The organism is Bradyrhizobium sp. USDA 4504 (assembly GCF_054063995.1).
Genome location: NZ_JBSSGV010000001.1, coordinates 5,693,930 through 5,804,543, shown reverse-complemented (window position 1 = coordinate 5,804,543; position 110,614 = coordinate 5,693,930). Strand labels below are relative to the sequence as shown.

Genomic DNA, 110,614 nt, shown 5'->3' with positions numbered 1-110,614 from the left:
TCTGGTATGGCAAGGGGCCCGGCGTCGATCGGGCCGGTGACGCGATCCGGCACGGGCATGCCACCGGTGCGTCGGGTAAAGGCGGCGTCGTCCTTGTGGTCGGCGACGATCATGCCGCGACATCCTCTTCGATCCCGAACGCCAGCGACATGTCGTTGATGGGGTGGGGGATTCCGATCCTTCATCCGGCTAGCGTCGACGAGTATGTAGAATTCGGGCTCTGGGCTTGGGCGGCGTCGCGCTTCTCCGGCGCATGGGTTGCGTTCAAGGCGATCTCCGAGACTGTGGAAAGCAGCCGCAGCTTCACCGCCCCTGTGCTGCCGCGCTTCACGGCACCATCGCGAGACCGCTTTCCGGAAGGCGGCCTCGGATATAGCACCCGTGATTTTCTGACGCCTGCGATCGAGTTGCGCATGGCACGCCGGCTTGAAGCGATCGCCGCGTTCGCGCAGATGAACTCGCTGGACCGTATGCTGATTGATGCTCCGCAAGCAGATATCGGCATTGTCGCCGTGGGCAAGAACGCGACAGATGTTCTCGAGGTCTTCGAGCGCATCGGCCTGCCGCCGCATGTCCTGGCGCAGAAAGGTGTGCGGGTCTGGCGACCAGGCCTGATATTCCCGCTCGATCGCGCGGGCTTCGAGCAGTTCTCGCGCGGGCTGAAGCACATCTTGGTGGTGGAGGAGAAAACAAACCTCGTCGAAGGGCAGATCAAGGATGCGATCTTCAATTGGCCTGCGGATCGCAGGCCGAGCATTTCCGGTCGCGGTGCCCTCGATGGATCGCCCCTCGTGTCGGCGCTTGGTCAGCACCGCCCGTCGTCGCTTGCCGCGCCCTTGTCGGCCTGGCTTTCGAACATACGGCCGGATCTCGCCTTTGCCGACAGACTCGGTCGGTTCGAACGAGCGTCCCCGTTAAGCAACGCGGCCGACGGCATTCGGCGTCTGCCCTATTTCTGCTCGGGCTGCCCGCACAATTCATCCACCAAGATTCCTGAGGACAGCACAGCGCTGGCCGGCGTCGGTTGCCACTACATGGCGAGTTGGATGGACCGGCAGACGTCCGGACTGACCCAGATGGGAGCGGAAGGCGTGGATTGGGCGGGGCAGGCTGCCTTCACCACGACGCCTCATGTGTTCCAGAACATGGGCGAAGGCACTTATTTCCATTCCGGTCATCTCGCGATCCGGCAATCAATCGCCGCGGGCCACAACATCACCTACAAGATCCTGTTCAACGATGCGGTGGCGATGACCGGGGGCCAGCCGGTCGACGGCCAGCTCACGGTGCCCCAGATCGCTCGGCAGATGGCGAGCGAGGGGGCAAGGAAGGTGGTGATCGTCACCGACGACACCGCGCGCTATGCGGGGACGGCTCTCGATCAGGGCGTCACGGTCCATGACCGGCTCGACCTTGATCCGATCCAGCGCGAGCTGCGCGGGATCAAGGGCGTCACGGTGCTGATCTATGATCAGACCTGTGCGGCGGAGAAACGCCGGCGCAGGAAGAAAGGAACCTATTCCGATCCCGCGCGGCGGATGTTCATCAACAGCGCGGTGTGCGAGGGCTGCGGCGATTGCGGCAAGGCTTCCAACTGCCTCTCGATCGTGCCGCTGGAGACCGATCTCGGCCGCAAGCGCGCGATCGATCAAACCTCGTGCAACAAGGACTTCTCCTGCGTCGAGGGCTTTTGCCCGAGCTTCGTCTCCGTCCTCGGCGGACGGTTGCACAAGCAGCCGGCCTCGGGTCAGGACTGGATTGCGCGCGCCAACTCCCTTCCGCAGCCGTTGCTGGCGCTGCCTGACGGACGCCCGCACAACCTTCTTGTGGCAGGCGTCGGGGGGAGCGGCATCATCACCGTCGGCGCCATTATCGCGATGGCCGCGCACCTCGACGGTCTGGAGGTTGCCGAGCTTGACTTCACCGCGCTGGCGCAGAAGGGCGGCTCGGTGATGTGCCATTTGCGCCTTGCGCGGAACGGCCGAACGATCAACCAGCCCCGGATCGACTGGGGCGAGGCTGACGGTGTGGTAATGGGCGATCTCATCGTCGGCTGCCTGCCAGACAGTCTCGGAACGGTGCGCAAGGACGTGACCCGCGTTCTCGTCAACACCCATCTCGGCTCGACTGCGGAGTTCGCTCGCGATCCGGACGCGGATCCACGATACCACGATCTGCTCGCCAAAGTGCGCCACGCCGCCGGGACGGAGATGATCACGGGCTTCGATGTGCAGCAGCTCGCCCAGGAGCAGTTCGGCGAGACGACGGGCGCCAACATGATTCTGATCGGGCACGCCTGGCAGCAGGGGCTGATTCCAGTCAGCGCAGCTGCCATGATCCAGGCGATCACGCTCAACGGCGTCGCAGTGGAGGCGAACAAGCGTGCATTCGCTTGTGGTCGTGTGGTCGCCGCGCAGGGACTTCCCGCGCGGGGCGGGCAGCCTACGGTCTTGCTAGAGCCGGAGGAATGGCAGGCACTGGCCGACCGGCGCACCGAAGAGCTCGTGCGTTATCAGAACTCGCGCTACGCGGCGTCCTATCGGACATTCGTCGGCCAATGTGCAGCCACTGAGCGGCTCAAGCTCGGCTCCGCCAACACCTTCGTCCTGACGAAGACCGTGGCGAACGCGCTGTTCAAGCTCATGGCCTACAAGGACGAGTATGAGGTCGCCCGCCTCTACGCCAGACCGGAATTCATGGCCGATCTGAAGCAGCGTTTCGAGGGCGATTTCACGCTTCGCCTTCATCTCGCGCCTCCGTTCCTGGCAAGACCGCGCGCGGGAAGCACGGCGCCGCAGAAGATCGCGTTCGGACCCTGGATGATGCGCGTCTTTGCCGTTCTCGCGCGCCTAAGAGTCCTGCGCGGAACCGGGTTCGACCCGTTCGGCCATACCGAAGAGCGGCGCCTGGAGCGGCGTCTGATCGATGACTACAAGGCGCTGATCGACCGCCTCTCGATCGGCTTGTCACCAGCGACGCTCGACCAGGCGGTGCAACTCGCAAAGCTGCCCGAGAAAATGAGAGGATTCGGTCACGTCAAGCGTGCCAATGTGGCCGCCGCGAAACGGGAAGAGCAGCGATTGCTCCGGGAGTTCGAGACGATCGCGAATCCGACGCCTCGCGGCATCAAAGATGTTGCGTGAGGCTCCCATGCTGACGGTCGTCCGTTGCTTGTATCGGCCAGGTGGAGCAGACGAGCGTCTCGCCATCCGCGATATCCATGTCGCCTACATGATCGAGAACCGGCGCTGGCTCGATCAGGGGGGCGCCTTGATGTCGGCCGACGGGTCCGTGGTGGAAGGCATGTTTCTGGTGCTGCGCCACGAGACGCGCGAAGCGGCCGATGCCTTCCTGGCGAACGAGCCCTACACCCGGGCAGGTCTTTTCGAAAGCGTCACGATCGAGCCGTTTGAGCGTTTCGTCCCCCATCCGGATCCGCAATTTCTTGAGCATCTCCTCGTATCGGCCAGAGAATGGATCGCACGCAATTTGCGAACGCACGAGCAGCGGGGCTGAAGGCGGCTGCCCCTCCGACATTGCAGATCTCTTCGCGGAACTGACGTGAATCATCATTGAGGGATTATTGTGCGGGCATTTCATGTCGACCAGTTCGGACATCTCGACGGCCTCATTCTCAAAGAGACTTCCGTGCCGCCCCTCGGGCCAAAGGACGTTCTCGTTCGCATCCGCGCGAATTCCCTGAATTATCGCGATCTATTGATTGTGAGCGGCCAAGGCGGAAGCTTCAATGCCGCGAGCGGGACACGACCTGGATTGGTGCCTGTTTGTGACGGCGCAGGTGACGTCTTGGCGGTGGGCAAAGATGTCACGCGGGCAAAGATTGGCGACCGCGTTGCGGGCACGTTCATCAGACGCTGGATCGGCGGGCGTATCAAGCCGGAGTATCTCGGCGAGCAGCGGGGCCGGGATGTAGATGGCTTGCTGCGAGATCACGCAGTCCTCGATGAAGAGGAGGTCGTGCGCGTTCCGGACCATTTGTCCTATACGGAATCCGACTATCAGCCGCAGCTGATCCGCGTTTGCCAGCCGACGCCGGTCGCTACTCATGAAAATCTTTCAGGCGGCGGCCTGTTGGAGGGATCGTCCCTTTAATTGACAGAACGGTCGTACTATGAATAATAATCCGAAGAAGACAAGAGTTGGGGAGGACCATCTATGATGGAGATGCGACAACTCGCCTTGGACGATCGCTATACTGCGACGTCGGATGAGGTCCTGCTCAATGGGGCGCAGGGCCTCCTTGTTGCCATGACGAACCAGATAGGCAGCGGATTCGCGCTCGAGTACAGGACGCGCGAGGAGGTCGATCGCTTCCTCGTAGCCGAACCATACTGCGTCTCGGTGCATCCCATGACGGTGATGGTGCCTGAGCGCCATCCTGGCTTCCAGGAAGATGAACTCCGGCGCCAATTGTCCGAAATCGACACTTCCAAGCTGGTGCCGTGAGTCAGAACATGCGCGGGATCACAAGCATCGGAACCTGCAACTTCTCGCAGCTCGCCAACGCCTACGCTCACCGGCACGGAATCAATACTCGAGACCTCAAGCGCGCGATGGCGAAGGTTTCGGTGAAGAGCCACGCCAACGCTGTCAGCAATCCGCGAGCACATCTTCGCGGCCGACATTGGCGCCTCGCGCCGCTGCCGGCGTCACTGTCGGAATTCTTCCCGGCGGGCACCGGGACCAGCGGATTGTCGCTCTCCTATAGTTTCGCGGTAACGGTGTTCGGCGGCTTCGCTCCGTTCATCATCACATGGTGATCGCAACGACCGGCAGCAAACTCGCACCAAGCTATTACGCCGGCGCGGCCGCGACGCTGAGCTTGGTGGTTCTTATCGCACTGCGCAGCCGCTATCGTCCAACGCCCGAAACTATCAGCGCAATTTCGGAGGGCCGGTGATGAAATTCCAAGCCAATGCCCATTCAATCGCCGAATACCGCGAGCTCGCGCGGCGGGCGCTGCCGAGGATGATATTCGACTTCTACGATGGCGGCGCTGACGGCGAAAACACGCTTGCAGGCAACCGCGCCGCACTGGATGCGAAGCGACTGCTCGGCTCGGCGCCGATCGATGTCGGCCGTCGCAGCCAAGAGGTCAAGCTCTTCGGCAAGTCCTACGCAATGCCGCTCATCATCGGCCCGACGGGCCTGGCAGCAGCGGCTTGGCCGGACGGGGACATAGCTTTAGCTCGCGCCGCTGGCCGGGCCGGCATTCCCTTCGTCATGAGCACCGCAGGCACTTGCACGCAGGACGACGTCGCTTCGGCGGGCGACGGTAGCAAATGGATGCAGCTCTACATCTTCAAGGATCGCGCCTTTAGCGCGCGCATCGTTGACAAGGCGGAAACACTCGGCTTCGAAGCCATCGAGGTTACGGTCGACAACGCGGTCGCCGGCAAGAGGCTGCGCGATGAGCGTAACGGATTCTCGCTGCCGTTCCGATGGACGCCGGCAAAGCTGGCGGGCCTCCTCGTCCATCCCGGCTGGAGCATGAGGATGGCGCGGGCAGGGGCGCCGCAGCTCAAGGTGATGGGGGAAGGACTCGGGCTGGAAAAGACCGACACCATCGCCGCGCTGATGCAGAGCCAGTTCGATGCCTCGATAAGCTGGGACGATATCGCAAGACTGCGCGATCGCTGGAAGAAGCCACTGATCGTCAAGGGATTGCTCGACCCGTCGCATGTCAGCAAGGCCTTGTCAGTCGGGGTTGATGGTCTGGTGATCTCCAACCATGGCGGTCGTCAGCTCGATGGCGCTGTCGCCTCGATCGACGTCCTGCCCGACTTCGTGGCGGCGGCCGGCGGCCGGCTTACGCTCTTGATCGATAGCGGTTTCCGCACAGGCTCCGACATTGCTCGCGCGCTCGCGCTCGGAGCTGACGCCGTTCAGGTCGGTCGGGCGACCCTCTATGCGCTTGCAGTCGGCGGCGAGGAAACGGTCTTTCATGCCCTTGGCCTCCTGAAAGCCGAACTGGACGTCGCCCAGGCGCTGATGGGCGTGGCCAGGATCGAGGATTTTCATCCAGGCATGATCCGTCAGCCGGCGCCGGTTCCGCTCGCGCCTCGGCCTGACGCCGGGGCGTCGCCAACTCCTGTCTCATACCTAAGAAAAGGCACATGACATGCGTATATTGAAGGGATTTCTTACCGCTGCCTGCCTCGCTTGGTTCGCATCGTCCGCGACCGCCAAGGACCTGCCTCTCATCGGCCTCACTTATATCGTGGAGCACCCCGCCATCGATGCCGTGCGTGAAGGCATCATCGATGGCCTCAAATCGGCTGGCTATGAAGATGGCAAGACGGCCAAGATTGTAATCCGAAGCGCCCAGGGAAACATGGCGACCCAGGCCCAGATCGCAAACGAGTTTTCCGGTCTCGACCTCGATATCTCGATCGCCATATCGACCCCTTCCGCGCAGGCCCTGAAAAATTCTCTGAAAGGCAAGCCGTTGATCTTCGCAGCGGTGACCGATCCTGTCGGCGCTGGCCTCGTCCCGTCGATGGCCAAGCCGGGCGGCAACGTAACCGGGACCAGCGACCAGCAGCCGTATCCGCCGATCCTCGAGCTGATCAGGGAGCTGGCGCCGGGCGCCAGGAAAATCGGCGTGATCTTCAACCCGGGCGAGGCCAATTCCGTCTCGCAGGTTGAATCTTTGAAAGTAGCGGCCAAGGCTTCTCAATTGGAGATCGTCGAGAGCCCTGCCGCCCAGTCGGCCCTGGTCGGAGACGCTGCGCGCAGTCTCGTCGGCAGGACCGATGCGATTCTGTTGCCTACCGACAGCACCGTCGTGTCGGTTGTCGAGAGCGTGGTGACTGTAGGCAAGACGGCGCGACTGCCCGTCTTCGCCTGCGACACGGGTTCGGTCGAGCGGGGCGCTCTCGCGGCGTTGGGCTTCAACTACTACGAGATGGGCAAACTGACCGCACAGATGGCGGGCAAGGTGCTCAAGGGAATGAATCCCGGCGAAATCCCGGCGCAGGTGCCGAAGAGCCAGGACCTTTATCTCAACGCGTCGTCAGCAAAGGCGATGGGTGTCGATGTCCCCGCCGAAATCCGCGCTGGCGCGAAAAAAGTGATCGAGTGAGATGAGTCTTTTCGCGTTCGCCGGCGCCCTCGAAACGGGATTTCTGTTCTCGCTGGTGGCCCTGGGCGTCTACATCTCGTTTCGTGTGCTCGCTTTTCCGGACCTCACGGTGGACGGCAGCTTCCCGCTCGGAGCCGCGGTCGGCGCGACTGCGATCGTGAACGGCGTCGATCCGTTCCTGGCGACCGCGCTGGCCGCTATGAGCGGCGCAGCCGTCGGGCTGATCACCGCCTTGCTCAGCGTGCAATTCCGCATCATGAATCTGCTGGCGGGCATTTTGTCGATGGTGGCGCTCTTCTCCATCAATCTGCGCATCATGGGGCGGCCGAACCTGCCGATCTACGGACGAGCGACGGTGTTCGATCGTTTCGGCGAACTGGGCGACTTCGGCCTGTGGCGAAATGTGATTGCTCTCGCCCTCTTCGCCATTGCCCGCAAAGCTGCTGATCGACTGGTTCCTCAAGACCGAGATCGGCCTTGCTCTGCGGGCCAGCGGTGAGAACCCGGCAATGGCGGAGGCTCAGGGCGTCAACAATGCCGCGATGATCTATCTCGGAATGGCCATCAGCAACGCGCTCGTCGCGCTAGCTGGCGCGTTGTTCGCCCAGACGCAGGGCGTGGCCGACGTTTCCATGGGCGTCGGTACGATCGTCACAGGACTTGCGGCTCTGATTATAGGCGAGGCGCTGCTTAGGCGGCGGGCTCCTTTCTTCGGGACGCTCGGCTGCCTGGTCGGGGCGCTCGTCTATCGGCTTTTTATCGCGGCAACGCTGAGCCTGGGCTTCATCCAGGCGCAGGATCTCAATCTGGTGACGGCAATCGTGGTCGCAGCGGCGGTGATCCTGTCGCAAGGCCGTGGGCTGGGTATTGCGAAGGGCGGAATGGCCCGCCTTCTCGCACGTCGTGCAGGAGGCAGGGTCAATGCTGCGTCTGAATGATCTGCACGTCACGTTCAACGTGGGAACTCCGACAGAAGTGCGGGCGCTTCGCGGTGTAAATCTCGACATCTCGCCTGGCGAATTCGTCACGGTCATTGGCTCGAACGGCGCGGGCAAGTCGACGCTCCTGTCCGCGATTGTCGGCGCCGTGCGTCCGAGTCGGGGGACCATCAAGCTCGGCGCCCAGGACATAACGGATTGGCCGGCCTCGAAGCGCGCCGCGGATGTCGGACGCGTCTTCCAGGAGCCGCGGCTCGGAACGTGTGGATCGCTCAGCATCGAGGAGAACTTGGCCCTTGCCGCAAAACGCGGGCGTCGTCGAGGCTTCTCGACCGCCCTGTCGGGCGGTCGGCAATTCGCGGACAAGCTCGCGCGGCTCGGACTCGGTCTGGAGGACCGCATGTCGACGCCGATCGGCCTGCTTTCGGGTGGACAGCGGCAGGCCGTCAGTCTGTTGATGGCGACGCTCTTGCCGATGAAGATTCTGGTTCTGGACGAGCATACGGCCGCACTCGATCCTGCCGCTGCGGCGAAAGTCCTTTCGCTCTCAGCGGAGATCGCCGACGCCGACGGACTGACCGTGCTGATGGTGACCCACTCGATGGGAGACGCTCTGGCCCTGGGCACACGCACCATCCTGATGGATCGTGGCGTCGTCGCGCTCGATGTAAGCGGCGAGGAGCGGCGAAAGCTCGACATTCCAGCACTGCTTCAGCTCTTCGGCAAGGCAACCGGAAGGGTCGTCGACAGCGATCAGATGATGCTGACTTGATCGTCTAGTGATGTGTTCTTGTGTGGGAAGCTGGAAACCTGATGAAACGAAAGCGAACCGACAGACAATCGTCGCAAGAGAACGAACTCGGGGCTCCGGCTGTATCTGCAGGCTTCCTTCCGGGCCCGGTCCGAACGGACAGCCTCCTGAAAGCTCACATAGCGGGAATGCCCTTTCACCCTAACAGATTCGCGCCTCCCGCTCCAAACCGACCGTTTTCCTACACCTTCAGCAGAAGAGACGTGTCGGCTTACATAGTTCAATCGTTCGTTCTATTAACTAGGCTACATCAAGGAAGAAACATATGATCAAGCACATCGACTCGGGCGATCTCCTGTCGCAGGTGACCGTCTCGAATGGCACGGCATATTTGTCCGGCCAGGTGGCGTTCGATTCTCGCGGCGCGGATTTCCCGACACAAGCCGCAGAAGTATTCGGGCGGATCGACGCACTTCTGGAGAAGGCCGGGACGGATCGATCGCGATTGCTGACGGCGACTGTGTGGCTAGCGGACCTCGGTCATTTTGCCGGATTCAATGAACTCTGGCGCCATTGGCTTGGCGTGCATGGGCGGCCAGCGCGCGCTACGGTCAAGGCAGATCTGGTATTGCCCGGGCTTTTGATTGAAATTCAGGTAACGGCCGCTGTTGGCGATTGATACGCACAGTTCAGAGGATCCAACATGCAGGCGTTTTCCATCGAGCAACCTGGTAACCCAAATAGCCTATTTCTGAAGAAACGGGCCTCTATAACCCCTGGTGCGCGCGAGGTACTTGTCCGCATCCGGGCAAATTCTCTCAACTACCGCGATCTGCTTATCCTGCGTGGCGATACATTCAACGTGCGGCCGGGTCTAATTCCGCTCAGCGACGGAACTGGCGATATTGTCGCTGTTGGAGATCGAGTCACACGGGCCAAGATCGGAGATCGAATAGCAGCGACGTTCTTCCCGCGGTGGATCGGCGGCCGGGTCAGGCCGGGGTACATTTCGGAACAGCGCGGCAGCGATGTCGATGGATTGCTATGCAGTCACGCCGTCATCAGCGAGGAGGAGATCGTTCACCTCCCGGCTCATCTCTCTTTCGCCGAAGCTGCAACGCTTCCCTGCGCGGCCTTGACCGCCTGGTCCGCACTGACTGGGCCGGTCCCCGTGATAGCCGGCGATACTGTTCTCATCCAGGGCTCAGGGGGCGTATCCTTGTTCGCTCTGCAATTCGCCAAGCTGTTCGGTGCCCGGGTCATTGCGACGACCTCGAGCGCCGATAAGGCCGAGCGCCTGAAAGAACTCGGGGCAGACGACGTCATCAACTATAAGGACACGCCTGATTGGGAGTTTGCCGTGCGGAAGCGAACAGGGGGATTAGGGGCAGATCATATAGTTGAGGTAGGCGGCTTAGGAACCCTGACGCGTTCCCTGAAAGCTAGCGCGGTCGGCGGGCAGATCGCGCTGATCGGCAGGTTGACCAAAGTCGAGGACTTCGATCCGTCGGCGCTCAGCCAGAGTGTGTCGACCGTCCGACGGATCACGGTCGGCAGCCGCGATGGCTTTGATGCGATGAATCGAGCTATCGCCGCGCAGCAACTCCGGCCGGTAATTAGTCGCTCTTTCCCGTATTCTAAGGCCATGGATGCTTTCCGGGCCTTCGAAAGCCGATCACATGTCGGCAAGATCGTAATCGAGCATGAGTGATCACAAGCAACTCAGCGCTGGAGTGGATGCGCAGCCGGAGCCGCGAAGCGTGCACGGCGTCCGTGCATAGCGGACGAAGGGGTGGTTATGCCGCCGGGACGCGTGGTCGTGCGGCAGGCAGCGTAGGCACTTCGCGGACAAGCTCGTGCGGATCAGGCTTGGTCTCCAGGACCGCATGTCGATGCCGATCAGCCTGCTTTCGGGTAGACAGCGGCAGGCCGTCAGTCTGTTGATGGCGACGCTCTTGCCGATGAATATCCTGGTTCTCAACGAGCATACGGCCTTACGGTCCAGCTCAGGATTGTGCCCAACCTACGGAAGGTTCAGTACCTACTACGTCGGCGAAATTTTACATCGATCCCGAGAGCGTGATTCCCAACGCCCGGCGAGACGGCTTCGAGGAGACCGGCGCCTGGCTGGAAATCCAGTCGGAATTGATAACGACGGTCTGTGCACCCCTGGCTTCCGATGCCTATGCGGCCTCGCAACGGGGGCAACTCGACGTCGAAGCAGTCGTCGGCGATATCGGCGATCTGGTGAAGCGCGGCAACACCCTCGCCCAGAGCTCCAGGTCGTCTTACGATCAGGTCGTCGAACTGATGAACTTGGCGAAGAGACCGAGGCGGCGTGCGGCGTCCGCGCTGAAGATCGTCGACGATCTCGACGCGACGGCCGTCGACGAAGGCCACCCAAATCGTCAATAGTCGGTGTTGCTCAAGGACGCCGCCAAATCGGTCGAATCCGTCGAGACGCAAGCGCGGATGCTGGTGGGACGTTTCCTCGACGAGGACGACAAGCTGACGGCGCTCAAGGCGCGTTTGAGAGAGGAAATTCTTCAGGAAGTACTGGACGTCGTCAACGCGTATGTCGATCCGGCTACCTATCAAAAGATCAAGCGCCAACTGACCAGGACTAGATAGTCGGCCAAATTCGCGAGGAACTTGTCTGCGATCGTCTGCTGCAACGTGCTCATGAGCCAATCTCGGCGATTCGTAGGTTGCTGCTGAAAGGATTGTAACCTGCGCAGCGCTGCAGCATAAGGCGACCAAGTCAACATGGATGATCTTGCCGCTGATGGGCGGCGCTTGCCCGTCACGCCGCCGGCCCGGGCGGGTCTTCCTTGATACCGCGGGCAACGATCCGGAGCGTCTGGTCCGGAAGCGGCCGCTGCAGCTTCAGGGCCTCGTCCGGAGGTGCCGTCATCCAGGCCTCGACCTCGTCCGGCGTCGTCAGGATAACCGGCATTGCCTTCGGGTGGATGGCACCGACCTCGGCGTTCGGCTCTGTCGTGAGGAACGCGTATAGGTCGTTTTGGTCCAGATGCCGGCGAAGCAGGCGAGGGGACGATCCTCGTCGAACGCGAACCAGATATCACCGCCCTCAGACTTGTTGAACTCACTGAACGAGTTGAGCGGCACTATGCAGCGATGCTCGGGGCCGAGCCAACGGTCCCAGTGTTTGCCCTTCACATTGCGGATGTTGGTCGTCCCGCCGTCCGGCTCCATTCTGAGCAATTCCTTGAAATCCACCGTCTTGCCTTTGGCCTGCAGCTTTTCCGCTCGTTTCTTCGTGGCGTCCATCAGCGCTTTTGATGACGACGGCATCCCCCATCGCGCCGTAGAGAGTTCGCGGCCCTCGGCTCCGTTCCGCACGATCGGTGCGTTGTAGTCGGGAAAAACCCCCGGCAGCGGCGCCAGATTTCCAACGTATCGGTTCACGACGCGGAACAGCGCGCTGATCGCAGCTTGGTTGGTCGTGATCGAATAAAGATTGCACATCGGTCAGGATTCGGTTGGAGGGTGGCGCGGCTGCCACGTCAACTGTAGCAGAGTCGCGGATGGACGCCGGCCGGCCTTGGCGCATTTGCGGCAGCGCAGCCGGCTGGCGAGATCGTGCACGAAGGTGGTCGGCGGGTGCTTCATCGCCGCGAGGTCGACATCGCTCGGCGTCTTGCAGCGCGCGCACCTGATCTCGAGCCAGGGGAAGCCTCCGTTCGCAGCCTGATCGATGGTCGGCGACGGATCGATCGGCTCGCCGTCACTCCACATCCGTTCGTTCCAGCTTTCGCAAAGCAGCCTGTCGGCTTGCTGGATCATCGCCTCGCCTTTGGCTCGCATCTCCGCCGATTGGGTCGCCAGGATGTTAGCCATCGCGCGTGCCTTGCCGAGCTCTTTCGCCAGAGCCTTGCGATCGCCTCCCGACAGGGGCGTAGGGTGATACTTCGGGGCCATCCGGACATCCAGGCGCAACGAGATCGGATCGGCAAATCCAGAGCGACTACGGCGTCTCGAACGCTGGCCAGCACCCGTCTTCTTCATGCCTGCCGGTGCGCTGCTGGCAAGTGTTGTCGAGCAGCCGCCGCGCGACGTCCTTCCAGACTGCGTTATCGCCATACAAGCGGACGGCATCGGCGGTCTGGATTTCGACTATTCGCTCGCAGCGGCGGCAGGTCACGCGGAGGACGTGGCGCTGAATGTCGGAAAGGCGTCGTTGCCGGCTCTCGCTTGCGGTCGCGCCGGCGCGAGGATCTTTGAGCACCGAGTCCCAGTATTCGGCCGGAAGCGGTGCATCCAGAGCCGCAGCGGAAGGTGTCGGCCTGCGGGCGGCCTGGGCTGCCAGCTTTTCCATCTGCTTCGGGGTCGGCGTGCGCCAGCTCGCGGGTCGGTCGGTCATGCCCCAATTAGAACATAACAAGAACAAATGTCGAGTCCCGCTCCGGCCAGCCACTGAGAAAAAATCATCCTGGCGCGAAGGATGTGATGTCGGAACCAAGGCTGGTGGATCGTCTTGAATCCGGCATCAGTAATGGAGTTCCCCCGATGGCCCCCCGCGCTAACTGGAAAGGCTTCCTGCGTCTTTCCCTCGTCACCTGTCCGGTCGCGCTCTATCCGGCCACCTCGGAATCCGAAAAGGTCTCCTTCAACCAGCTCAACCGAAAGACCGGCCACCGCATCAAATACGCCAAGGTGGACGCCGATACCGGCGAGGAGGTCGACAACGAGGACATCGTCAAGGGCTACAAGGTCGACACCGACACATTCATCGAGGTGACGAAAGAGGAGCTGGAGAACGTTGCGCTGGAATCGACGCGAACGATCGAGATCGACGAGTTCGTCGACCGCAGCGAGATCGACCCGCGCTATCTGATCCGCCCTTACTATCTGACTCCAGATGGCAAAGTCGGGCACGACGCTTTCGCGGTTATCCGCGAAACCATCCGCGAAATGAACAAGGTCGCGATCGGTCGCGTGGTGCTGACCAATCGCGAGCACATCATCGCGCTGGAGCCGCTGGACAAGGGGCTTATGGGGACCCTGCTGCGCTATCCCTACGAAGTCCGGCCCGCGGAAGAGTATTTCGACGATATCCAGGATGTCAAAGTCACCAAGGACATGCTCGATCTCGCAAAGCACATCGTCAATCAGAAGGCAGGGCATTTCGAGCCGGACAAGTTCGAAGACCAGTACGAGACTGCGCTTATTGATCTGATCAACCAGAAGCGCGCGGGCAAGCCCATCACCGCGAAAGCGCGTCCTCGAGGTGAGAACGTCGTGGACCTGATGGACGCGCTGCGCAAGAGCATCGGAAGAGAGGGCGCGGCAGGTCCAGCGGCACCCAAGAAATCAGGAAAAAAGCCGCGCAAGGCGGCGGCTGGGCAGAAGGAAATGCTGATGCCGATCGCAGGCAAGAAGCCGGCGAAGGAGACCGCGGCGAAGAAGCCGGCGGCCAAGCCGCAGCGGAAGTCGGCTTAGGTGACGTGAAGCATCCGGTGACGCCGGACGGCCACTCCTTCGTCGTCCGCGGCAGGCTCTGGCGAATGAAAAATCCGATCTCGACGACGTCACGCGAGATCATCTCGTCTGCCGTCTAACGGCGGCCCGGCGGGTCGGTGCGCGCGCCAGGAAGGCGACCGAGCCGAAGTAACGGTGCATAGGACCGTGGACGAGGCTAAGCAGGCGCTGGGCGAGCGCGGTCCGGTATGGCGGGACGACGGCTCGCCGGCTCTCGATTGCTCTGCAAAGTAGGAGCGATATGGCTGCGGTGAAAAAGACTTCCAGATCGACCTTGAGCGCGGGGATTCTCGCATACCGCAAGGGCGTTCGTGGGCTCGAGGTACTGCTCGTTCATCCCGGCGGTCCGTTCTGGCGTAAGAAGGATGATGGCGCCTGGTCCATTCCTAAGGGCGAAATCGATGCCAATGATGCTCCGGAGAACGTCGCTCGACGCGAATTTGCCGAAGAACTCGGCCCGAGCGCTTCGATTGGTCTACTCCAGGCGCTGGGGGAAGTCCGACAGCGAGGAGGGAAGCGCGTCATCGCGTTCGCCGGCAAGGGCCACTTTGACCCGGGGGCGCTGACCAGCAATAGCTTCGATATCGAATGGCCGCCCCGAAGCGGTCGACGGCAGAGCTTTCCCGAAGTCGACCGAGCGGAATGGTTTGATATCGAGCTCGCGCGGACCAAGATGCTGTCCGCTCAGGTAGAGTTTCTCGATCGCCTTTTGGCAATCGCGGTTGAGAGCGTCGGGAAATGAGCTTCCGGATTGGAATCATTTCGGACACACACGGCCTATTGAGACCCGAAGCGGAACGAGGCCTGACGGGCGTCGATCACATTATCCATGCCGGCGACATCGGGCGCCCCGAGATCGTCGACGCGCTTCGCCGGATCGCGCCCGTCACGGCCATTCGTGGAAACGTAGACAGTGGCGAGTGGGCTCGCGACTACCCCGACACGAAACTCTTACGTCTGGCGGGTAAGTCGATCTACGTTCTGCACGACCTGAAGACGCTGAAGGTCGATCCCGGCGCCGGCATCGACGTCATCGTCTCCGGGCATTCCCACGTGCCGAAGATCGACACGGTCGGTGGCATTCTCTACCTGAATCCCGGCAGCGCGGGACCGCGTCGTTTCAAGCTGCCGATCACGCTTGCGACGCTCGAACTCACGCCTGACGGCATGCGACCGGAAATCCACGACCTTGAAGGCGACTGAGTGCCACCGCGGAGGGCCGGAGGAGGCGAGTGCGTCAATCCTTCCGTTGCCGGGTTACGCCCCCGAGGGAAGTGCTATTTGCGCGGACGTTCTCGCTCGCGTACGACCTCCTTCGCCCGCTTGTCGGACCTGAGCCCAAGATAGACGGGCTGACGCAGTTCGCCCTTACTCGTCCACTCCGCGAATTTGACCTCGGCAACCCACGAGGGCTTGACCCAGGTCGTGGCAGCCTCGTCCTTCACTTTGGCAGGGAAGGGTGATTTCGGGGTCGTCAGCTTCACGAGCTTGGCGTGGAGCCCTTCCAGGACCTTGTGGCTGAAGCCAGTGCCGACATGTCCGATATAGCGCCATGTGTCGTCTTCCCGCACGGCGAGGATCAGGGCGCCGAAGAACGGCCTGGTGCGCTTAGGCGCCGTGAAGCCAGCGATCACCACTTCCTGCCGCTTTGCTGTCTTGATCTTCAGCCAATCCGCCGTCCGCCTTCCGGACGCATAGGCGCTGTCGGCGCGCTTCGCCATGACGCCTTCCAGACCCTTCCGCTCGGCCTCGGCGAAAAATTTCGTGCCGCTCGCTTTGCGGTGACGGCTGAAGGCGATCAGCCGGTGACGCGGTAGGATCGCTTTGAGCCGCTCCTTGCGCTCGAGAAGAGGCTGTTTGCGCAAGTCAACCGTGTCCTGAAACATGAGATCGAAGGCGCAATATAGGAGCTTGGCTTCATGACGCAGCGCGTTCTGAAGCAGCTGGAAATGCGAAACGCCGTCCTTTCCGATCGCGACGAGCTCGCCATCGATCACGGCGTCGCCCTTCACGCCCTCCAGCGCTTTGGCGACCTCGACATAGCTGCGGCTGATGATCTTGCCGTTGCGGCTGTAGAGTGCAACCTTGCCTCGCCGGATTTCCGCGATCATCCGGAAGCCATCGTACTTATCCTCGAAAACCCAGCCGCGGTCATCGAACGGCGCGTCGGTGAGCGTAGCGAGCATTGGCTGTAGGCGTTTCGGCAGGGTCGACGTCCGGCTCATTCAAGGGCCAATCCTTCGGAGCGTGTTGCGTAATGCACGGACGGCACCTTATCGCTCGAGGTAGCCAGGGCCGGTTCGATGAAGCCGGGGAAAAGCGCCTTGGTACCGATAGCCGCCGGCCTTTTACGCTGAAACGCCACTGAAGAACTCCACGCTGCAGCCAATTCAAATTGGCACAGTTCGAATCGTTCCGGAACGTGCGAATCCTTGTCGCGTTTGCTTCGATGTCGCAACAGGAGGCACCGATGGCGGTAGCGAGGAGGAGCAAGACGGCGCGCGGACGAAAACAGGACCGGGCGCGGGTGGCTGGCGGGCAGGACTACGAAGTGCAGTACGAGGCAAAGAAGAGTGGAAAGTCGGCACCGCGGTGAAAAAAGCAGTCAAGAAGGTCGGCAATTCGCGCAAGCGTGTAGAGAAACGGCTGGGCCGCTGAGTCGGAGAAGGGTCGGCGTCGGGAGCTAGCGCCGGTCCTCCTCGTCAGGGAGGCATTCTGGGCAGGTATCACCAATCGAGTCCAGCACGTCGCGAACCGCGGCCTCCGCTGCTTGACGGGATACGTCTTCCGGCAGGTCTCGGCGGGCGATATCGAAGGCCCGCTCTCGGGCATGCGGATCGGCGCGGTCCTGCATCCAACCGTGCTCCTCGCACTCGCGGATGGCGCCGGCTTCGTTCAGCACGTTGATCGCCCAACCGCGCAGGGTGCGGATCGCCGGCCGTCTCTGCTTGGTCATCAGCATTGAAAGGTTCTCCCACGCTGAGACGAATCGTTTAGCCCCGCAGACGTTCCCCATCGCTAACACACGACTGGGATTCTGGAGTGGGATCTCGTGGTCCATCGAAGGCCGAATTTTCCGCGCGGCCAGGTGCCAGGGCGGGCAAGAACGAACTGAAGAAACCGTTTTCCGATACTTCAGACGTCTTATCCGTTTTTTGCGCATGCGGCTGTCGCCGCACCGGGCCCTCGTGAACCGAGCCCCGGAGCATCTACGCCTTGCGGCTTCGATCCGTCGCGCACGAGCAGACCATGGCCCCTCGCGGGGCAGAAACGAAAAACCGGACCTTTGTGCAGCAGCCACCTGCACAAAGGTCCGGTCTTATCTTAGCGTGCCGCGATACCGAACGGCTGCAAAGGACGCTTCATATCTTTTGGAAGGTCTCGCTTTTCATCCGGGTTGCGACCCGGAGGCGGCAATAGATCAGTAGCCGATACGACTACTTCTTTTTCTTTGAAGTCTTCTTTGCCACCTTCTTGGTAGCTGCCTTCGCGGTCTTCTTTGCCTTCTTCGCTTTCTTGACCATGTCGTCCTCTGTAAGAATTGGCTCTAGTGAACATGCCCACGCCGTGCATAGACACGCGCACGAGTGAGACGATATCACAAAAGCAAAATTGATACCAAGGAGACGTGAATCCGCATTGAGTCGCTCGCCGGAGGCACTCGCCCTCGGGCCCGCCGTCATTGCATGCCGGCGTCGCTATCACTGCCCTTCGGGTCGGGTGCCTTTTTAACCGGTCTCGCGACTGCACTCGGTCCCGGGTCCCGCCGCTACGCGTCGGCGCTATGCTGACCCTCCTGCGGGTGCCTCTTTTGATTCTCTCACTCTTCTCTTGTTGTCAGCCCTGCCGGGCTACCCGGCATTCTCACGGTTGAGATCTAAGTCCGTATGTCCTTTAGCGCCAGCATAGCGGCGCCATCGGTCTCCGTCGCAGTCGAGCCGCCGCCGCGTATGAAGGCGCGGCGGCTCGACATCGGAGAATGCAGATGCAGAAGATTCTTTACGTGGGGCTCGACGTTCACAAAGTCAGCATTTCGGTGACCGTGGCGGAGGACGGACGCAACGGGACCGTGGGTTTCATCGGTGCGGTGCCAAACACACCGGCAGCGTTATCTAAGCTGCGCAAACGGTTGGCCAAGGACGGCCATCGACTGGAGTTTTGTTACGAAGCCGGCTTCTGCGGCTATGGCATATATCGGCACCTTCGCCCACGTACGCGGGAGTGCGATCAGGGTCGCTAGCGTTTGCCGGACGCGCCCTTTTAGCCGTTGATGCGCTGGTGTCAGCAGGTGCCCGTTTGATCCGGCTGTGTCCTTGTGCTGCGTCGATTTCGACCGCCATGGTGGTCTCCGTCAGTTCGTTCATGGCGCGTCCAACGCAACCTCGAAGGGGCTGATCAGGCCCGAGGGCCGGCAAAAGCCTCGATCGCCTTCCCGCAACGGCTACGCCTGCTTTTTTCCCCTGCCGCGAAGGGGCGGCATTCCTCGCGGTACAAAAAAGCAGGCTATCGCCGTCCTCCGCTGGCGCTGCGGGCCTGAAGGCTGCGGGCCGATCGCTCCCCGGGCCAAGGATCGCCATCGAGGCTGCGATGGGCGCGGCCCGAGCAACAAACGGAGACCACCATGGCTACCATCGGCACCTTCACCGCTTCGGACAACGGCTACATTGGCTCGATCAAGACGCTGACGCTGAACATCAAGGCGAGGTTCGCCGTATCCGAGAAGGACAACGACAAGGCGCCCGACTACCGCATCTTTGCCGGTGTGACCGAGTTCGGTGCCGCGTGGAAGAAAACCGCCCGCGACAGCGACCGTGAATACCTCTCGGTCAAGCTCGACGATCCGAGCTTTCCGGCTCCGATCTACGCCTCGCTGGTGAAGGTCGACGGCGACGAGGGCTTCACCCTGATCTGGTCCCGCCGCAACGGCGACTGATCCCATAGGGATCATCAGCCCCGCCTCCTCGGAGGCGGGGCTTTTTGCTTTTCTTGCGCCGCTTTGCAGGAGGAAGAGCATTTTTTCTTTGAAGAGATTGCGAAGGGCTCCGCCCTCGCGCGGGCAAGGGTGAAGCACACTTCGTGTGCCGGCCGGAGCGGTATCCCCGGTCTTCCGCGCAAGAGTTCTTCATGACGACGTCGTCGTCAGGCGCGTGCAGACGCGCGCCGCTGGCGCGCCCTTGCCAGGCGGGTGATCCCCCTCCGCGTCCTGCCGCCCTTGCCCTTGCTACCCCAGGTCTCGCCGACGGGCAGGGTTGCAGCGCAGCGCTGCGCTTCAACCTCAGCCCATAGGAGAGCGATCATGAACACAATGACCTTGTCCCAAAGCGAACAGCCTGCGCCCGGCGGTTTCCGCGTGGATATATCGCGCGGCCAGCGGATTGGCCGCGTGTCGTCTGAGTGGTTTGCGCGACCCGATGACGAACGGTATCTGAATTTGCCGGACCTTTATGAATCGGTGCGAGGACGGGCCGAACGCGCGCAAGCTCGGACGGTGGAAAGTCGGACCATTCGGGTGGAGGCGAGCCGGGACAATGCCGAGCGGCTGGCCCTCACTGTGCCGGGACGCGACGAGCCGGTGGCGCCGACCCATTGGAGCTTTGGCCAGTTGTGTACGCTGGTCGGGGCGCCGACCTCCTATCTGCGGCTGCTTCCCGCGGCCCTGTCGGCCATCAACCTGCAACACGGCTTGCTGTCGCATCGCGCCGAGCTCGTGAAAACCTTGGAGACCAATAGCGGACGCGTCGAGCTTCGTGCTGTCACCGGGCCGGACTATGGCCGTATCTGGGATCATGAGCTGGTCGCGGCCGTCATGAAGATCGCGGGCAACGGCACGGGTGACACCCGGTGGAAGGTTCCGGGCGTGATGGACTGGGCGACCATGACCCACAATCCCTTTGTGGACGTGACCAAGGACACGACGACACTCTACGCCAGCGATCGCGACGTGTTCCTGTTTCTGGTCGACGATACCAATCCGATCGAGGCGGGACGCCTGCCGGATGGATCACCGGATGTGTATTTCCGGGGATTCTATTGCTGGAATAGCGAGGTCGGCAGCAAGACGCTGGGGATCGCCAGCTTCTATCTCCGGGCCGTCTGCATGAACCGCAATCTGTGGGGCGTGGAGAATTTCGAAGAGATCACGATCCGGCATTCGAAATCCGCGGCCCAACGTTTCGTGCATGAAGCCGCCCCGGCGTTGACTAGCTTTGCCAATTCCTCGCCCGCGCCATTCGTCGCCGGGATCAAGGCGGCGCGGGAGCGGATTGTTGCCCGCACTGACGAGGACCGAGAGAGCTTCCTCCGCAAAAGCGGGTTTTCCAAGTCCGAGACCTCGAAAATCATTGAGACCGTTCTGGGCGAAGAGAATCGCAAGCCGGAAAGTATCTTCGATTTCGTGCAGGGCATTACCGCATTGGCGCGCGGCAAGGCTCATCAGGATACGAGGCTTGAGCTTGAAAGCAAAGCGAAGCGCTTGATGAAGCGCGCAATCTGAAGACTTGAGCCGCGTAACCGGGGCGCCAGTTGCGCGGCCCCTCCAAGCCGGATCGCCGGCGGCGCTGACGCGCGTCCGCGTCCGGCGCTCGCCGGGCCTTCGGCCCGGCTCGCGGAAGAGATCAGGATCGAATCTTAGACACTTTCTCGTCAAGCAGGTCGACCGGCCGCACCTCCAAAGCTTGGGCCGTCTCCCAGATTGTGAGCAGGGTCGCGTTTTGCAGCCCTCTTTCCATACTACTGATGAAGGCCCTATCGACGCCCATGCGTTCTGCGACGGCCTCCTGGCTCAAGCCAAGGCCTAGCCGAAAACGGCGCGCATTTGCTCCAAAGACCTTGCGAATGTCCATCCGCAGGATAGGAAGCAATCGCGTATTTTGGCGCTACGTGTTATAATACGCGGACGACCTCGGTTGCGTGTGCTCGCAAAAGGAGTTTCGAGTGCGGAAGGATAGAAGAACGCGCTTTCCTGCGGCGCCAAGCTTGGGGCAGGTAGCATGCCATGCGCTGGTGTCGGCGACGATGCGAGAGCGCGCGTTGCGAGCGCTGCGAGTCGAGTCCCGTTCCCTGGAACAGGGTAGCCCCGATGCCAAAACCACCGCTTGATCCGGAGGTTGCGGACGCCGCGCCGGACGATCCGACCGTTACACCATATGACCAGCAGCATGTCGTAACCTACATGCGACTTCTACAGGCTGAGGGTGAGGGGGCGGACTGGCGCGAAGTGGCTCGAATCGTCCTGCATATCGCTTCGGAACATGAGCCCGAGCGCGCGCGGATCGCATACCAGAGTCATCTTGCGCGCGCCAAGTGGATGACCGAGCAGGGCCGTCTTCTACGCGGTGCGGGGGCGAGCTAGAGGAGATTCGTCAACCAGAAGATCAATCTAGAAACGTCTTCTCCAGCCGCAGGTGGTCATCCGGAAGCACCACGTGGTGCCAAACTAGGGACTTCCTACAACTCGCCAGTTCACGATTATCGCACCGCAATCCTTGTTAGTTGCGTGCATGCGGGTGGAAGCAATGCCTGAGTTCGACTGGCGGTCGCCGGAATCCTACAAGAGTCTTCAGGACGCAGAGATTATCGACATCGCCGGGGAATGTCTTCGCCGTAACGTGGATTACCGACGCAGCTATGAAGCGATGCTCGCCAACAGCCCGGATGGCGAAGTGACGCCCGAATTCAGGAGGAGGTGGGGCATCTGCTTTCGCTCATGACCCGCTGAGGTTCTTCAAGGAACAGACGGTCTTTTGGGCATCCGAGGTTCTGCCGACCGTCGTTCCAATCTCAATGACCACGTCGCCCGTTAGCAGTGACGCAGCGTCTCAGCCGTCGATCGATGTCGCGGCTGGTCGGGTTCGCCGCGCCGCCGACGGCTGGCATGCAGTGCTGCGCATTGGCGCGGTCGACCACCGTGTCTGGTCAAGAGAAGCGCCGGCCGTTGCCACCCACTACGTGGCCACGTTGTCGTTTGACGGCGACTTCGCCGCGCGGGCGTACGCTGCGCGACGGCTGTGGCGAGCCATGAGCGGGCGTGCGCCAAATCCTGCCTTTCACGAGCTATCCAAACAGCGACGCGAACGGTTGAGCGCGGCTCTTCGCGCGCTCGATGCGCGTGGGGACGGCGGCACGTATCGCAGCATCGCTGAAGCGTTGTTCGGCAGCAAGCGTATCCCGGACCGTGCCTGGAAAACACACGATCTGCGCAACCGGAGTCCGTCTGGTGCAAACCGGCCTCGCAATGGTGCGCGGCGGTTATCGCCAAATTCTGCGGCGCGGGCGCAAGGGCAAATAGCACAGCCCCGCCTGGGGTATCGAAAATCGTCCTTCTCAAACTTCGGCTCCCACTCCGAGATCGCGCTCCCTCTAGGTCTACTTGGCCGGTATAGCGCATCTACCTGAGCTTTCGCGACCGATGTGGCGTGCCCGGCGCGTTTGCAGCGTCCATGCGGGACCAACGCGTTACGAGAGACATCTTGCGGGCGGTCCGTCGCCGGCGGAAACGCAAGCCAATATCAGCGATCTCGCGAGCTTGCCGGGAGTTGGGGTTCGCGTTCAATCGCTCCCACGGTGAGTTCCGCTGGACCGCCAGTCCATTGGACATGTCGGTGCGGCCGAGCGTCAGGTATACTTTCACGCCAGCCGGAACGACGATCATGGTGCTGTCTCCCTTGCGGCGAGCTGCCGCATCACCGCAGGCGGAGTGCTGCTGGCCGGCGCAAAGACACGCCGTCCATCGGCCAGCTTGGTGTCCATTATGCCGCCCGCGGCTGCACCAGAACGCGCAAGGCGGCGAGCGCCGGCATCTCATTGGCCGTGCCGTCGGCGTGCGTCACCGTCGCGAGTTGCGGTGCCTTGCAAGCGGTCAGCCAGCGGACCGCCATGCTGGTGGCGGCGCCATCGCGCCGGCAAACCTGCGCCACGCTGACGCCCGGCTTCTCCGTCTGCTGCTCGATCGCCTGCTTCGCCTTGTTGCTGAACCGACGCCGGATCGACCGGCCGTCCACCGCTTCCGGTGTCACGTAGTTTTGGGGCGCGCGCAATTAGCAGCGCTGCTTGATTGAGCCCGGGCACCCGGAGAAGAACAATCGCCAGTCCAAACTCGTCGCCGGAATCTTCGGGACGATCGCGCCAGATCCGCAGCGAATCGGGCGAAAGACCGAGCGTCGCGGCATACCCGGCATGCCCGATGCCGCTCCAGTTCATCGCCTTGACATGCATGCCCAGAACGCTCGAAGCCCGATCGGATCGCAGTTCGAGCGCACACTGTAGCGAGAGCGCGTGGGCCTCTTGCGCCGCTTCGGCTACCGCTTGTTGGGTGGACGTTCTGCCGTCGCTTGGCGAAAATTCCGCTGCTCTTCCACACGTTTGCGCGAGCCTCCCGGACTCACCAGATGGCGAACCCAGCGCTCGAACCTCGCCATCGAAAGCATGCGCCGGCCGCAATATTCCTCCGCATCCTGGTCGTCGCAGTACCAAATCTGAACGTGCAACGACCAGCGGGGTTCGCCTTTGCCCATGAACGGCGAGGCGCCGTCGGAGATCATCCACTGGAGCAGAAAACCCGAAATGGAACGAGAACACACTATGGAAGAGTTGTGCAGGGACCGGACGCTTAAAGACGACCGAGCGATGGCGAGATAAAAGGGCGCAATGTGCGCCGCGGTCGGTTCGTTGTGTTGTTTGGAGTTTTCCGCCTGCCGCGCAAGGTGCTTGCCTGGGCAACAATGTGCGCGCTGCACGCAAGTCACTGACACTCCGCGATCTAATAAACATTGCCGAGGTTGGCGGCGGCTGAGGATCGTGAGTTTCGCATCCGGCCCGGCGGCATCTGCTCATCCACTTCGCAGCGGGCGCGGCGCTTTATTGCGCAGGCGATCGCGGCGGCGCAGAGGGTTGGCGGGCAGGTGCCCCGTTCGGACCGCATTATTACGGGCAACCGGTCACGCCTCGGGCGCGGCCGGATCGCCAGCGTGCCGGCCAACCACCTGTTGACGGGGCGCTCGTGCCTCGTCGTGATCAAGACCCGCGTCATCCGTCACATCGCCCGCGCCGCGCCGTTCGTCGCCCACCTCAATTATCTCCATCGCGAGGGGGGGCGACGACACGGACAAGGCGCGGCTGTTCGGGCCGCAGACCGAGGACGTCGTCGGCCGTGCCCTCGCGGAGCGAGAGCATGGCGGGCCTCAAGTCCTTCGCCCGCGAGCTAATGGGCCAGGTGGCGAAGGATCTCCTTGGCGGCTCGGGCTGGCTAGCAACCTGTTGATCGATCACCGGACCCGGAGGCGACGATGGCGCCTGCCTTACCGTCTGTCAGAACGATCACCCGGCCGATCAACTGCTTCCCCGGCAGCGTGCAGTTCGCGGAGGATGCTATTGGCTCTGCCGTATGGCATCAGGGGCCAGTGTCGAGTACCAGCTTGGTAGGTCCATCAGCAATTGCACCCAGAACTGGCAATTCTGATTCTCATTGACCTGTCCAGATTCGCGGAGCAGCCTAAAGCCCGATGGGCATCGCACATCCGGTCCGCCGAGCTTTCTCTGGTAGGACCTTACAAGAGCCGAATGGTGTTGGCGATCCGCCGCATTGTCCTACGAAGAGCAACCAACAAAATGTTGGTTCGGGTGCGCGCGCTTTTGCGTCGCAACGAATTCTACCTGATCCCGCTGGCGCTCCTGGTAGGCTTCATGGCGGGTGCCATTGTCACGCTGATGAGCGAGGTCGCCCAGATCGCCCATGTCCTGATCTACGGGATCCCGATCGACGTCCGCCTCAGCGCCCATGACCATATCAACCCGTGGGCGGCGCTGAGCGCCCCCGCGGTCGGAGGGCTCGCGCTCGGGATCATGGAGTGGTCGCGGCGGCGCCTGAAGATATCGAGCGCGGTCGACCCGATCGAGGCCAACGCGCTGCGCGGCGGACATCTTTCGCTCCGCGACAGCGTGGTGGTCTCGAGCCAGACCCTCATCTCCAACGGCTGCGGCGCGTCGGTCGGGCTCGAGGCGGGCTACACCCAGATCGGCTCGGGCGTCGCCTCCCTGCTCGGCCAGTTCCTCAATTTGCGGCGCACCGATCTCCGCCTGATCGTCGGCTGCGGCGCGGCCGCCGCGATCGCGGCGGCGTTCGGGGCCCCGATCACCGGCGCGTTTTATGCCTATGAGCTGATCGTCGGCGTTTACTCGGTGGCGAGTGCAGCCCCCATTCTCGCCGCGTCGCTGTCGGGGGCGCTCGCCGCGCAATGGTTCGGCGGCTCGCCTTATTTGCTGGAAGTTCCCCGCGTCGGCACGGTCAGCGTCGAGCAATACCTCGCCCTCATCGTGCTGGCGTTGATCGCCGGTGGTGTCGGAATTCTGGTGATGCGAAGCTCCGTTCTGTTCGAGCGCATGTTCACACAATCCTGGCTTCCGCTCTGGATCAGGCCGGCGATCGGCGGAATTTGCGTCGGCGCGCTGGCGATCGTCACGCCGCAGGTGCTCGCCGCCGGCCACGGGGCGATGGTGCTCGATATGCACCACGAGATGGCGGCGGGCCTGATTGCGACGATCATCGTGCTGAAGCTTGCCGCCTGCATGATCTCGCTCGCCTCCGGCTTCCGCGGCGGTCTCTTCTTCGCCTCGCTGTTCGTCGGCAGCCTGCTCGGAAAATTGTTCGCCGCGCTAGTGATCCTCGCGAGCCCGAAGCTCGGAATTGATCCCTTGGTCGGCATGCTCACGGGCATGGCGACGCTCGGCGTCGCCATCGTCGGCGGTCCGCTGACGATGTCGTTCCTGGTGCTGGAGTTGACACGCAGCGTCGACGTCACCGCCGTTGTGCTGGCTGGCTGCATCGTCACCAGCATCTGCGTCCGCTTCAGTTTCGGCCATTCGTTCTCGACCTGGCGCCTGCACCTGCGCGGGGAGACTATCCGAAGTGCCAACGACGTCGGCTGGCTGCGCAACCTGTCGGTGGAGCGGATGATGCGCAGCGACGTCGCCAAGGCGCCATCGACCTCGACCATCGCGGCCTGCCGCCGCGAGTTCCCCTTGAGCTCGCTGCAGGCGATCGTGGTCGTCAACGACGCCGACGAATATTGCGGACTGGTGCTGCTTCCAGAACTTTATTCCGTCGAGCTCGATACCATCGCGGACGACATCCAGGTGGTGGAGCTCGCGCGCTATTTCGACGACGTGCTGCTGCCCGAAATGAACGTGAAGACCGCGATGGCCGTGTTCGACAAGGCGGAGGCGGATCTTCTGGCCGTGGTCGAATCCGCCGATAGCCGAAAGGTGATCGGCTATTTGCCCGAGTCGCTCGCGCGCCGTCGCTATCTCGAAGAGATCGACCGAGCAACCGGCGGCGTGCTCGGGGCAGTGTGAAGAGTTTTAGCAAGGGGACCACCGGACCGGCAGCAAGCCGAGTAGGAAAGCCTCGTAACTGGTCCTGGACTTGCCTCGGTGCTCGGATCAGCTTGCCGAGTGGCTTCTGGCTTCGCAGGCAACGGCCGGCTCTTCGCTCCTGACCACCACAGAGTTTCTCGATCTCGGGCTGGCAGGCGCTGCGAATCTGTCCCTCGCTATGTGGTGTCCCCCCGATCCTTTGCGCGAAACCAGCCACGATTTCCTCAGGCTTGCGGCCTGTCCTTGCGAAAAACGCCGACGATATTGATCGACCCCAAATTGGTCGCATCGACCCCGATTTGTCCGGGGTGGCGCTCCCCACGCTGTACTAAATCACGCTGTGTCGCGGCCCTCCGCGTTGCTGCGGCCCTAACGGGTGCAGTCCCGATCTTTGAAGGACGGAAACGATGTTTTCTTGCTTGGAGGTTCATCGATGAAACTAACAAAGTGTCTTGTCCTCGGTTCTGCGGTCATGTTTGTGGGCGCCAGCGCGCAGGCAGCCGATCTTCCCGTGAAAGCGAAGGCCGTCGAGTACGTGAAGATTTGCTCCTTGTACGGAGCTGGATTTTACTACATCCCCGGCACCGATACTTGCATCAAGCTCGGTGGTTATGTGCGAGCCGAGGTTGGATTGAATACAAACGCATTGCACGATACTACCAATACTGGTGTCGCTGGTGCGCAAAACCGCCTCCGCAATTACTATACCACCAAGGCCCGTGAAGACCTGAACATCGATACGCGCACCGCGACCGAATACGGCGTGCTCCGAACCTTCTTCGATGGGGCCTTGACTTGGACGTCGGGCGGCTATGCAGGTACCGGCACAACGGCTGTGAATGGCTCGACTGCCTACAGCGGAGCTGGTGTCGCTGGTGGTACGCTCGGTGTCTACTACGCGTTTATCCAGTTCGCTGGTTTCACAATGGGCAAGGCGGTCTCGCAGTTCTCCTCGCCTTGGGTCAACTATCCGGCCAATAACTTCGACGGTCTGCCCGGTGCTGGCGGCTCGGTTACTGGTGTGAACCAGTTCAGTTACACGGCTGAATTCGGCCAGGGCATCACGGCTGCGATCTCCGCGCAGGACCAAGTTCAGTATAATACGACCAACATCTGGAACGTGAGCGGTGCAACGGTCGCGGGACTTGCGACCGGAGCTTACGGCGCGAACGACATCGGAGGCGCGTGGTCTCCTGACCTTGTCGCCATGGTTCGCGTTGATCAAGCTTGGGGTCTCTTCCAGGCGTCGGTCGCCGCGCATGACAACCATGCCGCCTACTACGGCGCCGACGAAACGACTGGCCATCCGGACGACAAGTGGGGCTGGGCCGCTCAGTTGGCCTTGTCGATCAAGAATCTGCCCACCGGCGCGGGTGACACGATCAACATGTCTGGCGTGTATACGAACGGTGCGAGCCGTTACAACTTCCAGGACCTGATGACGACCACATACGCAATGTACGGCGGCACCCGTTTAGCGGGTGCTTACCAGAGCGTTGGCCTTGCAGGTCTGTCTGACTCCGTGTTTGTGGCTGGCTCCGGCCAGCAACTGACCACGACCTACGGCGTCCAGGGCGGCTATACGCACAACTGGAATCCGTACTGGAACACGGGTATCTATGGTGCTTGGGCCGCTGTCCGGTATAACGGCACAGCTAAAGGCTACATCTGCGGCGCCTTCGTTGCAGGCCTAGCGCTCTCGAGCGGCGTTGCCGGTTGCAACCCCGATTTCAACTACGGGGTAGTCGGTGTGATCACGCGCTGGACACCGGTCAAGAACCTGACCTTCTCGGCCGACCTCGCTTACAGCATGCTCGACCAGAAGTATGCGAGCGGAAGCAAGGTGACCCTGCCTCTGCAGTCGGCTATCGCGAAGCCCGGCGCCATGTATGAGCTTAAGGATCAGAACGCTCTGACGCTGCTGATCCGCGCTCAACGCACCTGGTGAGGCTCTGACAAACTAGTTGTACGCCAAAGGCGGTGCGGCTCATCCGCTGGCGGCTGCGTCCGACGCGCCGGGTCTCGGCATCGATTGGGACTGGGACGCGATCGGTGCGATGCGCGTCGATCAAACCGGAGCGTATCGCCGAGTATAAGCGGCTGCATGGGGCCGCCTGGCCAGAGATCCTGGCCAGGATCTCCGAATACAACATCCGCAACTGCACGATCTTCCTGCGCATGCCGGAGAACCTGTTGTTCGGCTACTGGAAATATCACGGCGAGGATTTTTCCGGCGACAGCGCGCGGATGGCGGCCGACCCAAGGACCCGCGCATCGTGGGCGCTTGCGGACCCGATGCAGGTGCCGCTCGTGAGCCGCGCGGAGGGAGAGCATTGGTCGACGATGGAAGAGGTATTACACCATGACTGAATCGCTGACCGAGCGTTTGTCGCGCTGCTACACTGGCGTCGTGCATGACGTCATGCGCGGCAGGGGCCTCGCCGACTTCACGCTGCCGCCGGAGATCACGCCGCTCGTTCCGGAAAAGGTGCTGTGCGGGCCGGTCTTCACCATCGAGGGCCACGTCGACGATCGCGCCGAAGCGCACCAGACCTTGCTTGAATGGACCGGGCTATTGTCCAAGGCTAAACCCGGCCACATCTGGGTGTGCCAGCCGAACGACCGCGTCATTGCCCAAATGGGCGAATTGTCGGCCGAAACGTTGCAGAAGAAGGGGGTGCTCGGCTGTGTGATCGACGGCAATATCCGCGACGTGAACTTCATCCTCAAGATCGGTTTCCAGTGCTGGCGGCGCCGGCATACGCCTCGCGACGTTGTCGGCCGCTGGCTCCCGCGCGGCTTCGACGTGCCCATTACCATCGGCGACGTGCTGATCCGGCCCGGCGACTATCTGATCGGCGACCGTGACGGCGTCATCCGCGTCCCGCAAGAACTCGTCGGGGCAGTTACCGACGAGGCCGCCGTCGCGATGAACACCGAAAACAAGGTACGCAAGGCGATCCTCGACGGGATGGACCCGCGAGAGGCCTATCTGACATACGGCAAGTTCTGACCATGCGGATCGCCACGGTCGACATACGCTGTTGTCATCACCGCGAGGTGTCCCTTGCTGAGGATACGCTGCTCGGCACCAGCAATCGAGATGGGTTTGAATTCGTCGTCTACACACTGACGACGGAAGAGGGGCTCTCGGCTTCGATGTTCGGCTTTGCCGGCCGCTCTGCACGTGGCTCAGGCGAGCTTGCGGCGGCCGCATTGAAGCCACTTCTGATTGGCCGTAATGCGCTCGACCGCGAGGCGCTCTGGCACGAGTTCCGGAAAGTTGACCGCTTCTGGAGCCATCTGCCGATCTATTCCTACGGGCCGGCCGATGTTTGTCTTTGGCTCCTGGGCGCTGAAGCCGCCGGACAGCCGCTGCATCGCTACATTGGCGGCTGCCGGACGGAGGTGCCGACTTACTTGAGTTCGATGTTTCTAAAAACCGCGGACGACTATGTCGCCGAGGCGGTTGCGGCCAAGGCTGGCGGCTATGCGGCGTACAAGCTGCATCCGCCGGGCCGGTCCGTCGGCGAGGATATTGAAATCCATGCCGCCGTGCGCGCAGCGGTAGGGGCCGAATTCACGTTGATGAGCGACCCGGTCGCCTTCATGACGCTCGACGAAGCGATACGCTATGGGCGAGCTCTCGAACGACTTGATTATCGCTGGCTCGAAGAGCCTATCCCGGATGAAAACTTCTCTGCGTTGCGCGAGTTGTCGCGGGCGCTCGACATTCCGGTCATTGGCACTGAAGTTTTAGCCAAACATCCCTACAGTGTGGCCGAATGTGTCGCTGGTCGCGTCGTCGATGCGGTTCGCGCCGATGTCAGCTGGGCGGGTGGGGTGACCGGCGTCCTGAAGACCGCGCATCTTGCCGAAAGCTTCCACATGAATTGCGAGATTCATTCGGCCATCTTCCAGCCGCTTGAACTCGTCAATCTTCACCTCTGCGCAGCCGTGAAGAACTGCAGCTATTTTGAGCTGCTTTGCCCCCGCGAAAAATTCGAGTTCGGGCTGGCGTCTCCGCTGCCGGTCGAAGGCGGCATCGCAACATTGCCGGAAAAGCCAGGTCTCGGCGCCGAGCTTGATTGGGATTTGATCGACAATGCCACTGTCGCGCAGCTCTGAGGCGGAGGCTCGGAGGGAGCAATCTTTTCGAGTCTGACAATCACAAACAACACTGGGAAGACGTTCATGACCTTCTCTATCCTTGCGTTCTGCCCGAAAAGACACGCGATCAAATTATGAGCGCGGATCCCGAAGCTGCTGGTGCAAGCTACCGCGCCAGCGCCCTTGAAGCCTGCGCCAGTGCTTTGCTCGAGCGTGCCGGGCTTGCTCGTGACCGGACAGCCGATATTGCCTCGGTACTGGTCGAGGGCGACTGCTTCGGGAAATCGACCCATGAGCTGGCGCTACTGCCTCTCTATCTGCGCGAGATTGAGAGTGATGAGATGTCTGTTGTGGGCGAACCCGAAATCGTCAATGACTTCGGCGCGCCTGACTTGGGATGGGCACAAGCTTCCCGGGCCCTGGCTGTTGCGGCGCGCGACGCAAGAAGCAATGTCGCGGGCGGCCCGGTTCGGGATGGGGGCGATCGCCATCCAGCGCAGCCACCATACGCCTGCCTCGGCGCCTATCTGAGGCCGGCAGTTGACGCCGGCTACATGATGCTACTGACACTGACCGATCCCGGCCATAGCAGCGTCGCGCCGTTCGGTGGGGTAACGCCGGCTCTGACGTCGAACCCGATGGCGTTCGGCACACCCGCCACCAATGGACCGGTGATGATCGACATGTCCACCGCGCTGTTGACGAACGGCGCGATCGCCGCCTATCGGCAGCGCGGTGAGCAGCTGCCGCACCCCTTTTTTGATGGATAGCCAAGGCCAACCCTCGACCGATCCCAACATCATGGCAGCTATCCCGCCAGGTACGGCTCTGCCTCTCGGCGGTCTGGAGGCCGGCCACAAGGGCTATTCCCTCGGTCTCATCGTAGAACTGCTGACGGGCTGCCTTAGCGGGCGGGGACGTGCTGACGCAACCGACGGCTGGAGTGCGGCGGTTTTCATCCTCGTCATCGACCTCGCCGCATTCGGAGGGGCCGACGCTTTCCGGCGTCAAGTAGCGGCGCTTGCCGGCATGTGCCACGCATCTCAGACGCGGCAAGGCTTCGAACGTGTCGAACTGCCAAGCGCTCACGCTCTTGCGCGGTGGGAGTGGCAGCTTCGGGACGGCGTCCGACTGTCAGCCAGCATCAGCGCTGAAATAGTGGAATGCGCGAGGCGCTTCGAGGTGCCGATGCCGGATCCGATTCCTTGAGACCGGCGCCGAGCAAGACCCGATCGATCCAGAGAAAAACATATTTGAGGAAACACCCATGACGATGTCCATCGCGGTAGACAAGGCGCCCGCCGAGCGCGCCAACATCAGACGCGCCGTGACTGCGGCGACCATCGGCACGATTATCGAGTGGTTCGACTATGCGCTTTACGGCGCCGCGTCGGGCTTGTTCATCAACAAACTGTTCTTCCCGCAGTTCTCCGCCTCGGCGGGAGTGCTGGCGGCGTTTGCGACGTTCGCCGCCGGCTTCTTCAGCCGGCCGCTCGGCGGCATCCTGATTTCGCATTTCGGCGATCGCTTCGGGCGTAAGCCCGCGCTCATCTTCACGGTCTCGCTGATGGGCCTGTCCACCGTCGCGATGGGTCTCTTGCCAACCTATGCTCAGATTGGGGTGTTAGCTCCCATCCTCTTGGTCATTTGTCGCCTGCTGCAGGGTTTCGGCGCTGGTGCGGAATATGCGGGAGCCGTGACGCTCGTCTCCGAATACGTCCCCGCTCATCGCAGGGCGTATTTCACTGCCTATCTGTCGTCGGCGACTGTCGCCGGCATCATGTTTGCGACGCTGCTCTTCCTTCTTGTTGCCTATCTGCCTGAAGAAACCCTGTTCGGCTGGGCGTGGCGCGTGCCGTTCCTCGTCTCGGCACTCCTCATTGGCGTCGCGCTCTACATTCGCCAGAACCTCGACGAGACGCCTGAATATGTCGAGGCGATGGAGCGTGCCGCCGCCCACCGCCGCGAAGCGCGGGTGCCAGTCGGCGAACTTATCCGCAATAGCCCGCGAGAGGTCGTGTGCGGCTTCCTTTCGATCACTGGGCACAACGCGAACGCGTACATCCTCAGCGCGTTCAGCCTGAGCTACATGACCAACACGCTGGGCATGGCCCGGACGGACGCGCTGACGGCTGTTATCATCGCGACGCTGACCGGCATCGTGCTGACGCCGCCTGTTGGTGCGCTCGCCGACCGCGTCGGCCATGCGCGAGTCTATCTCTTCGGCGGCGTTTTCACAATGTTGTACGCGTTCCCAATGTTCGCAATACTTGGCACGAAGAATGTGGTGCTGGCGACGCTGGCTCTGAGCATCGGCTTCGGCATCGGCTATAGCGGGCTTGCCAGCGCGCAGGGCGCGTTCCTCGCCAACCTGTTCCCGACCCGCTACCGTTTCTCTGGCATCGCGCTGGCGCGTGAACTGAATGCTCTCCTGATCGCCGGTCCGACACCGTTCGTGGCATCGGCGCTCGTGGCCGCCGGCAATGGCAAGCCGACGTGGGTCGTTGCCTATCTGATGGCTTGCTGCGCGATCACCGTCGTTTCGGTTACCGCCATTCGGTCGCGGTCCTACGAGCGAGGCAGCGACTGACACGGGTGCAAGGGTCATGCAGATCCACGATCGAAAGGGAGGGTCGATTGAGGTTTGTTCCTAATGACGGGGGTGGGCGCGCGAACGCCAAGCCTGAACAGAGCGACTCGCGGCTCCTGCTGCTTTCCAGCGCCGACAATGTGCTGGTCGCACGCGGCAAGGTCGCTGCAGGGGAGACCATAGTTGTCGATGGCGTGGCGGTAACGCTCGCGATCACGATCTCGCTTGGCCACAAGATCGCCCGCTGCGGCATCGGGCTAGACGAAAGGATCGTCAAATACGGTGTGCCGATCGGTTCGGCGACGGCGCACATTGCGCGCGGCGAACATGTTCACGTCCACAACGTGCGAGGATTTGCAGGCCAGCCCGCATGATAAACAACCGGCGTGTCGCGCAGGCGATCATGGATCTTCGCGACGACCTCGATCCGCGCCAGCGCGGACGTAATCGCCGCCTGCACGTCGGCATTAGGGTCCGACCGCGCCTGCAAACGGAGGATCGACATGATGGTCGCGAGGTCGTTCCTGGTCCGGTGAGCCAACTCCATCATGAGAACGTCCGCGTAGGCCTTCGCCTCCGAGTGCTTCTGGAGCGCTGCGCGCAAGGCTTCCGTTACCCCTGCAAGACATAGCCCGCTCGCCAGGAAGATGAGGAGCGGCAGGATCGCGGCGCTCGGCGGCGGAGGGATAAAATATCGCGCCGCCAGCGCCGCGCTCGCGCCGGTGGCCAGAAAGCCTGAACCGCGATCGAAGATGACAGAGGCCAGGAAAATGGCCGGGATGAACAGCACCAGCGGATAGGGTCTCAACTGATCGTCCAGCAGGAGCTTGGCGACAAATGCCAGCCCGACGAGCCCGAGGCTCAAAAGGTACCGCGCCCACAGGGGAATATCTGGGCGTGACGGACATGAAGCGAAGCAGGAGCCGGTCCATTGAAAGCAACGAACCGGCTTGTCGGCCCGTTCCTGTCGCTTGCTTCAAGCGCTTCGGCCGGCGCGTGGACTGTTGAGCCTAGACCAAAGTCTGGACGCTGTTTGCCGCAGGGCCTGCTGAGGAACGATTCAACAAAGCTTGAGTTCGTCCCAAAAGAACCGACCAAAAAATCCAAGAGGGTAAAATCCAAGAGGGTAAAGCCATGACGCGATCAGTGGAGGAGCTGAGGCGGCAGTCCGAGCGCAGCCGTGCCGAACTCGCGGTGACGGTCGATAGGTTGAGGGAGCGGATATCGGATACCGCTGACGACCTCCGCCACAAGGTCTCGCCGCAACACATCAGATCGGAAGTCTCCGATTACATCAGCAACAAGACCCAGAGTTGGGTCGAGGCGCTGAAGCAACAAGCGATGGATAATCCGATGCAGGCGGTCGCTGCGGGGACTGCGGTCGCAATCCCGCTTCTGCGCCTGGCGCGCGGTTTTCCAGTGCCCCTTCTGATGATCGGGGCTGGCCTTGCCCTGACCTCGAAGACGGTGCGCGACCGGGCCACGGAAGCGGCTGCACCGGTGATGGAGAAGGCGGGAGAGATGCTGGATCAGGCCGCCGACCGGGCCGACGCGCTGAGCAGCGACGTGAGAAACCGGCTGACTTCGGCTCAAAACCAGGCCGGCGATATGGCTGGCGACGCGCAAGATGCCGCCGCCGCCCTGGCCGACGACCTTGGCAAGCGAGCGGCGCAGGCCGCCGGCACCGTCGGCGATACGCTCAAGAGCGGCATGGATGCCGTGAAGGACAGAGCGGGCGCGGCCAAGAACGCGGCGGCCACGGTGCCTGCGAAGGCCCGTCAGGTCATTGGCGACAATGCCGCCTTGATAGGCGGTCTTGGGATCGCGATCGGCGCCATCCTTGCCGCGGCTCTTCCCGAAACCAGCGCCGAAGCCAAGGCGGTGGGCCCGGCGAGCAACAGCGTGAAACGAGCGGCGGGCGAGGCTGCACAATCCGGTTTCGAGGCGGCCAAGGACGCGACGATGTCAGCGGCCGACGCGGCGGCGCGAAGCGTCGGCGAGGCCGATCTCGGGGGGCATGCCGGCCGGATGACGGAAAACGTGGCCGACAGGCTCAAAGAGGCTGCCGACGACGTCGTCAGGGCGGCCTTCAGTCCTTCCCCAAACCCGAACACCTGAAAGAACGATCATGAGCGATGTGGACCTGAGTAAAGAGACGAATTCCACGCAGAACCGGAATACCGACCCCTCGCAGACCCTCAAGGAGCAGATGGCCGATGCCGGCGCCGAGGTGAAGCAGCGCGCCGGCGATGCCCTCCGAGCGTCGACCGATGTCGCCAACGACAAGTTCAAGGAGGCGGCTGATGCCGCCAAAGACGTGGCTTCCGGAACGGTGGACCAGATCGAGGGCCAGGCGCGCGACAAGCAGCGGTCGGGCGCGAACTTCATGGCACGCCTTGCCGGTAACATTCGCGAAGCGGCGCGCGCCTTCGAGAGCGATGCGCCGTTCGCTGCCCGTGGCATGACTTTCGCCGCCGAATATGTCGATGACGCGGCCGATAAAATCCGTGACGGAAGCTTCCGCGACCTCGTCGACGGCGCCACCGATTTTGCGAAGCGGCAGCCGGCCGCGTTTCTGGGGATCTCGGTCCTTGCCGGTTTCGCGGCAGTCCGTTTCCTGAGGGCGTCGGGCGGGCGGTCTTCATCCTCGAAACGGCGCGAACAATCGTCATCCTCGCAGCAAAGCAACGTGTCATGAGCATCCAGAACGATATCAAAACGAGTCAGAACGATCTTCGAACCATCTCGACATTGCTCGGCGATGCGCTGTCGCAGTTCGCCAAGCTGTTCCAGAACGAGGTGGATCTCGCCAAGGCCGAATTCGGCGAAAAAGTTCAGAAGGTCGGCGGCGCGCTGGTCTTCATCGTTGGCGGCGCCGTCCTTGTGATCCCAGCCTTGGTGATGGCGCTGTTCGCCTTATCGGCGGCAATGATTGGGGCAGGGTGGTCACAGCCGCTCTCCTATTTGACGTCGGCGATCATGGCCGTGATGATCGCGGCCGTACTGTTCGCGATCGGCATCAACCGGCTAGATGCCCGCAACCTGGTGCCACGGGAGACCATTCGGCAACTCGATAAGGACAAGGACACCGTGAAGGGGATGGTGAGATGAGCAGCACGCAGGCGGGCTTTTTCGACAGTCTGGTGACCGCGGTGCGGGAAAATCCCCTCGCCGCAGCACTTATCGGAGGCGGTGCGTTCTGGCTGTTGGCTGGCGACGAGAAGCTGAAGAGCGCGGCGCGATCGGCGACCGCGGCGGCTTCGCCGATCGTCGATCTCGGCGTGCGCAATGTTCGCGCGGCCGCCTCCGAGCTCCAACGGACCGCCGCGCCACCGACCGCGCCTGAAACGGATCACGACGACGCTACGGGCTTCGGTGAAACCGTACGCGAGGCCAGTAGCGCGGCTTCAGACGCCATGTCGGGAGCGGCCGACGAGATCAAGGGCCGGTTCGACGAAGGTATCGCCTATGCGCGCGAGAACCTCGGCATGCCTGGAAAAGAAGCTCTCACGAAAGCGCAATCATCGTTGGCCGACGTGCTTGACCGGCAACCGCTCGTCCTTGGCGCCGTGGGCTTGGCAATCGGTGCGGCCATCGCGGGTGCGTTCCGGACTTTCGATCTCGAGAACGAATGGGTGGGCGAGCTCAGCGACGATATCAAGGCTGATTTGAACACGCGCGCCGACGCGGTATCGCAAAGCCTACGCGAAGCCTCCGATACGTTGAAGGCCGAGCTCGGCGACGTCGGCACAGAGGCCGTCGATCGGGTGAAGCAGGCTGGCATCGATGCTGCTGATGCTGCACGGGAAAAGGTGAAGTCGCCATAAAGGAGGCGGTTCCAAGCCTCATAAGCTGCGGATTCGCCTAGGACGATGGCCTCACCGTCAATCACGAACTGCTTCTGGCGGTTCTTCAGCGCGGCCTTCACAATCCAAGGGAAGCGCTTCGTCCAGTCATGGCCGCCCTTCGTGATCAGCCGGACGCGGTCTCCGTCGCGCTCGACGCGCAGGCCGTAGCCATCGTACTTGATCTCGTGGAACCACTCCGGGCCGGCCGGAACCAACTTTCCAACGGTCGGTAGGTAGAACTCGAATTTAGGCATGACCGGCACATGGGTATGTGTTGCCGGTTTTGCGAATCCGCAGCAGAGGCCCCGATGTGGCGCTTCTCCGGGGCCTCGGGTTCTCGGCCTGGAGAGGACCGAGGAGTTAATTCAAACTCCCATCGACGACGGCGTCAAGTCTCGGGAAAAAGCGGAAATTGTCTCGCCGGGATTCACATGGTTTATTTTCGGACCGGAGCGTCGTTTGGGATGATCCGAGCAACAGGGCAGCTAATTTTCATTTCGTATTTTTTCAGCCCTAGAACGACGACCGTTGCTTCCTGGCGAGCGGCTCGGCGATCCAGCTTGGCCCCAGCATGATCCGGATGCTGGGGTCTCTTTTATGAGCAGGAACGAAGCGCAAGCATTGGCATTGGTCGCCCTGTTCAGTGCCGCACCGCTACAGGCACCGAGACGCCCAGCTACACACTGGCCCCAGCTTCACCGCTGGGCCCTTCCTTATTACGCCGTCCAGACAGGACACTTGCTGGGGCCGTTTTCTGTTAGTGGCCGCCAATTGGGGCAGCCTACACAGGCCTAATTTTCGTTTTCAGCTTACGATCGATCAGCATCTCGGCCCGGCGCTTTGCTAGTTCTGCCAATCGTGTGCGCACGGTATGGCGGGTCGTTTCTCCGCCGATCTCAATGATGATCTCGAACTGATCATCATATAGGCGTTTTACCTCGAACGTGACGCCCCTGTGGGTGAAGGTGCTTGGCATACGCAGGGGATAGCAAATCGATGTGCGGTCCTTGCACCGGGATGCTACGGGAAATTGTCCCACTGTAGGAATGGAGCCATGCAAGGCCGCTTGCGGAGGTGGCCTTAATCTCCCGCGTCGCCGGTTAGCGGACTTCCTAGGTCGAGGCCTTCATGGTCCGCTCGACCTCATCAGCTAGCTCCCGGTGGTGGGCCGCCAGCTTGGCAAACAGTTCTTTCTGTCGGATTGGTCGCCAGCTTGCTGATCAGCTCGCACTCCTCCGCTTCGACGCGAAGCTTCTCTAAGTGCGCCTGCATGTCCTTCATTTTGGGCTCCCGATGCCGAGATGTTATCACGGTTCCGGCCGACAGAATCTTGGAGAAAGTGGCAATTGCATAAGGGCGTGCTAACGTTGGTTCGTCGGGTCCGCACCCGACCATCCCGCTGGCCTCAGCGCCGGCCTTAAGGCCCCCAAAGGTGCTGGGGCCTTTTCTATGGCTGCTAGGAACGAACGTAGCGGAAGCTTGTTCGTCTGTCATCCGAATGCAGCTCTCACCATCCCCCCGACCAAACCGCATTCGGACAGTGTGCGTGGAAAGCCGATGGCCCCAGCGTGCTCCCAAGCGCTGGGGCCATCTCTTCACTTCAGGACACCCAATGCCGGCGCACTTCTCCGGGCTCCATGTTGAGCGCTAGGACGTATTCTGCGGCGAGCTGTCGCTGATGAGGCTAACAATCCATCCTTCCGGGATGATTAGGAACAGGCAAGCGCGAGGGCGGTTATCGGCAGGTCCGCATGCTTTCCCCCCGAGATCGGACACCATGGACCCCAGCGACGCGACCGCTGGGGTTTCTCTGACGCCGGTCACGCGAACAGGTCTTGCCGGCCTGCGGCGTACTCCACGTCAGCCCAATACTCAGCCGGCGTCGCCTTGTCCTGTTAGATCATAGAAGGCATCTGGATCTAGGGGTGCAGAAGAGAAAGCAGGCGCTGGCGAAGCCTCTCGCGATCAAGCTGTACTTCGCGCATTACCGCAAGCTCGGCTTCAATCTTGCTCGTGTCCTCATTCAGCCGCCTACATTCGATGAGCTGCGCTTCTTTCTCCGCCAGCCGCCTTTCTCCTTCGACTGTCGCGAATTCAATCTGCCTTAACTCGTCAATGATCGGCTCTTTGTACATCTCGTTGCGATGGCTGAACCGTGCGTCATGCTCGTTTGTCTTGCAATCTCCAAACGGCTCAACAACGCTTCAAGTTCCTAATGAGCCTAGCGATAGCGGGAACGACCGCAAGCGCTGCACCTGATGTGCGCCGAGTTTTCAGGCGAGTCCCAATCCAGGCAGATCGGCGAACTTCAGCCGGCCGTTGTGCTGGCACCCGACGCAGAACATGAGCACCGTCTTCCGCCGTTGCGATCGACGGGGCCGGACAGTAGCGGAGATGACGAGCGGGCTTGCGGCGCCAGGGCATGCGCCAATGATCGCGAATATCTCGCGCCGAGTGAAGCCGCTAGAGTTCGCGACCGCGATGCGCAGTTATCGCTAGCGATTGGTCAAGTGGCGGCGTCCTTTTCAGTCGAGGGGCCGCCTAGGTTTTTCATGATCCATTCCATGGCTGGATTAGGATAGCGAGAGTCCGTCGAATTGACATCCATTCGAGTGGCTGGGTTGAACGTCAGTTCATAGAACGCCGTTGCCGCTATCCCTTGCTCTAGCTCTGGTGCCTGCTTCTTGAAGCCATCGACCGATGAGGCCACGGAGAATTTGTAAGCGTAATGCTGACGCAGTCTAAACAAGCGTTCATGACGGGCGCCGGCAAAACGAACTAACCAATGCCAAGAACCCCAGCCCAAGCGCTCCGCGGGCATATCGAAAATGGTCGCGTCGGGCTAAGCGGCTGGCGGATGATCTCGAGCTTACACCCAAGCTTGAGCACTATGAGATGGCTCAAAAGTGCTATCGAGGTGCGCAGCATGGCATCGGTTTAGTGCGGGCCAGAGATCTCTCCGAACTTGCTGTAAAATCGATGGCCTCCATGGCTTTTGAGGGGGCGGCCTTGGGCGACGCCAAGGCGCAGTATCGCCTGCGCGACGAGAAGCAGATCGTCGCATGGTCCGTCGCGTTCGATCTCATATTGCTTGCTGGTAACCCGGTTGCCGCCTCAGCGTTGAATCGAGGAGGGCGATCACCGCAGGCCACTGATCCGGCTTTGGAGGCCATCGCAAAACACCAGCAGGCGGACGCGGACCACAATGCAGCCATCACGGCGACCGACGCCGAATATCGCTCTGAGGCCTATTGGCAGGCCGACGACCATCAAGGAGCATGCTGCCATGCGGAGGCCGATGCAGGTTGGGATCTGGCCTGGACAATTCCGACGACATTGGGCGGCGTTGCTGCGGTTCTCGAGTACGTGAAGCAGTACGAAGACAAGGGCGAGGAATGGCCCGACAGTGACTGCATCGGTCGGGAGGGCTGGCATTATCAGCTACGGCAGATGATGGCCGCTGCAGCTGTCAACTTAGCCTAGCGTGAAGGCGAGGCGCCCGCCGGTTCACGCCGGCGGGTTTTCCCCTGGCTCAATTTCCATCGTTTCCGGTGTTCGACGGTGGCGCGCGCTATGTTCGGCCATGGCTTTCACCGCCTCATCTTCGTCGGCGCAAAAAGCGATGCTTCGCCGATCGGCAAACACGAGCCACTGACGAAGGCCAACTTCCCTGATGACATACTCGGTCATTTTCGAGCGTCCCGCAGCGAGTGGGATGCATCTTATGCAAACGACGTTGCTGTTCCATTAATCAGAAGCCGGCCCAGACGGTGAGCGCGGGCGGCGGCCTGGATCTGATCAAAATGTACGCCGCCGGGCTTGAATGCAGCATCCCGGCGGCGGTCTTCCAGCTGGCCCGGCGATCCCAGCAACACTGCGGTAGCAGGGCGGTCACACACGCGAGTGATGCAGATCAATCTGCCCGCCGGATGATCCTACCGACGGGCTTTTGCGCGAAATCACCAGCGGCGATAACCGCCGTGATAGCCGTAACCCCTATGATAACCGTAGCCCCTGTGCACGTATCCGTAGCGACGGACGCCGTAGCCACGATAGCCGTAACCGTAGCCGTACGGCCTGTAGACGGGCGCCGTGCGGACACAGCCGTTCGGGCCGCAGACTACGGCGACGTTCTCGATGTTTGAAGCGGGAGAAAGTGTCGCGAGCGGCATCGCTGACGCGCTTCCTGCCGCAGCAAGGCTGCCGAGCGCAGCAAGTCCAACAAGTGCAAATTTAAGCTTCATGGTTTCCTCTCGTGGAATCTAAGGCACCCCACACTGTAGGAAGTTGAACGTGAATGCTGGATGAGCAGGCCAGCCGTTTTTGCGTGATGAAAATGCGGCATGCTTGTGCTCTGCGCGGGGTGTCCCCAAGCGGTCCCCTAGGAGTATCCGGAACGATGAGGGCGCCAAGGTCAGACTAGCTAAATGCGACAACGAGCAGGCCCGAGCACAACAGCACAAGACAGGTCGCGATTAGCGCGAGGAACCCATCGGACACGAAGTCATGATTACGCATGACACACCTCCCTGTCGCGGAAGGAAGCTGGTCCGAATTTATTAAAGATTTCGGAATCGAGTTTTTGAAGGGCGGGCAACTACTGTCTTTGCTGCCCAACTCCACGAAAGCCGTGTGGATCATCGAAATAGTCCCAAGAAAAGACGCCGCCGGTCTCAAAAATACACGCCCGGCGGCGTTTCCTTCCTGAACCGGGGGCCTGAAATCCCCAGCGCAGAGTCAACCGCAGAACCTGTGGCCTCGGTGATCGGCCGAAGGGCACTTCTTGTTACGCACTGTGATGTTGCGAGAGGAGCAGGAACAAGTGGCAATGTCGGGAATCTTACACAGGCTCCCGCGATAGGTTGCCCCCCGACCGGGAGTTTAAAACGGCCTTGGCGTTCCCCGCGCCAGGGCCGCTATCGTTGTTGTGCGGCATCGCCATCCTCAGGAACAAGTGGTCGGGCCAATGAGTCCCTTCATTGCTCCCGGAGACAGGTGGCGCGCTCGACCGGGAGTCTGGAATGGCGGCCTCGGCGCGCCGCGTCGGGGCCGTTCGTGTTTGTGGGCTGGACTGTGGGCTAATTTCGGTAGCTTAGATTAATTGTATTGTTTTCAACAGCTTAGGTGTGTATTGATCGGCTGATGCCGCAGCGGCGCCGACTACCGCAACAACTGTTTCCTTGGCCAGTCCAGATGCCGAGCTGATCGACCTGGGGAGCCGGTTCGTCGAAATATCGCGGCTTCGGGATGCCGCGAACGATGAAACGGGCCGCCTGGTTGAGATCGCCCGCCGGTCATACCCGCCCGGGACCTATCGGGACGCGTGTCTGCGCGGCGAGGAGGCGCGCAGCGCGTACAATGCAGCTATAGCCGACGCTAACGAGCAGTCGGGCTTAGCAGCGGCGCAAGAGGCGTTTGATGGCGCCATGGATCAGTTGCGCGCGCACTACGCCCGCATGATCGCAATGCGCCCGACGACGATCGACCATCGCTTCGGCGGTATTCCATTTCGAGTGGGATAGGGTCGAATACGCCGAGGGGGCCATCGAAGACGCAGCGCTCGCCGTGCTGGTCGCCGGCCTACTCGATAAGTCACTTCCGGATCATCTGCCAGTGTCGAGGCGGAAGAGTGCGAACTAATCAGCAAGCTCGCGACCAACGCGGCAAAGAAAGCGCTGTTCGCCAAACTGGCAGCGCATCACCGAGCACTCGCTGACGAAGTCGCGCGCGCAATGATTCCTGCGAGAGTACGCGCAGCGCACCGCCTTGCGAGGCGGCAATCCCCACAGGGCGAAAGCCTACTCTCGGGCCGCCGACAGCCTGGCGGCTCTTGCCGTCCCGCTGGACGTGCTCATCGCCGAGGATCGTCTTACGGAGATCCCGGGCGTCGGCAATGCGATCGCCGACATCATCACCAAGCTTCAGAAGACGGGCAGTCATCCCAGCCTCGAAAAGCTGCGGAAGGAGATCCCCACCTTCGCTTTCGCAGAGCTTAAGACGATGCCCGATGCGATCCGGCAAGGTCGGCAGGTGATGCCGCCGCAGAAGGCTTCGACCGCGCTGGTCTCGGCGGCGGCAGAACCGACGCCGGAAATGCAAACTGTCTTCATGCTGCGCTCTGCGTGGTTTCGTGACGAGCATGGGCAACGGAAGTTCGCGGGCCAATACGAAGATGCGACCATGCCGATCGCAGCGGCACTCCGTGCCCTGGACCAATGCATCGCGGTCGACGTGACCGATCCGCGCCGCGCACAGCTCTGTGGCGTGCGCGGCGGGGACTTCAATCCGCAGGCGGCTGATGTGATCGATCTCGACACCATCGAGGAGCCGATGAGCGCGACGCCCGTCGAGCTCGATCGGGTGCTGCGCGATGCCGTCTTCACCGTGATCGACCGCAGCGCAGATGCGCGCACGATCCAGATTGAGGTGCCGCGCCTGTGACCGCGAAAACCGCACCTCCCGGCTGGGCCATCGCATCGAAACGCGTATCGACGGCTACATCGCAGCGCGGGGAGACCGCATCCCGGTCGCCGTGGCGAAGATGATCGCCCGCGCTACGCGGCAGCCGGGGCACGGCGCCGTCGCAGCTAGCGGAATCCGATTCCCTCAACGTGTCGCAGGTCTGAAGCCGGGCGACCAGGATGCGGCGCGGCATACGGCTACAATAAACGTGGTCCGGATCGTGCCGACGGCTCGGGAGATCGCCCAGGCCGGGACCGTTGCGGATTGGCCGGCATTGTTCGGGCATCAACAGCGCGACGGCGCGACAAAGCGGGTTGAGGAGCGCCGATGATCACCTTGCCGATTACACGAAGCCGATCCGGATTCAGCTGAAGTCTGAGGCCAGCCGTTGCTAGGCTGCAGCGCTCGGTGCCCGCCGCGGTCGAGAGCGCTCTCTGGATGCCTGATGGAGGCATAGCGACGACTGCCAAGGCGGTTCAATGCGACCTGGTCCTCCATGCAAGGGGGATGGTTCGTGGTTGGGTCTGAAACGGCCACAGCAGCGGTCGAACTGGCCTTGGTGCGCATTCGCTCGTTGGCAGCCATGGCATGGCACGACCAGCTAAAACGGCAACGCCGGGAATAGGAACAATCCCTTAACCGGTCGGTTGATCGTCTGTTCAGTGCCGACCGTCATCGGCGTTGAACAAGGGATGACGTAGAAAACTTGGTCTCGGCACTTAACCGTCTCGTGCTGAGGCCTTCCTTTGCGCGAAGCGATGCGATTTGAGAGAAAGCTGTATGACGCCTAATGAACGCCGTGACATGCCATGGATTATTGGGGCTGCTGCTTTGGCTTTTGTCTTGTCGATCGTTGCCGGCGGCATGACGTACTTCCGGTAGCGGCCGGTCGGTTAGCCCGGGCGAGTATCGGGACCATTCACGAGTTGGCTCTCTAGCTCGGAAGCGCGACTTTCCAAGTCATTCATCTCGAGCCGGATTTTGAGAGCTAAATCCGTGTCCTTGCTTTGCTTAGCCAGGGCGAGATCCGTCTCTAACTCGCTCAGGTCCATCAAAATCTTCCCCAATTCCACGCTCGTCGCATAGGTCGGATCATCTTCAAGGTGGCTGTATCGGCTCCCGACCGCTGTACGAGATCGAGCCTCCTCATCGCGTTCGCGGTCGCCGATTGCGGAGAGAGCGCTTTGCGGGCTAGCGTTCTCGTGACGTTCATCGGCGATATGTTGTCTTTGGCTATCGCGCTCACGCCGGGTTTTCCTCGCCAGCAGGTAAACGACCATCACAGTGGCTAGGCCGATAACGATCGCAATGGCTGGACCGATGACGCTCATTTGTTACACCCTTATCCTTCTCCACAGGTCCAGACCACGAACTGACTTTCGACGCAGCCGATATTTGCTCGCAAATCAGCTTGAGTGAATAGATGCGCCCGCGGCACAGCCGCGGAGGGTTTACCGCGCGTTTTCAAATGAGCACGCCAGAAGACGTTCCAAAGAAGAGAGAAACAGATGGCGCACGGGATCAAAATCGGCTGCTGCAAGAAAGGCACGCCGAACAAGTTTTCAGGGCAGCTGAGCGCTGACCGAACCGGCGCGGTATCGCCAGGCGCGACCGTCCCGCCGGCCCGCACCACGCCAAGCACCCCGGATTTGAACGGAGGGTCAGTTTCCGCCGACGAGAGCATGTGCCGCTTAAGGCCGGCTCGGAAGCGGTCCATGAGGACGCACGGCGTCTGGAGGCCAGTCAGCTCTATGATCGCCGTGGGTCCGAGCTTGATGAGGGACCCGAGCGGCATTCGCTCAAGGTCCAGGCCGGCAATATGTTCTCGGCGAGATCGCCCGCGCCGACGTCGAAGCCAGCTTCGAGAAGGGATGCGAAGATTTCGGATTGGATCAGATGGACCTGTCGGAGATTGGGTAGGCGGGGCTGGCGGCGGGAGAGATAGCGGTGCCGGACGAACGCCGGCGTGGGCGTCGCCTTCGACGCCGTGACCTTCCACCAGGACTATGCAGTCCTGCGTCGGTTTGCTGAAGTGGTGCCCGCGGTCAGCCGCGACCGCCACCACCGTTCCTTCGAGCGAGTGGTCTTGTGCCAATGGCATTAGGCGACGCGGAAGAGCGAGCGCCGCCTCTGGCCGAGGTAGCGCGTGATCTCGCGAAGCGTCATCGCGTTCAGGACCCTGTCCGGCGGCACACCGCCTTTGCGCGCCATCTCTACACCCCAATGCATGTGATTGAGTTCAGGCGCCGAGTGCGCGTCCGGATTGATGCTCATCATGCAGCCGAACTCGAGCGCCGCCTCATGCCAACGCCAGTCTAGGTCAAGCCGCCATGGGTGGGCGTTGGTCTCGACGGCCACGTCATGCTTCACACATGCCTGCAACACTTTCTCAACGTCGATTTGGTAGCCTGGCCGCCGCTGGATTTGCCGTCCGGTCATGTGGCCGATGATAGTGGTTTGAGGATGCGAGATGGCCCGGAGCATGCGCTGCGTCTGGGCCTTGTCGGTTCAATTTGAACCGGCCGCGAATGCTCGCGACCACGAAGTCGAATCGCTCCAGCACGTCGTCGGCATTGTCGAGCGACCCGTCGGCAAGAATGTCGGACTCGATTCCTTTGAGGATCCGGAAATCCTTGCCGAATCGCTTGTTCAGCCGGTCGGCTTCCCTGTGCTGCTGCGCGATCTCCTCGACAGAAAGACCGCCAGCATAGTGGCCGCACGTGGAATTGAGCATCAGCCGAACGCCAGCTCAGGCGGACGGCGTCCATCACCGAGGTCGGACAATTCCTGCGGCCTTCCGTCATGGAACCTGAAAAGATGGCTAGGGAAGGGCCGTGATGCGGTTCTTTGTTCCGCATTGTGTTGACGTTCTGAACGAAATTTCGTGCCCCCACCGTACCCGCTCGAAAGGGAACTCACCGCTGGGACCCTGCGTTGGCCAAGTGTACTTCTACAGCCTCTGGGGGCCGTCAAGAAAGTCGAGCTACTGACGCCGGCCTGCCTCCTTCCGGGATGTGGCATCCGCACTTTTGTCAGGGAGCATCGATGATCGAAGCTGACGACCTCACAAGCGCGCCCGATGAAATCAGCGCGGCCCAGTGGCGTCAGATCGTCAATGGCGCGACTGATACGGCCATCATCAGCGCCGATGAACGCGGACTCGTTACCAGCTGGAATACCGGCGCGAGCCGGATCCTTGGCTGGAGCGAACCCGAAATGCTCGGCAAGTCCTTGGACCGGATCTTTGCCGCAGACGCTGGCCAGGCGCAGTTGCGCAAAGAAATGGAAGATGCGACCGCGCACGGTAGGGGCGGCGGCGAGGAAGGCTGGCGCCTCCGCAAAGACGGGAGCCGTTTCTGGGCGGTGGGCGAACTGAGCCCGATCCGCGAGGGCGGAAAGATCGTCGGTTTCGTCAAGATCCTGCGCGACCGCACGATCCAGCGGGAGGCCGAGGAGATGATCCGTGAAGAGCGGCATTCGCTCGAAGTGCTCAATCGTGCCGGATCGGCCCTTGCCCTCGAGACTGATCTCCAGCGCCTGGTGCAAATCGTAACGGATGCGGGCGTCGAACTCAGCGGTGCCGAGTTTGGGGCGTTTTTCTACAACCTCACCAACGAGGCCGGCGAAAGCTACATGCTCTACACGCTTTCGGGAGCGCCGCTGGAGGCATTTTCGAAGTTTCCGATGCCGCGAAATACCGAAGTGTTCGCGCCGACCTTCAACGGCGAGGGCATCGTGCGCTCCGACGATATCACCAAGGATCCCCGCTATGGCAAGAATGCGCCGCGTCGAGGCATGCCCGAAGGCCATCTGCCCGTCCGGAGCTATCTCGCCGTTCCCGTGATTTCGCGGACGGGGGATGTGATCGGAGGCCTGTTCTTTGGCCACGGCAAGCCTGGCGTCTTTTCGGAGCGCTCCGAGCGGGGCCTCTCGGGGCTCGCCGCCGAAGCGGCCGTGGCAATCGACAATGTCCGTCTTTCGCAGGCGTCGCACCGCGAAATCGCAGAACGCAAGCGTGCCCAGGAGGCGCTCGTCGAGTTGAATGCCACGCTGGAAAAGCAGGTGATCGAGCGCACCGAACAGCTTAAGCGCAACGAGGAGGCGCTGCGGCAGTCCCAAAAGATGGAAGCGGTGGGGCAGTTGACGGGTGGGGTCGCCCACGACTTCAACAACCTCCTCCAGGTGATCATGGGAAATCTCGACACGTTGCAGCGTAATGTTCCTTCGGATTCCGCGCATCTGCAGCGCGCCGTGCGTCACGCGATGAATGGCGCCCAACGGGCGGCCTCGCTTACCCAGCGCCTTCTCGCGTTCTCGCGCCGCCAGCCCCTCGATCCCAAGCCGATCGACGTGAACGTTCTGGTCAACGGCCTTTCCGAGATGGTCCATCGCACGCTCGGCGAGACGATCGCCGTGGAGACCGTGCTCGGCGCCGGGTTGTGGCGCGTGGAAGCCGACCCCAATGAGCTCGAGGCTGCCATCCTCAATCTCGCCGTCAACGCTCGCGATGCCATGCCAAATGGGGGAAGGCTGACACTTGAGACCGGTAACGCCCACATCGATGAAGCCTATGTCGCGGCACATAGGGAAGTGGTGGCGGGCCAGTACGTCGTCATATCGGTCACCGACACCGGCGTTGGCATGGACCGGCAGACCGTGGCGCAAGCGTTCGAGCCCTTCTTCACGACGAAACCCGTCGGCAAAGGCACGGGACTTGGGCTGAGCCAAGTGTATGGCTTCGTCAAGCAGTCGGGCGGTCATGTAAAGATTTATTCGGAACTTGGGCAGGGCACCACCGTCAAAATTTACCTGCCTCGCCTGTTAGGCGACTCGTCGGATGACACCACACCTGATGAGACGCTCAATCCGGAGGCGACCCAGGAAGAGACCATTCTCGTCGTCGAGGATGACGCCGACGTCAGAGCCTACTCTGTCGACAGCCTCCGCGAGCTCGGCTATCGCGTGCTGGAGGCCCATGATGGGCCGGCGGCTCTGCGGATTCTAGACCGGCAACCCCGAGTGGATCTCCTGTTTACAGACGTGGTCCTTCCGGGAGGTATGACGGGCGCGCAGGTCGCCGCTCAAGCCAGAGCCATCCGCCCCTCCTTGAAGGTGCTGTTCACTACCGGATATGCCCGCAACTCGATCATTCATCACGGCCGGCTCGATAAGGGCGTGCAATTGATCGTCAAGCCCTTCAGCTTCAATGAACTGGCCGCCAAGGTACGCGACGTGATGGATCAAGTCGAAAACTGAGCGATGGGGCGCGCAGCAGAACGAGTTGGCTTTTCTCCGTCTTGCCCTTCGTGCGCGCCCGATACGGTGCGCAGGCGCGAGGACGGAAGCCCCAATGCTTCGCGAACGCGATGAGCTTGTCGTTAAACTGGACCGACCGGCTCACCGCGTCGTGGCGCACCACGAGCGCGCGTGGATTGTCCATCAGCACTTCCTCCGGCACGCCACCGAAGGTCGTAAATGCGCTCTCGAGCCCGGCGAACCAGTGCTCTTGCTTCTCGGCCCGGAACGCACGCACATGCAGCCGCCGCGAATGCCCGAGCGTCGCCACAAACACGAATGCTTTGATCTTCACCCCGCCGATCTCGACCAGACGCTCGCCGAAGTCGATCTGCAGCTGCCGGCCCGGCGGCGTCTCGAACCGCGTCGTCGCCAGCGCTTCGGCCTTCAGCGCCTGGCGATAGGGCTGCACGGCGCGTTGCAGCGTTCGCCGGCTGACTGCCACGCCTTCCTCGGCCAACAGGTCCTGGCGCACCACATCCGCATTGCCGCGATGCCGAACGAACCTCTCGCGCAGCCAGCCTTCAAGGCCATCGAGCCGTTTCGGGCGATCAGGCGACTTGAATGGCTTCAGCCCACCGGCCGCCACGTAGCCCTTCACCGTGTGATGGCTGCAGCCCAGCTGCCGCGCAATCCGCTTCAGACCCCACCCGCACGCCCTCAGGCGCAACATCTCCGCCACGTCATCCGGCGTCTTCATCACCTGCCCCCGTGGATCAATCCACGACGAGCCTTCCGTGATTCGTTCCTCGTTCATTCCCTCTCTCCTCGGCTATCCAAGGAGGGGGCAATTCCTCGTGACGCCGAGGGGGCAGTTTTCCATGGCGCGCGACACACGGGGTACGCAATGCCCGAGTGGCCGAACGTCGAGCAGCAAGATGAAGACGACGGCCTGAAACGGGCTAGCTCGCGCTGGCTCAAGAAAAAGACGCCGCCGGTCTCAATAATACACGCCCGGCGGCGTTTCCTTCCTGAACTGGGACGCTGAAATCCCCAGCACCAAGCAAACTGCAGGGGCTGTGCCACGGGCCAATGACGCATCAAGTCCGCGTGATATGTGAGGCCGTTCACACGCGATCATCGCGAGTCGGCCTAATGCACCGATGGGTGGCAACTCGGTGTCGGAGAATTGTGATGCCGTTTTTCAGCAGCCAAAGCTTGGCGTCAGCAGCCGCTGCTTCAGTGCTCAGTATTCTCGTCGTGGGAGCGCTTACCTTTTCGGCCGTTGGTTATGTGGAGTGGTCATCGGGCGTTAATCTGATCCATTTCATTGGCCGGACTGCCGCGGATGCCTCAACGCCGGTTCTGCCGCTCAAGGGGCGAACAGGTTGCGAGCAGGGCAATAGGCCGCTGCCCGCGCTTTCTCTACCGCTCGACTGACGCCGACCTAAAGCGACAGCGCCCAATGTCCCTAAGAGACTAAACCGCCAGACGGGCAGGCAGAGCCTCATCGCCTGCTGGCGACGTGCATCGGCGAATTTGTGCCTGGCTCGGGCGCCCCTATGGTTGCCCATATGGCAATGCCTATGGCCAGCGCTAACAGCACTGTCTTTGTAGCAATCTTGTCGCCAGACATCTTGAGACGCCTCTCATGCGTCAGCGCGGCAAATCTCAAAAATTACGCCGCCGGGCCCGAAATGGTTTGTCCCGGCGACGCCCTGTCATTCCTAGCGCTAGGGCCCTGAAATTCCCAACGTCACTTGCTTAGCAGGTACCCGGAGTGACGGCTGTTGCCTAACTCACACAAGGTCCAAAAGAGGAGCCGACGCTCAGGGCCGGTGCGCCGGCTCCTCCGAAACGTGACCGTGCTGCGTCCCCAACGGTCCCGTCCCTCAGAGAAGCCTGCGCAGATCACGTTGCTGATTTGCTAACGCCTCGGGAACAAGTGGGAATGCGAAGAGTCAATTCGTTGCTCCCGCGATCAGGTGCCCCCCCGACCGGGAGTTGAGTGGCGACCCTGGTGCCCCCAGCGCCGGGGTCGCTTGTATGCGTCCCCCTGAGGCCCTCGGCATGTGCGACGTCGAGTGCAATTCAGGCTGCCGCGGATGTACCGGCATTCTGCCTGAACCGAGGTGGCTCTTGCTCACCGGCACCCGCGCCCCCAGCAGACGAAACGACAGCCTCAGCGATCCCCAAGCTGGGGCCGTTTTCGCGTTTTGTGTGTAGAATTGGCCGCGGGCGCGGAAGACACGCCATCGGGGCCCGGGCTGTTGCGGCGAACAGGGAGGCGATTGGGGAGCGTTTGTCGTCGACCAGATGGGCTTACAGGCACCTGCGGGATGCTTGCCATCCACACCAACATGCCCGCCACCGTTCCAGCCGACGTCGACAAGGCCCTCAAGGCCGGCAACCCACCGCCGTCCAGTCTCTCCGCAGAGGAACGACGCGCCTATGAACAGCTGGTCAGAACTCTGGCGCGAACATGCTCACCGGAGGTCACCCATGAAAGATTGGAGGCGATGCGCCAGTTTTCGGCGTAGCTCGAGTGGTAGGCTTTAGCCCACGAGCGATGGGAGTGCTGTGGTCACCATTGTCAATTTGGGATTGGAGGACGTTTGATTAGTGCTCGACCAAACGCGCCGATCATTGCTGCCGCCTCATGATCTCCACGATCATCGAGAATGCGATGAAGCGTCCTCGCACTTTCTTGGAATACGGGCAAAAGCGATGGGTCACGTTCGCACAAGACACCTGCGATACACAGTGCAAGGGCCTCCACACCCATCTTCGCTTGAGCTAACGGATCTGCTGCCATCTTTTCCTGCCTTCATCGACAGTTTCGCAATCGTACACCGCCCGATCCCCGGGGCTCAGTTTGTGTGACGACGCTCGCTCCTGGAGGCGATCAAGCCCTTTAATTCCTCGACAAGACGCCGCCTGATGAAGTTGCGTTCTGCGTCAGTCAGTTGAGTGTCCAACAGCCGCCGGTACCGCCGTACATTTGCTTCGCGAGTCCACCGAGCATCCGCGCGGGATACTCTCAACGGCCGATGCCGCTTCGTCGCAGCATGTCGTTCGGAATCGCAAACGGCGCGCACCGGCTTGCTCAACCGAGGCAGTTGCATCGCCATTCCACCGCGCGGCGGCGGATCCTCCTCGTCGTCCAGCCGCTTCAGCGCCGCCAGGATATCGGCGAGGCGCAACCGATGTGGAATGCCAGGGATCTCCCGCAGGGTCGGTTGCGATTCGATGACGTACATATCCGATGCCCAGGACGATAGGATGACGCGCTTCTCGTCTGTCGAGAGCCGCGCGTCATTCAATACATCGCCGGGTGAATTGTAGTGGGATACTGAATGAAATAGCGACTCATTGAGGTTGGCATTACGATTGACTTGGCTCATGGCGTGTCTCCTGTTTCTCCTCTCGTCCAGAGACGCGTTGTTAAAGGCTTGGATATGGAGGTCGGCGACGGTCATGCACCGCCGACCTCTGACGTTAGTTGCTGTTGATCGCGATACGCTTGACGCTCGATCGTGACTGCTCGGACCTCGGCAGCGTCACGGTGAGGACGCCGTTCTTGAAGTCGGCCTTCGCCTTATCTTCCTCGACGCCATCAAGCGGAATCTGGCGCTCGAAAGAGCCGTAATATCGCTCGCTGACGAACTTGGAATCGTCGCTGCGTTCTGCTTTCCTTTCACCCCGGATTGAAAGGATGCCGTTGGCGATTTCAACCTGGACATCCTTTTCGCTGAGGCCTGGAAGCTCGGCGGAAATCCTAACCTCCTTATCGGTCTCATTCAGTTCCAGGCGCGGCCAGCTAAACTGGCCCTCCATCAACGGAGCGTTGATGCGACCGAATGAACCGAAGCCGCGGAAGGCGTCATCGAACAGACGGTTCATCTCGCGGTGAAGCGTGAGAAACGGATCGAATGCCTCTCGTCCGGTTGAGAGTTCTTGCCCTTTGCCCCAGGGAACGAGATCCCGAATACCCATGATATCCTCCTTAACTTGACATGCGGCTGGTCAGCGCACGGACGGTTACCGTCCGTGCGTGTTTTGGCCCAATAGGAAGCGGGCTCAGGCCGCCTTCTGCGTGATCTGTCCGCCAGGAGCGCCACTTCCGATGGCAATACGCCGAGGCTTCATGGCCTCGGGGATTTCGCGCACGAGCTCGATCTGCAGCAGACCGTTCTCGACCATTGCCGACTTGACCTGCACGTAGTCGGCGAGGCTGAACTGTCGCTTGAACGGACGCGCCGAGATACCCTGATAGAGGTATTCGTGCTGGTCCTTGTCGCCCTTGCGGCCTTCCACGGTCAGCACGTTCTGCTCAGCCGTCACCGAAATCTCGTCCTGGTTGAAGCCGGCCAGTGCGACCGAGATCTGGTAACGGTCCTCTCCGAGCCGCTCGATATTGTAGGGCGGGTAGTTGTCTTCGGACCGTTGCTGGGTTTCGTCGAGAAGATCGATGAGGCGGTCGAATCCAATACTCGAACGCCACAGGGGAGCGAAATCGTATGTCCTCATAGCCAAGTCCTCCAGAGAGCAAGATGGATACGAAGGAGCGCAAGACGATCGGTGCAAGACACCTGTCCGGCGCCCTGGTTGCTTTGCCGAGCCCAACCTGGCGCCCGGCACCGCCCGTAAGCGGCAAAAATCCAATTAGAAAAACGGCGATCAGTTTCAAGAGCGTTCGCAAAAATTTTTTGGCTTGGTTTTAGTCGGGTTATTCCGGCCCGCGCACCGGAACCGAGTTCGGGCAGTTGGCTCGCGAGGGCACGCCGGCCATCTGCGCCGGGTCGGGAGACCGCTCAATGCTGAACCTCGCGCGGGATCGGAGAGTTTGCACTTTGTCCCCGGGCGTGCCAGTCCCATTGCGGTATTTCCATTTGCTCTGGGGCCGGCTGCCGTGCAAAGGCTCGCCACGAAGGCACGCGTCATGTGAGATCCGTTGCGCAGCCGGCGCGGAAGCCTAGCTTGCAACTGACCTGTCAGAATTTCAGCCGGCCAATTCGGGCAATTCGCTCCGCAGGCCAGTCATAATGAAGTTCACGCCTATCGCCGCTACAATGAGCGCCATGGTGCGGGTCATAACGTTGATCCCCGGTTTTTCCCAGGAACCGCTCAATCGCCGCCGCCGTCCAGAGTGTCAATCCGATCAGGAATGTTGCGATGATTGACGCCGCAGCAAGCAGCGCCTTCGAAAGCCAGCCAGGATTATCATTGGAAAGGGTGATCATGATGCCGACTTCGGCTGGTCCGACGAGCAAAGGGAATGCAAACGGTGTTATCGCCATTCCATGGATATCTACCTCGCTGCTGTCAACTCCGGTGGATTGCAAGAATTTCCCATACTGTGCCTGAAACATCTCGAGCGCGATGACCAGTGCGAGCAACCCGCCCGCGATACGAAAGTCATCGAGGCCGACATTGAAGAAGCCGAGGATCTGCTTGCCGAGGACCGCGGCCCCCACAAAGAAAACCGCAACCGCCGTGCATGCCAAGACGATGATACGATGGATATTTGCGCTTCGCGCCTGCCGCGTGATCGCAAGAAAGACTGGAATGGCTCCGACCGGATTCGTCAGCGCATAGAGCAGCATCGTGATTCCGACGAACTGATTCCAAAGCATAGTCGCAGCCCACCTTGGACAGCTGAACGCCGCCGCCCTCAATCCTTTTCGATGGTAATTTGTGACTCAGCTGCGAGGCCAGCCAGTGAACTCACTATTGTACGACGCAAAATTGTACGACGCAAAACGTCATCTGGAATGTCGGCGGATTTACACACGATAATGCGTGGCGCCTCGCTACGACCGGCCCAGACCATGTATCTGTGAATTAAACCGCCCGACTTGATGCCTTCAAGGGCCTCGGTAAGTAAATCGTGAAGCTGTGCCGTGAGCCCCGCAGTTAGGTGCCCGACGCCTCCAATTCAGTCATTTCCAATTCGCAACATCGCGCGAGCGAGCTCGAGCTCACTGATTGCCTGGCGCAATGCCCGGCGGGCCGCACTCTTGTCGCCGTTCGCACAGGCTGCGCTCAATTCAGCAAGGTGTCGACGCGCCGTGTCGGCGTGCGCCACAAGATCCGCAGCCCCTGCAAAGCTGGATCCCCGTTTCGAGTCCATGGTCAAATTGTCTCCGAGGACCTTTCGGTAAGCTGAAGCTTGCTCACAACAGACGATGGGAGCAGATTCGGCCATTTCAAGGGTTCTTGGCCATGGTCGCAGCCCGGAAGGCTTGTGATCGTAGAGCCGCTCAGAATTCGGTCAGCACGGTTGTCGCTGGAAGCTTGATCGAGCCGACCGGGTCCATGGGACAAGGGGGATCCTGGAACATCCCGGTTGCTGGCCTCCTTGTGTCGGTTGCCAAGTCATCGATCGCAATGGCACGGCCGTCGCGCCCGTGCCATACGAGTACGCCGAGCATCTTTTGCTCGGCATCGTGAGATTAGCGAGTAGGACCTTCTCCACGGAGCGCCTATGACGGTCCATGTCCATTTGATGACGATGCATCTATGACGAAAGTCGCGAGCGCTGGATCGCTCTCGACTCTAAGCGGCGTTCGATTCCAAACCGTTTGAGATCGCCGGAAACGAAATCGTCGGCAAGTCGTCCGGCGCATGATGGGTGTGGCACACTAACCTCAACCTCACATGCCTTTTAGGCGTCCCTCGTGGACGTCGATTGATTGTGCCTTCAGGCGCGTCACGAGGCGAGACAAGCCGTGGTTTTTGGTCACGTGCTGGAAGATCTAGAAGCATGTATTGTACTCCAAAAGAGGGGCGTGAGCTGGGGATACTCGACGGGATAGGAGACTAGAGCTGACGTCCGCAAGGTTTTGGCAGCCAAACAGGAGCGTCCGGTGCTCGCGACCAGGGCGCTTTTTGTTTGTGAGGCTCACTCCCGCTCTACATCGACGATACATCCTCGCTTTCCGTTGGCGAGGTGAGCGCCAGAACCAGAAGTCTCGCCGAGCGGGCGCAGCGGGAAGGGCGCCGGCTGGGCTTCATCGTCATCGACTATCTGAAGTACCTGAAAGCGTCATCCCAATATCGTGGCCAGCGTCACTATGAGATCGGCGAAATCTGCGGTGGTCTGAAGTCGCTGGCCAAGGAGCTGAATATCGTCGTCATCCTGCTCGCGCAGCTCAATCGAGAAGTCGAGAAACGAGATGACAAGCGGCCACAGCTTTCCGATCTGCGTGAGAGCGGCGACATTGAGGCGGACGCCGACACGGTGCTGTTTCTCTTCAGGGAGGAATATTACCCGTCCAAGCTCGAGCCGAAGCCGGGCACACCCGAGCACATGGAGTGGCAGACGAAGATCGAAAGCTGCCACAACCGCCTCGAGATCATCGTTACGAAGCAGCGAAGCGGGCCCACTGACTCGTCAGGGTATTCTGTGACCCCGCAGCACAGCTATGCGCTCGACTTGGTCGCGACGATCACGCGGCTGCAGGCATCGTCGCCGACCAAGCTGGCGGTGCGCTGCCCTCTGGGTGCCGAACCGCGCGATCGCGACCAACATCTCCAAGCCGGTGCAATGCGACATGATGCCGATCAAGCGGGCAGGTGGGTGGTACGAGGCGCCGGGCGCGACGATGGAGCGGGCGGTTGATCGTATCCCTCCGTTGAGGGCCGCCTTGTTTGACGAACGCGATCGCTGCAGGTCCTAGGGGTAATCCTAGGAGAAGCGCTATGACGATTTCGAGGGCGGAGGTGATCACGTCGGTCGAGCGGCGGCGCCGCTGGTCGCAAGATGAGAAGGAACGGCTTGTTGCAGCGTCGCTGGAGCCCGGCGCCAATGTTTCCGAGGTGGCTCGCGTGGCCGGGCTTCATGTGAGCCAGCTGTTCAGGTGGCGCAAGGAGCTTTGCAGGCACGGCGAAGCGAGCATAGCGCCGTTTGTTCCGGTTGAGATTGGGTCGTCCGCGCCACCGCGGGAGGTGGCCGAAGCGCCGTTGACGACGACGACGCGTCGACGCAAGAGCCACGGCATCATCGAGATTGATCTTGGTACCGGGCACCGCATCCGGGTCGATGGCGACGTTGATGGAGACGCGCTACGTCGTGTTCTCGATGCTTTGGTCCGCCGATGATCCCAGTTCCCACGGGCGCGCGAGTGTGGCTCGCGACAGGCTACACGGACATGCGCCGAGGCTTTCCGTCGTTGGCACTCCAGGTGCAGGAGGTGCTGCGCAAGGACCCGCTCAGCGGTCATCTGTTCGTCTTCCGCGGTCGCCGAAGCGATCTTGTGAAGGTGATCTGGCACGATGGCCAGGGAGCATGCCTGTTCACCAAGAGACTCGAGAGAGGAAAGTTCGTCTGGCCATCGGTTGCGGGTGAAGCTGTGACGATCTCGCCGGCTCAGATGAGCTACCTGTTGTCCGGAATCGATTGGCGTAACCCTCAAGAAACCCATCGGCCGACGCGGGTCGGATAGCCGCTTTTACGATTTGAATCTGCTGCTCGATCTGATTCAATGGCTTCATGACATCGAAGCCGGACGATCTTCCTTCTGACCTCGCGAGCGCCTACCTTGCGCTGCTGGCCGAGCGAGAGATGTTGCAGGCTGAGCGCGATGTCGCCGTCGCGGATGCCGCCAGTGCGCGGGCGGAGCTGTCGGACAACGAAGCGCTGATCGCACATCTTGAGCTGCGGATCGAGAAGCTCAAGCGCGAACTGCACGGGCAGCGATCCGAGCGCTCGGCACGGCTGCTCGAGCAGTTGGAGTTGGAGCTCGAGGAACTCGTAACCACGGCGAGCGAGGATGAGCTTACCGCTCAGGCGGCGGCGGCGAAGACGCAGAACGTCCGTCCCTTCACGCGTAAGCGGCCGGTGCGCAAGCCTTGGCCAGACGATATCGAACACGAGCGCGTCGTCGTTGAAGCTCCAACGACCTGCGCCTGCTGCGGTGGATCACGGCTGGCGAAGGTCGGCGAGGATGTGACCAAGACGCTGGAGGAGATCCCGCGCCGCTTCAAGGTCATAGAGACGGTACGCGAGAAGTTCACCTGCCGCGATTGCGAGACGATCAGTCAGGCGCCTGCGCCGTTCCATGCCACGCCGCGCGGCTTCATCGGTCCACAATTGCTGGCGACCATCCTGTTCGACAAGTTCGGCATGCATATCCCGCTCAACCGCCAAAGCGCGCGCTTCAAGAGCGAGAGGATCGACCTGTCGTTGTCGACGCTGGCGGACCAGGTCGGCCACGGGACCTTCGCGGTCATGCCGCTCTTCCACCTGATCGAACGCCATGTGCTCGCTGCCGAGCGCCTTCATGGCGATGACACTACCATCCGGATCCTGGCGAAGGGCAAGTGCACGACCGGACGGATCTGGACGTATGTACGGGATGATCGGCCCTTTGCCGGGCCTGCGCCGCCTGCGGCGGTCTATTACGCCTCGGGTGACCGACGAGGCGAGCATCCCCAGAAGCATCTGGCCGCCTTCGCCGGCATCCTGCAAGCCGATTGCTACAACGGCTTCGAGCCGCTGTTCGATCCGCAGAAGAAGACACTACCAATTACGCCGGCGTATTGCTTTGCCCATGCCCGGCGAGGCTTCTTCGAGCTGGCTGACATCGAGAAAAATGCTCGGGAGGGCAAGAAGGGTAAACCGGTCTCCCCGATCGCACTGGAGGCGGTCAAGCGGCTGGACGCGTTGTTCGAGATCGAGCGCGCCATCAACGGCTGTGACGCTGACGACCGGCGCGCCGTCCGCCAGGAACAGAGCAAGCCGCTTCTCGACGACATGCACGCCTGGCTGCTGCGCGAGCGCGAAACCCTCTCGCGCTCGTCCGAGGTCCTGAAGCCGATCAACTACATGCTCAGGCGCTGGGAGGGCTTCGCCCGCTTCCTCGACGACGGCAGGATCTGCTTGACCAACAATTGCGCTGAACGCGCATTGAGAGGCATCGCCTTGGGACGGCGCAACTGGACCTTCGCCGGCAGCCAGCGTGGGGCCAACCGTGCCGCCATCATGCTGACGATGATCACGACGTGTCGTCTCAATGACGTCGATCCAAAGGCCTGGCTTGCCGACGTCCTCACCCGTATCGCCGATCTTCCCACTTCGCGTCTGCACGAACTGCTGCCCTGGGAATGGAAGCTTCTGCGCCAGGCTGCAGAGCCCTCCGATCAGCGGGCCGCCTGATCTTCACCCAACGCCATCATAGCGCTCTCGAGACCCGCGCGCATGCGTCAATCGGGCGGCCCTCGTCGTGTGCGTACGGTTGATCTCGCTGCGTTCAGGATACATCCCGGCGCGACGATGCTTTGGCATGATTATCTTCTGAGGAGATGGCGAGATCAGGCAGCGTGACAAATGCATAGCGAAAGTGTCATTAGGAGACGAATGAGTATTTTGAACCGTTTGAGTATTTTTGAATGAAAACAATTATTTAAGCGAGTAACGTGGGATATAGAAGCCCGCCGCTGCCCCTAGTATTTATTCCTCATCACCGCACGGCTTTGGGTATCTATCGGTGATGAGATCGCCGTCACCGCGCTCCCGCCTTCTTGCAACGGAAAGGAGTGCGCTGTGGTCATCAAGCGTCGCAATCGAACGAAACATACCAAGACATTCGAAGATAGATTGGCCGAGGAGGCCGCTCGCTTCAGGGTCGCTGCTGCGCAGCTCCCGCCGGGCACTCAGCGCGAGCTATATCTTCGCCGAGCGCGTCAGGCCGAGACGGCAGCCCATATCAACGAGTGGCTGACATCGCCAGGGCTACAGCCGCCTAAGGCGCTCGAGGACGTACACATGAGGAAGTAACATGACCCCCAGGGAACGCCGTGACATGCCGTGGATTATTGGAGCTGCCACTTTGGTTTTTGTCCTGTCGATCGTCGTTGGCGGCATGACGTACTTCCGGTAGACAGCCGGCCTTGCGGAGCGAGATCCCCAGTGGATTGACTTTTGCACTCGTAGCCAATATTCGCCCGCAAATCAGCTTGAGTGAATAGATGCGCCCGGCCGCTCCCGTCCGGGCGTCTCTCGTGTGTGCCGAGCATGACCGGCAGCTTGGAGGTGGAAGTCCTCTATCCAGCCTGATGACGGTGAAGGATTAGCGAAGCGCAAGGGCGTCATCGCGAGGTGGGGTCTGAAGGAAGCGTGGAGCAAAGCCGCGGCCCGATGGACAAAAACCGGATAACGAGGCCTACCCGGCCGGACGAGCGAGCACGTGATCGCGAAGTCCACGGTCATCAAGGGCCGGGGTGGTAAATCCGGCGGGCGTGCGGCGAAGGCGGTCGATCTTACCTCGGGAGATCTGCGCTGCGTCTCGGCAACGAGACTGAGGTCGTCGTAAGGCGACTTGACCGCAGTGCAGAAGTCAGCAGAGGGCATAGTAGGCGGAACGAGTTTCGCCGAAGGCCTGAACGCTGGAAGTGACGAGTAGATGCAGCGATATCGCATCGGCCATGCGACTGAATTCCGGGCAACTGGCCTCGGAACGGCGGGAAGGGGTGAAACCCTGACTGACGCTGATCAGAGGAGTCGAAGCTGGCGCGACGATTGCTGACACCCAAACTACGGCGGCAACAGAACAACTCTTGCCGCTTAATCCAGCGAACCGCCGTATACGGACCCGTATGTACGGTGGTGTGGGAGTTGCGCCTTGCAAGCGCGTTGAAGTCTGCCGTCTGAGATGACGGCCGCGGCAAAGCCTAGCGAGCAGCCGCGAACCGAGTCTTGCGTGGCGTCCGGTAACGGCCGTTGCGAAGCGTAGACAGGGAGGTTGTAGGCCGGAATGAAGTGAACGGGAAAATAGCCCCGAAATCGAACGTGATCGGAGTAGCCGACCCTGTCTCTCAAAGGGGAAGGCGGAACCGCAGGCCGCGACAACGCGAGCGGTCAGAGGTGCTCCCGGGGTTCGTACCGCCAGCATGCAATCAAAGGAAGCAGCGTGAACAAGGGAGATCCATCCGGTTCAAGCGCAAGCTTGTAAGACCTGCCAAGCCGCTGAGGTGAGAAGGGTCTGACGACCGGGTGGAAGTCAGACTGACCGATAGTACTCCGAGGACGGGAGAGCCGGCCACATGGGGAAGCGGTCAGCGGTAGTTGAATTGTTCTTGGGCGACATGGGCTCCATTCAACGGGAGTTACGGCCTTCTATGCAAAGAGAAGATCAGCTGACCATGGAAACGAAACTTGAACAAATAGCAGTGAAAGCTCGGCGCGAGACAAATCTTCGCTTCACCTCGTTGGCCCATCACATCACGCGCGACCGAGTGCAAAAGAATCTATTACAGATTCCGAAGCGCTCCGCCGCCGGGGTGGACGGACAGACGGTGGAGGCGGCGAAGGAGAGCTTCGAGGACTGGATAGGGCCAATGCTCCAATCCATCCATCGCCAGGGATATCGGGCGCCGAACATTCGGCGGGTCTATATCCCCAAGCCCGGTAAGACGGAGAAGCGTCCCCTCGGGGTTCCAACTGTCGCCGACCGGGCGCTCCAGCGCAGCACGGCTGAGGTGCTGGCCGCTATTTACGAGCAGGACTTCTTACCCTGCTCGTTCGGCGGCAGGCCGAAGCTCAGCGCCCATCATGCCTTGGCGACCCTCAATGAGGTGATCGCCGGCGGCATGATCAGCTGGGTGTTGGAGGCGGATTTGAAGAACTTCTTCGGGAGTCTCGATCATGATCGGGTCCTCCGGTTTGTCGAACATCGAGTCGGTGATCCGCGCCTGATCAGCTTGATCCGGCGCTGGTTGAAAGCGGGCATCCTGGAAGACGGAGCGGTGCACCCGAGCGAACAAGGAACGCCACAAGGCGGATCGATCAGTGTGCTTTTGAGCAACCTCTACCTTCATTACGTTCTCGACCTCTGGTTCGAACGCGTGGTGAAGGGTCGGTTGCGGGGCGAAGCCCGACTGGTGCGCTATATCGACGACTTTGTGATCTGCTTCCAATATCGATCGGACGCCACCCGCGTACAGGAGGCCTACCGTCTTCGGTTGGGGAAGTTCGGCCTCACTCTAGAGCCGACCAAGACCAAGTTGGTCGAATTTGGTCGGTTCGCGCAAAGACATGCGGGCAAACGCGGCAGAAACCGCCCGGAAACAATCTACTTTCTGGGGCTGACGCTCTATTGCACGCGAAACCAAAAAGGCAACTTCAAGGTTGGGATGCGCACCGAGAAATCTCGGCTAAAGCGCAGCCTTATGTCTCTGCAGGAGCTGATGCGGCAAATACGGCATTACAAATCAGTGACCAGGCCGATGAAATCAACCTCGTCCTGCGCGGCCACTATGGCTATTACGGCGTCGCCGGAAATCTCCGGAGCCTCGTAAAAGTCTATCGGGCCGTGGAGCGTTACTGGCGCGGAATGCTGCGCAGCCGCAGCTGGGCAGGCCGACGCCTCACTTGGGACGCCTTCAACCAAATCAAAGAACGGACACCGTTGCTGAAGCCTAAGCTGCGCCTCCCTTATCGGGAGCTGCAAGCGCTTGCAGTGCTGTGAACCAACTGTCGAAGAGCGTCGGTGCGGGAAATCCGCACGCCACGTTCTGTGGGAACCGGGGGCGGGCGACCGCCTCCGGTGACCCGGTGGGAGGGGCTGCGAGGCTCCCCCCTATCCCGATTTCACGCAGCTTTCGCGTCGATCGGTTTGATCTTTTCCAGGTCGCTGCCAAGTTCTTGTTCGGCTATCTGCACGTCATAGGCATTCTGCAGGTTCAGCCAAAGCTGAGCAGAGGTTTTCAGCGCCTTGGACAGGCGAAGAGCAGTGTCCGCGGTAATCGAGGTCTCCTCGTTCGCAATACGCTCAATCCTGGTACGGGGAACGCCGCAAACCTTGGCGAGCGCACCGGCCGAAATGTCGAGCGGGATGAGAAATTCCTCGCGTAGCACCTCACCGGGGTGCATTGGGGGCAGTTTCTTTGCCATATGACCCTCCTTGGTCTGGCTAGTGGTAGTCAACGAACTCGACCTCCATTGGACCTTCAGCGGTCCATGTGAAGCAAATGCGGAACTTATTGTTCACGCGGATGGAATATTGCCCCTTGCGGTCGCCTTTCAGGGCTTCAAGGTGATTGCCGGGAGGGGCCAAAAGGTCGTCTAGGTTCACAGCTGCGTTCAGATACTGGAGCTTACGGCGAGCTACCTTGAGCAGATCGGCGCGGAAAGCCTTTCTTGGCTTTGCCGTTGAAGGCTGCTTCGGTCAACTCGTCCTTGAAGCTCTTGATCATGATCGGAGTGTATCATGCGGTGATACGTCTCGCAAGAGGTTTGTATCATAATATGATACGTTCTGTAGATCCGCAAGTTTTCCGATGGCGGAAATCCTCCTACCGAATAGGTGGGAGCCGCGGGATTACTACGCCGCTCTGGAGTGCGCTTGAGGCCGGGTGTCGGCGCGCGATCGGGATTTGGCGTCGTCGAGCCGGCAAGGATGACGTTTGCCTGCACTGGGCGGCCTCGTCGGCATTCGAGCGGCCCGCAGGGGCGCAAAGCGATCTTTTCATTCGGTTCAAGAACGGGGCGACCTGGCAGGTCGTCGGCTCGGATAGCTATAACTCGACGTCGGGTCTCCTCCAGCCGGTGTGACATTCTCCGAATGGGCGCTTGCGAACCCAGCAGCGTATGCGTATCTCGCCCCGATCCAACCACGCCAAGTCGATGCTGGACGTGGCGCGCGAGAGCTCTGACTGGTTCGCGCAGGTTCTGACTGTCGACAACACGGGCACGATCTCGCGTGAAGCCGTTGAGATCCAGCGCAGGGAGTATCACGGTATCTACAGCGACGAGGCCGGCGATGCGCTGATCGAGCAGGAATATTTCTGTCCTTCGAGGCTGCGGTTCTCGGGCTCCTATTGGGGCAAGCAGCTCCGAGAGGCAGAGCAGGGCGGCCGGATCCTCGATGTCGCGGTGAATCGCGATCTGCCCGTGAACACGGCGTGGGATATCGGTGTCGACGATGCGATGGCGATCTGGTGCTTCCAAGTCTATTTCATGTTCCTGGCCCGGTGCTCCATGCGATCCCGGCGCTCAAGAGCTTCTACGCTGAAGCCAACACGTTCTGGGGCAAGGTCTAGGCAGTAGACTTGTAAGCGCGGAGCCACAGCCGGATGGGCGCTCACGGGGCGTTCGGTCGCGGTGCTATGGGGCTTGTTCCTGACCGGCATCGGGACCGTATTTCAGTGGCTTGATCCAATTGCGTGTTTCGGCAATTTCCGGACAGCAATTTCGGTAATTCGCGGACAGCGATTTCAGTAATTCCGGGACAGGGATTCCGCTAAATCGCGGACAGTTGCGGGAGGTTGGTTTTCGGGAGCGCCGTTCAGGCAATGTTCTCTCTCAAGCTGAGTTTGAGAGGGGCAATGCCGAGACGGAAGCAAGCGAAACGAACCACTGTGAAGGACCTACGATCGATCCTGAGGCTGACGTACGAGCAGGACCTGTCGGTTCGGGAGATCTCGGAACGGCTGCAGATCAGCAAGAGTTCGGTTGCCACCTACCTGCTGCGAGCGCGTGAAGCGGGTTTGAGCTGGCCGCTGCCGCCGATTTACGAGAGCGAGGCGGCCTTGCAGCGAGCCTTGTTCCGGCGGGTCGGGCGCCCCCCGCAGGACTTGAGCGAGCCTGAGTGGCCACGGGTGGCGCAGGAGCTCAAGCGCAAGGGCGTGACGCTGACGCTGCTGTGGCAGGAATACCGGACGGCGCATCCCGACGGCTATGGTTACACGTGGTTCTGCGAGAAGTTTGACGCCTATCGGCGCCGGGCGAACCCGACCTTCCGTCATCGCCACGCGGCGGGTGCAGTGATGCAGACCGACTATGCCGGTCCGACGGTGGAGGTGATCGATCCGCAAACCGGCGAGATCCGTCAGGCGCAGATATTTGTCGCGGTGCTCGGGGCCTCGTCGCTGACCTTCGCTATGGGGAGCTTCGGTCAGCGACTACCAGATTGGATCGAAGGCCAGACCCGAGCCTTGTCGTACTTCGGCGGAGTTCCCAAGGCGATCGTCTGCGACAATCTGAAGGCCGGGGTCGTCAAGGCGTTGTGGTTCGAGCCGACGCTCAACCAAACCTTTGCCGCCATGGCCGAGCACTACGACACGACGATTTTGCCGACCCGCAGCCGCAAGCCGCGCGACAAGGGCAAGGTTGAAGGCGCGGTGCTGATTGTTGAGCGCTGGATTCTGGCACGGCTGCGCCATCGGCGGTTCTTCAACCTGACCGATCTCAATACTGCGATCGGCGGTCTGCTGGAGGAGCTGAACCATCGGCCGATGCGCCATATCGGCAAATCCCGCCGGCAGCTGTTCGAGGAGATCGAGCGCGCTGCGTTGACGCCGCTGCCGGGCGAGCCGTTCGAATACGCCGAGTGGAAAACGGCGAAGGTCCACCCCGATTATCACGTCGAAGTCGACAAGACCTTTTACTCGGTGCCGCACCGGCTGATCGGCCGTCGGGTGGACGTCCGGCTCACCTATCGAGCCGTCGAGATCTTCCAGGATCACACGCGTGTCGCCAGCCATGTGCGCCGCTCTCAGCGCGGCGGCCATGTCACCGTGAACGAGCACATGCCCAAGGCCCATCAGCGTTATGCCAATATGACGCCGGCGAGCTTGATCAAGATGGCAGCGCGGATCGGCGTCAACACCGCCACTCTGGTCGAGCGGATGATGCGTGAGCGCCCGCATCCCGAGCAGGGTTATCGCTCCGCCATGGGGATCATCGCCCTGGCACGGCGCTACGAGCGCGATCGGCTCGAAGCGGCCTGCGAGCGGGCACTCGTCATCAACGCGATCAGCTACTCCTCGGTGAGCGCGATCCTCAAATCCGGGCTCGACCGCGCGAGCCCTGCTGCCGCACCCGTCAAAGCCACCCCCTCGCACGCCAACATCCGTGGTGGGGGCTATTATCAATGAAGGAAAGGAACATCGCGATGCTGACCCACCCGACCCTCGAGCAGATGCAGGCGCTCGGCCTTGCCGGAATGGCGGCCGCTTACCGGCAACTAGCCGAACAGGACAATGCCGCCGATCTCAGCCGGGATGAGTGGCTCGGCCTGATGCTCGATCGCGAAGCCGCCATGCGTGCCGACCGGCGCCTGACCAATCGGCTGGCCGCAGCCAAGCTGCGCTTCGTCGACGCCTGTATCGAAGACGTCGACTTCGCTTCCCGCCGCGGCCTTGACCGGCGCAACACCCTGCAGCTGGCGCAAGGCGCCTGGCTGAAAGCCCATGAGAACTTCATCATCACCGGCCTGACCGGGACTGGCAAAACCTGGTTGGCATGTGCCTTCGGACGCCAGGCGGCCAGGCTCGATCATTCCGTCCTTTATTTGCGTATGCCGCGCTTGTTCGAAGACCTCGCCATGGCCCGTCTCGATGGTCGCTTCCCGCGCCTCATCGATAAGCTTGCACGTGTCCAGTTGCTCATCCTCGACGATTGGGGCACCCACACCCTCAATGACCAGCAGCGCCTTGATCTCCTCGAAATCTTCGAAGAGCGCTACAGGCGCAAATCGACCTTGATTACCGCTCAGCTGCCCGTTGCCCAATGGCACGACATGATCGGCGAGCCAACCATCGCAGATGCTATCCTCGACCGGATCATCCACAACTCCCACCGTATCGCCCTCGAAGGCGACAGCATGCGAAGGAAAAAAGCCGCGCGCCCCTTGACCGACGTCGAAAACAGCGAAACGAATATCAACTGACTTCAACAACCAGGCAACCAAAAGCCAGCGCCGCCACGCTGTCCGCGATTTAGCGAAACTGCTGTCCGTCAGTTAGCGAAACCGCTGTCCCGTTTTTGCGAAATACGCATCCAATTGCCGCAGCGCTTGGCGATCCTGATCTGAAGGCCCAAGTGATGGAGGCGCTGGAGGACAACCCGCAGTACCTCGCTTACGTGTTGATGGGGATCTCAGCCATCACTATCGCGGCTCGGCTTCGATCGGTTGGGAAGGCCTGATCGATGTTGGAGACCGTCATTGGATGGTTCTTGAAGGGGCCGCTTGACCGCATCTTCAGTACCGTGGACAACGCGATTAACAATGAGACGACCCGAGAGCAGGTCAAGGCCGATCTCGCGAAGTCCTACCTCTCGTCTCAAGTCGCTATTTTAACCGGTCGCGGATGGTGGTTGCCACTACTGTTCATCGTGCCAGCAGGCTTCTGGTTTGCTGCTGTATGCGTCTATTCAGTCCTTTGGTGCAAGGCATGCGCCTTTCCACAGTCGTGGACGATTGCGGCGCTTCCCTCCCCACTGGATCAATGGATGGGAGCCATCTTTGGCTAGCTGTTCATCGCCAAAGCTGGCGGCGAAAATGTCGCGCGACTTAAGCGGTAGGGCAATGCGAAGTGGACTTGGCCCAGGAGCTATTGAAACTCGGCCCTGCGGGCCTGATCTGCGTCATTCTTGTGTACTCGCTTTACAAGTCCGAGCAACGCGAAGCGAAGAAGGATATCCGAATCCAGCTGCTCGAAAACCAGCTGACCGAAAGCTATGACAAGCGCGTGTTGGCTGCCGATCGCCTCGCCGAAGCCATTCACAGCACGCGTACCGCGTTGGAAGCCCTGACCTCAGAGATACGGGCAAAGCGATGAACCAGATCATCAATCAGTTTCGACGCATCTTCGCCGGCGACGGGCGCGGGGACAAAGATTTCACCCAGCAGGAAGAGCGGTTGAAGAAGGCTCAGGATGAACTGAAGGAAGCATCCGCTTCATTGGCGCGAGCCGCTAACCATCTCGCCGACTTCATCAAAGCCAGGATGTGATGGAGTTCCAGCCTTCATGATCGTTCTCTCGGTTCTCACCATCGCCATCGCGTTCAGGAGTGGCGCGAGTGGCGAACGAATCCGCCTGATCTTCTGGACAGGCGGTACTCGGCCTGATGCCTTCACGCCTGTTTCCCTCCCTAGACTTTCCCAGCGCCCTTTCGTTCACGCCGAGATGTTGAGGAAGTTACGACCTTGCCCCCGGGTGTGATTCTGATGCTGTGCCCATTAGGGCAGCTGAGATCGGATATCGTCCGGGACGCGAAGGCAAGCGTTGCTGCCGAAAGGATCAACGCCAGCTCGCGACAAATCGGGCACAGATACTTTTTGTCTGTAGGCGGTATTGGCGACGCCATCGGGCTCTCCGCCAAAACACTGCCGGGAAAACGCAGGTTAGGATTGCGGGTTCCCGTGCTGGCTCTCCTCTTGCGGGAAAGGATCGTGCGTTTTGCGGCCGAGGAAGGTGTCAGGCGGAGGTGGTTTTTAATAGTTCAGCCGCCTTTGCAATGAGTTCGCGGACGAATGCGGTCTGCTTGGATATTTGGGCGTCTTCATCGTGAACCCGATGAACAGGTTGGATTGGCATGGCTGTGCTCCTTGGCTTTGCAGGCGGGAGCGCTCTCGGTCTCTCAGCCACCGACGCCTACGGGCAGAGCCTTGGCCGGTGATAACTCATCAACGGCGCTGGAGCGATTTTGCTCAATAGTGAACATAAGCTGGCGCCTAATCGGCGTCGGGCTCTTCTTTGTGCCTCGCCACAGCTTCATTAACTTTGTGGCGGTCGAGCCGATCTTCGGGGGAGAGCATCGAGACAGGGCGCCAGATGCTAACGTTGATCTCCAAGTTTGAATTACGTGGCTTCGTGGCCCACTCCCACCATTGATCAAATGCGTCTTTGGTCACTCACGACTCCTGCGACATTGCCGGGTGCGTCCGGTTCTTGATCTTCCCCTGCCTGATATGGTTCGGGCCGGCGCTGCCTAGGCCGGTTCACTCGGCTGCCAATATGATCGCGCCCGGACTTGGGACTTTTAGCGCATGGAGATAATCGGCGCTGAACTCGGCCACCGTTTCGAGCTCCTCGCGCCGAAGCACGTAGGCGATTTGTCCGCGCCAATCGAGCAATCCCATCTTTCTCAGTTCCTGAACTGTGCGATTGACATGGACGGTTGAGAGGCCACAGGCATCCGCAAGGTCTTGCTGCGTTAAAGGAAGACGGAAAGTGTCGTTGTCGAGCAAACCCACCATCTCAAAACGGGTGGCAAGCTCGCAGAACAGATGCGCGACTCTTGGCAGCGCCGCCCTTGAGCCCAGGTTTTCGACCCATTCTCGGTAGATCGCTGCATGGATAAGGGTCTCTCGCCAAAATGCGTTTGTCAGCCCCGGAGATTCCTTCAACATCCGCCGGAGATGCGAATGGGATATGAAGGCCACAGTCGAGGTCCCCTCGCTGCAGAGATCGTGATCCAAAACGGGCAGATGCAGCGTATGGAGATCAGGTACGTCCCCCGGTACGTAGATGGACGATATTTGATTGCGTTCGGAAACAACCCTTCGACGCGACAGCATTCCAGTCATCACGACGGCACAATGCACGGGCACGTCGCCTTGCTGTGCGACGCGGTCGCCGTCTCTAGATGTTTTGATGATGTGAGGCATCTGCTGGAGCCGAACCTTGTCTTGCTCGGACAGCTCAACGACGGACAGCAAACGCGCGATTAGCTTGACATGCGGCATCAGACACTCCCTCCCCTTCGCTGGCGGGAGCACGAGAGTGTCTCTCAGTCACCAGCGCCCACAGAAAAGGCCTTGGCCGATGATGCTCAAGCAACGCGGGAAAGGGAACTAAGTTCCCGCGCTTGACTGAACCATCAGATGCGTGTTCGCCCCTGCGAGAAAGGTAGGAAATCTCGCTGTAACAAATTGATGCAGAAAGTGCGCTCCGCCGGGCGCAAGATTCACTTCGGTTATTTCGGGAACGCTACTTTGCCAAGATCCTCGATGGCATGGGGCAGGTGATTTTCATTTCCTATTTTTACAGCCCTAAAATGACGACCGCTGCATCCTGGCGGACAGCGGTTCGGCAATCAGTCTAGGCCCCAGCCAGTCCCCTCGCTGGGGCCTTTTTTTTGGAACAGGGGGCCACAGGCGCGGTTCTAGTCTCGCTTTGATGAGGAGTGGGACGCCCCCTCGGCCTCAGTGCTCTTCCCGGGCGCTGGGCCGTTTTTGCAGTTTGAGGTTAGCTCACTTTGTTGCGGCTGATCGCGAAGGAAAAGCGGACCGTCATAACGGGGCCGGCGTCGTCCCGGACCTCGATCTCCATTTGCTCAGCGCCGCTACCGCTGAGGGTCGCTACGGCATCACGGGCCATGCCGCCTAAAGATCGCGCAGCCTCGTCCTGTGCCGCGTCCAGATCCCGAAGATCGAGGCCTTCCTCGTCAGGGGTTGTTCCGTTGCCATCCTTTAAATCGAAGTAATACCGAGGCATTGAGCGCGCCCATTCATTTCCTAACATTTCAAAGCGAAATTCGGAGGCGCGTTCCTAGTGGCCCCGCTTTTTGAAATGCGGGCGGCCTGTTTGGGGAGCACAGGAACAGGTCCTCATTCGGCGGTTGGGTCATCGGCGGAGCTGCACCTCGATCACATCGCGGGTCGTGCCGGCATGCGGCGAGACGATCGCGACCTCGCGCTTGGCGAGCTGATTGATCAGGGTTGATTTGCCGACATTCGGCGGACCGGCGATCGCGACCACCAGGCCGTCGCGCAACCGCTTGCCTCCGGACAAGTCGAAGCACAAGGTCAATTTCGACAACCTCACGCCGCTGTTTCCCAATCAGCGTTGATTGGCGGTGATGGAGTGCGCGATGTTCTGCATCAACACCGTTTTGCCGGTGCGCGGCGGCGCCACGATCAGCGCGCGCACTGCCCCCCGCGGCATTCCGACAACGACGGAGCCGAGCTCCAGCGACGCCCCCGCGCTGGGGCTACTTCTCTAGGCCATCACCCGAACGGGTCTTTGCCTGGCTGAAGAATGGCGCAGGGCGCGCTTCCAGCAGTTGCCGGATGGACCGGACCGAGAATCGGCATTCAGGGCGGCGCGACTCTATCTGGAGGTTGGGGCGCGGCGCATGGCAGCCGAGCGGGGGCTTGTTTAGCGAACCCTGGTAGGCTTGCTCATCTCCGCAAGCCCGCCAGCAGTAATGCGATAGCTGACCTTTCCGTCAGCTTCTCGAATCTCAATCCACTGATGGCGAAGTAAGGTCAGCTTCAACTTTGCCTGATCTGGCAGATCGACAGCGGGGACCCATTCACCGCCCCGAAGGTGCTCCAGAAATTGCCGATGGCGATGATTGAACGAAGTGGCCAAGCCAAGCCCAAAGAGCAAAAATTGTTCAGAGTGGACGAATCCAGCAGTCCAGACATTATGGGCATCGAAGGCCCGTCCGTCGTGATCCAAATGGATCACTGACTTATCCCGCGCGAGGCCGACCCGTGAAATACAGCGACAGAACGCTCCCGACGCGATAGAGTGAGTTGTTGAACACAACCGAATGCGTCAAGTGGCTCGTGTATTGGGAGATCGTTCATGAGATTCTTTTTCCTCGGTATCGCAATGGTCGGAATCGTAGTCGGGACACAAGCAAAGGCAGGCGCGAGCCGAGACTATGAAGTTGACTACTACGCGGAGCGACAGCTTCAGACGCAGGTTGGAACGTTCTACAAGCCATGCGGTACCGGCGCCGCCACAATGAACGGGCAGCGAACGCACTACTTCAAGAAGTCGCAATCATCATGTCTGGTCACTGGGGGACATCCGCCGCCAGCGACAATAAGCTGCGAGTTCACCCAAGCGGGTTGCACAGACGCTCTCGCACATGCGTTTCCGCTCATCCCTCACGCACCCGGCTTCAGCCTGAGCATGGGTGCTGCACCCGCGTTGTTCCAAGCTAGCGCCGTTGACCAGGAGCTTTATAAGCGAAACAAGCGCGATTCCGGCGTGAAGTAAATCGGATTGGAGCTTTACGCGACTTAGGTGGCCTCCGGATTAGCCGCATTTGGAGCCGCCGCCTTTGCCGCGGCCAGTTCATTCGCCTTGTTAGCGCTGAGCGCTTTGATTTCCGCCAGCCGCATTTCTCGCTTATGCTTTTCATCAAAAAGCATCTCGATCAAGTCACAACATCTGAGCCTCGCCGGGCTCGATGTCGACGATTAGATTCACGTCCTTTTCCATGTGGGCGCCAATATTGCCAACGATGCGAACCGCGTCGATCGCATCCACGCTCTCGTGCGTTACGCCCTTTGGAGCCGTATGATCGTCTAGCTATTTTCGTCGATTAACGGCGGAATCTGCCTCCTAGAATTTCAAAGTCGTGCGCAGGCCGAAGACTGTTGCGTTCTTGAGCGCTCGGCCCGGGATCGGCCCCGCCGGGTCCGTTGCTCCGCCCCCGGGATGAATGATGTATTGGAAATTTGGCTGCAGGGTCCAGCCGTCCCGTAACTGATATTGATACACCGCCGTCAACAGTCCTTCGAAGCTGCGCACCGGCCATGTCGGACCAAAGAGTACGCGATAGTCGACGTCCAGTGCCTGAGCCCGCCTCGAGACGTGGGCGTAGCCAGCAGCGATGCCGAATTTGTCGTCTGGTCGTTTGTCGCTGAGGCCGATGAACTCGAGTCCGGCGTCAGCGTAGAGATCAATCAGATTGCGGTCCGCGGGAGCGCCGGAGATGCGAGCGAAAACGCCGATTCCCCGATCATCGCTTTTGGGCACGCGATAAATCTGCTGCTCGAAGACTGCCCATCCGCCGACATCGCCTGTCAACATCAGGGGAGTGCCGCTGCTGGCCGGCGCCGCAAGCGAAACGCCGTTGCTGGCGAGTTGAAGATCGGAGAATGGCCCGAGGTGACGCCACCCGCCGAACTTGATCTGGCCCGTCAGATTGGGATCGCCCTTCGTGTTGTTCCAGGAGTACTGGATTTGGCCCAGCAGAAGGGGCGGATCGTTAATCCGGAAGTTGACGCCATATCGGTTGCGTTGTTGTGGATCGCCTGGGCCCGGACCCGCCTGGTTGCCGTCGAAGACGCCGCCAAGAATGGATAGCTGATCCGTGATGTTGACCAGCAGCCGGGTGCCCATTGCCGCCAACGGCGGCGACGGACCGCCGCTGGGCAGGTCGAGAGATGTGATTGCCGGCCACCCCATCGATGCGTTGGTGAAGACATCTGTATATTTCGTGTTGAAGAACTCGCTATCGGCGGCGAGCTGCCCGAACTTCAGGGAGACCTTTTTGTTACCCCACTGCTTCTCGAAGTAGGCTTCGTAAAGTCGCGTCGACGGCAATGCCTCGATGCCGCTGACGACGAAGAGATTGTCGAGATAGTTGCGCGACAGTCCCGCACCGTGAATCTGGAACATATTGGCGTGGAAGGTAAGCTTGTCGATGCCGGCGAGCTTCTGCAGGTCGACATCGACGGCAAGGTTCAGCCGGCCTTCATAGATCGCTCCCTGCTTCAGCCCGCCGGAGAAATTTCCGAGCGTCTCGCCGATGTAGGTCGCGGCGAATTTGATCCCGTATTTTTGAAACGGGTTCGGCAGAAGTCCAAGCGTCTTCTCCTCGATGGTGCTCTCGCCGGTGTCCGGATCGGCAGGCTTGTCTTCGTCGGTCTTCTTGTCTTCCTGCGCGAAAGCGTGGGTGCCGGCGAGAAGCCCCGCAACAAGGACCGTCAGCGTCAGGCATCTAACGACCATGTTCAATCGAACCGCATAGCGAGGAGTCCGCAAGACAGGGGCACATTGGGACACGGTCGAATAGCAAACTCAAGAGGGCGCGCCCGTTGGCCGGTTCCGCCCAGGTGATTTTCCAAGCCCGTGATTTTTGCGGCAGCGCGAGAGGCGAGCCGGCTGAAAACGGCAACCCCGGGAGCAATCGGAACTTTGCCTTGACGCTGCCGTTCGTGAGTGGGGCCAGAAATGGAGGAGAGTGAGATGAATAAGCTGATCGTCTGCGGCGCCCTTGCCGCTTTTGTGCTCGGTGCGCAGGCTGCGAGCGCCGCCGAATTCTACATCGTGCGCGATGCCGCGACTAAGAAATGCACGGTCGTCGACACAAAGCCGACAACTACCACCACGACGGTCGTTGGCGACGGCGTCTATAAGACCAAGACGGAAGCCGAATCCGCCGTGAAGACCACCAAGGTCTGCACCGAACAGTGATGATCCGTCGGCCATGGTTCGGGCCGGTCGGAAGGACAAGGAGGATGAACGATGCCTGTATTTCTGTTGTGGGCCGTTCCCGCCGTCACCGTGATCGGCGGCGCCGGCTATTGGCTGATTCACATACACTGATCAAACTACGATGATCACGAAGCGGCCCGTCCGGTCATGTCAGGCGAGTCGCTTTTCTGCCGGGCCGGCGCCCTTTTCGGACGGGCAGCGGACGAAGCCAGGCAACCACGCCAACCGCCGTACGTTGACCCTCGAATGGGGCGCAGCTACGGAGCCGCCGATGATCGAAACCGATACCCTTTTGGTGAAGTGCCCCAACTGCGGCGCTTGGCCTATGGCGGCGGGCCCGGACGCCCCCTATTCCCATCAGGACGTTCGGCTGAGATGCGCCAAGTGCGGCCATGGCGAGGATGGCCGGCTGCGACGCTCCACGTCCGTCGAACGCCCCCCACAGCAGCCGCATGCCGTTTGAATCATGAAGATACGCGCGCACTTGCAAAGCCACATCGTCGAGCTCGATGACGGCTCGAGATGGCAGATCTTTCCGGGCGATCTCGACTTGACGCTGAACTGGGAGCCCGAGACGGACCTGATGGTTCTCGATGCAGACGACGAAGTTGCGTCTCATGTCCTGGTCGGTAGTGGCGCAAAGGTGCGCGCGAGGCCCGTGGGCGACAGCTGGCCTGCGACGCAAGTCAAGGACGCGCTGAAGGGCGGTTGAGCGCTTTTTTGCAACCCGCCGGTTGGAAGACGAGTTTGGCTCGCGGAGGCGCAGGGATGCCGACGCCTGGCGTTGTCGATCAGCGATCTGGATACTGTCGAGCGGCTAAATGCGCTGGGCGATCCTGCTCCGGAAGAGCGTGACGAAATCGAGAAGCTGCTCGCGAAGATCGACACCGCGCTGAGCTTGCTCGAGCCGCGACATGTTGCCGGACCGAGCAGCGAATGAACCGGCGCTGCCGCCAGTCAGCGCGCGGCAAGCTGACAAAGCGATCTCGGACGATGATCGTCTCCGTGTGGCGCAGGGCTGGCTAGGCCTACTCCGGAGACGCCCGCAGTCGGAGCAAGAGGCGTTCGAAGCTAGAAGCAAAGCCGAGGGCACAGGGCAGCCCGACTCGGAGGCCTCGAACTAGCGATAATTGGTGAACAATTTCCGAGAGGAACGCGCCTTCTGTCCAAAATTAACAGAGCATCGCTAATGGCAGTGGAGCAACGCATGCAAAAGCGGCGTCGTTTCAAACAAGAGCATTCTCTAGAAGTGCGGTTGACAGAAGAGGCCAAGAGCCTGCGCGACGAAGCCAGCGGGCTTCCACCAGGTATCGAGAAAGAAGAGCTGTTGAAGAAGGCCCGACAGGCTGAGACTGGCGCTCACATGAGCGAGTGGCTCCCCTCCCGGACTCCAGCCGTCCACCTAGCTTGACCTACGTCAACGTGGCTTTAGCTGCTGGCCTGAGAGTTCGCGTTGATTTGGCTGCGGATGTCGTAGAGGCCGCCTCAGTTGGCGGCCTCTTTCATCCTGGATCCAATTCATATGTTGGCCGAAAATCCGGCGAAGTGCCATCATATTGGGATACTGAATACCCAAAAGATGACCGAGGTATTGGCGCAGCGCTCTCATTCCGGTATCTGACAGGAACTGCTGGTCTTGCGGTCCTTCGGGCCCTGAGCACTTGCGGCCCCGCCAGCCGGCGTTATTCGGCCTGTTCGATCGCGGCTGGCATTTTGGCTACCGACATCAGAGATCGAGCGACTTGGTTTAGCAACTGATCAGAATTCTCCTCCTCCGCAAGTGACTTCGACAACAGCGCGACGACTGCACTGTGGCGTAGCTGCTGGGCGAGATTCTTCGCCGTGGTGTAAGCCGAGATTTCATAGTGCTCCACACGCTGTGCAGCTCCGATTAAGGCGAGGTCCGCGGCCGCGTCTTCCTTTTCCTCTCCTTCAGCCATGATTTCCTGGCCTTCCTCGATAAGCCCCATCATGCCCTTGCAAGGCTTCGCTCGGACGGTCTTGCCGAGCAACTCGAAGCATTCATTGATGCGCTCCACCTGGTTTTCGGTCTCGACGAGATGTTGCTCAAACAGCTCTCGCAACTGATCGAAGCGAGCTGCCTCGGCCATCTTCGGAAGCGTCTTGGTGAGTTGCTTTTCGGCATGCAGGATGTCGCGGAGCTCATCGATCAACAAGTCGCCAAGCCCGGCTTGGTCTTCTGGCGGCGAACTTTCCGCGACGATCGCGGCGGACGTGCCGGGGTCAGCCTGGATCGCTGGCGATTCCGTGAAGACCCAGCCATTGCCCTCGTTCCACGGACCGCGGGCGTCGATCTCGCCGTGGTCGCCGGCCCCGGTGGAGTCGTTGAAGAACTGGTCGACCAGTCCCGGTGTCGGGGCGATGCGGCCGATGCTGAAAGCGGGCTTGGCCATGCTCTCGAGCGCCAGCGCGAACGCTCTCATGTGTGTGATTTCCCGAGTCATCAGGAACTGCAGCGCGTCCTTGGTACCGGCGTCGTCGCAGAAATTGATTAGGCGTTCATAGACGATCTTGGCCCGCGCTTCGGCGGCGATGTTGCTGCGCAGATCGACGTCGAGCTCGCCCGTTATCTTCAGGTAGTCGGCCGTCCACGCATTGCCCTGGGAATTGAACAGGTTCACGCCGCCGCCACCAGCAATCGCAATCAGGGGATCGGCTTCGGCGGCCTGGCGATCGAACTTCGCCGGCTTGAGGTGCATCCGGGCGAGTGTCCCCACGACTTCGAGGTGACTCAGTTCCTCGGTGCCAATATCCATCAGCAGGTCCTTGCGATCCGGATCCTCGCAGTTGAGCCCCTGTATTGAATATTGCATCGCGGCAGCGAGTTCGCCGTTGGCACCACCGAACTGTTCAAGAAGCATGTTGCCAAAACGAGGGTCTGGTTCATCGACGCGGACAGTGAACATCAGCTTCTTGACATGGTGGTACATCGAAAGGCCTTGCAATGAGAGGGGAGATCATCCCGAACGGAAGCCAGGATCGTTTGTTCCTATCGGACGGAGGATTCCTGCCCGGACGCCGAACCGCCGACTTTCCTTGTTTGGAAAGCCGGGGGAGGACCTCGACGGCACGTTGAGCGTTGGGGAGGTACTTACCTTTCCGATCGTTGAGACATGTTCAAGATCGCTAGCTTGTCAGCAAGGCGCCTTGGCCGCAGTCCAAGCTTTCCGGTGAATGTTAGACCGACCAGAGCGGATGTCGCGGTGGCACATTCAATCGCCCGCAGCACTGCGCCGGCCCCGGAGCAGGTGGCCCGCGCCCAGACCTGGGGCGCAGATGAGAAGCTTCTTCTGGTCCTGACAGCCGTCGGCCGGCTTGCCTCGCGCGGTTGTGGGGTGCCGCTGCGGCGCGCAGGAAACCATGCTCTGCCAGTGACGGTCACTGCGTCGCTGCTGCCCCATGATTTAAAACTCGTATTCGACCAAACTCGGCCGGATCGTCCGACGGTGATTGGGCATATGCATGGCGTCCCGCTTTCCGGCAAACGAAAAGATGCGTTTCCCTCAGGCCACGCGCTGCACATGGACTGGCACCGGCGGCCAGCGGGTTGCCGGCTGGTCCCCGGCGGGCGATCCGCGCGATTGCGGTCGGGCTGTCGCTCACTCGCATTGCGATCCTGGCGCATTGGGCGAGCGATGTCGTTGCCGGCTTCGCACTCGGGGCGATTCTCGAACGGGTCCTCCGGCTTTGGACCGGCTACTCGAACGGAATTTCAAAGGAGGATGATCATGCCGACTCTTGAAGACCTGAAGGGATACATGGAGCGCGCAACCGGTCTGAAGCGCCCCGGCAAGCGGAAGGCTGTGGATCTCGCGCGAGCGCGAAAGCCTGTTACGGTTCGCTTTAAGGACGACGGTCTCATTCCAAATCACCCGCGATGGCCGCTTATACTGTATCGAAACGCGGTCGCTTTCGACGAGGGCCTGGACGCCGCAGCCGTGATCGAGGACCTATTTGAAGCGAACGGATGGGGAGATAGCTGGCGGGATGGCATCTACGATTACGTGCATTATCACTCCAGGATCCATGAGGTGCTCGGCATCGCGCGCGGCAAGGGCCGCGTTCGGTTCGGCGGCAACAAAGGGAAGATCTTCACCCTGAAGGCTGGGGACATCGCGGTTCTTCCCGCCGGCACAGGCCATCAGTGCCTTTCCGCGGGCGATGAGTTCCTCGTCATCGGGGCATACCCGCCGACCGGTACATACGACGAGTGCACGAGCGTCGAAGACCGTCAGCGGGCGCTGAAAGCCATTCCGAAAGTTTCGGTGCCGCGTAAGGATCCGGTCTATGGGGCCGGCGGGCCGCTCTCGAAGCTCTGGAAGAAAGCGAAATGACCGAGTACGTCATCCGCTTCGTCCTCGGGGGCGCCGTCGTATCGGCCTTCGCAATGCTGGGAGATCTCCTGCGTCCAAAGAGCTTCGCCGGCCTGTTCGGAGCAGCACCCTCGGTCGCGCTCGCGACGCTTGGGATCGCGGTGTATCAGCACGGGGTCAATTACGCCGCCTTGCAAGCTCAGGCGATGATTGCGGGAGCTGTTGCGCTCGCCATCTACGGTGTCGTCGCCTGCCATCTGCTTGTCCGCGCAAAGCTGCGAGCGGTGACGGCGACCTTGCTGTCACTCGTCATTTGGCTGGTCGCCGCTTTCGGGCTGCTGGTTTTCGCTGGAGGTCAGACGTGAGCCCCATCCGCTTTTCAACGTCATCTCTCAAGGAAGGCCGCTGGTACGAATATCTGATTCGCTTCGTGCTTGGCGGCGCTGCGACCGTCTATACCGGCCTCATCAGCAGTCGCTATGGAGCAGTCATCGGTGGCGTTTTTCTTGCCCTTCCAGCCATATTCTGCGCGAGCGCAACGCTGATTGAGAAGCATGAAATTCGCCGCAAGCGCGAAGCGGGTCTCGCCGGCAAGCGCCGCGGGCAAATGGCGGCCGCCGTCGATGCCGCTGGCGCTGCGCTCGGCGCGCTGGGCATGCTGGCCTTCGCGGTTGGTTTCTCGATGCTAATCCCACGCGGCAACATCCCCGCCGTCTTCGTCGGCGCCTCCCTCGCCTGGTTGACTATCGCGGTAGCGGCTTGGTACGTGCGCCGGAAAATGAGATCGACGCGGACCGTGAAAGAGCCCAGCGGCTCCACGAATTCGCGAACGCGATAGACGGGCTGGCGATCTTTTCTTCATTAGTTCGCAATGAGGAAGTTTGATCTCGTCATGGCCGAGCTACCTTCCGGGCATTCATATCGGCACCGTCACCCGCCCAGATATTGATTTCCCAGCAGTACACGGGCTGACGCGACTCCTGTTGAGGCACTTGAGGTCCTATTGGGGCATTTGAGGGCCGGCGAAATGCAGCACGGTTCGTCCCAAGATCGTGCACAAGGGAGACCAGAGGAACTGCGGTTATCGGCGCGGGTTGAATGCAAAGCAGTCCAGTTGCTGCCCGCGGCTTGTGCAAGGTTTAGAATGGCCGACGATACGACCAAGACCACCGGCATAGCCGCACACGGCGCCTCTCGCCTCCCGTGGGTCGAGATCGACAGTTTCAACCTCGAACTTAAAGATGAGGACGAATTCCTGGGGGACCGTGCCAGCAAGGGCGCCTTCCGGGAAACTCTCGAAAAATGGCGAAAGCCGCTGCGCAAATTTGGCGAAGATCCCTTCGGGAAGGAGCTTTCCGAAGATATCAGCAAAAAGGAGCTCGACGCCGTCCTTGGCGGCGACGATCCCGAAGCCTCCGTTGTCGTCCACAGCGCCATCGAGGACTTTGCACAGGAGCTCGCCCGCGTAACGCGGCAGTTCCTAAAAGCCAAGGCCCGGGAAAAAACCGAGCGCATCGTAGTGGGCGGCGGTTTTCGGGACAGCCGCCTCGGCGAACTCGCCATCGCCCGGGCCGACATCCTCCTGAAGGCGGACAACTATAAGGTCGAGATGCTCCCGATCCATTCTCATCCGGACGACGCCGGCCTTATCGGCGCGCTATATCTCGCTCCATCCTGGATATTCGAAGCGCACGACTCCATCCTTGCCGTGGACATCGGAGGCACGAACATCCGCTGCGGCGTCGTGGAAACGCGACGCAAGAAGGCGCCGAACCTCTCCAAGGCGTGCGTGTGGCAGTTCGAGCTATGGCGTCATGCCGACGACGAGCCGTCGCGTGAGAACGCTGTGAGGCGCCTTGTCAAGATGCTCAAAGAACTGATCGCGAAGGCGGAAGACGAGGGATTCAAGCTCGCGCCATTCATCGGCATCGCATGCCCAGGCGTTATCAAGAGCGACGGCTCGATCGAGAAGGGCGCGCAGAACTTGCCCGGCAACTGGGAGAGCAGCAAGTTCAATGTACCCGCAAGTCTCGTCCAGGCGATCCCGCAGATCGGGGAGAACGACACCGCGGTCATCATGCACAACGATGGGGTCGTGCAGGGACTTTCTGAGTCCCCTTCATGCAAGACGTGAAGCGTTGGGGCGTGCTGACGATCGGCACCGGTCTCGGCAACGCCCGCTTTACCAACCGCAATGGCAAAGGCGAACGCTGAGGTTATGGGAAGAAGATGGCTCGATATCCGGTAAAATGAGGGCCGATCGTTGGCTGGGTTGTGAAACGCGTTTTTGGGGGAGACCAAGATCGGCATCTCAGGAGGCAGCTGAAATTTCCTTCCTGAACTGGCATAGGCGGCGGTCACCACCGCGATTTCGTTCGGCCAAGGGCGACTTTTTGCCGCTCATAGGGCAAGGTTTCAACGGAGGAACCTCGCTGACTTCGCGGGTTTATCACCGGAAGGAGGGATCGCGCTAGCGAGTGGAAATGACTGCTGTGATAGCGGCGGCCGAGCGTGTCGCTGCCGACTAACCGTCGAAGAGGCCGTGATTAGCGGAAACCCAGCCCACGATCCCTACAGAGTTGAAGGAGGCACGTGGTGACCCAACCGACCGAAAAGGAAATCGAGAAGCGCGCCTACGAGATATGGGAGCGGAGCGGCAAGCCCGAAGGCAGGGAGGAAGAATTCTGGCGGTTGGCGGAGCAGGAGTTGCGAAACGAGGACAAGTCATCTCCCCTCCGCACTCCAGATAGCCTGTAAGCAGAGAAGAAGCGCTAACCGGATGTCTCATTCCGCAGCAGCCGAAACTGTATTGCTGTACTTTGTGCTGCCCCTTTGGTTATTGGCGGGGTTTGCTGATTATCTTTGCCATCGCGCATCTCGGATTGAGACGACAAGCGGCTATAAGGAAACCCTACTTCATCTGTTGATGTTGATCGAACTTGCGATACCATTGCTGGCGGCGATTTTTTTTGAAATCAACGCTCTTATTATTGCGGCTATGATCGTGGGCTTTGTTACGCACCAGCTGACAGCCCTCTGGGATACAACATTCGCCAGCCATAAGCGGAACATCACGCCCATCGAACAGCAGGTCCATAGTTTTCTCGAGCTGATGCCTCTCATGGCGATGGTGATCGTCATCATCTTAAACTGGCCGCAATTCCTCAGCCTTTGGGGACTGGGTTCTGGGCCCGCACGTTACGAACTCGCCCTGAAGCGAGAGCCATTACCATGGACGTATGTGGCGGCGTTTCTATTCGCGGTCCTGCTGTTTGAAGTCCTTCCCTATATGGAGGAATTCGTTCGAGGCTTACGGTCGCGGAAGAGGGCTTAGCTCCGAACGCGGAGCACCATCAATGAAGGTTGCCGTCATCGGAGCGACAGGACTTTTAAGGTCCGCTATTGTGGCTGGCTTTCCTCGCACGGCCATTCGGTCCTTTCGATGAGTAGAATCGCCGACATTAGGTGTCCTGGCACGATCTCAACGAGGCGCGGATTGTATCTTCACAACCACCGCTGTCGTTGCACAGCCCGTCAACAGGCTCGCTGCTTGTGCTGCACGTCGGTTACTCCTTCTGGGAAGGATGGATCGTGGTCGATGGTGCTGTATCTCTCGTCTCACCGAATCTGCTGGCTGTGGTTTGCCTTCGGCATTCCAGTGTTCATGGCGGTGGCCGCTATACTCTGGCTGATGATAGCTAAACCTTAACTTGAGGTGTTTTGAAGCGTGATGGCAGTGCCGAGCTCGCCAGGATGCTCCGCTCGCGGTGGCATGCCAGCTTGCAGTAGTTGCCGGGGAGCGAGCAGGCCTCCGGGATGGTCGAGCGGATAGGAGGGGATACCTGTTAGGCCGCCAAAGCGCCCGTTGCTCAGGCGCGCCTCCGTAATTGGCCAAGAACTCTGCGTGCGAGATGAATATACGCAATCGCTCTGGATGAATGTCCCGGTGGTCGAAGTTGCTAGCCTGTCGGGATCCGACCGGGCGGACGTGGTCGTGGTCGGTTCTGGCATTGCTGGGCTGCCGGTGGCGTGGAGCTTGCAAGCCGTGGGCGCTCCGTGATCGTGCTGGATCGACACCGCCATGACGGCGCGCACGACCGCGCATCTCGCCACAGCGCTGGACGACTATTCCAAGGAGCTCGTGGGCGCGCGCGGCGAGGAATGTGCGCCTTACTACCAAAGCGTCATGACCGCGATTGACCGCTGAAGCTATCCTGGAACTCGAAAACGTCGACTGCGATTTCTGCCGGGTCGACGGAATCTGGGTGCATTGCCGAATCCCAGACCGGGCGGCCAACCGCCAGCGGCAGCAAAAGGGGAAAGGAGCCGCCTCGCAACGGCTCCGTCCTTCCGCTATTTCTTGCCCTCGCCGACCGTAGGCGCGGGCTTCTTGTCGAGATCCTGCGCCATCTCAAGATGATGCTTAAGCACCGGCAGGGTTTTGCCGGCCCAATTCTTCAGATCCGCGTTATCGCCGCCCTTGGCATAGCGCTCGAACAGGTCGACGGCATCCTTATGAGCGCTGACCTGCATCGAATTGAACTCCGAGCTGAAGTCGTTACCGTTGGCACCCTTCAGCTTGTCGAGCTTGCTTTGGTGCGATGAATCGAGAGCGCTGGGCAATTCGGCTTTCACCTTGCCACTGGTGACAAGTCCCTTCAGCTCGGTGCTGGTTTTGGTGTGGTCCGTTACCATCTGGGAAGCGAAAGTTTTCTCCGCTGCATTTCCCTTCTGCTGTGCGAGCTTGTTAGACTCGATTTCAAACATGTCCGATATCGCGACCTGCTTGACAAAATCCACCGTCGAGGGGCTGACCCCGAGCACGGAATTGACCCCGGTCTTTTCGCTGACGGATTGCGCCATGACCGGTGTCGCCAGCAAAATGCACGCGATTGCTATTATAGTGCGTCTCATGTGTATCTCCATCAGTTTGCGGTCTTGCAATTGACGCCCTTGCGAGGCGTTAGTTGAGCTTAGTCGCGGTCTGCTCGTCGAATTTGGCGGCGAGGGATCGAACGATATCGTGTGGCTGAGCTTTCCATCCAGGCGATCAAGACGTCGTAGTGGCGACCGGCCGCAACAGGAGACCCGCCAGATAGCAGCGGCCTCAAGTAATCGGTCTTGCGGCATCTTCGACCGCTCGGGCGGTGGAACGATCCCGTGACCAAACGAGCCTGTTGCGGGTGTAGACCTCCTTGCGGTTGAGGCGGAACTGGACGCAGTAGCCGTCGCATTTGCGCTTTTCGCTGATTCCCGCCCCGTTCTTGGCCAAGCTATCGTCAAAGGCGAGGTGGTGGTTGGCCTACGCACTACCCTGAAGTTTTAAGCCGAGTGCCGGTAAACGTGGCGGAGGTATACGCGTCACTACGCAGCGACCTGTACATCGGCTCCATTACTTCTTTTTCTTGGGGACTTTCTTGCCTTTTTTGCGGGCCTTGGAAAGTCCGATCGCGATCGCCTGCTTCTTGCTTTTTACCTTGCCGCCCTTTCCGCCACGGCCACTTTTGGCCGTCCCCTTCTTGTACCGTCGCATCTCGCTCTTGACGTCCGAGCCCGAGCTCTTCGAGTAGCGACGCTTCTTCTTGGCTTTTTTTGCCATGGGTTCTTCACTTTCCACTAAAAGACGCTGCTAGTTGAACTGCCAGAAGCATGACTTCCGCGCTGTCGGCTTTCCCATCCACCGCATCGACAATCTAGATGGCGCTGGCAAGTTCCAACGCACCATTCCGAGCATCCGTTAGAGGATATACCGAATGCGGTGTCCTCATAGGAACGCTGTCAGATGTTTCACGCTTGATAGGTTGGAGAACCTCGATCGATGCGCCGCACCAGAATTCGGCTCAAGCACCAGCCATCCGACCAAGCCGGCCGACGCGGTTGGCGGCTTAGCACCGAGGAAGATGAAGAAGGTATCGAGGATTGGATGGTCGGCGGAGGCGACAGCCCGTCAGCTTGAACGGCAAATACTCCCGGAAATTGTTGCTGCATCAACCAAGGGATCAGGGTAGCCACACGATGGTTCGTCCCAAGGGTTCACCTCCTATTTCGAGCCCGATTCAGCGGGCCAGCCGTTTGATGGTCTTGGCCGCACGGCTGGGACCATGCCAGCCGAGAAACTTCAGCTCCTTGTTCTCCAGCGCATTCGTTGCTCGAAAGAACTGTTCGAGGTCATCGCGTGCATGGGTGGGAAGATCGCGGATATCCTTGAGATCAGTTTCGAGCGGTGATCTATCAGGCACCGCAAACACCCGATCGTTGCGCTCCGTCTTGCCCTTTTTCTTCTGTTCGACTTCGAGAATGCCGATGGGACGGCAGCGCAGCACGACGCCCGGATAGGTCTGCGCGTCATGCAAGATCAGCACATCCAGCGGATCGCCATCCTCGGCCTTGGTCGAGGGAATGAACCCCCAGTCGTAGGGATAGGTCAGGCCGGCCATCAGTGGCTTCGCCAAGGCAAAAACGCCAAGCTTCGGATCGAAATCGAGCTTGCACGAACTGCCGCGCGGCGTCTCGACCACGGCGAAGATGTTGTTATGGTCGGCCCAACTCGGTAGTTTTGTCAGATTGGTCATGGCGGACGACTCGGGCCTCGAAAGGAGCAGCGGGCCCGACGGAAATCGATCCGCCGAGCCCTGCCGGGAATCAGGCGGAGGTGGAGGCCTTCTTGTTGACGCCCTTGCGCAACGCAACCGTATTGAGCTTGGCGTTCGCGGCCTTCTCTTCGTTTAGGTTCGTGGTAAGGAAGCGCACGATATCGTCGTGGCCGAGCTCCTCCGCCCAGGCGATCAAGGTGCCGTAGCGGCATATCTCGTAGTGCTCGACGGCCTGCGCGTTGGCGACGAGCGCCGCATCCAGCACCGTCTTGTCCTCGATCTCGCCGGCCGTCTCGTCGGCTTCCTTGATGATCCCGTCGATGGCTGGGCATTGCGTGCCGCTTGGCGATTGGCCGAGTTTCTCGAACACCTTTTCGAGACGCTCGATCTGCTTGTTGGTCTCCTCGAGATGGCTCTTGAGGCCCGTGGCCAGATCCCGGTTGTTGGCTTTGTCGATCATTTTCGGCAGGGCCTTGGTGATCTGCTGCTCGGCATAATAGATGTCCTGCAAGCCATGCAGCAGAAGATCATCCATCGTCTTGATGTCTTTGGTGAATAGTCCCATGACGCCGCTCCTCGCTCCTAAAGCGGGGGGAACGCATGCTCGCCGTGCTGGTTCCTGGGCGTGAACGCCGCAGCCGGCCGGGAAGATTATGATGGTGGGGGCGCCTCGTGCGTCCGCAGGAACTCGCGCAAACAGGCCGCGTTTTGCCTCTTTGGGTGGAGTTCAACATGGTCAGCACCTCGCTCTGGATGGAGACCGAAATCCTGCCGGAGGCGGGTGCCCTCAAAGGCGATGTGCAATGCGATGTCGCCGTGGTTGGTTCGGGCATCGCCGGACTGTCGACGGCGTACGAATTGATGAAGCGCGGCCGCTCGGTCATCGTCATCGACCGCAAGGGTATCGCAAGCGGCATGACGGCGCGCACTTCGGCGCATCTTGCGCCGCTCTGCGATGATTTGATGAGCGAATTCAGGAAGCTGCGCCGCGCCGAGGCCGCCAAGCTGTTCTACGAAAGTCAGGCCGCCGCCGTGGATCGCGTCGAGGAAATCCAGACAAGCGAGAAAATTGCCTGCGACTTTCTCCGTCTTGACGGTTATCTTTTTCAAGGCAATGGCATGCCGGCCGACATATTCGATGAGGAGCTGGAAGCGGTGCGCGAGGTCGGCGCACCGGTGCACCGGCTGGTCGGCGTGCCGCTCAAGGGCTGCGAGAGCCGGCACGTCTTGCGCTATCCGCGCCAGGCAAAATTCCATCCCCTCAAATATCTCGCCGGACTTGCTGCCGCTTGCGCAAGCGGCAGCGTCCGTTTCTTTGCCAACAGCCCGGTCGAGGAAGTCGCCGAACATGACGGCGGCGTCACGCTGCGAACCTCACAGGGGCAGATCACGGCCGCGCATGCTGTCATCGCGACCAACGCATCAATCGCCGACCGCTTTCAACTGCATACCAAGGTTGCTCCTTACCGCACTTACGTGCTCGCCTTTGCCATCGCGCGGGGCGAACTGCCCGACGCGCTCTATTGGGACACCGAAGATCCCTACCATTATGTGCGGTTGCAAACGGGCCCCGAGGAGGTTGATTTCGTGCTGGTCGGCGGCGAAGACCATAAAAGCGGTGAGGCCAACGATGCCGACCAGCGCTTTGCTCGGCTGGAGAACTGGGCGCGTGAATTGATCCCGGCTTTGGACCGCCTAACCCATCGCTGGTCGGGTCAGGTTCTCGACACGATCGACTATGCCGGCTTCATCGGCCGCGAGCCCGGCAGCCAGCGCATTTACCTTGCAATGGGCGATTCAGGCCAGGGCCTGACCCATGGTGTGATGGGCGCGATGCTGAACACAGCCCTCATTCTGGGCGAAGATCATCCGTGGAAGTCCGTCTATGCGCCGGATCGCAAGCCGCTCGCAGCGGCGCGGAATTTCCTGCGCGAGAACATGACGATCCTGCAAAACCTCGCGGAATATGTGGCGCCGGGTGAAATCGCTTCGCTCGAAGAGCTTCAGCCGGGTGAGGGCGCCATTCTGCGGCGGGGACTCGAAAAGATCGCAGCCTACAAGGACAAGGCTGGCGAACTGCATCTTCATTCGGCCAGTTGCACGCATATTGGCTGTCATCTGCACTGGAACAGCTTCGAGAGCTGCTGGGATTGTCCGTGCCACGGTTCGATCTTTGCGCCCAACGGACGGCCGATCAATGCTCCGGCCGTGTCGGCTTTGCGCCCGGTAAAGGTCTAGCGAGATCCGGTCAAGGCTCAGGGAGCGTTCCATCTTCAAGGACGAGGACATCGAGCAGGGCGATCTGCGTAGCCCGCGCACACCGTGGGCCGTCCTACGGCCGCTGCCAATTGAGCCGATCGTTGACAGCTTTCGGTGCGAGGTGTTGATCATCGGCGCCGGCATCACCGGTGCGCTGATGGCCGAGCGCCTGACACGGCAAGGCCGCCAGGTGGTCGTCATCGATCGCGAGCTTCCCAGTCTCGGCAGCACGGTGGCCAGCACCGCCATGCTGCTCTGGGAAATCGACCGGCCGCTGTTCGAACTCGCGCAGCTCTATGGTTTCGAGAAGGCCGTTCGCTGCTATCGGGCCAGCCACCATGCCGCGCAAGGCCTGCCGTCCCTGGTTAGGCAGCATGGAATTGCCTGCCAGATGCGACGGCGTCTCTCGCTCTATCTCGTCGTCGATGACAGTCCGAACCTTGTTCAGGATGAATATGCGCTGAGGAGCCGCGCCGATCTGCCGTCCCTCTATCTCGATCACGCCGCGCTGCTGAAGCGCTTCGGCATCGCGCGGGCGGGCGCCCTTTTGTCAAGGGACGCGGCTGATGCCGATCCTGTGCTGCTCACACATGGCCTGCTTGATATCTCCCTGCAACGCGGTGCCCGCCTTCTCAAGGCCAACGCGGTTGCCTACGACAGCACGGCCCAGAGAGTCACCGTCGGCCTTGAGAACGGACTTTCGATCGAGGCGCGCCAGGTTGTGCTCGCGACCGGCTATGTGATGCCGGATATTGTGCGGCCCACGGCGCAGCAACCAGCTTCCAGCTGGGTCATCGCGAGCCGGCGGCAGCCAGGCCATCTGTGGCCCGAACAGGCGCTCATCTGGGAAGCGAGCCGGAACTATCACTATGCGCGGACCACCGCTGATGGCCGCATCATCCTTGGTGGCGAAGATGACCGTACGCTCATCGAGCCTGACGCTCGTGATGACGCCACGCCTGCCAAGGTGAGGGCGCTCAAAGATTATCTGAAGGCGCTTTGGCCGCATGCATCGGAAGATGTGGCGTTCGGCTGGTCGGGCGCCTTCGATACCACCCATGACGGCTTGCCGTTGATCGGCAGGGTGCCCGGCTCCAAGAATATCTTCGCCGCCTTTGGCTATGGCGGCAACGGCATTACCTTCAGCTTCCTCGCGGCGGAACTTCTGGCGGCGATGCTTGCCGGAGGTTCTTCGCCCCTGTTCGATGATCTTGCGATTGATCGCGATATTCCCGGCTAACGACGCGCGATCAGGCAGCCCAGCATGAAGGCGACGAGCACCGAGGGCAGCGGAGCCTCTCGCACCACATCACGCAGAAATGCGAGCACCTGGCCCGGCGGCTGCCCTTCTTTCCTTTGCCGCACCGTGCGGGCGGTCTCACGCCTTCCGAAACGTCTGTGCTGGATTGCGCTTCATCGCTCCGCGCCGCACCTGATCCGCCATTCCCTGCTCCTTCAATCTGGGCAATGGACCGGCGGCGGAACCGTTCCTACTGCGAACGCTGTGGCCGTACGCGGTGCTCTAGCAACGAAGGGGACCCGAGGCCGTTCTGGAAGGACCGACAACGATCGATCAAGAATGGTCATGGCTAAAGATCCGCCGGAGCCTAAACGAGACGGCAAAGGGGCCCACATCTCGGGCTCTCGCAAGCCTGCGCGGGAAGTTCAGGAGCCCTTCACCATCCGCCCGCCGGAAACCGATCACGGCTCGATGCCCAATCTGAAATGGTCGTTCGCTGACAGTCACGTCAGGATCGAAAAGAGCGGGTGGACCCGCGAGACGACGATCCGAGAACTGCCGATCGCAAAGGACGTGTCAGGAGTCAACATGAGACTGGAGGCAGGGGGCGTCTGAACTGCATTGGCACAAACAAGCCGAATGGTCGTACATGCTTCGAGGCAAGGCGCGGATCACCGCGGTCGACGAGGCCGGCTCGAACATTCGCGGACGATGTTTCTATTTTCCGGCGGGAATCCCGCACTCGATCCAAGGAATCAACAGCGACGTGAAGGGTGCGAGTTTCTGCTCGTCTTCGACGATGGTGCGTTCTCGGAAGAAAACACTTTCCTACTAACCGACTGGCTCGCCCACACGCCGCGTTCGCGATGGGCACTACATCGACAACACGGGAGACCGCCCGCTGCGGTTTCTGGAGATGTCAGGTCGAACCGGTATGTCGACATCTCGCTTAACCAATGGCTTCCCCGCGCGCTCGTCGAAGCGCATTTGAAAGTTACGGGTGACGTCCTGGCGCGGCTCCTGACCGCCAAAGTGGCGCGCACGATAGTATTCCCGCGACCAATCATCGAGCAGGAGGTCGAAATGCCGCCGCGTGGTGTCCGTATGGAGGCGATGGAGGCACGTTCTGTCGATGCCATTCCAGTCGGAAAGGAGTGGCAATATGAACCCAAATGGGACGGATTTCGTTGCCTGCTGGCGCGGGACCGGGACGCGGTGTCCATGCGCTCGAAGTCCGGCCGGGATCTCGCCCGATACTTCCCGGAGATCGTCGCCGCAGCCCGCGATTTGCGCGAGCAGAGGCTTGTGCTTGACGGCGAGCTCGTCGTCGAGATTGGCGGGCAATTTTCGTTCAATGACCTCCTGCAGCGCATCCATCCGGCCGCTAGCCGCGTTCAGAAGCTGTCCCGGGACACGCCGGCCCTATTTCTCGCTTTCGATCTGCTGGAGCTGGGCGACAAAAAGTTGGCCGACCAACCGTTGTCCCGACGGCGACTTCAGTTGGAAAAGCTTGCTGGCCGCAGTTTTTCGAGCGCGCCGCTATTTCGGCTATCGCCGGCCAGCACGAAGTTCGGGGATGCCGAGCGGTGGCTGCAGTCGGCCGGCGGCGGAAGTGACGGCGTGGTCGCGAAGCGGCTCGATCTTCCGTACCAGACCGGGAAGCGCGAGGGCATGCAGAAGATCAAGCGATATCGCTGCGCTGATTGCGTCATTGGAGGCTTTCGCTACGGCGAGAAGCTGCAGGCCGGCCGCAAAGCTGTCGCCTCATTGCTGCTGGGGCTTTACGATGCAGATTAGATGGCCTCCTGCACCACGTCGGCTTTTCGTCAGCCATCAAGGCAAAGGACAAGCCGGCGCTGACCGAAAGACTCGAGATGATTGCGGCGACCAAAAGCTTCACTGGCAACGCGCCAGGCGGACCAAGCCGATGGTCGACGAGACGGTCGTCCGAATGGCAGGCGGTGAAGCCGAAATACGTTGTCGAAGTGTCCTACGATCACTTCACCGGTGGCCGCTTTCGGCACGGCACGACCATCCTTAGATGGAGGTCCGACAAGAAGGCGAACCAGTGCACCAACAGATGAAGCAAAAGATCGCGCGGGACCTCATGAGGGCGATCGAGCCAGCCTGACGGATACTTGGGTCGACGCAGATGTGAATCGTATTGGCGCCAGGTGGCCCCAGCCGTAGCACATCTCTCTTGGCCATTCTTCGGTCGTCTCAAGGACTTTGCCGTATCAGACGCAACAAGGGTGTTCCTTCATGGTTCCTTCGTTAACGCGCCCCGGGCGACTCGACCGGGTGCCCTCGGGAACCACGAGATGCAGCCGGGCTTTTACCTCTCGATGTTCGAGAAAGCCGATAGAAGTGAAGAACTGACTTCCGCGATTGCCGACGGTTTCGTCCGCGTCCGCGGAGCGCGGGAGCATAACCTCCGGAACGTTTCGCTGGACATCCCGCGCAATGAGCTCGTGGTCTTCACAGGCGTGTCCGGATCCGGCAAGTCCTCCTTAGCGTTTGGGACGTTATACGCGGAGGCTCAACGTCGTTATCTCGAATCCGTATCACCTTACGCACGTCGGCTATTCCATCAGATGCAGGTGCCCGACGTCGACGCAGTCGAAGGATTGCCGCCAGCCGTCGCTCTTCAGCAGCAGCGCGGATCGCCGACAACCAGGTCGTCGGTGGGAAGCGTCACGACGCTCTCCAACCTCTTGCGCATACTGTATTCGCGGGCGGGCACATATCTACGCGGGCAGGCCTTGCTTTACGCGGAGTCCTTCTCGCCCAACACGCCGGAAGGCGCCTGTCCGAACTGTCACGGCATCGGGCGAATTCATCAGGTCGTCGAACGAAGTCTGGTACCCGACGACACTTTGACGATCCGTGAGCGCGCCATTGCGGCCTGGCCTTCGGCTTGGCAGGGCCAGAATCTCCGGGACATTCTCGTCACCTTGGGGTATGACGTCGATAGGCCGTGGCGCGAGCTTTCGAAGAAAGATCGTGACTGGATTCTCTTCACGGACGAGCAGCCAACCGTACCGGTGTATGCGGGATACACGCCAGCCGAGACGCGAAAAGCCCTGAAGCGCAAGGAGGAGCCCAGCTATATGGGCACCTTCACCGGCGCCCGCCGGTACGTGCTTCAGACATATGCCACCACGCAGAGCGTCATGATGAAGCGGCGTGTAGCGCAGTTTCTGTCGAGCGATGATTGCCCGGTCTGCGGTGGGAAGCGGCTAAAAGCAGAAGCACTTTCGGTCAAATTCGCAGGAATGGACATTGCCGAGATGTCTCGCCTGCCGTTGGCCAAGCTCGACGAGCTTATCAAACCGTATATTGATGGAAGCAAGAAAGACGGTACCGACGATCATCCCGAAAAGGCGCTTGTTGTTCAGAGAATCGTCGAGGATCTCGTCGGGCGTCTCGAAGTTCTGCTTGAGCTAGGCCTCGGTTATCTCACCTTAGAGCGCAGCACGCCGACGTTATCGCCGGGCGAACTGCAGCGTCTGCGTCTCGCGACGCAGGTCCGATCGAACCTGTTCGGGGTCGTCTACGTACTGGACGAGCCCTCCGCTGGCCTGCACCCGGCAGACACTCAGGCGCTCTTGCGGGCACTCGGGCGCCTGAAGGCATCGGGAAATTCGCTCTTTGTCGTTGAACACGAGCTCGATGTGGTGCGCGAGGCCGACTGGATCGTCGACGTTGGGCCCGCTGCCGGGGACCAGGGCGGTCGGATACTCTACAGCGGGCGCCTTGCCGGTTTGGCCAAAGTCGAGGCGTCCCAAACACGAAGGTATCTGTTCGAAGATGCCGCGAGGGCACCACGCAAGATCCGTCGGCCGAGCAGCTGGCTGAAGCTGCGGAACGTGACGCGGAATAACCTGAGCCGTCTCGATGCCGACCTCCCTCTCGGCGTCCTTACATGTGTGACCGGCGTGTCCGGCTCGGGCAAATCCACTCTCATCAGCCAGTTTCTCGTCGAGGCGATCGCGGAGAACCTAGGTCAGCAACGCAAATCCGATCTGGACGAAGCTGAGCTGCAGGAGACCGTGCGTACGCTGAGTGGGGAAATTACGGAAGGGTTGGATCGCGTTAAACGTCTCGTTGTGGTCGATCAGAAGCCGATCGGCCGGACCCCGCGGTCCAATTTGGCGACTTACACCGGCTTGCTCGATCACGTGCGTAAACTGTTCGCCGGGACGAAGCAGGCGCGTGCCAGGCGCTACGACGCGGGCAGATTTTCGTTCAATGTGGCCAGGGGCCGTTGCGAAACCTGCGAGGGCGAAGGGTATGTATGCGTAGAGCTGCTGTTCCTTCCGAGCGTCTATACTCCGTGTCCGACGTGCCGGGGCGCTCGCTATAACGCGAGAACGCTCGAGATCAAGATACGGGACAAGTCGATCGCCGATGTGCTGGCGATGACCGTCGACGCGGCTTTCGAGTTCTTTAAAGACGATGACGTTCTTTCGCGCTCTTTGGGCGTTCTGCGTGAGGTCGGGCTCGGTTACATTAGACTTGGCCAGTCGGCCACCGAACTTTCAGGAGGAGAGGCGCAACGCGTCAAACTCGCCACCGAGCTCCAGCGCGCCCATCGTGGCGGCACATTATATGTGCTCGACGAGCCGACGACGGGACTGCATCCGTCCGATGTCACAAAGCTCGGCAATCAACTGCAAGGGCTCGTCGAGGCTGGCAACACCGTCGTTCTGGTCGAGCATGATATGTCTGTTGCAGCGGAGAGCGACTGGATCGTAGAAGTCGGCCCTGGCGCTGGAAACGAAGGAGGCCGCATCGTGGCGTCCGGACGACCGGATCAAGTTGCTGCCTCCGGGAGCCGGACAGCAGAATATTTGAAGCGAGCGCTCTAACTAGTTCATCGAAGGCCGCCAGCCCCCATAGGAACACCGGGGGACGCAGTTGGTTGTTTGCCATCGCCTGCCCGAAAGAGACACGCATGGAAGGCATCCTCGTCGCCGAATTCGATACTCGCCGCGCGGCAGAACTCGCGGTCGAGCACGTTGTGCAGGAGTGCGGAGTCCAGAGAACCGACGTGGTGCAGCCGATGGGCGCCGACAATACATCCGGCGATCGACCCGCGCTCGCCGACGTGAAGGTAAAGCCGAAGCCGGGCGAGAAGCTTGAGGGCCCGATCGAAGTATCCGTCGACTTCCATGGCGACGATCCGAAGCGCGTCGCGGACGCGCTGAAATCCGTTGGTGCTAAGGCCGTCCGGACGAAGTAAAGGACAGAATCATGCCCGAATATCCCAAACCGCCGTTTCCCAGCCAGCGACAACCCATGCCAGGCTCGACGGGGAAGATGGACCCGCGCCCGGATCATGGCGAGACAAGCTATAAGGGCTCGGGACGGCTTCAAGGCAAGTGCGCCATTATTACTGGCGGCGACAGCGGCATCGGGCGCGCGGTCGCCATAGCCTTCGCCCGCGAGGGCGCCGACGTCCTGATCGCCTACCTTGACGAAAGCGACGATGCGAAAGAAGTCGCGGCGATCATTGAGAAGGAAGGGCGCAGGGCTGTCCTCGTCGAGGGCGACCTTCGCTCGGCCGACCATTGCCGCACCGTTGTCGACCGCGCCGTGCAGGAACTTGGCGGCGTCGACATTCTCGTCAATAATGCCGCGCATCAGGCGACCTTCGCCGACATCGGCGACATTAGCGACGAAGAATGGCGCATGACCTTCGAGGTGAACATCCATGCGATGTTTTACCTCGCCAAGGCCGCGGTCCCGCATATGAAGCCTGGAGGCGCCATCATTAACACGGCATCGGTAAATTCCGACATGCCGAACCCGATCCTGCTCGCCTACGCGACGACGAAGGGAGCGATCCAGAACTTTACGGGCGGCCTGGCCCAGATGCTGGCGGAGAATGGCATCCGGGTGAATGCCGTTGCGCCGGGTCCAATTTGGACCCCGCTCATTCCCTCGACGATGCCAGAGGAAGCCGTAAAGAACTTTGGCAAGCAAGTGCCGCTGAAGAGGGCTGGCCAGCCGGCTGAACTCGCCACAGCCTACGTGATGCTCGCCGACCCGCTATCCAGCTACACTTCGGGCACGACCGTCGCGGTGACCGGGGGCAAACCCTTCATCTGAGAAGTGGCTGGCATAAAGCATCCCGTGACGCCCGATGGCCGCTACTTCGTCGTGAAAGGGAAGCTTTGGCGTCTCAGCAATCCGGACGTTGAGCCGGGCGCCTCCATAGAGCTTACGCTTTAAGCGAGGGGGCAAGTTGGGCGATGCGCATCGATGGTCCTTCAGATAGGAAGCACCGCTCGGAGCAGTAAGATGATTGCAGCCGAACCGAGTTCGGCAATGCTCCGGCCTTGCGGTGCCGATCACCGCGCGCGTGCCCTCTATAGTGATGCGCTCGAGGAACTCTTGCCCACGCGTCAATGTTCGTCTTCGGAAAGCTGACTCAGATAGGCCAATCCGAAACTTGCGAGGTCTTCCGCATCGCCTTCGCGGCGATCCCAACTCCCATAGAGGTGACGCTCAAGCAGGCAACGACGCCTATCTGATGTATCAATCCCGGAGTGAGTGGCGCAGAAAACGCTCCAAGCGATATCGATCGCAGTCCGCAATGTGATTGCATTTGCCATTTCAAGCTCCGCGACGAAGGCATCATTGGCGTGCAATCCCTTTCCACGGCGAAGGTTGCATCTTTTTCCCAACCTTAAAGCTGGCACCGGGCGTATCGTAGGAACCTTGCTCTCCCGAAGACATTTGCCGTTAAGATCTTAAACGGAGGATGTTATGGCACTCGAAGCGAAGGAATCCGGCAACTTGATCGGCAGCGACAAGGTTGAAGGCACGACAGTTTACGGTGCAGACAGTCAGAAGATCGGCAGTATCGAGCGGGTGATGATCGACAAAAAGAGCGGAAAGGTCTCCTACGCGGTCCTGAGCTTCGGCGGCCTTCTTGGCATCGGCGATGACCATTATCCACTGCCTTGGCAATCGTTGAAGTACGACACCAATCTTGGCGGGTACGTCACAGGCGTGACAGAAAGCCAACTGCAGGGCGCGCCCAAATATCGTGATGAGACGGCATGGAATTGGAATGATCCGGCGGCCGGTCGATCGGTAAATGACTATTACCGAGTACCAATCTGATTGCCCTCGAAATGCGGTGTGCTCGTCATCAAAGTGCGCTGCATTCGCGAAAAGCGTGTGGGAGCATCGTCGAATAACCGGTCGGCCGCAAATCGGGTCTTGAAAGCGAGTTCTAGGAAGCGCTCGCGCGAGCAAGCCTAGCGCAGGTACTCGCCCGCGCCGCGGGAACCTTATCTCCTCAGGCGAAGCGATATAGCGCGCCTCTACTTCCCGCACCACGAGGCCCTGAGAAAAATGTGGAGACCCGGCACGCGCGCGGCTGAACGCTTAGTGCGCTCGGCCCAGTCAGGGCCGCTGGTCACGCGTTAGTTGGACTGCGATATGTCAGACTGTCAGACATCTGAGTCCGTGTATCTCAAGCGCTCGGGTTCACGGCCAAGGCCGGGATTAGGAACGCGGTACGGGTCCGCGATCCGGGCCCGGGGAAGCTGATCTAATTGCTGTCCAGGAACTGTCGCATTAGCGGCAAGCACGCCGCACGGCCTTGCAAGTCAAGAAAGGTAGGTGCGCGCGAACTGGAATATGAGAGCGGATAGGCTATCCGAGACTGAGGGCGTAGAAATACATCGCCGCGATTATCGCGACGCTTAGTAGCGTGATGCCGAAACTTTCCCATCCCGAACCGATTTGACGAATCGCTCAAACGTTCCGGCGCTGCGACATCCTGTCAAAGCGCTTGATGAGCAATGCGCCTCACTCCTTGTCGCCCGATTAACTTGGTGGACGCCCGCGACGGGGCAGCTTCGGGCCAGTGATCCGGTCTGCCGCGACGCGAAGGGCGCCGGCATGTTTCATCGCTTCAACGCGAGCCGGCCCAGGCGGCAAAGCGCGCGCATGATCCAGCGCCAGTATCGCTTCCGCATAGCGAGACGCCAAGCATTCGACGAGCGAACCGGTATGGACCGCCAAGGGCAAGATTTCGCCGGCTCTGTGGGATGCTTATTCGATGGCGATGGCGCGATATCTTCCGGCATCGCTCGAGGTCGCCGTTGCCTTTTACGCGGCCGAACACGAGGGACGGAACTGGCGGCACCTGTGTTCTCAGCTCGAGGTCGTCCAAGTGCCTTGGGGGCATGATGGCTGCATGACTGTCGGTGCGGAGCGGCTGGTTGATCATCTGCGGCAAAGAATCAACGCTCTAGCCTCGCGTGCGCCTCCTTACGGCCGAGCAGATGGAGCGCGCGTCTGAAAACGCGACAAAGCGGGATAAAATTCAAGGTGAGACATTACCGAACTTAGACACGTGTCAAGTCGAGGTAATCCGGCAGAGCGGTCTAAAATGCTGAGATTTCCCGGTAGACTGACGGTGCGCTCAGCCAGTCGCGCGCTGAGGATGCGGTCCGGGGAGGATCACATCCGGAAAGAAGCCCTGACGCCGCTAGCCCCCGTCGGGGCTTCTTGCTGCTTACGCCGGCTCAGATTGTACGAACGCCGCCCGCTTAAAATGCATGCGGACGGCGTCGGTTCTAGCCCCAGGAAGGATCTGCAAAATCCTGGCTAAGCTAAGTCTGCACAAAGACTTAAAAAGTTTAATACCCCTGAAGGGGTAGCTTGCCGTCAGAACGCGCGGCGCGCCCACGTTGTCGCACGACTGGCGTGCTCTCTGCCGATCAGCCGAACGGGCCTTTGCCAGCCTGCGTCATTCTGACGAAGGTGCCGTTCTCGCGGTACTCAAGCCACTTCATGTTTCCTCGGCATACTTCAGGTCAGCCCAATACTCAGCCGGTGTCGCCTTATCCCGGTAGAGCATTGGATAGTTGATCTTCTCGATCTAGATCCGGCCGCCCTGGATCGGCTCGAATGCGTGAGCGTGCTCCATGATCCTGCGGGCGGCTTTCTCGGGACTGGCGTAAAGGACGATCTGCGGTCAGTTTCATCGGCGGTTTGGAGATTAGCTACTTTTCTGCGGGGCGCCGTTCCGTGTGCATTCATTGGAAAATATGGCGCTCTCACGGCAATCGAAGCGAAAGACTTGAGATCGACGAAGCTACAGTATTGGTTCGATCGATCGATGCATGGCCGACGTCGACTATACCAGTCACCGAGTCCTACAGCCTCAGCGATGAAGAGAAAGTCAGCCTCTCTTAATTTGAAGGTCAAAGCCCTACCGCTGTTCAACCCTGGTGCGCCACAGGGCATCGAAGGTATTCTGGCGAGATGGCGTCCATTCTTCTGAACCGATCGGATCGCTGGGCTTCTCTATGAGTGCACTTGCAAGCTCCTCGGTGGGACGTGCCTGCGTCGAAATCCGCACGGGCCACTCCAATAATGATTTTGAAAGCATGGGCTTGCCTTCGTACCAGCATTTTCGTCCGTCGATGAGGCGCCAAGACCAATACTCGCGCGGATTTGGGGGCATCACCGCACTGCATTGCTGTTTTGCCTGCGCGGTCGGCATTCCAATCAATAGAAAAGTAGCGATGCGAGCGGCCAAAGGAATAAATGAAAATTGCCTCTTCATCGGAACACTTAGAGACTACTTCGTTGCCGCAGTCGACTTACAGCAACGACCAAGTCGGGCCGCTCAAGAACCTCAACTAACTTGTCGAGTATGCGTTCACTGTCGTGGGGGCGGGGCAGAAGATACTCGTCCAATATGCACAGGGCTTCGCTGACGGCATGAAGAGCCAGCTGTTGATCGGTCATCGCTTCTTACCCATTCGAATTGGCGGAGCGTTGCGATTTCAAGGAAGCTTAAAGATCAAGTCAGCTTTTGGACTTATCCCATCAAATTTTATTTCAATCGAGGGTGAATTTAGGTCAGCGCTTCTGTCTCAGGATTGCGATTTGGCTATCGCCTCACCGCCGCTCCGCGCCACGCCACGTGCACTTCGATTGGCGTATCGCTACACAAACGAAGAGTCCGACGAGGCGCTGCGCCTCCACGCCCGGATCAGCGCGACGGATCACGCGATGGGAGCGCGAGGATCTGCTCGACGCTTTGCAGCAGCGGCTCGATGCGAACCCGCTTGCTATGCGCCTTCGTCGCGAGACGGTCGAGCATCCGTTCAGCGTCACCTCATCAAGCCGTGCGAAATGAGCCTTCAAATTTTTCAAGTCAGTGAATTTCTTGCATAGCGCCAGCAACTACCACCGTTGCCCGATCTTCTTGACTCCCGATCTAGGAAGAACGGCGCGAGCGCGGGAGTTAAGGTTCAATAGATTGGGGCCAAAAAAGCGAAGTGTGGCAGGATCACTGGCTTGTAGCAGCCACCAGTCGGCGCATAGTCAAGCAATGATCGAGCAGCGCCCAGCCTTCATGGCTTGCAAAAACCCCGGCACCGGCTGGAGAATCGATATTCTGTGGGCCGATGGCGAAACCGAAGTCATCAAAGGTTTTGTTACGGAGCACGACGCAACCAAGTGGATTTCCGAGCATTCGGTGGCGTGCCAAGAAAGCGCTAGCCCACCGCGCTAGCGTGGCTTCTAGTTCGGAGGAGCGGCGACGATGGATCGCGAGACGGAGGAACTGGCAAGTAAAATCGCAGAATGCGCGAGACAGGCGCGCCATCAAGCCGCGCTTCTGCCGGAAGGTCCAGTCCGCGACGCACTGATAGAAAAAGCCAAGCATTACGAAGCACAAATCCCCGCCGACTCTACGTATACGACTGTTACCCAGCGCTAATGGGCAGGTGACTGCATTGCTTCGGCGCTCCGATTCATCCGGCAGGCTTCCACCCGAGGTTTGCCTTTGAGTTAAGTGTTCTTTCTTCATCTTCATCGTCGAATTGCGTCGTTTTTAGATGTGCCCGCGGTGTGTGCAGCTCTCGGCCGGTGCTGGCTATCGACGTTGCGCCGCAGGGACAGCGCATCAGCGACACGGCCTCCCTGAGGGCAGCTTCTCGCCGCATGCCCCATGGCGCTGCTTCGACCGCGCTCGGAAACTCTGCCAAGAACCCGTCTCCGGTGTTCTTCACGATACGGCCGCCGTGACTGGCAATAGCAGGCTCACTTCTCTTGCGAGAAGTTCGCTCAGCTTGGCGTGCGTGGCCTCTTCGTCATCGTGCATGAGCCGTGAATAGCCGGCGACATCGGCGGCCATTATGGCCGACAGCCTGCGCTCTATCCGAACTGGCCGCTCTTGCACTATGGACCCGCGATCCAAGCGATGCCCGATTGTACGACGGACAAGCCGCGCCCCCAACGGCCTTGACGAAGATGCCCGAGAGGCCGCCGATCAGCTATCGGCCCGAACGGCACAACCTAGGAACAGTCGATATTCGCCGGACGTTAGCGCTCATGCAACAAGTCCGTTTGGTAGGCGACCGGCGCGAGGAGACTTACATGGCTGACGAAAGCTCAGTTGCACCTACTGCCACGCCCGAGCAGCGAAGAGACCGAGCTTCAGAAGCGATCCGGCGGATGGCTGAAGACGACGCGTTGCAACATTTGCCACAACATGATCGGTGGCTGCATCATTTGAGTGAAGCGACCCGGGCAGCTCCATTTCAGTCCCTTGCCGTTGCATTCTTGCTAGGCGCCTTCCTAGCTCGTCGGTAGCGTCCATGCAGCGCAGCCCTACGAATTGCCAGACGGCAATATCTTATTCGGATTGCTCAATGACCTTGCTCACATCAGGCTCATCAATCCCATCCGCCCGATTGCACTCGCAAGGCATGCCGGCGCCGCACTGACAGCCATGTGCCTCCGCCGTCCAAGGCAAGTGCGGATGGTTCTCGCAGACCCAGCCCAACCCCAAGCAAATCGGACAGGTGGGTTTGGTCATTCTTGAGCTTTGTCGGGCAGACCCAATTCCTTGCGGACCGCAGCAGCGGAGTTGCCGACCTTTTCGACGACCTTCTGAAGGTCATTCTTCGACACACCAAGTGCATGGGTCCAATACTTCACCTCGTATGGCTCGTGCATGTTGATCTTCGAGCGATCTGGCTGGACGCGGTTGGTTAAATTGTCCGGCATTGCTTCTATCCCAAAATAAAAGGTCGCGGCCGTTGGCTGGTCCGAAGAAGATCAGGCTATTGTCGGGGCGGTTTGCAAAATTGACCGTCGCGGCAGTAACGTCGGCCACCCAAAGCTAGTTCCTGCCAACGCTTCCTTGCCCCCGAAGATCCGGGGTACATTCTCAATCAGTTTAAACCGGTGGCCCCGGCTGCACCTCGCTAGGGCCGTCGACTCGGCCTCAGCGTCTCGCCGGGGCCGTTTCTGTTCAGGGAACGAGCAGCAGTCCACGACGTCAAATCTAAACGATGGACTGGGACTATTACCGCGGCCTTAGCGCTCTCCGCGGGCGTTGAGGCCATTCTAACGTCAGGGGCCGCTTTTCGCGACTCGTGAATAGCTTCGCTAAAATCTCAGCCTGGTCTTTTGTCAGCTTCTCGGCGAACGCGCCGTCCTTTTCTATCTGGGCCGGTCCTTTGCATTCGCTATCGTAGACTATCCAGCCGTTGCCGCCTTGCCGAACGAGGAATCGGCCTCTCATCGGGCGTCCAATAAATTCCATTGCAACACCACCTGTGAAATTGAAGGGTTTCATGCGTCCAGCGAATTGAAACGGCCACAACCCGAGGGCCGCCAACCCGAACAATGCGGGTTTTCCTCCAGCAGCCGGGGGGGCCTGGATCGGCTGGGGGACCTGAGCCGACTCGTTGCCAAGCCGATCGTTCCTATTATCGATCGTTAGGATAAACGGCCCAGTGATGCTGGTTTTGGCGTGCAGGTGATCGTGGCAACTCGGCCCCTCCGCGCCGCGCCTCACCGCGTTGGGGCCATTTTTGCAAAGACTACGCGAAAAGGTCTTTGCTGACCTGGGTGATCCGCGGAGTGCCAGCGTTATTAGCGAACCGAAATAAACATTCAGCTGAAGTCGTGTTTATTCGGTTAGCCGAACAGATTCTCGCCGGCCTAGGGTCATGCGATTGGGTGCCGTCCTAGTCAGGACATTCGCTGCGGGCCTACCTTAGAACGCGACAAAGAAAAAACCCATCAGTAGCAGGGCGAGCAAAACAGACGCCCCGGCCGCTACCTTTCGTCCGGCGCTTGGCTTCGCTGATTGGTTCATATGGGGGGTCATAACCCGGAAGATTGAAGTCACTCGCTCATATGCGCGCCGGTCTCAGCTTGCCGGGTTCTCTTAAGTAGCTGCTCTTTTTCCATACCTGCGGGGAGTACGCTTGCTTCTTCACGAAGACTCTTGGCCTCTTCGGTAAGGCGTTCCTCCAGAGAGTGCTCTTGCTTGAAGTGCCGACGCTTAATGACCATGCGCTGTCCTTTCCGTGGCGGAAGGCGACGTGCCCCCCGAGCTGGAGCTACTTCGAGATAGCGATGCGGCGTTGAGTGCGTCGCCGAGGGGCGGATGGGCGCGGAGGCGACCATCTGGATTCGAGAATGCCCCCGGCGTAGCTTTCTCAAGCAGAAAAAGCGGGTGCGCGTTTGCGACCGCTTTTTCTTGATGTCGGTTTGAGGGGACCTCTTACTTTGCAGGCTCCATCATTGGTTTACCCTTATCGACGATATGGACCGTCAACATCTTCAGGGTTTTGTCGCCTGCCACCTTGAAACCACCGTGGGGCACGTCGCGAATGTTGATTGTTGCTGCTCCCGTAGGAAATGGCACCTCTTTTCCATCGGGTAGCGCCAACGTTGCGCCCTCTAGAACGTAAACGGCTTCCTCGCCATGATGCGTGTGGCGAATGAGATTATTTCCGGGCTGTACGTCGACGACGCTGACTACAATCTCCATATTCGTGCCGCTTAGGTCGGCGCGTTTCAACTCGGTGCGGTTTGTTTGGGCATTCGCGGACCAGGTAAGGGCGAAGAAAATAAGAGCAGTGATCCGAAGCATACTTTCCTCCTCAAATAGACAATGAAATGTTTTCGCGACACGCCAATGTGACGCCCACTTATCCAACAGCAACCATTACGAGAGTGCAAGGGAAGTGCAGCATAATCCATCCTGAAGCAGATTGTGGCGATTGAGGCGACGACTACACCACCCCGCCGATCGTGGTATCGACCCGTGATGGCCGCATCGTCAGAGATTGCGAAGCAAAGTAAACCTCCGCGCATCGGAAGTGTACCAGTAGGAGAAATCGGCAGGGCCTACCAGAGACGTCCTTGGCGAATTGATCACTTCGCCTCACTCGATCCGGATATCAACCCAGCCGACCTTGCCGCAGGCGGTGAACTTGCGGTGCACCGAGATTTCAGCCCAATCCCATCTGCAAGTCGGCAAGCTTCAGCAGCCGCTATGATGTTGGCGGCCGACGCAAGAACACAAGCACCGTCTTGAAACCGGCGTTGCGATCGACAGGGCCAGTCCAATAACGGAGATGACGGGCGGGTTTTCGACGCCAAGGCATGGGCCGATATACTCAGTGCATCGAGTTCATGGCCGGTCGGGCTGCGGAGCGCATGTTGCTAGGCGGCGAACTCGCCGCTCCGGTTGAAGAACGTCCTTGGCGGGGATCGCTTGTGCATTTCCCTGCACGAACGAAAACATCCAGGTCTGGAAGCTTCATTCGCAGCTCCTCAACGAAGAGCGGGCGAGCAAGCCGCCGCCGGCAATCCTGGCTTGTCAGCTCGGTTCGCAAAACCAGCTTCTAGAACTCATCTGCCGGGGACGCCCTATCCCCGCCGAGCCTGCTGCAGCTCTTCGGAGTGGATTGTCGCCACCGCGTGACTGAATACTTGGCTGGCGTCGCCTTGCGCAATCACCGGTAGAGAAAAAATCCGTGGACGCCCGCATAATCGAAAGTAGTGGGGAGCAGGCTCTCCACGGCGCCGCGCTGCGGACGGCGGCAGCATTTACCCGCGGCGGGGAATTGATTTCTTAACTCAAACCTTGGGTGCGGTGATCGCGAAGCTTGAGAACTTCCGAAGCGGTCCCTTGCCGGAAATGGGCTTCATCCGCGATAGGTCGGGCCATGGGCTTTGCCGGTCATCATGTCCCGCTGGAACGTAACCCCGCGCCCATTATGCCGGGAGTGCCGCCGTCTCTTAAGAGTGGTCGCTGACAAGAGACGGCAAGGCACCCCTGCGCACGGATATCCCCAGCCTCGTTGTCCACATCCGCAACTCCTTGAAGCTGCAGCAAAGACGAATGCCCTCGGAGCGCGCACCATAAACCCACGTATTGTTCGGGAAACGAATATCGCCGGCGGCCTAGTTTCAAGTGCAGAAGCGATGTCTGCCTTCGGGGTCGATGCCGTAGCCCGTCGACATTCGCCGTCGCCCGCTCGTAACTGGCCTTCAGCTGCTTGACCTGCTGGCGTGTTTGCGCAAGCGATGCCTCGAGCTGGTTGACTTTGTACTGGAACGGCGCCGGATCGATACGAAACAGCACCTCGCCGGCGACCGCGGTGGTGTGCCTGGCACATGGGATAGGTTGATTGTCCAGGCGTCATCGACCCGCGACCCGTCTAGAAATGGTATCCGCGCGACAAGGAGAGGTCTGGCGCGATCTGGTAGGTCAAGTTGAGAAATTGGCCGGAGATGGTCGGAAGGAAGCAGACGAGGGGCACCACGCGCCTACGGCACGATGCCGGCACCGAATACGGGCTTTCGATATTCCGCGACAGAGGTCGATTTCGCACGCGACTCCGAGAAGAATTATAGCATGTTGTTCGAATCGATTGATGAAGGATGAGGAATAGGCCCGGAGCAACTCGAGCGACGATGCGGGTAAGCCGACATCGGATCCCGAACGTTTTGGGCGTTTGCTGGAAGGCCTCCGGAAATACTGTCCCGGCATGATTGTGCAGCTCTCGACTGGAGGGCGCTCAGGCACAGGCCGGGAGCGAGGCGGAATGCTGTCACTGCGGCCGGACATGGCGTCGCTGTCGACCGGGTCGTGCAATTTTCCCACGCGCGTTTACGAGAACGCTCCCGAACTCGTCGACTGGTTGGCCTCCGAGATGCTGGCTCATGACATAAAGCCGGAGATCGAGGCGTTCGACCTATCGATGATTTTCCAGGCCATCGCTATGCAAAAGATCGGCAAGATCAAAGGACCGCTGCACGTCCAATTCGTAATGGGCGTGAAGAACGCAATGCCCGTCGATCGAGCAGCGTTTGAGTTCTATATTGAGACCCTTAACCGGTTGGCGCCTGATGCGACCTGGACCGGCGCCGGCATTGGAAAGGACCAGATCACGCTCAATGCGTGGTCTCTTGAACTCGGTGGACACTGCCGCACAGGACTTGAGGACAATGTGCGACTGGATCGTGAGAAGCTTGCACCGTCGAACGCCGCGCTTGTCAAGCGTGTGGTCGAACTCTGCGGTCGATACGGGCGGCGTCCAGCGACCGTGCCGGAGGCGCGCGCGCTATTGAAGCTCGCTGCATGAGTTGGGCGTCGAAAATGCCTTTTAGTTGTCGTGCGAGGACGGCTAGAAATTGGTGCTGCTCGCCGGGATTATCGTCATGAGGGTCGGCCTAGCCATGCATACGTTGCGGTTGTGTAGGTCGCAGACCGTCTTTATGCGTAACCTTGATTACCCCTCACTATCCGACGCGCCTCGCACTCCTCGGCGCCACGCTCCCGGACTGACGCCGACCATTGCTGAAAATACCCTCGTAAAGTGGCTCTGATTGGCAAACCCAGCCGATTTCGCAACCTCGGACAGCGGCAGATCGCGGATGGTCATCAACTGCTCGGCCGTCTTCACCCGCCGGCGAAGTAGCCATCGATGCGGCGGCAGACCAGTGGAGATTCGGAACGCCCGCGAGAAATGATCGACCGAAAGATCAAACTCGGCTGCGATCTGCCGTAAAGGAGTCTTTCCGGCGAGATCGGCATTGAGCATATCGCAAGCGCGGTCTAACTGCCACGGAGCGAGGCCGCCGCGTATCGTCTTGGCGCTACGCCGAAGGCCACCGTAGGTTTGAGCGACGTGCGCAGTAAGTGCGTGCAACATGTGGTCGACGAAAAGCTGGTTGGTCTCGTCCGCTCGACGCAAAGCTTCCACGAGCGACGCACCGAGGTTACGGACGACTGCGTCGTCGTGGCCTATACCCGGCTCATAGGCAAGCTCGCCAATGCGCGGTGCGCCGGCCTGCCTCGCAATGTCGTCAAGGGCCGAGCGCGGAAGATAGAAAAAGAGGGAGTGAAACGGCTTGTCGATGACGTAGCGCGGATCGCGCTTCAGATCGTAGAGATAGGTCGCGCCGCCGTGGACATTCGTCTTGATGACGCATCGGCCCCGCTCCCAGCACTCGCAGTCCGGATAATCACGAAATTTGAGGCTGACGAGGTAGGCGTCCTCGGAGGGCAGCGAACCGGAAAGGCTCGGCACCGGGTCGTCGTTTCGGGTTTCGGTCACCGCCAGCTCGGAACTGCGCAGCGTACGTGCAATCAGCGAAGGTGCGTTCTTCGCCTGCAGGGGTCGTCCGAGCCTCGATCCGTAGACGCCGGCCTGTGCCATTTGAGTTGATCCGGAAGGTTAGACCGCAGGCGCTGATCGCCCTGCGAATTTTGCGGTGCATTATCGGAAATAGGCAAGCGGCTGTCCACGGCCACCCGGCGACGCGCAACTTTTCGTGAGGGCAAATCGTCGCGAAAGTCGCAACGGATTCGGAAGCAATTTCAATGCGGTCGACCCAATCAACTGCCGCCAGGAACTGGGGTGAAATCCGGAGCGCAGGTCGCAACGATTCGCAAGCACACGTGATTCCGCGACTCGCAGTCGCATGGTCCTCGTTTGGCACGGAATGAGGCAAGACATGACGGCTTTGGGAAAGACGCGGGGGCCCTGCGAGCCCTAGAAACACGCCGTAGAAGCCAAGTGACCGTGACGGCCGTGTCATGACATGGACCTTACGGGCATCTGCGAAAAAGCAGCGAAAGACCGCGGGGCAGAAGCGATCAGGAGGCCACGCAAATGCTTAGGGCAACCGTATCCACGGGCTCGCAGCCTTCATCGCACGTAGCGCGCTTACCTATGACTCTCAATACTAACACTGCAGACCGCCCACTTGTTTTGATCGTGGACGACGACGAGGAGATCCGGTCGGCGCTTCGGGAGCTTTTGCTATCGGTCGGCATCGACGCGTGCTGCTTTGGCTCGACGCAGGAATTGTTGCGTGCCGATCTTCCGGAGCGGCCCGGCTGCCTGATTCTCGATGTTCGCATGCCCGGAGCAAGCGGGCTGGATCTGCAACAGCGTCTGGCATTGAACGGCAACACGAGGCCGATCATTTTCCTCACGGGTCATGGCGATATAGCCATGACCGTCCAGGCAATGAAGGCGGGAGCCGTCGACTTCCTGACGAAGCCAGTCAGAGACCAGACACTCCTCGATGCCGTCGCGGCGGCGATCGAGAAGGATGTCTCGCAAAGAGCCGCGGCCAGGCGCATAACGCAACACGCCGCCCGCTTCGCAACGCTGACACCGCGCGAACGTGAAGTCCTGGGCGAGGTAGCAAGGGGGCGCCTCAACAAGCAGATCGCCTTTGATCTCGGCATCAGCGAGATCACTGTGAAGTTGCATCGCGGCAACGCGACGAGAAAGCTGCAAGCAACGTCCGTCGGAGACTTGATCCGGATTTGGGAAGCACTTCCTGCGGAACTTCGCGGGAGGTAGCCCATCCTACACCAAGGAATAGGTACAACCCGATCAGCAATGGGCAGATGATCGGCGGGCCATGCCAGCGAAAGTCATCTGTTTGTCCAAAACGCCCCTAGTTGCCATCGTAGATGACGACCAAGCTGTACGAGAGGCTCTTTGCGATCTCCTCCTGGTCCTGGACGTTGCGTGTCGCTCGTTTGATCGGGCGGAGGCGTTCATGGCTGAATTTGTGCCAGGCCGCTTCGATTGCCTGATCACGGATGTGAGCATGCCCGGCCGGAGCGGGCTCGAACTACAGGAGCGATTGCGCGAGCTGGGCTCGTCAATGCCGGTCATTTTCATCACCGCGGACACGAGCCCGGCGACAGAGGCTCGCGCACTGAGGGGCGGTGCCTATGCCTGCCTGACGAAGCCGGTCAATGATGAGGTGCTCTTTCATCTCCTGCAGAACGCAATGAACTGCGCAGGCCGCTCGCGACGCAACGAGCGACGGGATCCACCATCAGATGACTAATCTCGCCCGACAGATATCGCAAGGCGGCCAGCCGAATCTCGTTGCCTCTGCTCCCGGCACGGAACTGGCCGACCTTGTGTCCGAAAGCATCATCGTCAGCAACCTGCACGGTGTCATCCAGTACTGGAATGCCGCATCGGAAGTCCTGTACGGCTGGCCTTCCATGGCGATGGTCGGTCGACACGTGGCAGAGATCGGCTCGCACGGCCACTCGGGTGTCGATCACATCGACATACTGCTCCGCGAAGGTCGATGGGAAGGTATCGTCTTTCGGCGTAGCCTGACCGGGGTCGAGGTTGCGGCGGCCGTGCGGCAGGTGGTGCGACGAGACGCAACCGGCGCGGTCCTTGACATCGTTGAGTGTGGCCGAAATGCAGGACCACTAACCGAAGCAGTGTACCTGCGCATGGATGCCGAGTTGCAGGGATCTCTGGCCGCTGCTTGGGAGCTTGATGCCTCGCCGGCCCGGCCCCTGCTCGATGCAATCGCGAAGCACAGGCGTGGCGGAGCCGCTATCGACCTTGATCAGCATCCGGACTGGGTCAACGGACTGCTTACCGCCACTCGAATTCTGGCTGTCAATGATCGCGCGGTTCGCATGTTCGGGGCACATGCAGGGCACGAGCAGATGATCGGTCAACCGATCGGTACGTTCTGGCCGGCTGAAAGCCGCTCAATCCTGGCCGGACTAATCGGAGACGTTGCCACAGACCGCTCGCGCCTCGAGACCCGCAGAATGGTCCTGAGCGGCGCGATACGCAACCCCATCATCAGGGCCTGGCATTCTGCGGACCCGAAGCCGTCGGGCACCGTGCTTGTTACGATCAACGGCGCGATCGAAGATGACCGCACGTCCTGGGAGTTGCACGCGAGCGAGGATCGATATCGCAAGCTCATTCAGTATCTACCGACGGCTCTCTGGCAGGTCGATTCCCGACGCGCGGGCGAGGTCTTCGACGATCTGAAGGCGAAGGGTGTTCGCGATATTGCTTCCTATCTGGCGACACACCCTGATCTTATCGAGCACGCCAAGGACGTCGTTCGTGTGACGGACGTCAACCACGATGCAGTCTCACTGTTTCGGGCACGCAATCCCGCCGACCTAATCAAACCGGTTCGATACCTGTTTGCCGCCGTCCCGGGGCTCGCCGAGCGGGTCATGGTGGCTCACTTTGAAGGTCGACGCAATCTCATAGAGGAGACCAGGATCCGTGCATTCGACGGTTCGCTCATCGATGTCCTGTTCACGGTCACATATCCTGTGCCCCCCGAGCAACTCGACAACACCTTCATCACCATCCAGGACATCAGTGAGCGCTTGAACGCCGAACGGCAACTTCGGAAGCTGCAAGCTGATTTCGCGCATGCTGGCCGCATCGCAACTCTTGGGGAGCTCGGAACTTCGATCGCGCATGAGATCAATCAGCCGCTTACGGCCATCGTGACCAATGGTGAGGCAAGCTTGAGGTGGCTGGCGCGCGCAGATCAAAACATCGAAAAGGTCACCCAGCTCACGTCCCGAATCGTGGCGAATGCGCGGCGCGCGAGCGAAATCATTCATCGCATACGAGGCATGGCGGCGAAGCATGAACCAGAGAAGCGGCTCATGGATATCAATGACGTCGCGAAAGAAGCGCTGTTATTCATTCGCCACGACATTGAGTCAAAATCAATTGCCTTGTCGACGACGTTTGCATCTGGGCTTCCCCAAGTGATTGGTGACCGGATTCAACTGCAGCAGGTGATTATCAATCTGCTCGTCAACAGCGTCCAGGCCATCGTGCACTCCGGTCAACCGACACGTCGAATCGACGTCCAGACGTCGGTCACCGAAGAAGGCTCGGTCGGCTTCTCCGTCTTCGACAATGGGCCGGGTATCGCCACCGGAGACCTCGGGCGCATCTTCGACAGCTTCTTCAGCACCAAGGATGCAGGAATTGGCATCGGCCTTGCGATCTGCCAGTCGATCGTTAGGGCGCACGGAGGCAGCATTTTGGGCGCGAATCGTCCAAATGGCGGCGCGCATTTTCGCTTCACGCTTCCGGTGCCGGCGACTGCCGGTCCCGACTTCAGCGTTGTCGCGCTCATTCGGTAAGTGCGCCAACGTTCGCATGAGCGCCTGCGTTTGCAAGGAATTGCGCCCGCGATGCGGACAATCTCTCCCGAACTATACCGAGGTATAGGTCGACCTATCCGCTGAACCAGCGCGACCAGACCCGCTGCACGATGCCCTCGTACAGCGCTCACCGCCATGATCGCAGCACACGGGAAGCGATGCATCCGCAGACGCGCGGAACGAACGCTCTTCCCCAATGCGAGTGGAAGTTCATGAGCAAGCCCATCTTGCGCGCCCCCCTGGACAATGTGCCCGGCGCGACGCAGGCGCATAGGAGTGACCTGCCGGTCGGTGAGCGGCGCCCCGCCAATGAAGAGATGGCACGCGTGCTCAGGACTAAGCCCTTTCGCGTTGCTTTGGAACCGTCCAGCGGCACGATTGCATACTGGAAGCACGAGCCCGTACACGACATCGTCAAGCCGATGGTCGATCACGTCATCATGACCTACCCGACCGGCGTACAACGGCTCGAGCGGCGCACCGGACGATCAGTTGCGATCGGAACGGCTCGTCCCGGCGTCGTGACGCTCATTCCGGCTGGTTCGACCTCTCGGTGGGATATTCACCGGCCGATGCATGTCCTTCAGCTCTATCTTCCGCAGGCAACACTCTCGCGTGTTGCCGACGAAGCCTACGTGGCCGCGCCCGGCGATCTTCTGGAGCGGACAGTGTACTCGGATCCCGTTACATCCCGGTTGCTGATGAGTGCAGTGGATGTTCTGGAAGGACACGCGACGCTGGAAGCATTGTTCAGGCAGCAATTGATGGACCTTCTGGCAACGCGCCTCTTGGCAGCACATGCTGGCTCGTCGATCACGGTCCGGCCAGCTCTGGGCGGCCTGTCGCCAAATGTCCTGCGCCGCGCCATCGAGCGCTTGCGCTCCGATAACGATGCGGACGTTTCCCTCGGAGCACTCGCTTCCGAGGCCGGCCTCTCGCGCTACCACTTTTGCCGTGCCTTCAAGGAGAGCACAGGCCTTTCGCCTCATGCCTGGCTCCGCCAGCGACGGCTCGAGCAGG

The 110,614-nt window shown here is 60.5% G+C and carries 111 protein-coding genes and 14 pseudogenes (2 of these 125 cut by a window edge); 82 read left to right on the top strand and 43 right to left on the bottom strand.

Annotated elements, in window-relative coordinates; all coding sequences use genetic code 11:
* The 13 genes and pseudogenes from ACVMB1_RS27315 to ACVMB1_RS27255 form a co-directional block, all read left to right on the top strand.
* Positions 1–3,143, top strand: the 3' portion of a protein-coding gene (locus ACVMB1_RS27315) for an indolepyruvate ferredoxin oxidoreductase family protein (RefSeq protein ID WP_253638688.1). The gene continues 355 nt to the left of window position 1, outside the view; the window shows 3,143 of its 3,498 coding nt (coding positions 356–3,498); its start codon lies off the left edge, out of view; its stop codon occupies positions 3,141–3,143.
* 7 nt (positions 3,144–3,150) lie between these two features.
* A complete protein-coding gene (locus ACVMB1_RS27310; RefSeq protein ID WP_253638689.1) occupies positions 3,151–3,516 on the top strand; it encodes a YciI family protein in 366 nt (121 codons plus the stop codon).
* A 69-nt stretch (positions 3,517–3,585) separates the two neighbouring features.
* On the top strand, positions 3,586–4,113 hold the full coding sequence (locus tag ACVMB1_RS27305; RefSeq protein ID WP_253638690.1) for an alcohol dehydrogenase catalytic domain-containing protein: 528 nt from the start codon (positions 3,586–3,588) through the stop codon (positions 4,111–4,113).
* Positions 4,114–4,176: 63 nt separating this feature from the next.
* Complete coding sequence (locus ACVMB1_RS27300) at positions 4,177–4,467, top strand: hypothetical protein (RefSeq protein WP_310885556.1); 291 nt, start codon at positions 4,177–4,179, stop codon at positions 4,465–4,467.
* Positions 4,468–4,475: 8 nt separating this feature from the next.
* On the top strand, positions 4,476–4,781 hold the full coding sequence (locus ACVMB1_RS27295; RefSeq protein WP_092089126.1) for a hypothetical protein: 306 nt from the start codon (positions 4,476–4,478) through the stop codon (positions 4,779–4,781).
* Between the two features lie 139 nt (positions 4,782–4,920).
* Entirely contained in the window at positions 4,921–6,141 is a 1,221-nt protein-coding gene (locus ACVMB1_RS27290) for an alpha-hydroxy acid oxidase (protein WP_256527837.1), read from the top strand.
* A gap of 1 nt (position 6,142) precedes the next feature.
* Entirely contained in the window at positions 6,143–7,105 is a 963-nt protein-coding gene (locus ACVMB1_RS27285) for an ABC transporter substrate-binding protein (RefSeq protein WP_456849381.1), read from the top strand.
* Position 7,106: 1 nt separating this feature from the next.
* Positions 7,107–8,043, top strand: a pseudogene (locus tag ACVMB1_RS27280) (ABC transporter permease).
* Positions 8,027–8,815 carry an ABC transporter ATP-binding protein gene (locus ACVMB1_RS27275; RefSeq protein ID WP_141340661.1) on the top strand — a complete coding sequence of 263 codons (789 nt, stop codon included), beginning with the start codon at positions 8,027–8,029 and terminating at the stop codon, positions 8,813–8,815. The pseudogene ACVMB1_RS27280 and the gene ACVMB1_RS27275 overlap by 17 nt, the downstream one beginning before the upstream one ends.
* A gap of 304 nt (positions 8,816–9,119) precedes the next feature.
* Positions 9,120–9,473 (top strand): RidA family protein, encoded by a 354-nt coding sequence (locus ACVMB1_RS27270; RefSeq protein WP_253638695.1) that lies wholly within the window; start codon positions 9,120–9,122, stop codon positions 9,471–9,473.
* Positions 9,474–9,497: 24 nt separating this feature from the next.
* Positions 9,498–10,505, top strand: coding sequence for a zinc-dependent alcohol dehydrogenase family protein (locus tag ACVMB1_RS27265; RefSeq protein ID WP_141340659.1), 1,008 nt, complete (start codon positions 9,498–9,500; stop codon positions 10,503–10,505).
* Positions 10,506–10,873: 368 nt separating this feature from the next.
* Positions 10,874–11,209, top strand: coding sequence for a hypothetical protein (locus ACVMB1_RS27260; RefSeq protein WP_253638696.1), 336 nt, complete (start codon positions 10,874–10,876; stop codon positions 11,207–11,209).
* 3 nt (positions 11,210–11,212) lie between these two features.
* Positions 11,213–11,425 carry a hypothetical protein gene (locus tag ACVMB1_RS27255; RefSeq protein ID WP_225648605.1) on the top strand — a complete coding sequence of 71 codons (213 nt, stop codon included), beginning with the start codon at positions 11,213–11,215 and terminating at the stop codon, positions 11,423–11,425.
* A 172-nt stretch (positions 11,426–11,597) separates the two neighbouring features.
* Here the strand turns inward: ACVMB1_RS27255 and ACVMB1_RS27250 are convergent.
* The 3 genes and pseudogenes from ACVMB1_RS27250 to ACVMB1_RS27240 form a co-directional block, all read right to left on the bottom strand.
* Positions 11,598–12,283: pseudogene (locus ACVMB1_RS27250) on the bottom strand (SOS response-associated peptidase).
* A 3-nt stretch (positions 12,284–12,286) separates the two neighbouring features.
* Positions 12,287–12,736, bottom strand: coding sequence for a hypothetical protein (locus ACVMB1_RS27245; protein ID WP_253638697.1), 450 nt, complete (start codon positions 12,734–12,736; stop codon positions 12,287–12,289).
* A gap of 46 nt (positions 12,737–12,782) precedes the next feature.
* Positions 12,783–13,178, bottom strand: a complete 396-nt coding sequence (locus tag ACVMB1_RS27240; RefSeq protein WP_253638698.1) for a hypothetical protein — start codon at positions 13,176–13,178, stop codon at positions 12,783–12,785.
* Positions 13,179–13,324: 146 nt separating this feature from the next.
* Here ACVMB1_RS27240 and ku point away from each other — a divergent pair, with 146 nt between their 5' ends.
* The 3 genes from ku to ACVMB1_RS27225 all read left to right on the top strand — a co-directional run bounded on the left by ku (position 13,325) and on the right by ACVMB1_RS27225 (position 15,499).
* Positions 13,325–14,257: a non-homologous end joining protein Ku gene (ku, locus tag ACVMB1_RS27235; protein ID WP_253638699.1), complete on the top strand. Its 933-nt coding sequence runs from the start codon at positions 13,325–13,327 to the stop codon at positions 14,255–14,257.
* 280 nt (positions 14,258–14,537) lie between these two features.
* Positions 14,538–15,038 carry an NUDIX domain-containing protein gene (locus ACVMB1_RS27230; RefSeq protein WP_456849379.1) on the top strand — a complete coding sequence of 167 codons (501 nt, stop codon included), beginning with the start codon at positions 14,538–14,540 and terminating at the stop codon, positions 15,036–15,038.
* Positions 15,035–15,499, top strand: a complete 465-nt coding sequence (locus ACVMB1_RS27225) for a metallophosphoesterase family protein (protein ID WP_253589108.1) — start codon at positions 15,035–15,037, stop codon at positions 15,497–15,499. Before ACVMB1_RS27230 ends, ACVMB1_RS27225 begins: the two co-directional genes overlap by 4 nt.
* 74 nt (positions 15,500–15,573) lie before the next feature.
* On the opposite strand, the gene ligD is transcribed toward ACVMB1_RS27225, so the two are convergent.
* Complete coding sequence (ligD, locus tag ACVMB1_RS27220) at positions 15,574–16,521, bottom strand: non-homologous end-joining DNA ligase (protein WP_253625460.1); 948 nt, start codon at positions 16,519–16,521, stop codon at positions 15,574–15,576.
* 245 nt (positions 16,522–16,766) lie between these two features.
* On the opposite strand from ligD, the pseudogene ACVMB1_RS27215 reads away from it, so the two are divergent.
* A pseudogene (locus ACVMB1_RS27215) lies at positions 16,767–16,954 on the top strand (DUF3606 domain-containing protein).
* 25 nt (positions 16,955–16,979) lie between these two features.
* On the opposite strand, the gene ACVMB1_RS27210 reads toward ACVMB1_RS27215, so the two are convergent.
* Both ACVMB1_RS27210 and ACVMB1_RS27205 read right to left on the bottom strand, forming a co-directional pair.
* The gene (locus ACVMB1_RS27210) at positions 16,980–17,258 is read right to left on the bottom strand and encodes a hypothetical protein (RefSeq protein ID WP_141340648.1); all 279 of its coding nucleotides are present in this window, start codon (positions 17,256–17,258) and stop codon (positions 16,980–16,982) included.
* A 362-nt stretch (positions 17,259–17,620) separates the two neighbouring features.
* Complete coding sequence (locus tag ACVMB1_RS27205; protein ID WP_253589111.1) at positions 17,621–17,869, bottom strand: hypothetical protein; 249 nt, start codon at positions 17,867–17,869, stop codon at positions 17,621–17,623.
* A 412-nt stretch (positions 17,870–18,281) separates the two neighbouring features.
* Here ACVMB1_RS27205 and ACVMB1_RS27200 point away from each other — a divergent pair, with 412 nt between their 5' ends.
* The 3 genes from ACVMB1_RS27200 (at position 18,282) to ACVMB1_RS27190 (ending at position 20,789) form a co-directional block, all read left to right on the top strand.
* Positions 18,282–18,536: a hypothetical protein gene (locus ACVMB1_RS27200; RefSeq protein ID WP_253589112.1), complete on the top strand. Its 255-nt coding sequence runs from the start codon at positions 18,282–18,284 to the stop codon at positions 18,534–18,536.
* 381 nt (positions 18,537–18,917) lie between these two features.
* On the top strand, positions 18,918–19,229 hold the full coding sequence (locus tag ACVMB1_RS27195) for a DUF736 domain-containing protein (protein ID WP_253625461.1): 312 nt from the start codon (positions 18,918–18,920) through the stop codon (positions 19,227–19,229).
* A gap of 363 nt (positions 19,230–19,592) precedes the next feature.
* Positions 19,593–20,789, top strand: coding sequence for a DUF932 domain-containing protein (locus tag ACVMB1_RS27190; protein ID WP_141340642.1), 1,197 nt, complete (start codon positions 19,593–19,595; stop codon positions 20,787–20,789).
* A 121-nt stretch (positions 20,790–20,910) separates the two neighbouring features.
* On the opposite strand, the gene ACVMB1_RS27185 is transcribed toward ACVMB1_RS27190, so the two are convergent.
* Positions 20,911–21,138 (bottom strand): helix-turn-helix domain-containing protein, encoded by a 228-nt coding sequence (locus ACVMB1_RS27185; RefSeq protein ID WP_141340641.1) that lies wholly within the window; start codon positions 21,136–21,138, stop codon positions 20,911–20,913.
* 236 nt (positions 21,139–21,374) lie between these two features.
* Here ACVMB1_RS27185 and ACVMB1_RS27180 point away from each other — a divergent pair, with 236 nt between their 5' ends.
* The 3 genes from ACVMB1_RS27180 to ACVMB1_RS27170 all read left to right on the top strand — a co-directional run bounded on the left by ACVMB1_RS27180 (position 21,375) and on the right by ACVMB1_RS27170 (position 22,690).
* A complete protein-coding gene (locus ACVMB1_RS27180) occupies positions 21,375–21,647 on the top strand; it encodes a DUF2285 domain-containing protein (RefSeq protein ID WP_141340640.1) in 273 nt (90 codons plus the stop codon).
* Positions 21,648–21,810: 163 nt separating this feature from the next.
* Positions 21,811–22,005: a transcriptional regulator domain-containing protein gene (locus tag ACVMB1_RS27175; protein WP_141340639.1), complete on the top strand. Its 195-nt coding sequence runs from the start codon at positions 21,811–21,813 to the stop codon at positions 22,003–22,005.
* Positions 22,006–22,078: 73 nt separating this feature from the next.
* Positions 22,079–22,690 carry a DUF2285 domain-containing protein gene (locus tag ACVMB1_RS27170; RefSeq protein ID WP_456849377.1) on the top strand — a complete coding sequence of 204 codons (612 nt, stop codon included), beginning with the start codon at positions 22,079–22,081 and terminating at the stop codon, positions 22,688–22,690.
* 353 nt (positions 22,691–23,043) lie between these two features.
* Here ACVMB1_RS27170 and ACVMB1_RS27165 read toward each other — a convergent pair whose 3' ends face one another.
* Together ACVMB1_RS27165 and ACVMB1_RS27160 are read right to left on the bottom strand one after the other, a co-directional pair.
* Complete coding sequence (locus tag ACVMB1_RS27165) at positions 23,044–23,331, bottom strand: helix-turn-helix domain-containing protein (protein WP_141340638.1); 288 nt, start codon at positions 23,329–23,331, stop codon at positions 23,044–23,046.
* Positions 23,332–23,592: 261 nt separating this feature from the next.
* Complete coding sequence (locus ACVMB1_RS27160; RefSeq protein ID WP_141340637.1) at positions 23,593–24,030, bottom strand: hypothetical protein; 438 nt, start codon at positions 24,028–24,030, stop codon at positions 23,593–23,595.
* Between the two features lie 823 nt (positions 24,031–24,853).
* Here ACVMB1_RS27160 and ACVMB1_RS27155 point away from each other — a divergent pair.
* From ACVMB1_RS27155 to ACVMB1_RS27115, 9 genes are all read left to right on the top strand, one after another.
* Positions 24,854–26,644, top strand: coding sequence for a chloride channel protein (locus tag ACVMB1_RS27155; protein ID WP_141340636.1), 1,791 nt, complete (start codon positions 24,854–24,856; stop codon positions 26,642–26,644).
* A gap of 454 nt (positions 26,645–27,098) precedes the next feature.
* Complete coding sequence (locus ACVMB1_RS27150; RefSeq protein ID WP_141340635.1) at positions 27,099–28,613, top strand: porin; 1,515 nt, start codon at positions 27,099–27,101, stop codon at positions 28,611–28,613.
* A gap of 104 nt (positions 28,614–28,717) precedes the next feature.
* Positions 28,718–29,035: an L-rhamnose mutarotase gene (locus ACVMB1_RS27145; RefSeq protein WP_141340634.1), complete on the top strand. Its 318-nt coding sequence runs from the start codon at positions 28,718–28,720 to the stop codon at positions 29,033–29,035.
* On the top strand, positions 29,028–29,678 hold the full coding sequence (locus ACVMB1_RS27140; protein ID WP_141340633.1) for an RraA family protein: 651 nt from the start codon (positions 29,028–29,030) through the stop codon (positions 29,676–29,678). Before ACVMB1_RS27145 ends, ACVMB1_RS27140 begins: the two co-directional genes overlap by 8 nt.
* Positions 29,679–29,680: 2 nt before the next feature.
* Entirely contained in the window at positions 29,681–30,793 is a 1,113-nt protein-coding gene (locus tag ACVMB1_RS27135) for an enolase C-terminal domain-like protein (RefSeq protein WP_141340632.1), read from the top strand.
* A gap of 116 nt (positions 30,794–30,909) precedes the next feature.
* Positions 30,910–31,545, top strand: a complete 636-nt coding sequence (locus tag ACVMB1_RS27130; RefSeq protein WP_456849375.1) for an Ldh family oxidoreductase — start codon at positions 30,910–30,912, stop codon at positions 31,543–31,545.
* Positions 31,538–31,984 (top strand): Ldh family oxidoreductase, encoded by a 447-nt coding sequence (locus ACVMB1_RS27125; protein ID WP_456849373.1) that lies wholly within the window; start codon positions 31,538–31,540, stop codon positions 31,982–31,984. The genes ACVMB1_RS27130 and ACVMB1_RS27125 overlap by 8 nt, the downstream gene beginning before the upstream one ends.
* A gap of 58 nt (positions 31,985–32,042) precedes the next feature.
* Positions 32,043–33,365 (top strand): MFS transporter, encoded by a 1,323-nt coding sequence (locus tag ACVMB1_RS27120; RefSeq protein WP_141340630.1) that lies wholly within the window; start codon positions 32,043–32,045, stop codon positions 33,363–33,365.
* A gap of 47 nt (positions 33,366–33,412) precedes the next feature.
* Positions 33,413–33,739, top strand: coding sequence for a UxaA family hydrolase (locus ACVMB1_RS27115; protein WP_141340629.1), 327 nt, complete (start codon positions 33,413–33,415; stop codon positions 33,737–33,739).
* On the opposite strand, the gene ACVMB1_RS27110 is transcribed toward ACVMB1_RS27115, so the two are convergent.
* A complete protein-coding gene (locus ACVMB1_RS27110) occupies positions 33,697–34,230 on the bottom strand; it encodes a histidine kinase dimerization/phosphoacceptor domain -containing protein (protein ID WP_141340628.1) in 534 nt (177 codons plus the stop codon). The two genes, ACVMB1_RS27115 and ACVMB1_RS27110, sit on opposite strands and share 43 nt — an antisense overlap.
* A gap of 269 nt (positions 34,231–34,499) precedes the next feature.
* On the opposite strand from ACVMB1_RS27110, the gene ACVMB1_RS27105 reads away from it, so the two are divergent.
* From ACVMB1_RS27105 to ACVMB1_RS27090, 4 genes are all read left to right on the top strand, one after another.
* Positions 34,500–35,483 (top strand): DUF3618 domain-containing protein, encoded by a 984-nt coding sequence (locus ACVMB1_RS27105; protein WP_076826798.1) that lies wholly within the window; start codon positions 34,500–34,502, stop codon positions 35,481–35,483.
* A 91-nt stretch (positions 35,484–35,574) separates the two neighbouring features.
* Entirely contained in the window at positions 35,575–36,063 is a 489-nt protein-coding gene (locus ACVMB1_RS27100) for a hypothetical protein (RefSeq protein WP_246786593.1), read from the top strand.
* A complete protein-coding gene (locus tag ACVMB1_RS27095) occupies positions 36,060–36,476 on the top strand; it encodes a phage holin family protein (protein ID WP_141340626.1) in 417 nt (138 codons plus the stop codon). The genes ACVMB1_RS27100 and ACVMB1_RS27095 overlap by 4 nt, the downstream gene beginning before the upstream one ends.
* Positions 36,473–37,192: a hypothetical protein gene (locus tag ACVMB1_RS27090; RefSeq protein WP_141340625.1), complete on the top strand. Its 720-nt coding sequence runs from the start codon at positions 36,473–36,475 to the stop codon at positions 37,190–37,192. Before ACVMB1_RS27095 ends, ACVMB1_RS27090 begins: the two co-directional genes overlap by 4 nt.
* A gap of 50 nt (positions 37,193–37,242) precedes the next feature.
* Here the strand turns inward: ACVMB1_RS27090 and ACVMB1_RS27085 are convergent.
* Positions 37,243–37,467 (bottom strand): annotated as a pseudogene (locus tag ACVMB1_RS27085) (ATP-dependent DNA ligase); the annotation flags it as partial.
* Between the two features lie 892 nt (positions 37,468–38,359).
* Entirely contained in the window at positions 38,360–38,494 is a 135-nt protein-coding gene (locus ACVMB1_RS27080) for a hypothetical protein (RefSeq protein ID WP_256521277.1), read from the bottom strand.
* A gap of 644 nt (positions 38,495–39,138) precedes the next feature.
* Between ACVMB1_RS27080 and ACVMB1_RS27075 the strand changes: the two genes are divergently transcribed.
* Complete coding sequence (locus ACVMB1_RS27075; RefSeq protein ID WP_158074179.1) at positions 39,139–39,321, top strand: hypothetical protein; 183 nt, start codon at positions 39,139–39,141, stop codon at positions 39,319–39,321.
* Positions 39,322–39,719: 398 nt separating this feature from the next.
* Here the strand turns inward: ACVMB1_RS27075 and ACVMB1_RS27070 are convergent, their stop codons facing one another.
* Entirely contained in the window at positions 39,720–40,019 is a 300-nt protein-coding gene (locus ACVMB1_RS27070) for a hypothetical protein (protein WP_141340624.1), read from the bottom strand.
* Positions 40,020–40,222: 203 nt separating this feature from the next.
* Between ACVMB1_RS27070 and ACVMB1_RS27065 the strand changes: the two genes are divergently transcribed.
* On the top strand, positions 40,223–40,696 hold the full coding sequence (locus ACVMB1_RS27065) for a hypothetical protein (RefSeq protein WP_141340623.1): 474 nt from the start codon (positions 40,223–40,225) through the stop codon (positions 40,694–40,696).
* Positions 40,697–40,720: 24 nt separating this feature from the next.
* Here ACVMB1_RS27065 and ACVMB1_RS27060 read toward each other — a convergent pair whose 3' ends face one another.
* Positions 40,721–40,903, bottom strand: a complete 183-nt coding sequence (locus tag ACVMB1_RS27060; protein ID WP_076826811.1) for a hypothetical protein — start codon at positions 40,901–40,903, stop codon at positions 40,721–40,723.
* 269 nt (positions 40,904–41,172) lie between these two features.
* Positions 41,173–41,457 (bottom strand): hypothetical protein, encoded by a 285-nt coding sequence (locus ACVMB1_RS27055; RefSeq protein WP_076826812.1) that lies wholly within the window; start codon positions 41,455–41,457, stop codon positions 41,173–41,175.
* Positions 41,458–42,393: 936 nt separating this feature from the next.
* On the opposite strand from ACVMB1_RS27055, the gene ACVMB1_RS27050 reads away from it, so the two are divergent.
* Positions 42,394–42,735 (top strand): hypothetical protein, encoded by a 342-nt coding sequence (locus ACVMB1_RS27050; protein WP_076826814.1) that lies wholly within the window; start codon positions 42,394–42,396, stop codon positions 42,733–42,735.
* A gap of 217 nt (positions 42,736–42,952) precedes the next feature.
* Positions 42,953–43,186 (top strand): annotated as a pseudogene (locus ACVMB1_RS27045) (DNA polymerase/3'-5' exonuclease PolX); the annotation flags it as partial.
* Between the two features lie 1,382 nt (positions 43,187–44,568).
* Here ACVMB1_RS27045 and ACVMB1_RS27040 read toward each other — a convergent pair.
* Together ACVMB1_RS27040 and ACVMB1_RS27035 are read right to left on the bottom strand one after the other, a co-directional pair.
* Positions 44,569–45,006 (bottom strand): hypothetical protein, encoded by a 438-nt coding sequence (locus ACVMB1_RS27040; RefSeq protein ID WP_076826817.1) that lies wholly within the window; start codon positions 45,004–45,006, stop codon positions 44,569–44,571.
* Between the two features lie 769 nt (positions 45,007–45,775).
* Positions 45,776–46,403: pseudogene (locus ACVMB1_RS27035) on the bottom strand (PHP domain-containing protein); the annotation flags it as partial.
* Positions 46,404–46,720: 317 nt separating this feature from the next.
* Here ACVMB1_RS27035 and ACVMB1_RS27030 point away from each other — a divergent pair.
* Positions 46,721–48,931, top strand: coding sequence for an ATP-binding protein (locus ACVMB1_RS27030; protein ID WP_076826819.1), 2,211 nt, complete (start codon positions 46,721–46,723; stop codon positions 48,929–48,931).
* Here the strand turns inward: ACVMB1_RS27030 and istA (ACVMB1_RS27025) are convergent.
* Positions 48,879–49,727 (bottom strand): IS21 family transposase, encoded by an 849-nt coding sequence (gene istA, locus ACVMB1_RS27025; protein WP_244558766.1) that lies wholly within the window; start codon positions 49,725–49,727, stop codon positions 48,879–48,881. The genes ACVMB1_RS27030 and istA (ACVMB1_RS27025) overlap by 53 nt on opposite strands.
* A 377-nt stretch (positions 49,728–50,104) precedes the next feature.
* On the opposite strand from istA (ACVMB1_RS27025), the gene ACVMB1_RS27020 reads away from it, so the two are divergent.
* A complete protein-coding gene (locus ACVMB1_RS27020) occupies positions 50,105–50,350 on the top strand; it encodes a hypothetical protein (protein WP_456849371.1) in 246 nt (81 codons plus the stop codon).
* An 840-nt stretch (positions 50,351–51,190) separates the two neighbouring features.
* Positions 51,191–51,372, top strand: a pseudogene (locus ACVMB1_RS27015) (epoxide hydrolase); the annotation flags it as partial.
* Between the two features lie 408 nt (positions 51,373–51,780).
* Here the strand turns inward: ACVMB1_RS27015 and ACVMB1_RS27010 are convergent.
* From ACVMB1_RS27010 to ACVMB1_RS27000, 3 genes are all read right to left on the bottom strand, one after another.
* The gene (locus ACVMB1_RS27010) at positions 51,781–52,389 is read right to left on the bottom strand and encodes a hypothetical protein (RefSeq protein WP_076826821.1); all 609 of its coding nucleotides are present in this window, start codon (positions 52,387–52,389) and stop codon (positions 51,781–51,783) included.
* Between the two features lie 19 nt (positions 52,390–52,408).
* Positions 52,409–52,906, bottom strand: a complete 498-nt coding sequence (locus ACVMB1_RS27005) for an Hsp20/alpha crystallin family protein (protein ID WP_244558767.1) — start codon at positions 52,904–52,906, stop codon at positions 52,409–52,411.
* Between the two features lie 84 nt (positions 52,907–52,990).
* Positions 52,991–53,440 carry an Hsp20 family protein gene (locus ACVMB1_RS27000; protein WP_076826824.1) on the bottom strand — a complete coding sequence of 150 codons (450 nt, stop codon included), beginning with the start codon at positions 53,438–53,440 and terminating at the stop codon, positions 52,991–52,993.
* A 23-nt stretch (positions 53,441–53,463) separates the two neighbouring features.
* Here ACVMB1_RS27000 and ACVMB1_RS26995 point away from each other — a divergent pair, with 23 nt between their 5' ends.
* Positions 53,464–53,634, top strand: a complete 171-nt coding sequence (locus ACVMB1_RS26995; protein ID WP_158074180.1) for a hypothetical protein — start codon at positions 53,464–53,466, stop codon at positions 53,632–53,634.
* Between the two features lie 270 nt (positions 53,635–53,904).
* Here ACVMB1_RS26995 and ACVMB1_RS26990 read toward each other — a convergent pair whose 3' ends face one another.
* Positions 53,905–54,516: a MarC family protein gene (locus ACVMB1_RS26990; protein WP_443090105.1), complete on the bottom strand. Its 612-nt coding sequence runs from the start codon at positions 54,514–54,516 to the stop codon at positions 53,905–53,907.
* 1,313 nt (positions 54,517–55,829) lie between these two features.
* On the opposite strand from ACVMB1_RS26990, the gene ACVMB1_RS26985 reads away from it, so the two are divergent.
* The 5 genes from ACVMB1_RS26985 (at position 55,830) to ACVMB1_RS26965 (ending at position 62,209) form a co-directional block, all read left to right on the top strand.
* Positions 55,830–56,534 carry a DnaB-like helicase C-terminal domain-containing protein gene (locus tag ACVMB1_RS26985; RefSeq protein ID WP_083714969.1) on the top strand — a complete coding sequence of 235 codons (705 nt, stop codon included), beginning with the start codon at positions 55,830–55,832 and terminating at the stop codon, positions 56,532–56,534.
* Between the two features lie 80 nt (positions 56,535–56,614).
* On the top strand, positions 56,615–57,013 hold the full coding sequence (tnpA, locus tag ACVMB1_RS26980; protein ID WP_057016786.1) for an IS66-like element accessory protein TnpA: 399 nt from the start codon (positions 56,615–56,617) through the stop codon (positions 57,011–57,013).
* Complete coding sequence (tnpB, locus tag ACVMB1_RS26975; protein ID WP_057016787.1) at positions 57,010–57,357, top strand: IS66 family insertion sequence element accessory protein TnpB; 348 nt, start codon at positions 57,010–57,012, stop codon at positions 57,355–57,357. Before tnpA ends, tnpB begins: the two co-directional genes overlap by 4 nt.
* A 47-nt stretch (positions 57,358–57,404) precedes the next feature.
* On the top strand, positions 57,405–59,069 hold the full coding sequence (gene tnpC / locus ACVMB1_RS26970) for an IS66 family transposase (RefSeq protein ID WP_076825946.1): 1,665 nt from the start codon (positions 57,405–57,407) through the stop codon (positions 59,067–59,069).
* Positions 59,070–61,054: 1,985 nt separating this feature from the next.
* Positions 61,055–62,209: a reverse transcriptase domain-containing protein gene (locus ACVMB1_RS26965; protein WP_456849369.1), complete on the top strand. Its 1,155-nt coding sequence runs from the start codon at positions 61,055–61,057 to the stop codon at positions 62,207–62,209.
* 292 nt (positions 62,210–62,501) lie between these two features.
* Here the strand turns inward: ACVMB1_RS26965 and ACVMB1_RS26960 are convergent, their stop codons facing one another.
* Positions 62,502–62,804, bottom strand: coding sequence for a HigA family addiction module antitoxin (locus ACVMB1_RS26960; RefSeq protein ID WP_076829481.1), 303 nt, complete (start codon positions 62,802–62,804; stop codon positions 62,502–62,504).
* A 19-nt stretch (positions 62,805–62,823) separates the two neighbouring features.
* Positions 62,824–63,106 (bottom strand): annotated as a pseudogene (locus ACVMB1_RS26955) (type II toxin-antitoxin system RelE/ParE family toxin).
* A 430-nt stretch (positions 63,107–63,536) separates the two neighbouring features.
* On the opposite strand from ACVMB1_RS26955, the gene ACVMB1_RS26950 reads away from it, so the two are divergent.
* The 6 genes from ACVMB1_RS26950 (at position 63,537) to ACVMB1_RS26925 (ending at position 67,647) form a co-directional block, all read left to right on the top strand.
* Positions 63,537–63,959 carry a hypothetical protein gene (locus ACVMB1_RS26950; RefSeq protein ID WP_244558888.1) on the top strand — a complete coding sequence of 141 codons (423 nt, stop codon included), beginning with the start codon at positions 63,537–63,539 and terminating at the stop codon, positions 63,957–63,959.
* Positions 63,960–64,237: 278 nt separating this feature from the next.
* Positions 64,238–65,788, top strand: a complete 1,551-nt coding sequence (gene istA / locus ACVMB1_RS26945; protein WP_253603713.1) for an IS21 family transposase — start codon at positions 64,238–64,240, stop codon at positions 65,786–65,788.
* Between the two features lie 17 nt (positions 65,789–65,805).
* Positions 65,806–66,582, top strand: coding sequence for an IS21-like element helper ATPase IstB (gene istB, locus ACVMB1_RS26940; RefSeq protein WP_253609770.1), 777 nt, complete (start codon positions 65,806–65,808; stop codon positions 66,580–66,582).
* Between the two features lie 260 nt (positions 66,583–66,842).
* Positions 66,843–67,166 (top strand): hypothetical protein, encoded by a 324-nt coding sequence (locus ACVMB1_RS26935; RefSeq protein WP_076829473.1) that lies wholly within the window; start codon positions 66,843–66,845, stop codon positions 67,164–67,166.
* Between the two features lie 68 nt (positions 67,167–67,234).
* On the top strand, positions 67,235–67,474 hold the full coding sequence (locus ACVMB1_RS26930; protein WP_158074211.1) for a hypothetical protein: 240 nt from the start codon (positions 67,235–67,237) through the stop codon (positions 67,472–67,474).
* A complete protein-coding gene (locus ACVMB1_RS26925; protein ID WP_158074210.1) occupies positions 67,471–67,647 on the top strand; it encodes a hypothetical protein in 177 nt (58 codons plus the stop codon). The genes ACVMB1_RS26930 and ACVMB1_RS26925 overlap by 4 nt, the downstream gene beginning before the upstream one ends.
* A gap of 723 nt (positions 67,648–68,370) precedes the next feature.
* On the opposite strand, the gene ACVMB1_RS26920 is transcribed toward ACVMB1_RS26925, so the two are convergent.
* The 7 genes and pseudogenes from ACVMB1_RS26920 to ACVMB1_RS26890 all read right to left on the bottom strand — a co-directional run bounded on the left by ACVMB1_RS26920 (position 68,371) and on the right by ACVMB1_RS26890 (position 73,396).
* A complete protein-coding gene (locus tag ACVMB1_RS26920; protein ID WP_076829470.1) occupies positions 68,371–68,550 on the bottom strand; it encodes a hypothetical protein in 180 nt (59 codons plus the stop codon).
* 87 nt (positions 68,551–68,637) lie between these two features.
* Positions 68,638–69,384, bottom strand: a complete 747-nt coding sequence (locus ACVMB1_RS26915; RefSeq protein ID WP_076829467.1) for a Crp/Fnr family transcriptional regulator — start codon at positions 69,382–69,384, stop codon at positions 68,638–68,640.
* Positions 69,385–69,886: 502 nt separating this feature from the next.
* Positions 69,887–70,135, bottom strand: a complete 249-nt coding sequence (locus ACVMB1_RS26910; protein ID WP_028344455.1) for a DUF6894 family protein — start codon at positions 70,133–70,135, stop codon at positions 69,887–69,889.
* A 138-nt stretch (positions 70,136–70,273) separates the two neighbouring features.
* Positions 70,274–70,423: pseudogene (locus ACVMB1_RS26905) on the bottom strand (GTPase); the annotation flags it as partial.
* 375 nt (positions 70,424–70,798) lie between these two features.
* Positions 70,799–71,113, bottom strand: a complete 315-nt coding sequence (locus tag ACVMB1_RS26900; RefSeq protein ID WP_158074209.1) for a hypothetical protein — start codon at positions 71,111–71,113, stop codon at positions 70,799–70,801.
* A gap of 563 nt (positions 71,114–71,676) precedes the next feature.
* Positions 71,677–71,817 (bottom strand): hypothetical protein, encoded by a 141-nt coding sequence (locus ACVMB1_RS26895; protein ID WP_158074208.1) that lies wholly within the window; start codon positions 71,815–71,817, stop codon positions 71,677–71,679.
* Positions 71,818–72,001: 184 nt separating this feature from the next.
* The gene (locus tag ACVMB1_RS26890; protein ID WP_076829462.1) at positions 72,002–73,396 is read right to left on the bottom strand and encodes a carbohydrate porin; all 1,395 of its coding nucleotides are present in this window, start codon (positions 73,394–73,396) and stop codon (positions 72,002–72,004) included.
* Between the two features lie 237 nt (positions 73,397–73,633).
* Between ACVMB1_RS26890 and ACVMB1_RS26885 the strand changes: the two genes are divergently transcribed.
* The 4 genes from ACVMB1_RS26885 to ACVMB1_RS26870 all read left to right on the top strand — a co-directional run bounded on the left by ACVMB1_RS26885 (position 73,634) and on the right by ACVMB1_RS26870 (position 75,293).
* Positions 73,634–73,861, top strand: a complete 228-nt coding sequence (locus ACVMB1_RS26885; RefSeq protein WP_076829459.1) for a hypothetical protein — start codon at positions 73,634–73,636, stop codon at positions 73,859–73,861.
* Between the two features lie 505 nt (positions 73,862–74,366).
* Positions 74,367–74,594, top strand: a complete 228-nt coding sequence (locus ACVMB1_RS26880; protein ID WP_233475235.1) for a hypothetical protein — start codon at positions 74,367–74,369, stop codon at positions 74,592–74,594.
* 72 nt (positions 74,595–74,666) lie between these two features.
* Complete coding sequence (locus tag ACVMB1_RS26875) at positions 74,667–74,822, top strand: hypothetical protein (protein WP_194295374.1); 156 nt, start codon at positions 74,667–74,669, stop codon at positions 74,820–74,822.
* Between the two features lie 267 nt (positions 74,823–75,089).
* On the top strand, positions 75,090–75,293 hold the full coding sequence (locus ACVMB1_RS26870; protein WP_076829540.1) for a hypothetical protein: 204 nt from the start codon (positions 75,090–75,092) through the stop codon (positions 75,291–75,293).
* A gap of 271 nt (positions 75,294–75,564) precedes the next feature.
* Here ACVMB1_RS26870 and ACVMB1_RS26865 read toward each other — a convergent pair whose 3' ends face one another.
* The gene (locus ACVMB1_RS26865) at positions 75,565–76,833 is read right to left on the bottom strand and encodes a DUF892 family protein (RefSeq protein ID WP_076829453.1); all 1,269 of its coding nucleotides are present in this window, start codon (positions 76,831–76,833) and stop codon (positions 75,565–75,567) included.
* 798 nt (positions 76,834–77,631) lie between these two features.
* On the opposite strand from ACVMB1_RS26865, the gene ACVMB1_RS26860 reads away from it, so the two are divergent.
* The 7 genes and pseudogenes from ACVMB1_RS26860 (at position 77,632) to ACVMB1_RS26830 (ending at position 82,423) form a co-directional block, all read left to right on the top strand.
* Complete coding sequence (locus ACVMB1_RS26860) at positions 77,632–78,237, top strand: cupin domain-containing protein (RefSeq protein WP_076829536.1); 606 nt, start codon at positions 77,632–77,634, stop codon at positions 78,235–78,237.
* Positions 78,234–78,581: a DUF3147 family protein gene (locus ACVMB1_RS26855; RefSeq protein ID WP_076829450.1), complete on the top strand. Its 348-nt coding sequence runs from the start codon at positions 78,234–78,236 to the stop codon at positions 78,579–78,581. The genes ACVMB1_RS26860 and ACVMB1_RS26855 overlap by 4 nt, the downstream gene beginning before the upstream one ends.
* Positions 78,578–79,054: a DUF3147 family protein gene (locus ACVMB1_RS26850; protein ID WP_076829448.1), complete on the top strand. Its 477-nt coding sequence runs from the start codon at positions 78,578–78,580 to the stop codon at positions 79,052–79,054. The genes ACVMB1_RS26855 and ACVMB1_RS26850 overlap by 4 nt, the downstream gene beginning before the upstream one ends.
* 306 nt (positions 79,055–79,360) lie before the next feature.
* Positions 79,361–80,430 (top strand): annotated as a pseudogene (locus ACVMB1_RS26845) (ROK family protein).
* 381 nt (positions 80,431–80,811) lie between these two features.
* Positions 80,812–80,973: a DUF2934 domain-containing protein gene (locus ACVMB1_RS26840; RefSeq protein WP_075968978.1), complete on the top strand. Its 162-nt coding sequence runs from the start codon at positions 80,812–80,814 to the stop codon at positions 80,971–80,973.
* 22 nt (positions 80,974–80,995) lie between these two features.
* Positions 80,996–81,550 (top strand): hypothetical protein, encoded by a 555-nt coding sequence (locus tag ACVMB1_RS26835; protein ID WP_076829445.1) that lies wholly within the window; start codon positions 80,996–80,998, stop codon positions 81,548–81,550.
* A gap of 747 nt (positions 81,551–82,297) precedes the next feature.
* On the top strand, positions 82,298–82,423 hold the full coding sequence (locus tag ACVMB1_RS26830) for a hypothetical protein (protein WP_256521279.1): 126 nt from the start codon (positions 82,298–82,300) through the stop codon (positions 82,421–82,423).
* A gap of 146 nt (positions 82,424–82,569) precedes the next feature.
* On the opposite strand, the gene ACVMB1_RS26825 is transcribed toward ACVMB1_RS26830, so the two are convergent.
* The 4 genes and pseudogenes from ACVMB1_RS26825 to ACVMB1_RS26810 form a co-directional block, all read right to left on the bottom strand.
* On the bottom strand, positions 82,570–83,130 hold the full coding sequence (locus tag ACVMB1_RS26825; protein ID WP_076829442.1) for a DUF4142 domain-containing protein: 561 nt from the start codon (positions 83,128–83,130) through the stop codon (positions 82,570–82,572).
* 487 nt (positions 83,131–83,617) lie between these two features.
* Positions 83,618–83,815: pseudogene (locus ACVMB1_RS26820) on the bottom strand (DUF6496 domain-containing protein); the annotation flags it as partial.
* A 457-nt stretch (positions 83,816–84,272) separates the two neighbouring features.
* Positions 84,273–84,734 carry an inorganic diphosphatase gene (locus ACVMB1_RS26815; protein WP_246786723.1) on the bottom strand — a complete coding sequence of 154 codons (462 nt, stop codon included), beginning with the start codon at positions 84,732–84,734 and terminating at the stop codon, positions 84,273–84,275.
* 124 nt (positions 84,735–84,858) lie between these two features.
* Positions 84,859–85,374: a YciE/YciF ferroxidase family protein gene (locus ACVMB1_RS26810; RefSeq protein WP_076829434.1), complete on the bottom strand. Its 516-nt coding sequence runs from the start codon at positions 85,372–85,374 to the stop codon at positions 84,859–84,861.
* Between the two features lie 167 nt (positions 85,375–85,541).
* Here ACVMB1_RS26810 and ACVMB1_RS26805 point away from each other — a divergent pair, with 167 nt between their 5' ends.
* The 8 genes and pseudogenes from ACVMB1_RS26805 (at position 85,542) to ACVMB1_RS26770 (ending at position 94,422) form a co-directional block, all read left to right on the top strand.
* The gene (locus ACVMB1_RS26805) at positions 85,542–87,047 is read left to right on the top strand and encodes an FAD-dependent oxidoreductase (protein ID WP_076829533.1); all 1,506 of its coding nucleotides are present in this window, start codon (positions 85,542–85,544) and stop codon (positions 87,045–87,047) included.
* A 142-nt stretch (positions 87,048–87,189) separates the two neighbouring features.
* Positions 87,190–88,308 (top strand): NAD(P)/FAD-dependent oxidoreductase, encoded by a 1,119-nt coding sequence (locus tag ACVMB1_RS26800; protein ID WP_076829431.1) that lies wholly within the window; start codon positions 87,190–87,192, stop codon positions 88,306–88,308.
* A 345-nt stretch (positions 88,309–88,653) separates the two neighbouring features.
* Complete coding sequence (locus ACVMB1_RS26795; RefSeq protein ID WP_253625470.1) at positions 88,654–88,923, top strand: cupin domain-containing protein; 270 nt, start codon at positions 88,654–88,656, stop codon at positions 88,921–88,923.
* Between the two features lie 34 nt (positions 88,924–88,957).
* Positions 88,958–89,143, top strand: a complete 186-nt coding sequence (locus ACVMB1_RS26790) for a cupin domain-containing protein (protein ID WP_076829427.1) — start codon at positions 88,958–88,960, stop codon at positions 89,141–89,143.
* A gap of 278 nt (positions 89,144–89,421) precedes the next feature.
* Positions 89,422–90,392, top strand: a pseudogene (locus tag ACVMB1_RS26785) (ATP-dependent DNA ligase).
* A 261-nt stretch (positions 90,393–90,653) separates the two neighbouring features.
* Positions 90,654–93,179, top strand: coding sequence for an excinuclease ABC subunit UvrA (locus ACVMB1_RS26780; protein WP_141342595.1), 2,526 nt, complete (start codon positions 90,654–90,656; stop codon positions 93,177–93,179).
* 53 nt (positions 93,180–93,232) lie between these two features.
* A complete protein-coding gene (locus ACVMB1_RS26775) occupies positions 93,233–93,553 on the top strand; it encodes a hypothetical protein (RefSeq protein ID WP_229158068.1) in 321 nt (106 codons plus the stop codon).
* A gap of 11 nt (positions 93,554–93,564) precedes the next feature.
* Positions 93,565–94,422, top strand: coding sequence for a glucose 1-dehydrogenase (locus ACVMB1_RS26770; protein WP_141342592.1), 858 nt, complete (start codon positions 93,565–93,567; stop codon positions 94,420–94,422).
* Between the two features lie 296 nt (positions 94,423–94,718).
* Here the strand turns inward: ACVMB1_RS26770 and ACVMB1_RS26765 are convergent, their stop codons facing one another.
* Complete coding sequence (locus ACVMB1_RS26765; RefSeq protein WP_158074207.1) at positions 94,719–94,964, bottom strand: hypothetical protein; 246 nt, start codon at positions 94,962–94,964, stop codon at positions 94,719–94,721.
* 118 nt (positions 94,965–95,082) lie between these two features.
* Here ACVMB1_RS26765 and ACVMB1_RS26760 point away from each other — a divergent pair, with 118 nt between their 5' ends.
* Positions 95,083–95,442: a PRC-barrel domain-containing protein gene (locus ACVMB1_RS26760; RefSeq protein WP_018273495.1), complete on the top strand. Its 360-nt coding sequence runs from the start codon at positions 95,083–95,085 to the stop codon at positions 95,440–95,442.
* Between the two features lie 2,104 nt (positions 95,443–97,546).
* On the opposite strand, the gene ACVMB1_RS26755 is transcribed toward ACVMB1_RS26760, so the two are convergent.
* A complete protein-coding gene (locus ACVMB1_RS26755) occupies positions 97,547–97,903 on the bottom strand; it encodes a hypothetical protein (protein ID WP_125459264.1) in 357 nt (118 codons plus the stop codon).
* 774 nt (positions 97,904–98,677) lie between these two features.
* Between ACVMB1_RS26755 and ACVMB1_RS26750 the strand changes: the two genes are divergently transcribed.
* Positions 98,678–98,860, top strand: a complete 183-nt coding sequence (locus ACVMB1_RS26750) for a hypothetical protein (RefSeq protein WP_253625471.1) — start codon at positions 98,678–98,680, stop codon at positions 98,858–98,860.
* Between the two features lie 30 nt (positions 98,861–98,890).
* Complete coding sequence (locus ACVMB1_RS26745; RefSeq protein WP_168855287.1) at positions 98,891–99,067, top strand: hypothetical protein; 177 nt, start codon at positions 98,891–98,893, stop codon at positions 99,065–99,067.
* A gap of 199 nt (positions 99,068–99,266) precedes the next feature.
* Here ACVMB1_RS26745 and ACVMB1_RS26740 read toward each other — a convergent pair.
* The 4 genes and pseudogenes from ACVMB1_RS26740 to ACVMB1_RS26725 all read right to left on the bottom strand — a co-directional run.
* Positions 99,267–99,532 (bottom strand): annotated as a pseudogene (locus ACVMB1_RS26740) (adenylate/guanylate cyclase domain-containing protein); the annotation flags it as partial.
* Positions 99,533–100,164: 632 nt separating this feature from the next.
* On the bottom strand, positions 100,165–100,359 hold the full coding sequence (locus ACVMB1_RS26735; RefSeq protein WP_016844186.1) for a DUF3606 domain-containing protein: 195 nt from the start codon (positions 100,357–100,359) through the stop codon (positions 100,165–100,167).
* A 1,128-nt stretch (positions 100,360–101,487) separates the two neighbouring features.
* Positions 101,488–101,658, bottom strand: coding sequence for a hypothetical protein (locus ACVMB1_RS26730; protein ID WP_168855288.1), 171 nt, complete (start codon positions 101,656–101,658; stop codon positions 101,488–101,490).
* A gap of 211 nt (positions 101,659–101,869) precedes the next feature.
* Complete coding sequence (locus ACVMB1_RS26725; protein ID WP_016844188.1) at positions 101,870–102,241, bottom strand: cupin domain-containing protein; 372 nt, start codon at positions 102,239–102,241, stop codon at positions 101,870–101,872.
* A gap of 1,840 nt (positions 102,242–104,081) precedes the next feature.
* Between ACVMB1_RS26725 and ACVMB1_RS26720 the strand changes: the two are divergent.
* Positions 104,082–104,744 (top strand): annotated as a pseudogene (locus tag ACVMB1_RS26720) (3-keto-5-aminohexanoate cleavage protein); the annotation flags it as partial.
* Positions 104,745–104,891: 147 nt separating this feature from the next.
* Here ACVMB1_RS26720 and ACVMB1_RS26715 read toward each other — a convergent pair.
* The gene (locus tag ACVMB1_RS26715) at positions 104,892–105,821 is read right to left on the bottom strand and encodes a helix-turn-helix domain-containing protein (RefSeq protein WP_141340809.1); all 930 of its coding nucleotides are present in this window, start codon (positions 105,819–105,821) and stop codon (positions 104,892–104,894) included.
* Positions 105,822–106,337: 516 nt separating this feature from the next.
* Between ACVMB1_RS26715 and ACVMB1_RS26710 the strand changes: the two genes are divergently transcribed.
* The 4 genes from ACVMB1_RS26710 to ACVMB1_RS26695 form a co-directional block, all read left to right on the top strand.
* On the top strand, positions 106,338–106,979 hold the full coding sequence (locus ACVMB1_RS26710) for a response regulator transcription factor (protein ID WP_141340810.1): 642 nt from the start codon (positions 106,338–106,340) through the stop codon (positions 106,977–106,979).
* Between the two features lie 61 nt (positions 106,980–107,040).
* Entirely contained in the window at positions 107,041–107,478 is a 438-nt protein-coding gene (locus tag ACVMB1_RS26705) for a response regulator transcription factor (protein WP_141340811.1), read from the top strand.
* Positions 107,471–109,573, top strand: coding sequence for a PAS domain-containing sensor histidine kinase (locus tag ACVMB1_RS26700; protein ID WP_141340812.1), 2,103 nt, complete (start codon positions 107,471–107,473; stop codon positions 109,571–109,573). The genes ACVMB1_RS26705 and ACVMB1_RS26700 overlap by 8 nt, the downstream gene beginning before the upstream one ends.
* 233 nt (positions 109,574–109,806) lie before the next feature.
* Positions 109,807–110,614, top strand: the 5' portion of a protein-coding gene (locus ACVMB1_RS26695; RefSeq protein WP_076826971.1) for a helix-turn-helix domain-containing protein. Its footprint extends 143 nt past the window's final position; 808 of the gene's 951 nt are visible here — the first part of the coding sequence; the start codon lies at positions 109,807–109,809; its stop codon lies off the right edge, out of view.

Excerpts from the sequence above, each read along its gene's own strand:
- ACVMB1_RS27310 (WP_253638689.1), top strand. The coding sequence starts at position 3,151 with ATGCTGACGGTCGTCCGTTGCTTGTATCGGCCAGGTGGAGCAGACGAG.
- ACVMB1_RS27300 (WP_310885556.1), top strand. The coding sequence starts at position 4,177 with ATGATGGAGATGCGACAACTCGCCTTGGACGATCGCTATACTGCGACG.
- ACVMB1_RS27295 (WP_092089126.1), top strand. The coding sequence starts at position 4,476 with ATGCGCGGGATCACAAGCATCGGAACCTGCAACTTCTCGCAGCTCGCC.
- ACVMB1_RS27290 (WP_256527837.1), top strand. The coding sequence starts at position 4,921 with ATGAAATTCCAAGCCAATGCCCATTCAATCGCCGAATACCGCGAGCTC.
- ACVMB1_RS27285 (WP_456849381.1), top strand. The coding sequence starts at position 6,143 with ATGCGTATATTGAAGGGATTTCTTACCGCTGCCTGCCTCGCTTGGTTC.
- ACVMB1_RS27275 (WP_141340661.1), top strand. The coding sequence starts at position 8,027 with ATGCTGCGTCTGAATGATCTGCACGTCACGTTCAACGTGGGAACTCCG.
- ACVMB1_RS27270 (WP_253638695.1), top strand. The coding sequence starts at position 9,120 with ATGATCAAGCACATCGACTCGGGCGATCTCCTGTCGCAGGTGACCGTC.
- ACVMB1_RS27265 (WP_141340659.1), top strand. The coding sequence starts at position 9,498 with ATGCAGGCGTTTTCCATCGAGCAACCTGGTAACCCAAATAGCCTATTT.
- ACVMB1_RS27245 (WP_253638697.1), bottom strand. The coding sequence starts at position 12,736 with ATGGCCCCGAAGTATCACCCTACGCCCCTGTCGGGAGGCGATCGCAAG.
- ACVMB1_RS27240 (WP_253638698.1), bottom strand. The coding sequence starts at position 13,178 with ATGACCGACCGACCCGCGAGCTGGCGCACGCCGACCCCGAAGCAGATG.
- ku (WP_253638699.1), top strand. The coding sequence starts at position 13,325 with ATGGCCCCCCGCGCTAACTGGAAAGGCTTCCTGCGTCTTTCCCTCGTC.
- ACVMB1_RS27230 (WP_456849379.1), top strand. The coding sequence starts at position 14,538 with ATGGCTGCGGTGAAAAAGACTTCCAGATCGACCTTGAGCGCGGGGATT.
- ACVMB1_RS27225 (WP_253589108.1), top strand. The coding sequence starts at position 15,035 with ATGAGCTTCCGGATTGGAATCATTTCGGACACACACGGCCTATTGAGA.
- ligD (WP_253625460.1), bottom strand. The coding sequence starts at position 16,521 with ATGAGCCGGACGTCGACCCTGCCGAAACGCCTACAGCCAATGCTCGCT.
- ACVMB1_RS27210 (WP_141340648.1), bottom strand. The coding sequence starts at position 17,258 with ATGCTGATGACCAAGCAGAGACGGCCGGCGATCCGCACCCTGCGCGGT.
- ACVMB1_RS27205 (WP_253589111.1), bottom strand. The coding sequence starts at position 17,869 with ATGCACGGCGTGGGCATGTTCACTAGAGCCAATTCTTACAGAGGACGA.
- ACVMB1_RS27200 (WP_253589112.1), top strand. The coding sequence starts at position 18,282 with ATGCAGAAGATTCTTTACGTGGGGCTCGACGTTCACAAAGTCAGCATT.
- ACVMB1_RS27195 (WP_253625461.1), top strand. The coding sequence starts at position 18,918 with ATGGCTACCATCGGCACCTTCACCGCTTCGGACAACGGCTACATTGGC.
- ACVMB1_RS27190 (WP_141340642.1), top strand. The coding sequence starts at position 19,593 with ATGAACACAATGACCTTGTCCCAAAGCGAACAGCCTGCGCCCGGCGGT.
- ACVMB1_RS27185 (WP_141340641.1), bottom strand. The coding sequence starts at position 21,138 with ATGGACATTCGCAAGGTCTTTGGAGCAAATGCGCGCCGTTTTCGGCTA.
- ACVMB1_RS27180 (WP_141340640.1), top strand. The coding sequence starts at position 21,375 with ATGCCAAAACCACCGCTTGATCCGGAGGTTGCGGACGCCGCGCCGGAC.
- ACVMB1_RS27175 (WP_141340639.1), top strand. The coding sequence starts at position 21,811 with ATGCCTGAGTTCGACTGGCGGTCGCCGGAATCCTACAAGAGTCTTCAG.
- ACVMB1_RS27170 (WP_456849377.1), top strand. The coding sequence starts at position 22,079 with ATGACCACGTCGCCCGTTAGCAGTGACGCAGCGTCTCAGCCGTCGATC.
- ACVMB1_RS27155 (WP_141340636.1), top strand. The coding sequence starts at position 24,854 with ATGGTGTTGGCGATCCGCCGCATTGTCCTACGAAGAGCAACCAACAAA.
- ACVMB1_RS27150 (WP_141340635.1), top strand. The coding sequence starts at position 27,099 with ATGAAACTAACAAAGTGTCTTGTCCTCGGTTCTGCGGTCATGTTTGTG.
- ACVMB1_RS27140 (WP_141340633.1), top strand. The coding sequence starts at position 29,028 with ATGACTGAATCGCTGACCGAGCGTTTGTCGCGCTGCTACACTGGCGTC.
- ACVMB1_RS27135 (WP_141340632.1), top strand. The coding sequence starts at position 29,681 with ATGCGGATCGCCACGGTCGACATACGCTGTTGTCATCACCGCGAGGTG.
- ACVMB1_RS27130 (WP_456849375.1), top strand. The coding sequence starts at position 30,910 with ATGAGCGCGGATCCCGAAGCTGCTGGTGCAAGCTACCGCGCCAGCGCC.
- ACVMB1_RS27125 (WP_456849373.1), top strand. The coding sequence starts at position 31,538 with ATGGATAGCCAAGGCCAACCCTCGACCGATCCCAACATCATGGCAGCT.
- ACVMB1_RS27120 (WP_141340630.1), top strand. The coding sequence starts at position 32,043 with ATGACGATGTCCATCGCGGTAGACAAGGCGCCCGCCGAGCGCGCCAAC.
- ACVMB1_RS27105 (WP_076826798.1), top strand. The coding sequence starts at position 34,500 with ATGACGCGATCAGTGGAGGAGCTGAGGCGGCAGTCCGAGCGCAGCCGT.
- ACVMB1_RS27100 (WP_246786593.1), top strand. The coding sequence starts at position 35,575 with ATGGCCGATGCCGGCGCCGAGGTGAAGCAGCGCGCCGGCGATGCCCTC.
- ACVMB1_RS27095 (WP_141340626.1), top strand. The coding sequence starts at position 36,060 with ATGAGCATCCAGAACGATATCAAAACGAGTCAGAACGATCTTCGAACC.
- ACVMB1_RS27090 (WP_141340625.1), top strand. The coding sequence starts at position 36,473 with ATGAGCAGCACGCAGGCGGGCTTTTTCGACAGTCTGGTGACCGCGGTG.
- ACVMB1_RS27080 (WP_256521277.1), bottom strand. The coding sequence starts at position 38,494 with ATGAAGGACATGCAGGCGCACTTAGAGAAGCTTCGCGTCGAAGCGGAG.
- ACVMB1_RS27060 (WP_076826811.1), bottom strand. The coding sequence starts at position 40,903 with ATGACCGAGTATGTCATCAGGGAAGTTGGCCTTCGTCAGTGGCTCGTG.
- ACVMB1_RS27055 (WP_076826812.1), bottom strand. The coding sequence starts at position 41,457 with ATGAAGCTTAAATTTGCACTTGTTGGACTTGCTGCGCTCGGCAGCCTT.
- ACVMB1_RS27040 (WP_076826817.1), bottom strand. The coding sequence starts at position 45,006 with ATGAGCGTCATCGGTCCAGCCATTGCGATCGTTATCGGCCTAGCCACT.
- ACVMB1_RS27030 (WP_076826819.1), top strand. The coding sequence starts at position 46,721 with ATGATCGAAGCTGACGACCTCACAAGCGCGCCCGATGAAATCAGCGCG.
- istA (WP_244558766.1), bottom strand. The coding sequence starts at position 49,727 with ATGAACGAGGAACGAATCACGGAAGGCTCGTCGTGGATTGATCCACGG.
- ACVMB1_RS27020 (WP_456849371.1), top strand. The coding sequence starts at position 50,105 with ATGCCGTTTTTCAGCAGCCAAAGCTTGGCGTCAGCAGCCGCTGCTTCA.
- ACVMB1_RS27010 (WP_076826821.1), bottom strand. The coding sequence starts at position 52,389 with ATGACCGTCGCCGACCTCCATATCCAAGCCTTTAACAACGCGTCTCTG.
- ACVMB1_RS27005 (WP_244558767.1), bottom strand. The coding sequence starts at position 52,906 with ATGGGTATTCGGGATCTCGTTCCCTGGGGCAAAGGGCAAGAACTCTCA.
- ACVMB1_RS27000 (WP_076826824.1), bottom strand. The coding sequence starts at position 53,440 with ATGAGGACATACGATTTCGCTCCCCTGTGGCGTTCGAGTATTGGATTC.
- ACVMB1_RS26995 (WP_158074180.1), top strand. The coding sequence starts at position 53,464 with ATGGATACGAAGGAGCGCAAGACGATCGGTGCAAGACACCTGTCCGGC.
- ACVMB1_RS26990 (WP_443090105.1), bottom strand. The coding sequence starts at position 54,516 with ATGCTGCTCTATGCGCTGACGAATCCGGTCGGAGCCATTCCAGTCTTT.
- tnpA (WP_057016786.1), top strand. The coding sequence starts at position 56,615 with ATGACGATTTCGAGGGCGGAGGTGATCACGTCGGTCGAGCGGCGGCGC.
- tnpB (WP_057016787.1), top strand. The coding sequence starts at position 57,010 with ATGATCCCAGTTCCCACGGGCGCGCGAGTGTGGCTCGCGACAGGCTAC.
- tnpC (WP_076825946.1), top strand. The coding sequence starts at position 57,405 with ATGACATCGAAGCCGGACGATCTTCCTTCTGACCTCGCGAGCGCCTAC.
- ACVMB1_RS26965 (WP_456849369.1), top strand. The coding sequence starts at position 61,055 with ATGGAAACGAAACTTGAACAAATAGCAGTGAAAGCTCGGCGCGAGACA.
- ACVMB1_RS26960 (WP_076829481.1), bottom strand. The coding sequence starts at position 62,804 with ATGGCAAAGAAACTGCCCCCAATGCACCCCGGTGAGGTGCTACGCGAG.
- ACVMB1_RS26950 (WP_244558888.1), top strand. The coding sequence starts at position 63,537 with ATGCTGGACGTGGCGCGCGAGAGCTCTGACTGGTTCGCGCAGGTTCTG.
- istA (WP_253603713.1), top strand. The coding sequence starts at position 64,238 with ATGCCGAGACGGAAGCAAGCGAAACGAACCACTGTGAAGGACCTACGA.
- istB (WP_253609770.1), top strand. The coding sequence starts at position 65,806 with ATGCTGACCCACCCGACCCTCGAGCAGATGCAGGCGCTCGGCCTTGCC.
- ACVMB1_RS26935 (WP_076829473.1), top strand. The coding sequence starts at position 66,843 with ATGTTGGAGACCGTCATTGGATGGTTCTTGAAGGGGCCGCTTGACCGC.
- ACVMB1_RS26925 (WP_158074210.1), top strand. The coding sequence starts at position 67,471 with ATGAACCAGATCATCAATCAGTTTCGACGCATCTTCGCCGGCGACGGG.
- ACVMB1_RS26915 (WP_076829467.1), bottom strand. The coding sequence starts at position 69,384 with ATGCCGCATGTCAAGCTAATCGCGCGTTTGCTGTCCGTCGTTGAGCTG.
- ACVMB1_RS26910 (WP_028344455.1), bottom strand. The coding sequence starts at position 70,135 with ATGCCTCGGTATTACTTCGATTTAAAGGATGGCAACGGAACAACCCCT.
- ACVMB1_RS26890 (WP_076829462.1), bottom strand. The coding sequence starts at position 73,396 with ATGGTCGTTAGATGCCTGACGCTGACGGTCCTTGTTGCGGGGCTTCTC.
- ACVMB1_RS26885 (WP_076829459.1), top strand. The coding sequence starts at position 73,634 with ATGAATAAGCTGATCGTCTGCGGCGCCCTTGCCGCTTTTGTGCTCGGT.
- ACVMB1_RS26870 (WP_076829540.1), top strand. The coding sequence starts at position 75,090 with ATGCAAAAGCGGCGTCGTTTCAAACAAGAGCATTCTCTAGAAGTGCGG.
- ACVMB1_RS26865 (WP_076829453.1), bottom strand. The coding sequence starts at position 76,833 with ATGTACCACCATGTCAAGAAGCTGATGTTCACTGTCCGCGTCGATGAA.
- ACVMB1_RS26860 (WP_076829536.1), top strand. The coding sequence starts at position 77,632 with ATGCCGACTCTTGAAGACCTGAAGGGATACATGGAGCGCGCAACCGGT.
- ACVMB1_RS26855 (WP_076829450.1), top strand. The coding sequence starts at position 78,234 with ATGACCGAGTACGTCATCCGCTTCGTCCTCGGGGGCGCCGTCGTATCG.
- ACVMB1_RS26835 (WP_076829445.1), top strand. The coding sequence starts at position 80,996 with ATGTCTCATTCCGCAGCAGCCGAAACTGTATTGCTGTACTTTGTGCTG.
- ACVMB1_RS26830 (WP_256521279.1), top strand. The coding sequence starts at position 82,298 with ATGACGGCGCGCACGACCGCGCATCTCGCCACAGCGCTGGACGACTAT.
- ACVMB1_RS26825 (WP_076829442.1), bottom strand. The coding sequence starts at position 83,130 with ATGAGACGCACTATAATAGCAATCGCGTGCATTTTGCTGGCGACACCG.
- ACVMB1_RS26810 (WP_076829434.1), bottom strand. The coding sequence starts at position 85,374 with ATGGGACTATTCACCAAAGACATCAAGACGATGGATGATCTTCTGCTG.
- ACVMB1_RS26805 (WP_076829533.1), top strand. The coding sequence starts at position 85,542 with ATGGTCAGCACCTCGCTCTGGATGGAGACCGAAATCCTGCCGGAGGCG.
- ACVMB1_RS26795 (WP_253625470.1), top strand. The coding sequence starts at position 88,654 with ATGGCTAAAGATCCGCCGGAGCCTAAACGAGACGGCAAAGGGGCCCAC.
- ACVMB1_RS26790 (WP_076829427.1), top strand. The coding sequence starts at position 88,958 with ATGCTTCGAGGCAAGGCGCGGATCACCGCGGTCGACGAGGCCGGCTCG.
- ACVMB1_RS26780 (WP_141342595.1), top strand. The coding sequence starts at position 90,654 with ATGTTCGAGAAAGCCGATAGAAGTGAAGAACTGACTTCCGCGATTGCC.
- ACVMB1_RS26770 (WP_141342592.1), top strand. The coding sequence starts at position 93,565 with ATGCCCGAATATCCCAAACCGCCGTTTCCCAGCCAGCGACAACCCATG.
- ACVMB1_RS26760 (WP_018273495.1), top strand. The coding sequence starts at position 95,083 with ATGGCACTCGAAGCGAAGGAATCCGGCAACTTGATCGGCAGCGACAAG.
- ACVMB1_RS26755 (WP_125459264.1), bottom strand. The coding sequence starts at position 97,903 with ATGAAGAGGCAATTTTCATTTATTCCTTTGGCCGCTCGCATCGCTACT.
- ACVMB1_RS26750 (WP_253625471.1), top strand. The coding sequence starts at position 98,678 with ATGATCGAGCAGCGCCCAGCCTTCATGGCTTGCAAAAACCCCGGCACC.
- ACVMB1_RS26745 (WP_168855287.1), top strand. The coding sequence starts at position 98,891 with ATGGATCGCGAGACGGAGGAACTGGCAAGTAAAATCGCAGAATGCGCG.
- ACVMB1_RS26735 (WP_016844186.1), bottom strand. The coding sequence starts at position 100,359 with ATGCCGGACAATTTAACCAACCGCGTCCAGCCAGATCGCTCGAAGATC.
- ACVMB1_RS26730 (WP_168855288.1), bottom strand. The coding sequence starts at position 101,658 with ATGGTCATTAAGCGTCGGCACTTCAAGCAAGAGCACTCTCTGGAGGAA.
- ACVMB1_RS26725 (WP_016844188.1), bottom strand. The coding sequence starts at position 102,241 with ATGCTTCGGATCACTGCTCTTATTTTCTTCGCCCTTACCTGGTCCGCG.
- ACVMB1_RS26715 (WP_141340809.1), bottom strand. The coding sequence starts at position 105,821 with ATGGCACAGGCCGGCGTCTACGGATCGAGGCTCGGACGACCCCTGCAG.
- ACVMB1_RS26710 (WP_141340810.1), top strand. The coding sequence starts at position 106,338 with ATGACTCTCAATACTAACACTGCAGACCGCCCACTTGTTTTGATCGTG.
- ACVMB1_RS26705 (WP_141340811.1), top strand. The coding sequence starts at position 107,041 with ATGCCAGCGAAAGTCATCTGTTTGTCCAAAACGCCCCTAGTTGCCATC.
- ACVMB1_RS26700 (WP_141340812.1), top strand. The coding sequence starts at position 107,471 with ATGACTAATCTCGCCCGACAGATATCGCAAGGCGGCCAGCCGAATCTC.